This is a genomic window from Clostridium paraputrificum AGR2156, from assembly GCF_000424025.1.
Taxonomy (GTDB): domain Bacteria; phylum Bacillota; class Clostridia; order Clostridiales; family Clostridiaceae; genus Clostridium; species Clostridium paraputrificum.
In genome coordinates, this window is record NZ_AUJC01000005.1 from 230,685 (window position 1) to 320,228 (window position 89,544).

Consider the following 89,544-nt stretch of genomic DNA (forward strand, 5'->3'; position numbering starts at 1 on the left):
GAAATTTAAGAAGCTCGTAGATAATACGGGTTTCTTTTTATTTTTACAAGGATAATATTATTAGATAATGAATTGAAAGCTTTGGATGTTTTACTTTTCGCTATTTACATAAGATGGAATTAAATATATCATTTAAGTATAGAATAAAAGTAGTAATGATATGAAGAATATTATAATTTGGTTTTTAGCTAATTGTGTAATAACTTACTTTGTGAATAATATTGTGTTAACAGTCTTAATTTCATTTTTTACATTCCCATTTCTTTTTGAAAATTTTATTAAACAAATTAAGAGATATAGAAATAAGGAGATTAAATTAAACATATTGCTAAACATTGGAGCTAATTATGTTGGTAGAAGTATAATTGAATTTATTATAATTAATATTGGAATAAACCTTGTTAACAGTGCTTATTACATGTATGTTAATAATAATGCTTATGAAATTTCAAGTCTTATATTCGAAATCATATTGGGAATAATAATGATAATTGGTGGATTACAGTTAATAAGAGATAAGATAAATAAAGAAAAATTTAAAAATAGAACTTCTATGTAAATCCATAGAAGCTCTATTTTGTGATTATTTTATGATAATTCATAAAAGGTAAGGGTTCTGAAGATAAGTTTGTGGGAAGAACTTATCTTCTAAAGGTAATTAGTACTAAAGGTACTATAATCATTATAGGACAAGTAGAAAAAATAGTAAGTATGCAAAATTAATAATTTAGTGTTTATATTTAATATGTTTTACTTTAATGTATTTATGTGGGAAAAAATCCTCTCTCCTTTTAAAAGGAGAGAGGATTTTCTTTATTATAAAAGGCAAGAGATATTAAATAAGCGTTATATATAGTATATACTATCACTATTTATATTATTTTGTTACAATAAAATATCTTATTTTTATATACTTTACTGTAATATGGGGATATAATATATAATCTAAATAGGTTATAGGAGGAAATACAAATGATAAATAAGATAGGTAAAATAACAATATACGTAAATGACCAAGGAGAAGCTAAGGAGTTTTGGACTAAGAAAATGAACTTTGTAGTAAAAGGTGAATATCCAATGGGACCTAATATGACTTGGTTAGAAGTAGGTCCAAGTGAAGATGAGTTTACAACATTCGTACTATATAATAAACCTTTAATGGAAAAGCAAAATCCAAATACATACACTGGTCATCCATCAATTCTTTTAAGTACAACTGATATTGATAAGACTTACGAAAAGTTAAAGAATAATGGAGTAGATGTTACAGACATAATGAAAATGCCATATGGAAGCATGTTTACTTTTAAAGATCAAGATGGAAATCCTTATATTATAAGAGAAGATAAATAAATAGTTAGAGACCTTATTTAATAGGGTCTCTTCTATATTTTCCATGCCTTTAGTGCGAGTTTGGTGGATATTTGTTTTAATGTGACTTGGAGCCCAGCGACGGAACAAACAAAATAAATATCCACCAAACCTTTTTAATAAGATTTAGTTGATTGGAAATACATAAAAGTCTATAATTGTATTATACTGGGTGAGAGGTGTAGAAATGAGTGAAAAGGAGTTTTTTAATTCTATTGCAGAAGAATGGGACAAGATTACAAAAGTAAATGAAGAAAAGATAAATTTTCTTCTATCAAGAATACATATACAAGAAGGAGATAAAGTTCTCGATATTGGAACAGGGACAGGAGTATTAATTCCATTTATAAGAGGATTTAATAAAATGGGGGAAATTAATGCCTTAGATGTTTCAGAAGGTATGTTATGTAAAGCAAAAGAGAAATATAGTAATCTTCCTAATATTAAATTTACTTTAGTAGACGTAGAAGAGGAAAAAGTGGAAGGAGAATATAATAAAATAATTCTTTATTCTATGTTTCCACACTTAAAAAGAAGAGAGGATACTATAAAAAAGTTGGTAACTGAAAACCTATGTGAGAATGGTAAGTTGATAATTGCTCATTCAAGTAGTAGAGAATTTTTAAATAACATGCACAGCAGAAAAGATGAGAGGGTAAAAAAGGATAGATTAATAGAAGTTAATAAGCAAAGAAATCTCTTTGAAGAGATTGGACTAAATGTCGATGAAGCCTTTGAAGATGAAAATGTTTATTACTTGATTATTAATAGATAACAAAAGGGGGAGAATTTATGAAGAGTAAAAAGATTGTACTATCTGGATTATTCATTGCACTAGGAGTTGTTGTTCCAATGATATTTCACACAGTGAATTTAGCAGGACCAATATTTTTGCCAATGCATATTCCGGTACTATTAGCAGGTTTTCTTCTTGGACCAGTTTATGGAGGAATAGTAGGAATCATTTGTCCTGTTATTAGTGGACTAGCCACAGGAATGCCACCACTAATGCCTAATATGCCCATTATGGCTTTTGAGCTTTGTGGTTATGGAATATTAACTGGTTTTCTATATAATAAGACTAGAATGTTATATCCATCACTTATAGGTGCGATGATAGGCGGAAGAATTTTTGCTATTGTAGGAGCTTTTGTAGTATCTATTACAGTAGCACCAGCTGTTCATCCATTAATGTTTGTAGTTGGTGGTCTGGGTAAGGCGATTCCAGGAATGATTGTTCAACTAATTGCAATACCACTTTTAATGGAATTAATAAATAGAAGTGAAGTGGCTCAGAATTTATTACAATAGAAAGGAAGGGAAAGCTATCAAAAAATAATAGCTTTCCTTTTAGTATGAGTGGGGTGGATATTTGTTTTTTATGTAACTTGAAGCGTATCAACGGAACAAGCAAAATAAATATCCACTCCACCTTTTTCAAATCTAAAAATGACTGTCTATTTCGTTTTTTCTAATTCTTTTTATTTCTTTCTCTCTAAGACCTGTACAACTTTTGATTTCATCATAAGTTGCCCCATCAATTAGCATTTCTTTTGCTCTATTATAAGCAGAATGTATATCCATATTAAATACCTCCTTTATAATAAGATACAATATTATTTTTACTCAATAGCTTGTTTTTATTCTTTATAACTATAGCGAATTTTAACAAAAAATGTATTTTAAAATTTAAAAGTATGGTGTAATAAAAGTATAATTAAATATCAAACCAATATATCAAGAGTTAGGGTAGAGATTTAGTTCAGTGACCCTATACCAACCTGTTTTTATAGCAAGGTGGTTCAGCTAAAAGTCGATAAGGAGGTGAATTTATGGTTGGTTAATGTCTTCTTATCTTAAAGGTAAGAAGATTTTTTTATCTAAAATAAAAATTAGAGGAAAAATTTAATATGAATGCAAATGGTATTGCTAGAGGATATATGATAAGAAATATGGATGATTTTAGATTCTTAGTACATGTAATAGAATGCTTAGATAGAGAATTTGAGAAAGAAGTAACTTTTAAAGATTTAGGATTTGAAAATTATATAGTAGGTATTGATGGATATGAGGTAAAGCTTTCAAAGGAAATAATTTGTACTCATAAGAATGGGTATAGATTGGATAAGTATATTTTAGAAGAAGCAGAGAAAAAAGGGCTCTTCTTCGACAGATATAGAAGTGGATATATAAAATATTGCTTTGGATTATTTTAAATCTATAAATTTGTATAATATTTAAAATGAATAGTTAAATTTTTAAAGGAAAAATGGAAAGTTAATAGAACTTTTTATTGATAATGAAATTTTTTCAAGTAAATCTAATGGAGAGTGTGATTTTATTTTAATTCATAGGGATTATGGAGTAATGATTTTAGAAGTAAAAGGTGGAATAATTAGCCCCATTAATAATGAATGGTCAAGTGTATCAGGAAACAATATAAAAAGATATATACAAGATCCAGAGAAGCAAGCAAATTCTGCAAAATACAATTTAATGACTAGGTTTAGAAGAAGTTGAATTAGTCCATATGTAACAATAGCAGTTTGCTTTCCAGACTTCATAACAGAGAATTGCTCTCTTCCTTTAAGTATGCCAAAAGAGATAATTCTTGATATGACTTCATTTCAAAAGGTTGAAGAATAGATAATAAATATATTTAGATTTAGAGCAGGTAAAGAAGGATTTATTATAAAAAAACTAACAGATTCTGAATACAACAAGGTATTGTATATTCTAAATCCTAAGGTAGATATAAAGATGCCCTTACTAAGATTAAACAACAAGCTTAACATGAAATTTATGAGGTTAAATGATGAGCAAAATTTATGCTTTGAACAACTAGATGAAAATAAATTTATTTCAGTAAAAGGACATGCTAATACTGGTAAAACTGTTCTAGTAATTTTGATTGTTGACATTGAATCATTAACTAGAAAACAGGCAACTAGTTTCAAGAAGGAGATTAAGGAAAAGCTTTTATAAGTTAATAAAGTAGCTGGTGAATGATCACTGGCTATTTTTAAAAATTTTAAAATGCAACAAGTTAAAAAGATAAGTTCTTAAGTTGTTAAGAACTTAAGAAGATAACAAGTTAAGAAGAAAAGAACTTAAGAAGTTATAGTAATAATACGGGTTAGAGCGTGTTATATTAAAATTAAGATATAAGAAGATAGCCTGAATTATAGACTATCTTCTTATGTGTTAAACTCTAGTTTTTATAACTTCAATCTTATAACCATCAGGGTCAGTAACGAAGTAGTAGTAAGGCTCTTCCCCAGGCAATCCTTTTAAAGGAGTTACTTCGTATCCTAATTGTTCATGGTTATTTCTCATTTCTTCTATATTCTCAGTTCCTATAGCAATATGGCTAAAGCCATTACCAAGGTCATAAGGTTTTTCAGGATCATAGTTATAAGTAAGTTCTATTTCATAAGAATTTTCTTTATCTGATAAATAAACTAAAGTAAATTTGTAATCAGGAAAATCCTTTCTTCTCGTCTCAACTATTTTTAAAGCATTCTTATAGAACTTAAGTGATTCTTCTAAATTCATAACTCTAATGCAAGTGTGTAACATTTTAACTTTCATTCTAGCACCTTCAAAATTTCCTGGTAATTATAGAATGTTTTTGTTAGTGATGTAGATATTTTTACTCCGATTATTATAAAAAGTGAGCTATAATGTATTTTATAGTTATAATGTTTTAGGAAAGAGGTGTTATTATGAAAGAAACAATAGAGAGAATAAGAAAGTTCAGAGAAGATAGAGAATGGGATCAGTTTCACACTCCAGCTAATTTATCAAAAGCAATTTCAATAGAAGCAAACGAATTATTAGAAAACTTTTTGTGGGATGAAGAAAGTTATAATCTTCAAGCTGTTAAGGAAGAACTTGCAGATGTGCTAGTTTATTGCGTACATATGGCAGATGCTCTAGATGTAAATATTGAAGAAATCATAAATATGAAAATGGATAAGAATGAAAAAAAGTATCCAGTAGAAAAGGCAAAAGGAAATGCTAAAAAGTATACTGAGTTGTAGAATAAGTATTTAGGTAATAGATTTATATCTGTTACCTTTTTTATTCTTGAGGAAATTTAATTTCCTCAAAAAATGTATTAACAGTATTTAACACGTAAGTGATATAATAAAACTATATTTTTATAAATGGTTAAGCTTTTATCTGGCAAGTAAAAGATTATAAAAATTATTGGATACAAGTGAACACTATTTATATAAGCAAAAAGTAAAAAAAGGAGGGTTATTATGAGTAAATTTCAAGTGCTTTACCAAACTACAAATACTATTTTAAAGGTTAATGCTGATACAAATGATAAATTCATAGTTAGAGCAGGGGCAATGGTTTCTATGGATGATGTTTTTGACATGAAGTTAAAATCAGGTGGGGGTAAAAAAGCCATTGGAAGAATGTTTGCAGGACAAAGTACATTCCTTCAAGAATATACTGCTAATTCACAGGGGGAATTACTACTTTCACCAACATTTTTGGGAGATATTCAATTATTTGAAATGGATGGTAGTAGAAATTATAGGTTAGGACAAAATGCTTTCTTAGCTAGCTATGGTAATATTGAGTTAAAAACAAAAGGTGCTGGTGGAAAGGGTATATTTTCTGGAGAAGGGCTATTCCAAGTTGAAGCTATTGGTGCAGGAACATTGGCTTTATGTTCTTTTGGAGCAATTCACAAGAAGACATTGAATCCTGGAGAAAGATATATAGTTGATACTAATCACTTGGTTTTATGGGAAAGTTCTTTAAATTACAAAGTTGAAATGATTTCTAATGGACTTACATCTTTAGTTAGTGGTGAGGGATATATATGCAAGTTTGAAGGTCCTGGGGAAGTATGGATTCAAACTAAGAATCCTTCATATTTAGTATCACCAGGCTCATAAAATTAAATAGGTTAATAGTAAATAGATATAGAAGTTTATTCTATATCTATTTTTGTATGTGTAACAAAAATATCAAGATTCAAATTAATAAAATTAATATATTAAAACTAAATATTAAAATAATTAATATATAAATTAATTATTTTAATATTTGTTGTTGACATTTTGTAAGCGTAGGAATATATTATAAACATAAGGAGTGATAGATGGTGTTTAAAGCGATAACTGTTTGTCCTGTATGTGGTAAGAAACTAAGGATAACTAGATTAAAATGTTCAGATTGTAAAACTACTATAGAAAATGAGTTTGAATTTTCAAAGTTTGATTATTTATCAAAGGATCAATTAAAGTTTATTGAGGTTTTCATAATGTGTAGAGGAAGCATTAAGGATGTGGAGAAGGAACTTGGTATTTCTTATCCAACAGTAAGAGCCAAGCTTGATGAAGTTATATCTGCATTGGGTTATAAAAGAAATAGTAAACCTATAAAGTCATCAACTAGTGATGTAATAGAGGCATTAGAGAAGGGTGAAATTTCACCACAAGAAGCAATAGAAAGAATGAAAGAAGATTAAGGAGGTCTGAGAATGAGAGCGGATTTATTAAAGGTACTTACAATGGTGTCAGAAGGTAAGTTAGAGGTTGAAAAGGGTGCAGACTTAATTGAGGCAATGTACAAAAAAGAGGATAAATCAATAGAGAATGTGAATTATGATAGGAGAATGTTTAAGGTTAGGGTTGATTCATCTGCTGGTGATAATGTAAAAGTTAATCTTCCTGTGGCAGTTATTACTTCGATTTTAAAGGCTACTGGCAAGCTTCCAATTAAAGTAGATGAAATGGAAGGTATAGATTTAGAGGTGATGACAGGTGCCATTATTAGTTCACTTGATAATGAGATGTTAGGTGAAATAGTAACGGTAGATTCAGCAAATGGTGATAAAGTTAGAGTAGTAATCGAGTAGGTGTGAAATGAAGATAAGGGTTAGGACTAATGAAAGAAGGTTTACAATTTATATTCCTAATTTCTTACTTACAAGTGGAGTTAAAATAGCTAATTTTGTGAGTAAATCTTTAGTAGAGAACAATGTAAGTAAAGATGGCATGGATAAAGTAAATGAATATATGAATGCCTTGGATATGGATTTCATTTTAGTTGCAATGAAAGAGCTAAAGAAATACAAGGGATTAGAAATAGTTAATGTTAAAGCAAATGATGGGACGGAAGTTCTTATAAAAATGTAGTGTTTTAATTTAGAAATAATAAAACACCTAGTACTTAGAAGTATTAGGTGTCTTTTTTGAGTATTCAGTAGCCATAGTTAGGTACTGTTAAAACTAATATGTCTACATCTATCCTCAATAATATTATTACCTATAGAGAATATTATATACATTTAAATACATTTTTTTATTGTTTGTATTCATCATCTTCAATATAGGTACTTTCTAATTTGAATTTTCCATCATCAGATGTATATGATCTTATACAAGCTTTATCTTCTCCATCTACTTGTAGGGTATACATTATTCCAGAGTAATATGTAATGTCGTCTAATTTATTAGATATTAAATCACATGCATTAGTAAAGGCCTCAAGTTCTTCAGCTCTGCTTGATTTAGGAACATTAATTTTTATATCTAATATTTTTATGCTATTCTCTGTTGTGTATGAAATAGTACAATCTTTGTAAGTAGACTTTATAATATCGTGAAGCTCTCCCTCAGTTAAGTTACCTGTATTAGTATCATTTAAGCCTTCTTTAGCTGTACAACCTATTAAAGTAAAAGCAATAGTTAGCCCTATAAAAAATTTAAATAATTTCTTACCCATAAGTCCTCCGTATAATTACCAAAAATATATATTTAAAGTATAGCACATATATTAATATAACAATATGTAAAATATTACCAGGGAAATGAAGGTAGAAATGTTTCAATAATTACATAGAATAGAATAACTTTATTTACAAATTAAAATAGACTGCTACAAGCAGTCTATTTTCTTACCTTAAGTACGAGGGGAACAGATATTTATTTCGGTGTGACTTGGAGCCCGACACGGAACAAGCAAAATAAATATCCACGGCACCATTTTTATGTTCTTTCTTTAAATTCAAACCTACACATTTTACATGTAACAATTATCTTTTTTTGCCCCCTAGGCAATCTAAGCTTTTGACCACAATTTGGGCATTTAACTATCTTATATTGTCTTTTTTGATTAATAACATATTTTAATTGACTAAATATCAAAGGTATATTTTCAAGACTTGTCCTTGGCATATTATCAGGTAATCTTTTGCCAAAACGGAATAGTACTTTATTAGCTAAATTAGTGAATTTGTATAGTTCGTTAGATCTCTTATATATATTCTTTGAAAAAGCTCTATAAATTACATACAAAGTAACTAAAGTTCCTAGTAAACGAGTATGTTTTCCTAGGTTCAAGATCAAGCTTATAAACAATAAAAAGATAGATAAAACATCAAATCCATATGTCCCTTTAAAAATGTTCATTTTAATCACCTCTTATCTTAAAAAATATTGTATCATAAATATTAAGAAATAGTTATAACAAAATGTAAACTTTGAACTAGAATTCATTTATTCTTAAGAAATATAAAGGAGAGATAAGATGTTTGATATTAAAATATTTAATGGATTAGATTTAGAAGAAAGATTAAAAACTATGGTACAAATGTTAGAAGGATTAGTTAGTGGAGATGAGGAAGATATTACAAAGCTTTGTAATGCTTCAGCTTTAATAAATGCTTTATTAGGAAGAGTTAATTGGTGCGGGTTTTATTTAAATAAAAATAATGAGCTAATTCTAGGACCTTTTCAGGGAATGCCAGCTTGTACTAAGATACAAATTGGAAAAGGGGTATGTGGTACAGCTGCAAAGGAAAAAAAGGTGTTAAGAATAGATAATGTACATGAATTTGAAGGACATATAGCTTGTGATGCAGCATCTAATTCAGAAATTGTACTTCCTATAGTTGTTAATGATAATGTGTTAGGTGTACTTGATATTGATAGTGATGAGTATAACAGATTTACAGAAATAGAAGAAAAATATCTTGTTGAAGCTGTAGAAGTTCTAATTAAATTCGTAAAATTTGACAAAATATCCTACTTATAAGAGATGGATAATAAATATAATTCGCACTGTAACGAATTATATTCAAAATTAATAAAAAAATATATTGATTTTTTCTTGTGTACTATGTTATAAATAATTGTACTTGCGAATTATATTCGAAAATATGGTTTTAAAGTTCGATTTTTATTACAAACAGGGGGAACACTAATGAAAAAATTAACAGCTTTACTAGGAGCAGTAGTATTATCCGTTTCTTTATTTATAGGTTGTGGTGTAAACAAAGAAAATAAAGAAGAAAAAGTTCTGGGAATTATAGGAGCTATGGAAGAAGAGGTTGAAATATTAAAAGGAAAGATGGATGTTAAAGATACAGTAGAAGTTGCTGGAATGACTTTTTACTCTGGTAAATTACATGATAAAAATGTAGTTTTAGTTAGATCAGGTGTTGGTAAAGTAAATATGGCTAGTTGTACTCAAATTTTAGCAGATAAATTTAATGTAACTGCATTATTAAATTCAGGAGTTGCTGGAACTATGGACCCAGAATTAAATCAAGGTGACATAGTTATTTCAACAGATGCTGTTCAACATGATTTTGATACTACAGTATTTGGAGATCCATTAGGAGAAATATCAAGACTTGGTATTACATTTTTCCAAGCAGATAAGGAATTAGTAGAGGTTGCAAAGAAAGCAGCTGAAAATATAGATGGTTTAGTAATAAAAGAAGGTAGAATAGCCTCTGGAGATCAATTTGTTGCTGGTGGTGCAGTTGTGGAAAGAATTAAAGAAAACTTTGGTAATGTTTCTGCAGTAGAAATGGAAGGAGCTGCAATGGCTCAAACTGCATACTTAAACAAAATACCTTACGTTGTATTAAGAGCAATTTCAGATAAGGCAGATGGATCAGCAGATTTATCTTATGAAGAGTTTTTACCAATAGCAGCTAAAAATGCAAGTTCAATGGTTGAAGAATTCGTTAAATTATACTAAAATATTTAAGACGATGTTGCCTAATAGGTAATATCGTCTTTTAAGTTTTATAACAAAGGAGAAAACTATGGAAGGGATAAGAATAGGATTTATATCTGATACTCATAATTTACTTAGAGAAGAAGTAATGGAAGAAATTAAAAAGTGTAATTACATAATTCATGCTGGGGATATATCAAATGAAGAAACCTATTTAGCTTTAAAGGATATAGGTAATATTACTTTTGTAAGAGGTAATAATGATAAGGATCATTGGGCAAAGGGATTAAATAAATCTGAAGTAGTAGAAATAGATGGCTTTAAAATATATGTAGTACATGATATTAAGGATCTTCCTAAAAACTTAGAGGATGTAGATTTGGTTGTGTTTGGACATTCTCATAAGTATTTTTATGAGGAAGTTAATGGTGTGATATTCTTAAATCCAGGTAGTTGTGGTAAGAAGAGATTTTCACTACCTCTTTCTTTTGCAATAGGTATATTGGAACAAAATAGAATAAAAATTATAAAACATGATTTATAAAATAGAATTAATATGTTATAATAATTATTATTAAATAGAAAAGGATGGAATTTGTTTTGAGTAATAAAGTTGAATTAATATATGAAAATGGACAATATAAAGTAATGTTTGATGGTAAGGAAGTAAGTTCAAGTAAGGATTCTGAAGAGTCTTTTGAAAAATTTAAGCAAGTTATAAAAGATAATGTTGTAGTAAATGCTAACTCATGGGAAAGTATTGAAGCTGCACTTAGAATGCATAATTTAGAGGGATTAGAAATTAATAGTGAATATAAAGCTGCAACTTATGGAGAATTAAAGTTCTTCTATAATTCAGGGAAAGTTTTCTACACTCCAAATGATAAGATGATACAATTAATTGGAGGCTTCTATTTATTTAATTTTGTGATTTCTATGGTAGAGTCAGGACACATTAAAGACTATAAGGATTTTCTAGATTTCTGTGTTGATATATTAGAAAAGAGAGCAACTTATAGAGTTAATGAGTCAAACTTAATAGTAAGTAGTGCTGCATTTAATTATGGAAGTTGTGAATATAATTTCTTTGGAAATAGAATACTTAAAGGAGCTTCAATAGTAAGTGGAACTTTTGAGGACTTTAAAAATTACGTATATAGCATCATTAAATAGTAAAAAAGAATGTCATATTATTATGGCATTCTTTTTTTGCATAAATTAATTTACAATTGAATATTTAGGTATTAAAAGTTGCACAATAGAAAATTAAGCTTTAGGGGCAGTTGTGAAAGTTAAGGCTATAAGTCATTTAAACTAATTAATATATTTTGAATAAAAAAGCATATTCTAAAAACTGAATAACTATAGAAAATATGTTTCATAATATTGGAAAATGTGATATACTACTTGTATATTATTAATAAGTTGTCAGATTATAAAAATTAAAAAAGGGGGAAATTTATGAAAAAAAAGTTAAGTTTAACATCAAAAATTTTTATAGCAATGGGTGTTGGTCTATCTGTAGGTATTTTAGTTAGATCTTTGCCTGCTGGAACTGTAAAGGATACCATCATAATTGGTGGAGTATTTAAAGTATTAGGACAAGGTTTTATTAGTGCAATCAAGATGCTTGTAGTTCCACTAGTTTTTGCATCAATTACCTGTGGGGTGGCATCTTTAAGTAATATAAAAAGTTTAGGGAGAATTGGAGCTAGAACTCTTATTTTCTATTTATCTACTACTGCTATAGCTATTTCAATATCAATTGGACTTGCTTACTTAATTAATCCTGGTGTGGGATTAGATATGTCTAGTCTTGTATCAGAGCAACCTACAATTGCCCAAAGTTCTTCTTTTGCAGATGTGTTAATAGATATGATTCCTACTAATCCAATAAAGGCAATGGCTGAAGGAAATATGCTTCAAGTTATAAGCTTTTCAATAATATTTGGAGTAACAATTAGTATCTTAGGTGAAAAAGTAAAACTTGTTAAAACATTTATGGAAAATCTAAATGAAATTTTCTTAAAAATGGTTAGTTTAGTTATGTACTTTGCACCTTTTGGAATATTTGGTCTTATAGCTACAACCTTTGCTACGACAGGGGGTGAGGCATTTGCATCACTCTTGAAATATATGGCGGTTGTTTTATTAGCATTACTTATTCATGCTTCAGTTGTTTATACAGGGATTTTGAAGACATTTACTAATTTAAGTATTATGCCATTCGTAAAGAAGTTCCCTAAAGTTGGAGCGATAACCTTCTCAACAGCATCAAGTGGAGCTGCATTACCAGTTACAATGAAGACTATGAATGAATTAGGTGTTGATAGCAAGGTTTCATCTTTTACAATTCCATTAGGTGCAACTATTAATATGGATGGAACAGCTATAATGCAAGGAGCTGCAACAGTATTTATAGCACAATTATATGGAATTGATCTTGGCCTTGGAGGTATTTTAACTGTTATTTTTACAGCAACTCTAGCTTCTATAGGAACAGCAGCAGTGCCTGGAGTTGGGCTTGTTATGCTTTCAATGGTATTAAATAGCGTAGGATTGCCTGTTGAAGGTATTGGATTAATAATGGGAGTAGACAGAATACTTGATATGTGCAGAACAACAGTAAATACTATTGGTGATTGTATATGCACTTTAATAGTGGCAAAGAAAGAGGGAGTACTAGATGAATCTATGTACTACTCTGAAAATGATATGATAGGGGAAGAGTTAGAAATAAATTAAATATAAACATGAGAACTTCAGCAAGATATTGTTGGAGTTCTTTTTTGGGCAAAAAAATATATTTATAATTTTATAGTAAGATGGTAAAATAAAATTATATTAACAATTTGTAACAAAAAGTAAAAAGAAAGAAAAATATGCAAAATTGCGTAGGGGAGAGAGCAAAATGTATATAAGAAAATTTACAGAGGAAGATATAGATGCTGTTATGAGCATATGGTTTAGATCTACAATCGTTGGGCATCCATTTATTCCTGAGTTTTACTGGAGATGTAACTATAATACAGTAAAAAAAGAGTATTTGCCAAATTCAAAAACTTTTGTATATGAAGATTATAATACTATAAAGGGATTTATAAGTATTGTTGATGATAGTTATATTGGAGCCTTATTTGTGGAACCCACAAGTCAAAGCAATGGCGTAGGGAAAATGTTATTGGATTATGTAAAAAAGGAATATAAGGATTTAATACTATCAGTATATAAAGATAATGAGAAAGCCTATAGGTTTTATGAGAAAGCTTTATTTGAGCCTATAGAAGAAAGAAAAAATGAAGATAATGGGTTTATGGAAGTTTTAATGAAATACACATCAAGAGAAATCTAAATAGGTTTCTCTTTTTTTATTCTTCAAGAAATAGTAATTGTAATTAAATTGTGAATAATTCCAACATTTTAATGTTACTAAAGTTTACTTCTTAAGTTTTGTTTAAGCTTCAGTTAATATAATACATTCAAAGCTTAAAGGAAAAAGGGAGGGATTCTATGGCTATAAAATCTTTTCAAAGATATGAAAAGAAATTTATAATATCAGATTATCAATATAGACTTTTAATACCAAGGTTGTTAGAATTCATGGAACCAGATAGATATTGTAAAGATGGAGAAACATATAGTATCTATAATATCTATTACGATACAGATAATGATGATGTAATACGTCATTCCATATCTAAACCATTTTATAAAGAAAAACTTAGGTTAAGGAGTTATAGAAATTTATGCAGAGAAGATGAAAAAGTCTTCCTTGAAATGAAAAAGAAGATAAATGGAATTGTTAATAAACGTAGAGTAGTCTTAACTTTAAAAGAAGCAAAGAACTTTTTGGAAGAAGGAATAAAACCAAAGTTTAGTGATTATGTAAACCAACAAGTAATTAATGAAATAGAGTATTACTTAAAAAATAATGACATAAAACCTAAGGTTTATATATCTTATGTTCGAAGTGCTTTTTTTGCAAAGGATAATAAAGATTTTAGATTGACTTTTGACACAAAAATACTTACAAGACGGGATTATTTAACTCTTCAAGAAGGAAGTTTTGGAAGAGATATACTTGGAGATGGAAAATATCTTATGGAGGTTAAAATATTAGGGGCTATGCCTGTATGGTTCACTAAAATACTTTCAGAGTTAAAAATATATAACACACATTTCTCTAAATACGGAAATGAATTTATGGATTACTGTAAAAATAATATAAGCTTTAACATAGGAAGGAGTAAAGAAGTATGTTAGAAACTATAATATCATCAACAAATGGGGAGTCTTTTACATTAGCAAACGCGTTAATTGTAATTTTATCATCAATAATTTTAGGATTAGTGATTAGCTTAGTTTATATAAAAACTCATAAAAAGGAAGGTTACTCACCAAGTTTTCCAATCACGCTAATTATGTTACCAGTTATAATTTCTATTATTATTCTGCTTGTAGGAAACAATGTAGCTAGAGCATTTAGTTTAGCTGGAGCATTTTCTTTAATTCGTTTTAGAAGTGCACCTGGTGATCCAAAGGATATTGCTTATGTATTTTTTACATTAGCAGTAGGACTTACTTGTGGAATGGGCTATATTGGTTATGCTGTCATATTTACATTAATTCTATGTGGAGTAATGATAGTTTTATTTTCAACTAATTTTGCAATGTCAAAAACTAAGAATATGCAACTTAAAATTATTGTACCAGAGGATTTAAATTATGAAGGTGTTTTTGAAGAAGTATTAAATAAATATACAACTACTTTTCATATAGAGAGGGTAAAAACTAGAGATTTTGGAGCTTTATTTGAATTAACTTATATTATTTCTTTAAAAGAAGGAGTAAATCAAAAGAAGCTTATAGATGATCTAAGATGCAGGAATGGAAATTTAAATATAAGTTTAAGTATAACAGGATTTGAAGAAAAGGTTTATGGATAAAAAGATCAGGAGGTGTTTAATATGAAAAGAAAATTTGTTACTTTACTATTAACATTAGCACTAGGAGCTTCATTAGTTTCATGCTCAAAAGATAATAATGAAGAGTCATCAACACCATCAGTTGAAGAAAGTACGTTAGTTGAAATGAAATCTATAGAGGATGAAAGTATAGGAGAGGTTGATACCTATATAGAACTTGGAGATAGCATTAATATTAATGGAGGTGGTGCACAAGCAGATAATAATAAAGTAAATATAACATCCTCAGGTACATATAGTATTTCAGGTACTTTAAAGGATGGACAAATAGTTGTAAATGCTGGTGATAATGATAAGGTGTATATAGTTTTAAATGGAATAAACATAACTTCATCAAACAGTGCTCCTATTTATGTAAAAAATGCAGATAAAACTATAATATCTTTAGCTGATGAAACTGAAAATGTAGTTGAAGATAGTACAAACTATGTCTTTGAAGATGGTAGTGCAGATGAACCAAGTGCAGTTATATTCAGTAAAGATGATTTAACTTTTATAGGTAATGGTTCCCTTACTGTCAAAGGAAACTATAATAATGGAATTACTAGTAAAGATGATTTAAGAATTCAAAGTGGTAATATATCAGTTACAGCTATTAATACTGCATTAAGAGGTAAGGATTCATTAACAGTTAAAAATGGTAATATTACTATTGATACTCAAGGGGATGGAATGAAGGCTAATAATGATACAGACACAAGTAAAGGGTATATATGGATTGAAAATGGAGTATTTAATATAACAGCAGGAGAAGATGGAATTCAAGCTGAAACTGAACTATTAATAAATAGTGGGGAATTTAATATAAAAACAGGTGGAGGCAGTAGTAACAGCAGTACATCAGATAATGGTAATTGGGGTAATTGGAGAATGAATGATAAAGGTGAAAGACCCGGTTTTAATGATGTACAAGAAGAAGCAACAGAAGAAACAGCAAGTGCAAAAGGTATTAAAGCTACTTCTAAAATTACAATTGATAATGGAAGCTTTGATATAAATTCATCTGATGATTCAATACATTCTAATGGAGAGCTTGTTATTAATGGAGGAGAAATTAAGATTTCATCAGGAGATGATGGAGTACATGCAGATACTTCATTAGTTATAAATGCGGGTAATATTAATATTTCTAAGTCATATGAAGGTATTGAAGGGGAAAAGATTACTTTAAATGATGGTAATATTAATGTTGTTGCAAGTGATGATGGTATAAATGCTGCTGGTGGTAATGATTCATCTTCTTTAAATGGAAGACCTGGACAAAATGGTTTCGGTTCAAATTCTAGTGGAGAAATTAAAATCAATGGTGGAACTATAAAAGTAGATGCAAAGGGTGATGGAATTGACTCCAATGGATCAATATATATCACTGGTGGAGAAGTTATAGTTAATGGACCAACTAATAATGGTAATGGATCTTTAGATTATGATAGAAATTTTGATATAAGTGGTGGAACATTGATTGCTGTAGGAAGCTTAGGAATGGCTCAAGGGCCTAGTGATTCTTCAACTCAAAAGTCTGTTAGTATAGGAGTTAATAATCAACAAGGTAACGTGGAATTTAAAATTTTAAGTTCTAGTGGAGAAGAAATAGTGAAGTACACACCAACTAAACAATATTCTTCAATTATAGTAAGCTCATCAAAATTTAAAGATGGAGAAAGCTATGATTTATACATTGGTAATTCTAAAGTTCAGAATTTTACTATTTCTGGATCAGTTACAAATGTAGGAAGTAGTAATGGAGGAAATATGGGAATGCCAGGTGGTGGCAAAGGAAATAGAAGATAGAACTTATAATGTAAAGAAGCCAATCTAATTGTAATGGTTTCTTTTATTATACTTGCAAAAGTGGGTGCCATAAATATAAAAATATAAGAATATATGAATATACAGTTAATAAAAATAGAGAGTGATGTTTATTCACTCTCTATTCTTATTAAGTTTAAGCAACTTCTAGCGCTTCTTCATTTTCTTTTTCGTTTAAAAGATTTTTAATTCTCTTAAAGTATGTATAGGCTAAAGGAACACAAGCAAATATCCAAGCAACTGGATCAGCTAAACAAATTCCTAAGTACCCTATAAAATTTGGTAAAGTAAATGCAACTAAAGCTCTTGCTGCTAATTCATAAACACCTGCCATCATAGGAATAAATGAATCACCAATACCTTGAAGAGCATTTCTATATATAAATATTAGCCCAAGTGGTATAAAGAATATTGCAGCTATATTTAAACATTGAGTTGCATAACCTATAACTGTTTGGTCAGGGCTTTCTAAGAACATCAATACGAAGTACTTACCAAACAGAACTAATACAATACCAGCTATAATACTAGTTATTATAGATATAATTGTACATTTCTTTACCCCTTCTTGTATTCTTTCAAAGTTTCTAGCCCCTAGGTTTTGTCCACAGTAAGTAGCCATAGTAACTCCAAATGTAACAGCAGGTTGCATTACTAATTGAAGTGCTTTAGATGCAGCTGTATATGAAGCTATAACAGTAGAACCAAACACATTTAATGCACCTTGAACTATCATTATTCCAAGGGCAGTAACAGAGAATTGAAGAGCCATTGGGACACCAATTTTTAAGTGAGTTATATAGTAATCTTTTTTTACTATAAAATCGCTTTTCTTTAACTTTAATATTGTATGTCTTTTGTAAGTATAGATTAAGCAAAGTAATCCAGATACACCTTGTGAAATAACTGTAGCATATGCAGCACCTGCTACGCCCATATTAAAGTTAATTATAAATACTAAATCTAAAACAATATTTAATATTGAAGAAATAATTAAGAAGTAAAGTGGAGTTTTACTGTCTCCTAAAGCTCTTAACATACTTGCTAACATATTATATATAAAAGTAGCAAATGTACCAGCATACATTATTATTATATATTTTGAAGCATCCACCATTATATTATCTGGTGTATTCATTAATCTAAGTACTGGCTTAGCAGATAAAATACTAATAATAGTTATTATAAGTACTGATATTACAGAAAGAGTTATTGCACTTCCTGTTGCTTTTTTCATACCTAAGTGGTCTTTTGCTCCAAATCTTTGAGATATTAGAATAGCAAACCCTGCAGTTAAACCTATAACAAATCCATTTACTAAGAAAACCATAGCACCTGTAGAGCCAACAGCTGCAAGAGCTTCAACTCCTACAAATCTACCAACGATGATTGTATCTACCATGCTATAAAATTGTTGAAATATATTTCCTATAAGTAAAGGTATTGAGAAAAATAAAATCAGTTTTACTGGATTCCCAGTTGTCATATCTTGTGTCATGTACATCCCCCTTTAAAACTTTTACTCACAAGTTTATAGGATAACATGATTGTCTTTATATTGCTAGTAGTTAATTGTATAAAATAAAAATTAATCGTTAACAACAAAAAAGAGAAATTGATACACAATTTCTCTTTATAAGGGATTTATTATTCATCCAATATAGGTTCTATACTTATGCTATTTAATCTACTATTTAAACTTTTTACTTCGTCTTTTAAGCTGCTTACTGTATCAGTAATAGACTTTAAATTATTTTTAGTTAATTCTATATCAGATATCCTATTATTTTTAGAAGTTATATCTTTTATTGCGTTATTAAGATTAGTATATTTTTTGTTTAAGTCAGAGATATTTGTTTTAATAGAAGCTATTTCTTTAGTTAATATTTTTGTAGATTCTTCAAGTTTATTTAGTTTTGAAAAATCTATATTTCTAAATGGACATGAAGAATTTGAGTTATATGGGGGAGATTTAATACTATATTCATCTGTGTATTCTAAAGGTATATCATCATATATATTTTCACGTAATCTAATAACTAAGTATGGTTTATTTATAGAATATGCTGAATCAAATCTTACTATGGAGGTATTTTTACTGGTGCCACTACTTAAGGTGATGCTAAAATCCTCTGTATCAATTTTTGAAGATTTATAAAGTGAGGTTATATCAATATCAATAAAACTATCTACATAGCTATATGGAAAACAAACATTAATATAGTGATTTTTAGATATCTTTGGGGGGGATTTCCAGCTGATTTTATTTAAATCTGGATTATCTATATTCTTTGAAATTGCAATGTTTTTAAATGATAAATCATTACATAATAAGTTATCTAAATATAGATAAAGTGATACAGATTCAATATCTTCAATTTTTATATCTATTGGGTTAAATTTAAGTACTGATACGAAGATGTTATATAGATTTGTTTTTAAATAATGTGTTCCAACTATTAGTTTATCTCCAGTTGTGTTGGAATATTCAGGGCGAATCATATCTATAGTAGTGCTGGAGTTACAATTAACCTTAATTATTTTACTCAAAGTAAAACCTCCTTAATTAGTTAGTAAAATTGGGTTGCTTGAAATTCCTAATATAGAGAATATATCTTCATATGAGTATATATTGCATATATCATTGTTTTTATCTCTTATAAAATTAGATTTATAATCATATCTTATAACTGAATTATCGGAGTCATTTGTAAAGAAGTTAGGTTTGCTCCATGTAAAGCCATTATCCTTTGAGAATGTAGTAAATAACTCGCTAAATTCAATCCATTGAATATAAAGTTCGTTTTTAATTCTTAAAATATGAGGGAATTCACAAGCAATAGTATCTTGAATGATAAAATAGTCTTTCTTAATAAATGAATTGTTTTTTAATTGGCCACTATAATAAGTGCAATAATATTTATCATTATTCTTTTCAGAAAATACTATGTGATAAGTATTTTGGGGAACTTCAACAACTGACAAATAAACCTTAGTTTTATGTGTATTAGTAACTTGAACAGGATGGTTCCAAGATAGGTTATCTTTATTAAAATTAGATATAAAAACTTCTTCATGCCCCTTAGTACTATTTAGATAGAAGATAGTAGGAACATCCTCTTTAAAGGTAACGACGAAATTGGACAATATAAAATATTCAATATTATCAATTTGAGACTTATTCCAGTTAGAACCATCGTAATAATAATGTATTAATTTACCTCTATCAACTTGTGTTACATCAACAAGGTAATAAAAAATGTGTATCTTATCACCAATTTTTTTTATATATGGAAAGGTGATTTTCTCTATAGAGTTAGAACTTTTAAGTAATTCACTCTTATATATGAATTTTGAACTAATGTAGAAATAGAGTAGGGGATTATCCTTGCTGCTAACAATTCCATATATAGAATCATTACTATCAATATTAAAGAAAGAATTAGAAAAGCCATTAATACCTGTAACAAGTCTTTTTTTACATATTGGTTCTTTATTTTTATCATAGATATATAATTCAATTCCATTATCATTACTAAACTCACATATTGAGTTATCTGATTTACGTATTAAGGTGTTGAATTTTCTTTTAAAAGACATAGATATCCTCCTTAAAATTAATTCTATTTATATAATATATTTTTATATTGTTTATTGTGTACATGTTTAATGTGAAAGAGAAACATATATAAAGTAAACTCATATTATAAATTACTATTAATTTTGGAGGATCAGATTTGAAAGAAAAGAATGAATTTTTATTAGAGGATTGTATTCATGAGATAAATAAAGTTGACGCTTTAGAGTTTACATATGAAATAAAGCAGGAAGCAAATGATATAAGTAATGTTAAATGTGAAGGAATAGTAGCTGATAAAATTTATGACTGTATTTATTTAACTAGTAATCAAGTTAGCGTAAAAAATGAGGAGTTTACAATAATAACAGAAGGAGAGGAAGATTACACTGTAGGTGATAAAATTTCTATTGAGAAGTTTGATATTTTTTATAACTTTATAGGCATTATGGAGGATTATAAAGATGGTGTCAATAATAATGAAGATTTCATCTGTGTAGAAGTTGATGGAAGCAAAGTGGATTTAGTTGGAAGTAAGGAATCAGCTCATGAAATAAGGGAAATACCAGTAGAAAATAAAGAAGAAAAGATTCCGGAGGTAATCACCATATATAGAGAATTTAATGGTTACTTTAAGAGAAACTCTAATTCTAATTTTAGAGTAAGTATTTTTAAACATGGAGTAAGATATTTTATTGATGGCTTAGAGATAAAAATAAGTGGAAAAATAGGTTGTAAGACTTTTGAAGGAATTAAAAGTTATAAAAAATATGACATTGATAGGGATGGTAATTATATAATTAGTAATCCTGCAGAGATTACTAGTTTGGATAGAGTAAATGAATATAAAAATGAAGAAGTAGACTTTCCAGAAGTAGGATTGAATTTTTCTCCTGTTAATTTATGTGGAGATTTGAATATTCCAAATGATAATAGAAGGGTACAGCTTAAAATCAAATTAGATTCAAGACTTTCTATAGAAAACATTCTTCCATTTTCTAGGTATATGGGAGGCAATACTTTAAATGGATTAGTTAAATATTCATTTTTAGTAACACAGAAAATTTATCATAGTACTAAGGAAAAAATAGGAGTATTTATTGATAAAAAAGGAGTTATTTGTAATAAGAGGGTTTCTGAAGAAAATATGTAGAATATATTTGTAATTTTTAAAACAAAGAGAACTGTCAGATATAGTATTTACCAAGGAACATTTGTCAAAAAGTATCATAGAATAAATTATATAAATGTAAATATTTATATGTATTTGAAAGATAAATAACAGGAGGAACTGTATATGGAAATAAGAGGTAACGAAGGGAATATAGTTGAGCCTTGTGAACAAGAGAACTTTAAGACAAATTGTGCTCCAGATGAATCTTCTGAGTTAGAAGTAAAATGTACAAATATATCAAATGCTAAATGTGTAGGAATATTAGCTGAAAAAATTCATGACTGTGTGTATTTAGAAAGTTTACAATTTGCTGATAAAGATGAAGTATTTGCTATTGACAATTATGATCCTAAAAATCCAAGCTGTAATACTCAATACAGAGTTGGGGATGCAGTATGCATAGATGAAATTTCGTTATGCTATGATAATATCGGAATTAAAGATGATGATACAACTGAAGGAATAGCCCATACTAATCCAAATGCTTTAGGAGAAGGTAATATTTGTGTAAGATATGATATGGAAGACAAAGTGTTTTCAGCTGTACCAGGAACAGGAGTAGCAGTATATAACTATCCTGACAATGCTGTAGATGATGAAAATTTAAAATGCAATACTAATATACCTTCAATTGTAAATTTATATGATGAGTTTGAGGGTACAGCAAACAGAACTAGATGTAATGCTGAGCAAGAAAATGCTGTAGTTCCTAAATCAAGAGTGTTTAAACAAGGTGTTAGATATCATGTTGATAACTTAAAGATTAAAATTAAGGGAAGAATAGGAAATAGACCTTTTACAGCTACAAAGGATTATAGTTGTTATGGTGATCTTTATGGTAATGGTTCGAGAATAACTGTAAATCCAGTAGAAATTACAAAGAAAGATACTTTAGGAAATGGTGAAGGTTGCGGAACTGATGTAGGATTAAACTTTACACCTGTAAATCTATATGGAAGAGTAAGTGTTCCAAGTGATGGAAGAACTGTTAGAAGTAATATAAAACTTGAACATTGTTTATCAGCTGACTGTGTTGAAACAACTGAAAGATATGGAGATTATGGTGAGGGTTATATTCACGCAACTGTTGGATATTCTTTCCTAGTTAATCATAATATTCGTCATACTACATCTGAAGAATTAGCAGTATTTACAAATCCATGTGGAGTGGAATGTCATGATGCAAGCAGAGAATCTGATTGCAATGGCAATGATACTGGAGATGTAGCTACAAAGCCAAGAAGATGCGGATGTAGAAGATAAGATATAGCTATAATTCTATTAAAAAAGAGTGGTTTTTTTATCACTCTTTTTAATATTTAGTAACATAATAATATATAATATAAAAGTTTTTGTCTAAAAATGTTTGGTTGCATATCACCCTTTAGAGTGTAGAACATATTATATAAGTAAAGGATAGTCTTAATTAAAATAAGCTTTCTAGTAAAATTCAAATATATTTATGGAGGAAGATTATGATTACAAATTGTCAAAATCGTTCAAATACAGCTTTAGCAGTAACTGACTCAGACTCTAGAAAAAGTTGTGCTGCGCCTGAACCAGGTAAAGCAATTTTAAGTTGTGGAGCTGGAGCAGTTGGGCCATTACCAATATTAGACCTTGCAGGGGCAAGTATTATTAATCCTTATTCACTTGCTAGCGTAACTATAGATACAAGAGCAATGAAGTGCCCTTGTGTTTTAATTAATTTTACAGGATTAATTAACATTCCTATAGGTGTATTGCCAAATATAACATTTAGATTAGTTAGAACAATAGATGGATGTACTCAAGCAGTAGGCGGAAGCTACAACTATAGTGATGCTATTGATGCATTACACAGTGAGTCTTTTGCATTCCAATTCTGTGACTGTGGACAATGCTGCGGATGTGCTACCTATTCAGTAGAAATATCTAATGCAACATTGGCACAAGCTGGTACTACAATAAGTGGTAATATTTCAGCTTTAGCAGTAGAAAAAGCTTGTAGCTAATTTAATCAAATAAGAATTGGAGGTAATATAATGGCAACTTCATGTGGAAATAACGTAGCTAATGATGAATTAGCAGTAGCAGATCCAGCTGAAACTTGTAGGCCACAAACTCCTGGAAAAATGATAATGAGTTGCGGATCTGGATCAGCAGGTCCACTCCCTATATTAGATTTAGCAGGAGCAAGCATAAGAAATCCTTATGCAGTCGGAAGCGTAACTATTGATACAAGGGGATTAAGATGCCCAACTGTATTAATTCATGTTACAGCATTGATTAATGCACCATTAGGAGCTATACCAAGCTTAACTTTTAGAGTAACAAAATGTTGCAATGGATGTTCTCAATCTGTTGGTAGTTCGTTAACATCAAGCTCTGCAATAAATACTCTATCTGGTAAAACTTTTGAATTCCAAATGTGCGATAGTGGAGAATGTTGTGGATGCTGCACTTATACAGTAGAAATATCTAATGCTACTTTAATTCAAGCTGGAACAAGTGTGAGTGCTCAAGTTTCTGCAATAGCTGTAGAAAAAATTTGTTAATAAACAAAGTATATAAGAGTACAGAGAAGTCTGTACTCTAAATTTTTGAAATTATTTAACAATTAATTTATATTTATATGAATAATGTAAACATATTGCTAAAATGAATATATATAAGAGAATTTTTTTGTATAATAATAATGAAAATAATATCATAAGGAGGTAATATGGTTGAATTAATGATTATAAGTGGATTAGTATTACTAATCTGCATAACATCTAGTAAGATGTTATACAAATTTGGAGTCCCAATGCTTCTTATATTCATAGTTCTTGGAATGTTGTTTGGTTCTGATGGAATAGTAGGAATATATTTTGATAATTATGATTTAACTAGTAAACTGTGTTCTATTGCACTAGTTTTTATAATGTTCTACGGAGGCTTCGGTACCAACTGGAAAATGGCTAAACCAGTAGCCAATCAATCAATACTCATGTCTACCTTTGGGGTAATAATAACATCGTTACTAACAGGAGTGTTTTGTTATTTTATTCTAAATACAAGTCTTTTAGAAGGACTACTTATAGGTTCAATCGTTGGATCTACAGATGCCGCTTCAGTCTTTACTATTTTAAGATCACAGAAATTAAATTTAAAAAGTGAAATTGCATCATTATTAGAAGTAGAAAGTGGAAGTAATGACCCAATTGCATATATGATGACACTAAGTATTATAATGATAATGTCTAGTGGCTTAAGTTGGAGTATAGTTCCTATGATATTAAAGCAAGTTATATTTGGAATACTCCTTGGAGTTGTTCTTGCTAAAGCTACAGTTTTTATAATAAGAAGGGCTAACTTTGAACTTGAAGGTTTTTATAGTATATTTATTATTGCGATAGCTATTTTAGCCTATGCATTAAGTGAATTTATAGGGGGTAACGGCTACTTAAGTGTATATATTTCGGGAATAATACTTGGTAATAGTAAGATTCCTCATAAAAAGAGTTTGGTTGTTTTCTTTGACGGAATATCATGGATAATGCAAATAATGTTATTCTTTATGTTGGGATTATTATCTTTCCCATCAAGATTACCTGAGGTTATTGGAGTTTCAATCATCATTTCTATATTTATGATTTTTATTGCAAGACCAATAGCTACACATTTTATTCTTAGGGGATTTAAAACTCCTATTAAAGAACAAATACTTATTTCTTGGGTAGGGTTAAGAGGTGCTGCATCAATAGTTTTTGCTATTTTTGCAATTACTTCTGGTGTGCCTATAGAAAATGATATTTTTCATATAATATTTTTCATAGCGCTAATTTCAGTGTCTGTTCAAGGTACTCTTTTACCAAAGGTAGCACAAAAATTAGATCTTGTTGATAATGACACAACAGTTTTAAAAACATTTAATGACTATCAGGAAGATAAATCAACAATGCTTTTAGAATATAATGTGTCTAGAAGTAGTAAGTGGATGAACAAAACAATTATGGATGCAGAAATTCCAGATGATATATTAATAGTAATGATAAAAAGAAATGGCCAAGTTATTGTACCAAAGGGATCTACTGAGATTTTAGAAAATGATATACTTGTTTTAAGTGGCAATAACTTAAATGAGGTTGCTTTAGGAAAATAAATAAGTTTACATCTGTTTTCAAATAAACTATTATGGTAATTGATAATGAAAGATTGGAGAAAAATATGAAAGTAAATATGTTTATCCCTAGGTACATGGTAGGTTTTAAATGTGTTAGCTCTAAGTGTATTGATACTTGTTGTGTTGGATGGGATATAAATATAGATGAAAATACCTATAATAGGTATGAAAATTCAGAAAGTAAGCTTAATAAGTTAGTTAACGGGAAGTATAAAGTAAATAATTATGAACATGATATTTTTAACCATGGATTCATGATTTTAGAAAATGAAAAAAAATGCCCATTTTTAAACTCGAATATGCTTTGTGATATTCACGGTAACATTGGCGAAGAACATTTGTGTATCACCTGTAAGAATTATCCTAGAGTTTATAATATAATTGATGATGTTTATGAAATGAGTGGATTAACATCTTGTTATGAGATTTGTTTAAATTCTCTTTTGAATAAGGAAAAGATGGAATTTATTGAAATTGAAGATGAACTTGATATAGATAATATAGAAATAAGAAGAATAATAGATAGTGAAGCCTTTGAATATAGTGATAATTTGCTTCAATATTTCTGGGATATTAGATTAATTACAATTAATATTATTCAAAATAGAAGTTATTCTATAGAATTCAGATTAAGTATATTAAAGCATTTCTTTAATATACTAGAGGATGCTTTTAAAGAAGAGGACTTTGACGTCATAGAAGATATAATCGAAGATTTTTCTTCAGAGGATTATGACTTTACATCTATAAGGAAAGAAGCTTTTGATGGTGATGAAAAATTTTATTCTATACTATGCAGTGATGAACTATCAAAGAATATAAAGAGTGTTAGATTAAAGCAATGCATTAAGGAATATAAAGCTGGTCTAGATAACTTAGACGTGTTTAATGAACTTAATAGCCAATTAGATTCCTTTGAGTATATATTTGAAAACTATTTGGTTAATAAGGTATTTACAGACTTGATACCATTTAATAAAGGCGAAGACCTATATCTAGGCATTAACTATCTTATTAATATTTATAAAGTAATTAAGGCATACGTAATTGGAATTGCAGTAGGTAATGAAGAAGAAATCACAGAATATGTAATATTAAGAGTGATTCAATCTATCAGTAAGGATATTGAACACAATAAAGTTTATGAAAAAATACTTATTAGGTAAGAAGGGAGCTCGATTAATGATTGGGCTTCTTTCTTTTTATTTAAGTTATTATTTTATTATAAAATAATTTGACTATCAAAATAATTTATGATAATCTAATACCCATAAAAGATAAATTACTTATAAGAGAGGACACAATATGAAAAAGAAAACATGGATAATAGTATTGATAACATGCACAATAGCTAGTATTTTAGGGGGATTATCACTTTACACACCTATGAGCAAAGGAGCTGAAAAAGGTGCCTTTTCAGCAGAGAGGGCTAAAGAACATATAAAAGAAATTGCTAAGGAGCCACATTCAATTTATGATGTAGATGCGTTGGCTAAAGTAAGGAATTATATTTTACAAGAGCTTAATGAATTAGGATTAGACACTGAAGTTTTCACTTATGAAAATGTAGAAGATAGAAATGGAAAAATAGTAGACATAAACAATATTTATACAAAGATTGATGGTAAGAATGGAGAAGATGGAAAATATATTTTATTAGCATCTCACTATGACTCATCACCTAAAAAGAGAGATGGAGAAGCGGAAGGTTCTTTAGGAGCAGCTGATGCAGGCTATGGTATATCTACAATTTTAGAAATACTTAGAGTTATTAAAGAACAAGACAAGCCTCTTGAAAATGGAATAAAGATCTTAATAACAGATGGTGAAGAGATGGGGCTTCTTGGAGCAAAAGAAGAAATGAACAATAATTTCTCATTATATGAAAATGTAGAATATGTTGTAAATATAGAAGCTAGAGGAATTAAAGGCCCAGCATTAATGTTTGAGACAAGCTCAAATAATAAAAAAGTAATAGACCTATATAAAAAAGCGAATTTACCTATATCATATTCCTTAGCAGCAGATGTATATAGTAAAATGCCAAATGGTTCAGACTTTAGTGAATTTAAAAAAATGGGATTACAAGGTATAAACTTTGCAGTTTTAAATAGCTTAGATTATTATCATACACCAAAAGATAACTATGAGAATGTAAGTGATACAAGTCTTCAGCATTATGGAGAACAAATCCTTCCTGTAGTAGAAGAATTCGTATATAATGCTGATTATGGTGAAGAAGGATATCTAGATTCTAATGAGGATGCTATATTCTTTACTTTATTACCTAATGTATTTATAAATTATTCAACAACTATAGCATTTGGATTAATGATTTTAATTATAGTAGCTACATTCTTAGTTATTAGAAAATTTAATATATCTATTAGAAGCACTTTAAAATATACAGGAATATGGCTTTTAATAGGAATTATATCACTTGTTGGTGGAGTTGTAGTTTCATATATAATTTCATTAATAACAGGAATGCCATTTAAGATAACATATATGCCAAAAGTGCCTGGTGATGATATTATTTTGGGTACTTTCTTGATACTACTTACTATACTAACTACTATCTTTATAGGTAAGATTTCTAGAAGTAGTGAAAATAAAGAGGGGATAATAATAGGATCTATAGGATTTAATATTATATTCCTAGTGGTTACAATGTTTACTTTAAAGGGAGCTAGTTATTTATTCCTTTGGCCAGCAGTAATTTCATTAATTATATTTGGTTTATTAAAGAAAGGTATAAACAAACTTATAGCAGTGATTCCAGCAGCTCTTAGTATAATAATGTTTGTACCTGTTATATGGAATATATATATTGCATTAACAATAGGTGCTTTAGGAGTGGTATTACTACTTGCTATAATTTCTCTAACTACAATTATAGCATTTATAAATTATATAAAATAGAAACTTAATAGGTATGTATAAATTAGTTTAATTCTTTCATACCTATTAATTATTTAAGTTAAATGTTTTGAATAATTAAGTTATTGCTAATTATTTATTATGTTTATTTGACTTTGGTTTACCTTTTTCTCCTTTAATATGTAGTTTTGAGTGTTCAATATCCATTTCAACAACTTTTGTAAATTTAGACATTTTAAGATCCTCCTTATTTCTTAATCACAATTAATTTAACCAATACTTTAGAATATACAACCTATTTTATCTGCCTTTAGTGGCACATAATTACTTTAATATTTGACTAAACTATTGCTATAAAAGTATGTTAGGAGTAGTTATATGAAGATATTTCAAAGTAACCAATGTGATAAATTAAAATCTTGCCTTCTTTGTTATCCTGTTAATTTTAAAATAACTAAGAAAAATAGTCCTTTTTATAATAAAATTAATAACGAACTTATGTTTAGTCAGTACAATAACTTCGTAAATTCATTAAGTAATAACGGAGTAAAAGTTAGTTTTATAGATATAAATAAAAATTTATATCATCAAGTATTCACTCAAGATGTAGGATTTGTAGTTAATGATATTTTATTCCTGTGTAATATGAAGCTTGATGAAAGAAAAAGTGAAATAATATATCTAAAAAAATATATTAAAGATCATAATTTAAAATATTATTGTTTGGAAAACACAATTGAGGGTGGAGATGTAATTCATTATGACGGAGTACTTTTTGTTGGTATAAGTACAAGAACAACTATAGATGCTTGCAGGGAATTAGAAAAAGTATTAAATAAGATGAATATAGATATGAAGGTAATACCTATTTATTTTGATAATAGTAAAATACATTTAGATTGTGTATTTAATACATTGGATAAAGGAAGTGGAGTTGTATCTCCATATGTTTTTGATAGAAAAGTTATTGAAGAATATATACCTAATTTAATAGAAATAAGCAAAGATGATGCAGATGATTTAGGAACTAACTATGTATATTTAGGAGATAAAAAGTTATTAAGTAGTAATAAAAATGTTTCTGAGATTCTTGTGAAAGAAGGATATGAGGTAAGCTATATAGATTACTCAGAAATTATAAAAGGAGATGGAAGTTTAGGTTGTTCCGTTCTCTATCTATTGAGAGAATGAATAAATAGTTGCATGTATCATTATACATGCTTTTAATTTTGAATAAATATTATGAGATAAAAGGACTTTTAATTTTAATGTAGAAATTTATAATTGAGAATACATTAAAGAATATAAAGAGGTAATGACATGAAAGTAGAATTAACATTAATTAATGGAGAAGAAATTAAATTTACAACAAATGAATCAATGGATAGTGGCAGCTATTACATTATAAAAAATGAAACTATGTCAACATTAATGGCTTATTTACAGTCTAAAGAGCCAGATTATTTAAAAATTAAAACAGATAAATGTAGTATTATAATTTATACTGATAAAGTTATGAAAGTACTTATTTACGATTAATCTTATTATTTCCTTTAATTTACTATCACTTTTTCATATATATGAGTACTATAAAATAAGATTATTTTTGTGGAGTAGAATAATGAGTTATTACGTAAAGTCTAAGGATGGTACAAAGCTTTATGTTGAGGATATTAACCAAAACAGCAATAAAACAATAGTGTTTTTACATGGATGGCCTGGAAGTCATGAGCTTTTTGAATATCAGTATGATTATTTTATTAAAGAAGGATATCGGTGTATTGGAATTGATCAAAGAGGCTTTGGCAAGTCTGATAAACCATCAAAGGGCTATGACTATAATACATTAGCAGATGATGTAAAAGAAGTAGTTGAAAAGCTATGCCTAAAAGATATTTGTTTGGTTGGACATTCTACAGGTGGTGCAATTGCTATTAGATATATGGCAAGACATAAAGGATTTAGTGTATCTAAACTAGTTCTTTGTGCAGCAGCGGCACCTAGCTTAATAAGAAGAAAAGATTTCCCTTATGGGATAAAAAAAGATGTTGTTGATAATATAATTAACGGGACATACACAGATAGACCTAAGATGTTAGATGACTTTGGTAAAATATTTTTCTATAGGAAAATAAGTATTCCCTTTGCCACTTGGTTCTTGAACCTTGGTTTAGAAGCAGCAGGATGGGCAACAGCAGAGATTGCTCAAACGTGGATAGATGAATGTTTATTTGAAGATTTTAAGTATATTCATATTCCTACATTGATTCTACAAGGAGTTCATGATCAAGTTGTTTTACCAGAGTTGAGTGAACAGCAAAGCAAACTCATAAAAAACTCTAAGCTAATTAAATTTAGAAAGAGTGGCCATGGACTATTTTATGATGAAAAGGATAGATTTAATAAGGAACTTAAAACATTTATAGATAGTTAGTTTAAAAAGATATGCAATTTCTTTATTGCGTATCTTTTTTTATCGTTGAAAATTATGTTATTATAATTATAGTTTTATTTATACGGGGTGTTAATATGTTAAAGCTTATGGATGTAGCAAAAGAATTAAAATTTAATTTGAAAATAGTTGTTTCTATTAAGGGATTTGATAAATACAACGCTTTTTTTAATATTTATGGTGAAGATGATGAGCCTTGTAGGAGGTTAGTTATACTAACAAATGATGAGAATATTGAAGAGGTTTATGATGAAAATCCAGGTGAGGCTATAGTTCCAGGTATGATTGTTGATGATAATATTTGGATTAAAGAATATCCTTTAACTACAAATCCAAATAAGATAAATTTAGAAGATTTAGAAATTTCAGAAGAAATTTATCAAAAAATAATTACTTTATAAATAATTTAGGTTGAGAAATTGCAACGCAATTTCTCTTTGTTTTTATATAGAAGAATGAAACTTTTTTAGTAGAATTTATGACTAAGATAATAAATTAGAAAAAGGAGAGGAATTATGGGTAAAAAAGTTAAATTGAAAATTAAGCATTTATTGTTTATCCCCTTATTTCTATTTATTATATTTCCAAATGTTTTATATTTTTCAGCAAAGGTTTTATTTGATGGAAATGAATATATTGGGGACACCCCTTATAGAGCATATGCATATGGGTTATTAAAACTTTACGATTCATGGCCAAAGGTAAATTCCTTCAAAAATAGTGCGAGTTATATGATGGGAAAATGTGTGTATAGTAATATTCCCATAAAGTATTCAATTGGCTATAACTCGGGTTATGATGATGGTAAATATCCAAAGCTTGCTATAACAGGAAATAAGATTTGTGAAGAATATATAAGCTTGTCCTATGATGATTATAAAGAATCAGTTGAACACTTTGAAAATGTTACTAAAAGTGGTAAAAGTAACGCAATTCTTGGTAAGTCTATTATAAACTTAACTAATTTATATCTAGATGGTAATGAGAAGGAAATGGCGTGTAACCTTTATGCTAATTATATTAATTCAAATAATGATGATGTAAAACTAGCAGCTAGGATTTCAGAGATATCTTATTTGTCTAGAATTGGCAATAAAGAAGAAGCTTTAAGTAAGGCAGAAAAGCTATATAAAGAAAATAACAGTATAGATATAGAAACGTTATACTTAGATATGCTTCTACTAAATGGTGAATTAGATGAGGGATATAAAATCACCAGTGATAGAGGGCAAGTAGCTTTTAATCAAGAGGTATTTACGTTTGATAATAAAATGATAAAGGAATATTATGATGAATTAGACTCTATCAATTCTAGAGAGTTATTTGAAGATAGCTTTTATATGGACAATAAGCTTATGAGTGGGAAGTCTATTATAAAGGGGAGGGTTACAGCAGGAGAAAAGTCTATTCCATACCAGAAGGTTAAGCTATATCATTTTAAAAAAGAAAGTTTTTCTTATGGGAATTATCTTGTAACCTATACGGATGAAAATGGAAACTATTCATTTAATAATTTAAAAGAAGATAGTTATGTAGTAAAAGTTGAATTGCCAGATTATTTAAGAGATGAATGGATATTAAATTATGCTACTTATGATCTTAATAATGAGTTTATTGATATAAATAATGATGAAAGTATTATTAAAAATATAGAGTTGGTTAAAAAAGTAAAATTGTTAAATGAGGAAAACGATATTATGACTGGGGAAAATTATTTGCTAAAGTGGACTCCAGTAGAAGGTGCAATGAGTTATGATGTAAATATATATATACCATCAGGAAGATTAAATGAGAATGAAGGGGTTCAATGTTATATGGCAACATATTCAGACATAACCAATACAGAATATAAATTACCTTTAGTAGATGGAAGTTTAATGTCGTCGATTTATTTATATGATTCCTACTATGATAAGACTTTTCATAGTTTCCGTGATGAGCCAGTAAATATTTTAGGTCCAATTGATGGTAGAGATATTTATGTTCAAATTGTACCAAAAGATAAATTAAAAAATGCAATGCAAGGATATAGATGTGGAAGGTTGAATATAAATAATGTATTTACTTTAAAATCAACTAAGAAAAGCTTAAATAATGGAGATGAATTAATTATTGAAGGCAAAGTAAGTGAAGGTATAGAATGGTTTAAAGAGAGAATAGCTGAAGAGGGATATAAAAAAGAATATATATATCCAATACTAAAGTATTATATTTTGAAATCTAATTCTACAGAAAAGGATAAAATTGATTATTTATACTATTTAGAAGAGTTATATAAATTAAACTATGATAAATCAGAAATGAAAATGTATAAATGGATGTATGAATATTTTCAGCATGGATTGGGCTATCATATTAATCCATTATTCTAGTATTAAGGGGAACATTTATGGGGGATTTTGAAAAGATTTATGAAGATTATATAAATAAAATATATAAGCTTTGTCTTTATAAAGCTGGAAATAAGGAAGAGGCAGAGGATTTAACTCAAGAGATTTTTATAAAAATATATAAGAATTTAAAAACATTTGAAGGCAACTCTTCCTTATATACCTGGATTTATACAATTGCTGTAAGAACATGTATAGATCATAGGAATAAAAAGGGTAAAAATAAAGAAACTATAGAGCTTGATTATTCTCTATGTGTAGATAGTAACATCGAAGATGATTATATACAAAAGGATAGAACCTTATTAATATCAAGTTGTATTGGAACTTTGAATGAAAAATACAGAATGGTACTGTACTTATTCTATTATGAGGATATGAAAATTAAAGATATTAGTAATGTACTTAAAAGGAATGAAAGTACCATAAAAACATGGCTTAGTAGAGGAAAAGAAAAGCTTAGAAGTGAGCTTAGGAAGGAGGGGGTAAACTATGAATAATTTTGATAATGATATGAAGGAATTTTTTAACAAAAAAATGAGTGGACTACTTCCTTCAGAAGAGTTAAAGAATAAAATTATGTATGATATTAAAGAAGAAGAAAAGAAAAAATCTATTTTAGATAAAATAAGAAATTTCATAAACAGAGAAATAGAAATTCCAGTAGTTGCAGTAGCTGCCTTTTCAATTTTAATATGTGTACTTCCAGTAGCTTTTTCTGTATACTACAAGGAGAAAATAGCACCTAAAGAGGAGATAGCACCAAAAGTACAAGAATATAGTATAGAAAGGGAGGGTAATAATGAAAAATAAGATTTATATAGTAGACGCCTTTACAAATGAAGTGTTTAAAGGTAATCCAGCAGGAGTTTGTCCGTTAGAAGCTTGGCCTAGTGATTTAATATTACAAAATATTGCAATGGAAAATAATCTGTCTGAAACTGCATTCTTTGTTAAAGAAGAAAATGGATATAGATTAAGATGGTTTACTCCAGAATATGAAATTGAACTTTGTGGACATGGAACTTTAGCAGCTGCATATGTAATTTTCAATTATTATGAAAAAGATATAAATGAAATACTTTTTAATACTTTAAGTGGAGAGTTAAAGGTAAATAGAGATGAAAATAAAATTATTATGGATTTTCCGCTTTTAGAAGGAAAAAGAAAGGAAATTGATGACAGAGTATTTGAAGCACTAGGAGTTATTCCAATAGATGCTTATGAAGCTAGAGATTTAATGCTAGTATTAAGAGATGAAGAAGATGTTTTATATTTACAACCTAATATGGATATACTAAAGTCGCTAGGATACGATGGAATAATGGTTACTGCTAAAGGTAGGGATTGTGATTTTGTATCTAGATTTTTTGTGCCTAATAGTGTAATAAATGAAGACTCTGTTACAGGTTCTGCTCATTGTACATTAGCTCCATATTGGGCTAAAAGATTAAATAAAACTGATTTGGTTGCTAAACAGCTTTCTAAAAGGGGAGGTACCTTATACTGTATACTAAAGGATAATAGAGTAAATATATCTGGAGAAGCAAAGATATATTTAGAAGGAATAATTGAAATTTAGATAAAAGAGATGGTTGGATGTATTTTCATTATCTGTTATAATTCTCTTAAATGACGACAGAAGGGTGGCAATACATATGAAATATGAATTACTATTATTTGATGCAGATGAAACATTATTTGATTTTAAAATGGCAGAAAAGCAAGCTTTTTTAAAGGCTTTAAAGGATTATAAGTTAGAGTTAGATGAAGAGGAAAGTTTAAAGCTTTATTCTCAAATAAACAAACATATATGGGAAGAGTTTGAAAGGGGAGAAATAACAGCAGATAGATTACGTGTAGAAAGATTTGAGAGATTTTCAAAGAAAGTGGAAGTAGATTTTGATGCTGTAGGCTTTAGTAAAGCATATGCTAAGTTTCTTGGGGAAGGAGCATACCTTTTTGAAGATTCAGTTGAAGTAATAGATTATTTAAGTAAAAAATACAAACTAGCTTTAGTAACTAATGGACTTAAGGATGTTCAAAAAAGTAGAATTAGTAAGACTCCATTAAAGGATTATTTCCAAGAGCTTATAATATCTGATGAGATAAAGATATCAAAACCAGATCCAAGAATATTTGATTACACCTTAGATAAGCTTGGATATAAGGATAAATCTAGGGTGCTTATGATTGGTGATAGCTTAACTTCAGATATGCAAGGTGGAGTAAATGCAGGTATTGATACATGTTGGTATAATCCAAACCACTTAGAAAATAAGTCTGGTTTAAACTTAACATATGAAATACATTCACTAAAAGAATTAAAAGAAATTTTATAAAAGATATTAGGGGGCAGTATGATTACCTATAGGTTAGGAAAAAAGGGCGATGAGAAAGAGGTTTTAAAGGTTATTGGAGATGCTTTGTCTAAGTATGGATTAGGCCTTGAACCTGATGGGGCAGACTTTGATGTAAGTGATATAGAAAAATATTACTTAAATAATTCAGGCTGGTTTGAAGTAGTATTAGATGATAATAAAATTATAGGTTCTGTTGGCGTATACCATATAAGTGATGATGAGTGTGAACTAAGAAAAATGTATTTACTTGAAGATTATCAAGGAAAAGGTATAGGAAAAAAACTAATGGATGATGCTTTAAAGATGGGAAGGAAGTTAGGTTATAAAGTTATGACTCTACAAACAAACTCACTTTTAAATAAGGCTATTCCGCTTTATGAAAAATCAGGTTTTAAATATAATTCCAGTGAAGTATGCTCAAGATGTGATGTTTCAATGGAAAAAAGGTTGTATTAGTTAACTAGTACAACCTTTATTTTTCTTTAAAGATTTTTACAAATATATAGGAAATAAATTCAAGTATTAAATAAATAACCATATACACATATAGGCTTTTATTAAAATATAAAAGGAAAGTGATATAAATAAAAAATGCCGAAATAATTATTGCTAAATATATGTTATATGAGTTTAATGTTACAAAAACTCCTTGTAGTACTGATACAATAGGATATAGTCCTATTAAAAGAAGTATTGAAATGCCACCAAAAGTATGATATTCCAGTATTAAATATAAAATACTTGATAAGAGTAATATGAAAATTCCAGGAATAAAGTATACTCCCAATTTAATTCTATTCATAAAATCACCTATAAAAATAATTCAAAGTTAGTTTACTCATGAAAAATTGAAAATATACCATTGTATAATTGCCTAGTAAGTGGTATTTTATCTTTAGATAAGAAAAGAAGGATGATTACAATGAATTTCGTAGCAATAGATTTTGAAACAGCAAATGAAAGTAGAAATAGTGCTTGTGCAATTGGAATTACAAAGGTAAAAGGAAATAAAATTGTAAGTACAGAATACCACTTAATAAAACCTCCAGAGATGAGATTTAATGCTCACAATATATGGATTCATGGTATATACCCACAGGATGTAGAAAATGAAATGACATTTGGGGAGTTGTGGCCTAAAATTAAACATTATTTTGATGAAGAATTAGTTGTAGCTCATAATGCTGCCTTTGATTTAAGTGTACTTAGAAGTTTGCTTAATTATTATGGATTTGAATATCCTAATTTACATTATATATGTACTGTTTTACTATCCAAAAATAAGATAAAGGATGTAAGAAATCATAAATTAAATACACTTGCAGAATATGTTGGTCATAAATTTGAACATCATCACGCAGGAGAGGATGCAACAGCTTGTGCTAAAATACTAATCCATATAAGTGAAAATTATGGAATCAAGGATTTACTTTCATTACATATTAATGGAGGCTTAAATATTGGTTCTGTTTATGATAGAGGGTATGAGCCATGTACATCCCTTATAAAACATAAGAATAATGATACAAAGAAAGAAGCTTTAAGCCTATCTCTAAATGAGAATACAGAGTACTTTTTGGATAAAACTGTAGTATTTACTGGTCCACTAGATTCTATGAGAAGAAATGAAGCCTTTAAGATAGTGATGAAATTAGGAGGCATTATAGGAACTAGTGTAACTAAAAAGACAGATGTTTTAATTACAGGCATAAAGGGTAGAGAGTACTTGGATGATATGTATAAATCTACAAAGCTAAAGAAGGCAGAATCTTTAATAAATAATGGTCAAAATATAGATATATTAACTGAAGAGGAATTTTTATCAATAGCAACTAAGGAAGGTATTACTCATTAGGTAATATATTACAAATAGCACCATTCATCAACTATGGATTACCATTCATTTTCCATGTTATCTTATACATGACCTCTAAAAAAACAAAAGGAGTGATTAGATGGGAAGAAAAAGAATAATAACCCTATTAGTTACAGGGATGATTTGTACAAGCATTCTTACTGGATGTTCTGTATCAAAGAAGGAAACCAGCGATAATTCCAATGAGGTAGAAATGACGTCTGTTCCTCAAGAAATAAAAGAGGAGAATAAAGAAGTAGTTGATGAACCTAGTGTTAATAGTGATAGTAATGGAAACAAGGTCCAAGTAAACGCTAACAATACAAAAGTTGAAGATAAATCTGCTGTAAAAGATACAAATGAAACAACTAAGACTATTACAAAAGATACAACTAAAAAACCTTCTACAAATGTGACTAAGCCTTCAACAAATAAAACAGAAACAAATACTAAGGTTGAAGCTCCAGTACAAAATAATGGAGATTATTTAGCAAGGGTAGAGGATGAGATTTTCAACGCTACAAATGCAGAGAGACAAAAACAAGGATTACCAGCATTAAAAAGAAATTCAACAGCTAACAGTTATGCTAGAAGTAAATCTTTAGAGATGCTAGATTTAAATTATTTTGATCATAAATCACCCAAGAATGGATATATTCAAGATATTGCCAAGAGAGATGGGTGGAACTATTCAAGAATTGGTGAAAACATATATACTATGACTGGTGGACAAGCTTCTAGTATAAGTGGGGCTTCTATAACAAATAGTTGGATGAACTCAGAAGGGCATAGGAAGAATATTTTAAATAGTGGGTATACTGATATAGGAATAGGTGTTACTTTTAGAAACGGAAAGTTATATGCAACACAAATATTCTATACACCACTTAAATAGTATAAAAATATGATAAGGGTTACATCTTAATTGTTAGATGTAACCCTTTATTTCTATTTAGAAGGAGCAGAAGCAGCTTGGTTGTTTGCTGAAACAATTTGTTCTATCCAAGATGGTCCTGTTGGGTTTGGATGTTTATCTTCAGGAAGATATTGTTCTGCTACTCTCAATAAAGTTAAGAAGTCATACCTATAAGATATAGTTCCATCGCCCCAATGCTCAGATAAGATATCAAAAGCTCGCTTAACATCAGATTTCATATCATTCCATTCAGAATCTGACGGTGTACCATTACCATAGAACTTTCTAAACTCATCAAAATAATTTTCCATTTCGCTCCAAGTTATTTTTGCATCATAAATATTTGAAGTTTCCTTATCCATTTCTTTTATAACATTACTTATATTCTCAATGTGATTTGCAAATCCTGATAATTGGAACTCTGCATTTATGTCATTAGTATTGATAGCTTGTTCTCTATGAGTTGTAAATAAATTTCTTTGTAATAACCCATAAACACCTCTATTATAAGCATTATCAACTAAGACAAATTCAGCCCAAGGATCTTTTGCATCCTTAATAAATTCATCAAACTTATTATTAGGAATAGCATATAAGAATTCGCGTGTCATTGTTAAGCTAATATATGAAGTCATAGCTGCATGAACATAAGATGGATCATCAATATCTCCAGTTTTTAATGTTACATAATCTTCATGTTCTGCAGTTGATGGTAAATAATCAGGGTATTGTTTCTTTACTTCATTAAAATTACCTTTTTCTTGTTGGAAAGGTCCATCTGGATGTTTCTTTTGAATTGGCCATGACCATTGTTTACCGTCTACAGTAACAATATTTTCATTATAACCAGATTCTATTGGAGCAAGGCCACAAGTAAAGTTTTCCTTAATTGAAAGGCCAATCATAAAGTTTGGATTTAAGCCAAATAATTCTGTTCCTGTAGCAATGCCCATTGCTAAATATTCTGAAGGAATCCATATTTTTAATCCATTAACACCATTTATTGGAACAGGCATTGAATTAGGTAACCCTAATTGAATTTGAGTTGGATGAGCTGGATTTGTATACATAAGTTTATTACCTGTGTTACCTTTAACAGTTGTACTATAGTATTCAGCTTCATTTTCTATAAGATCTTTTATATTTAAGTCTGGTTTATTTTTACTCCATGAAGAAGGCAATCCTTGATATTTTGGATAAGTTATATTTCCTCTAAATATATTTGGAGTAAAGGCACTTGGAGCTTTTGAATCTTTTTTATTACCTTGAACAACAAATACTCTAGTTGTTTTAGAGCCTAATAATCTTTCATCTTGCTTTAGATTAATAGTTACCTTTCCATTCTCTTGAGTATAAGAAGCACAATTAGATACAGATGTTATTTCGTTATCTGTTTCAAATGATAGTCCCCAAGCAGAGAAATCTCTACCATTCCACATATATGATGGATTTGGATTTGCAATAAATACAGCCCATTCAAATGTATTTTCGTCTTCATTTAAAACTGTATATCCAACAGCAGGTAAACCTGAAGCTGATTCTGGCAAAGGAACCTCTATAGGTTTTTCATTCTTAGTAACAACATGTGTTACAGACTCTCTAGCTTGAGTGACACCAGCTGAATTAACAAGCTCTGCTGTATAAACATAAGTTTTATTTGGCTTGTCAGTAAAGGTATATTGAGCAGTTTGAGCTGCTGGAGTATTGTTTATTAATGGAACTTCAGCAATTAGAACACCATTTTCGTAAAGCCTCCAAATATCACCATTCACTCCATACCACATATTCATTGTTATAGTATAGTTTGGTGATCCGTCCCAATCGTTTTTTGAAATTTGAAATACTCCAGGTGCCTCAGTATCATTTGAAGAAATTAGAGTATTAAGTGTTGTGTAAGTATATTTATTATTTTTTAATTTGTCATTTGTAAGTGCATTTACAGGAATTGCTTGGCTTGTAAGAATGATAGCAGATAATGCAACTGCTATTTTTTTTCTGTTTTTAGGGTTATACCCATCCATTTTTTATACCTCCTTTTATAACTTCATAGCAAATATATTCTCGAAAATACCAATTATTCAAATCTTATTAAGGAAATTTTAAATAGCTGAATTTTGAATGATTGTAGCTATAACCGCTGAATAATTAAATGACTTATATAAGAAAATGTGTAACTATAGTGAGATAGGATTATAATTAAAAGGAGGATTTATTAATTTTTAATAGAATAAAGCTATAATTTTACATCTTAACTATAAAGAAGTGAATATTTATTTTAAAGTGACTTGTTTTTTATATCTAGAACAAGCAAAATAAATATCCACTCCTCTTTTTAGGTCCTAAAATTAAATCTAGTTGATTTAAAAGGATAAACTAGTTATATTATAAGATGTAAAGGAGGGCTTTAAGGATGAAGAAAGTAATTGTAATTGGAGCTGGCCCAGCTGGAATGATGGCAGCTATGACTGCTGGTAAAGAAAATGAAGTAATTTTATTAGATGGAAATAATAGATTGGGGAAAAAATTATATATAACAGGAAAAGGGCGTTGTAATGTAACAAACGCAAAGGATATTTCAGAGTTTTTTGATTTTATTCCTGGTAATCCTCAATTTTTATATAGTGCACTTTATACATACACAAATGAAGATACAATGAAGTTCTTTGAAGAAGAAGGTATAAAGTTAAAGGTTGAAAGAGGGGGAAGAGTATTCCCTCAGTCAGATAAATCTTCAGATATTATAAAGGGATTATCAAATGGATTAAAAAAGGCTAATGTGAAAATTCTTCTTGAAAATAAGGTTACAGATATAATAATGAATGAAAAGAAGGTTAAAGCTGTTGTAGTTAATGGAAAACAAAAGATAGAAGGAGATTATTTTATTATAGCAACAGGAGGAGCCTCTTATCCTGCTACTGGTTCTAGAGGAGAAGGGCAAGTATTTGCTGAGAAGATGGGACATAAAATTGTAGATTTAAAACCTTCCTTAGTTCCTATGGACATAGAGGAGGATTGGGTAAAAGAACTTATGGGTCTTTCATTAAGAAATGTTAATGTGAAAATTAAAAGGGATAAAAAAACTGTATATGAAAACCAAGGAGAAATGCTATTTACGAACTTTGGTGTAACAGGACCATTAATATTAAGTGGAAGTAGATTTATTAGAGGAAATCATAAATATACTCTAACTATTGATTTAAAGCCTGCTTTAGATGAAGTAGCTCTTGATAAAAGGCTACAAAAGGACTTCCAAGGTGCCTTAAATAAGGCTTTTAAAAATTCTTTAGATGCATTATTACCTCAAAAAATAATTCCAATAATTATAAAGCTTTCTGAAATTGATGAAAATAAAAAGGTAAATGAAATTACTAAGGTTGAAAGAAGAACTTTAGTTACCCTTTTAAAGAATTTGACTATGACAATATCAGGTTTAAGACCAATAGATCAAGCAATAGTAACATCAGGTGGAGTAAGTGTTAAGGAAATAGACCCATCTACTATGAAGTCTAAGATAATTGAAAATGTATCATTTGCAGGTGAAGTAATAGATGTGGATGCTTTTACAGGTGGATATAATGTACAAATAGCATTAGCTACTGGCTTTTTAGCAGGTTCAAATATTTAACTTGTCTGAAAAGGTAAAAATATATATAATCTATAATATAAGTGTTTAATTATGAAAGGCGGAAATTACTGTGAGAATATCAGTTGCAATAGATGGACCAGCAGGAGCAGGTAAGAGCACAATAGCTAAATTAGTAGCTAAGAAATTTGATTTAATGTATATAAATACAGGAGCCATGTATAGAGCAGTTGCTTTAAAGTCTAATGAAAATAGATTAACTCCTGATAAGGTTGATGATATATGTGCATTAATAGAAGGTATGGAAATGGAGTTTGTTAATGATGATTTAGTGCTAAATGGTGTTAATATCCAAAATGAAATAACTGTACCTGAAATTAGTGGAATCGTTTCAGATTATGCTTCTGTTCCAGAAGTTAGAGTAAAACTTGTAGAACTTCAAAGAGAAATGTCTAAAAGGTTTAATGTAATAATGGATGGAAGAGACATAGGAACAGTAGTTTTAAAAGATGCACCTTTTAAATTCTTCTTAACTGCAACTCCAGAGGAGAGAGCAAATAGAAGATTTAAAGAACTTAAAGAAAGAAATATAGAATGCGAATATGAAGTGATTTTAAAAGATATAATAGAAAGAGATTATAAGGATTCTCATAGAGAAGTTGATCCACTTAGAAAAGCTGATGACGCTATTGAAGTAGATACAACTGGACTTAACATAAAAGAGGTTACAGAAAAGATTAATTCTGTAATTAGTAATAATATTAAGTAAATGAGAAACATATACTTAGGAGTATAGGAAATGAGAGAGATAAAAGTTGCAAAGAGTGCAGGATTCTGCTTTGGAGTAAAAAGAGCGGTTGATGAATCCTTAAAAATACAAAAAGAATTCAATAAAAAAATATATACTTTAGGCCCACTAATACATAATAATGATGTGGTTCAGTATCTTGAAAATAATAATATCTTTTCAGTGAACTTAGAAGATATTGATAAGTTAGATGAAGGCGATGTGGTAGTAATAAGATCTCACGGAGTATCTAAGGATGTTATTAAAAAACTAGAAGATAGGGGACTTATTGTAAAGAATGCTACTTGTCCTTATGTAACAAACATTCATAAGAAGGTGGAAAAGTATTCAAATAAAGGATATAACATTGTTATATTAGGTGATGAAAAACACCCCGAAGTTATAGGTATAAATGGATGGTGCGATAATAAGGCATTAATTACTAAGGATGGTACTTTACCAGAAAATGTGCCTAGTAAGGTTTGTGCAGTTTCTCAAACAACAGAAAAAGAAGAGAATTGGAAGAAAACTTTAAATAATTTATCTTCAAATACAAAAGAAGTACTTGCATTCAATACAATTTGTAATGCTACAGAAGTAAATCAAAAGAACGCTGATGAATTATCTAAAACAGTTGATGCTATGATTGTAATTGGAGGAAAAAATAGTTCTAATACAACAAAGCTTTATCAAATCGCTAAGAGAAATTGTGAAAATACTATACATATAGAAAATTCTTCTGAATTACCAGTAGAATATATAAATAATAAAAACTTTAAAACAATAGGGATTACCGCTGGTGCATCAACACCAGATTGGATAATTAGGGAGGTTATTAATATTATGCAAGATGAACTAAACAAAATGGATGATCAATTACAATTAATGAATGAACTTGACAGAAGATTCAAAATTGGTGATGAAGTTGAAGGAGAAATTCTTTCAAAAACAAGAGATGAAATATTAGTTTCTCTTGTAGGATATAAGTCAGATGGAGTTATTCCATTTAAGGAATTGACTTGTCTTCAAGATCCTTCAAATTTTGCAGAAGAACTAAAAGTTGGAGACAGCATTAAGGCTAAGGTAATTAAACTTAAGAATGAGGATAATTACGTTGTTCTTTCAAGATTAGAATTTGAAAAGAAAGAAGCCATGGAAAAACTAGAAAAGTTATATAATGAAGAAGCAATTTTCGAAGTTAAAATAGACACTGTAATGGAAAAAGGATTAGTAGCTCATTTAAATGGAGTTAGAATATTTATCCCAGCTTCACAAATTGATATTAAGTTTGTAAAGAACAAAGAAGAGTTAAAGGGGCAAACTTTAGAGGTTAAGTTAATAGAATTCTCTAAAGAAAATCCTTCTAAAATAGTAGCTTCAAGAAGAGTTATATTAGAAAAAGACAAGGCTGAAAAGGAAGAAAAAGCTTGGTCAACATTACATCTTGGAGATGTAGTAGAAGCAGAAATAAAGAGATTTACAAACTTTGGTGCTTTTGCTGAAATTAATGGAATAGACGGTCTTATTCACCTTTCTGAAATTTCATGGAACCATGTAAGAAAGCCTGAAGATGTATTAACTAAAGACTCTAAGGTTATGGTTAAGATTATAGATCTTGATAAAGAAACTAACAAGCTATCATTAAGTATAAAACAATTAACTGAAGAACCATGGGCAAAGGTTAATGAAAAATATCCAGAAGGAACTGTTGTTTTAGGTAAGGTAGTTAGATTAAATGACTTTGGTGCTTTTGTTGAATTAGAGCCTGGTGTTGACGGATTAGTTCATATATCTAAAATAAGCCATGATAGAGTTGAACATCCTTCACAAGTGCTAAAGGTTGGGGAAGAAGTTAAAGCTATGATCTTAGCTGTTGATGCTGAAAAGAAAAGAATTAGCTTAAGTATTAAAGACGTTTAAATTTAGGTAATAAATTAAAAGAACTCCCATATTATATTAGGGAGTTCTTTTCACTATGTTTTATGAGGTATTGTGTTTATGATGGTAATTGAGAAATTAAGTAGTAAAAACACAGAGGAGTTTAAGAAATTATTATATGAGGCTAGAAATAAAACCCCATACAGATTGAATTTTTATAAATATTATGACAATCAATCCTTTATAGTAAAATATTTTGTGAAAAAGTATGTAAAGCTTATAAAATATAAGAACGAATATATTGGATATATGTGGACAGATGTTTCAACATCTAAATCAACAAAAATATCTGACATGTATTTAAAGGAAGAGTATATACATTTTTTTAACGAAAAGGTTCTTTTAATATTTAAAAGTAGCTTAGTAATATATGAAGGTTATGAAGATGCATATACAAGATATTTAATTAATACTATGAAAATGAATAAAATTAGGGTTACTAACCTTATGAAGCTTAATATTAAAGACTTTAACCCTAAAAGAAGGGTAACTAATGCAACATTTAGTCTATGTGAAGCAGGAAAAGATGATGAACTTAGATGTAAGCTGCAAAATGAAATTTTCAATGAAGATAATAGAACCCCTCTTACAGTAGATGATATAAAGTATGATATAAAACAAGAATACTATTTAAAGGACTTATGTGTTTTTATAAAGGTTAAAAATAAAATAATTGGATATGGACAAATAATTTATAATAGAGATATAAATCTCATTGTTAACTTTGGGATAGTTAATGGATATAGAAATGAAGGTTATGGTAAAGATCTATTAATTAAGCTTCTAGATATGGCAAAAGGATCAAATATGAAAGATATTTATATAAGGGTAGATCATAATAACTTTCATGCGAAAAAATTATATAGTAGTGTTGGATTTGAAGATATAGGTGACTTTTGCTCATGGCTTTGGGCAAAGGATCTTATTTAATTTACTGAAGAAAAGGTGTTTCTATGAAACTAGAAAATAAGTTTACTTTGTTAATTATATTTTTAATTAGTGGAACTATATTAATTATATCTTTCTTTTCTTATGAAATGATAAAGGGAAGAATTGAAGAAGATATTGGAGCAAGGCTCCTAGATACAGGTAGGGTTGTTTCATCAGTACCATTAGTACAAGAAACCTTAGCAAATAAGGAAATAAGTACAATGAAGGTTCAAAATTTCATTGAAAACTTAAGATTAAAAACAAAAGTTTTATTTATTGTAGTTATGGATATGGATGGTATAAGATATTCACACCCTATCCCTGCAAATATAGGAGTTAAATTTGGACAGAACGACAAGTATAGGGTACTTGAATATGGTGAATCTTATGTGTCAAAGGAAACAGGAAGCCTAGGTCCTTCTATACGATCATTTGTCCCTGTCTATTATGAAGGGGAACAAGTAGGGGCAGTATCTGTTGGTATTTTAGCAGGTGATATGCTATACGAAATGAAAAAGTATACGAATAAAATATTGCCTATGCTTTTCATTACTTTAATGATATCTATTTTAGGAGCTAGAATATTAGCAAGAAATATAAAAAAATCTATATTTGGTCTTGAACCAAATCAAATAGCACTACTTCTTTTTGAAAGAGAGTCAATAATTAATAATGTTCATGATGGACTTATTGCTATAAATATAACTGGCGATGTTCGATTGATGAATACAAGGGCACAGGAAATCCTAAAAATCAATTCTAGGACTCACGTCCCTAGTGTTATTCTAGACAACCTAATGGAAACTATGTATAGAAGGTCTAGAGTTTTTAACAAAGAGATTAGAATTGATGATAACATTATTATGGCTAATTTCTATACCATTTTTGGTGATGCAGGAAATGTAGAAGGTGGAATAGCCAGTATTCAAGATATGACTATCGTAACAAATATGGCAGAAGAACTAACTGGGGTTAAGGAGCTATTTTGGAACTTAAGAGCTCAAAATCATGAATTCATGAATAAATTACATACAATAGCAGGACTTATTCAATTAGAGGAAAATGATAAGGCTATTGAATACATATTTAATACCACTTCAAAGAGAGGGTTAATTACTGATTCATTAAGAAATATTAAAGAAGTTTCTATTCAAGGGCTTATTTTTGCAAAATATAATAGAGCAGATGAAGCAAAGATTAAATTTGAAGTGGATGAAAAAAGTAACTTTAAGGAAATACCTAGGGGGCTTTCATTGAATGAACTACTCATTATTATAGGTAACTTAATACAAAATTCAATTGAGGAAGTCTCTAAACGAGATGAAGGATATATTTTTGTTGGTATATATCAAGACAAAAATATAAAAATTATTGTGAAGAATAATGGATCAATGATTGATGAATACGGAAAAGAAAAGTTATTTACTAGAGGATATTCTACAAAGGGAGACTTCAGGGGTATGGGGCTTTATAATATAAAAGAGATTATAGAAGGAAATGGTGGCACTATAAATTTAATTTCTGATGAAAATGAAACCATATGGGATATAGTGATTTAATGGAGGATTTACAAATGATAAAAGTTATGATTATTGAAGATGATCCTATGGTTAGGTCTATAAATATTCAATTTTTAAATAAGGTAGAAGGTATTAAGCTTGTAAAAGAATGTGGAAGAATAGAAGAAGCTAAAAAGGCTATCATAGAATTAAAAAATCAGATAGATTTAGTTTTAATTGATATTTTCCTACCTGATGGGAATGGTATAGATTTTCTAAAGTGGACAAGAAATGAGAACATAACAGTAGATGCAATTTTAATTACCGCAGATAGAAGTAAAGAGGCAGTAAGAGATGCATTTAAGTATGGAGCTATGGATTATTTAATTAAGCCCTTTAGATTTGATAGACTTAAGGAAGCTTTAGAGAAGTATAGGACCATTAAGAAGGAGCTCTATGCTATGGATGAGTTAGACCAAGAGCATATAGATAGTTTTATGCTTAGCAAAACTACAAAGTGTAGTGAATCATCTATGCCTAAGGGGATAAATATTAAAACCTATGAAAGTATTATTAATTTTCTCTATGAGAATCCAAATGAAAAATTAACTTCTGAAGAAATTGCTGATAAAATAGGACTTTCAAGAGTTACAGTAAGAAGATATTTAGAGAAGTTATATGAGGAAAACAAGGTAGATAAGATTTGTGAATATGGAAAGATAGGAAGACCTACTAATTATTATATGTTATTAAATTCATGAACAAAATGAACAAAATAAACAATAAGACCAAATTATTGCTGTAAAGATATATCCCCCTTATACTTTTAATTGTTGAATGAAAACAATTTAGTTATAAGGGGGATAAACTTATGAAGAAAAAGGTGCTTGCATTAGTGTTAAGTGCACTTATAGCAATTCCAACATTCGGTATGATAGGATGTGGAAGTAAAAGCGAAACAGCTGATATTGTTGTAATTGGAGCAGGTGGAGCAGGGTTATCTGCAGCTGTTCAAGCAAAACAAGAAGGTGTAAATAAGGTAGTTCTTTTAGAAAAGATGCCTATAGTAGGTGGTAACACTAACAGAGCTACAGGTGGATTAAATGCTGCTGAAACTGACCAACAAAAAGCTAAAGAAATTGAAGATAGCATAGAGCAAATGATTAAAGATACTATGAAGGGTGGATATGATAAAAACAATCCTGAATTAGTAGAAAAGCTAGCAAATGAAGCTAAGGATGCAGTTAAATGGTTAACTGATATTGGAGCTGACCTTTCAGATGTTGGTAAGATGGCAGGTTCAACAAATTATAGAACTCACAGACCAACTGGAGGAGCAGCGGTAGGTGCTCACTTAGTAGATACTTTAAAAGTAGCTGCTGATAAGGAAAAGGTAGACTTAAGATTATGGAATGAAGCTAAAGAAATAATCCTTGATAAAGATGGAAACGTTGAAGGGGTTAAGGCTACAGATAAAGAAGGTAAGGAATATACAATTAAAGCTAAGGCAGTTGTAATTGCTGCTGGTGGATTCTCTGCAAACCAAGAAATGGTAGTTCAAAAGAAGGCTGACCTTAAAGGATTTGCTACAACTAACCATAATGGTGCTACTGGTGATGGTATAAAACTTGCAGAAGCAGTTAATGCAGATTTTGTTGATATGGCAGAAATTCAAACTCACCCAACAGTTGTTCCTGATAAAGCAGTAATGGTTACTGAAGCTGTTAGAGGAAATGGTGCAATATTATTAAACAAATCAGGTAAGAGATTTATAAATGAATTATTAACTAGAGATGTTGTTTCTAAAGCTATATTAGAACAAGATGATAAGGTTGCTTACCTTTTCTTTGATGAAGGTTTAAGAAAGAGCTTAAAGGCTACAGAAGAATACTTCAACATGGGACTTGTTACAGAAGCAGATTCTGTTGAAGAATTAGCTGAAAAGCTAGGAATAGACAAGGCAACTATGAAAGCTTCAGTAGATACATATAACAAGGCAGTATCTTCAAAGGTTGATAGTGAATTTGGAAGAGAAGATTTACCAAGACAATTAAACCAAGGTAAGGTTTATGCAATTCCTGTAACTCCAGCTGTTCACCATACAATGGGTGGAATTAAGATAAATACAAATGCTGAAGTTATAAACAAAGATGGAAATGTAATTAAAGGATTATTTGCTGCAGGTGAAGTTACTGGTGGAGTACATGGTGGTAACAGACTTGGTGGTAATGCTTTAGCTGATATTGTTGTATATGGAAGAGTTGCAGGTAAGAATGCTGCTGCTTTAGTAAAATAGTAAGGAGAAATAGATATGAAGAAGAGATTAGTTTCATTAATAGCTACAGCTATATTAACAGCTGGTGTTCTTGTTGGATGTGGAGGTGGAAAGTATACAGATGGTACTTACACTGGTGAAGCTCAAGGAACTTCAGGAACAATTAAGGTTGAAGTTAATGTTGAAAAAGGTAAAATTTCTACTGTTGAAGTAGTTGAACATAAAGAAACAAAGACACTAATTGATGGAGTTAAGGATAATATGATTCCAGAAATTATTGAAAAGCAAGGAACTGAAGGCGTTGAAGCTGTAAGTGGTGCTACAAATTCCTCAAAGGGTGTTTTAGAAGCAGTAAATAAGGCACTTGAAGGAGCAACTAAGTAATTAAAATTCACAAATCCCTTTATTCAAATATTGGAGCTGACTTTATGGTCAGTTCCTTTTTATATTTTTATTTGACTTACTCTTATCTTTATGGTTAATAGAAAATACTAAAAACTCTGACAAGCAGAGTTTTTTTATAACTATCTATTCAAATTTGTTTTGAATAAGATACCCCAGTTTTACACCATGTTGCAAAATGTTCACAGTTATTTGCAAATAGGCTATAACGCCTTTCTCCAATTCTAGATAGAGCTCTTTTTACCGTCTCTTTACCATTAAATCCATCAGGGAAAACACAAACTTCATATCCCATAGAACCATTTAGGAATTTTCTTAAACTTGTTGCATGAATACATACATTTCTACCAAAATCTCCACCAAAGGATGCATAATGAATTACTGTATTATCACTTATATATACACCATAATGTCTATATAGCCCCCTATTTACACTTATAATATCACCAAAATTAGCTCTTTTCTTTTGAAAAAAGTAGTTAATATTCTTCATTTTCTCACCAACTTTTTATTTGTTCTACAAGTAAAGAATAAGAGGTTTACTAAGTAATTGGCGAATCTTGTAATATATAATATGCAATTTACATATTTGGGGTTATTGTTATTGTTAAAAAAAGTGTATGATAGTATAATTATTTTGTAAAGAAAGGGTGATTGTATGGGTATTTTTGGTAAAAAAGAATCTTGCATGGTATGCAATAAGGTAGGGGCTAAAATTGCCATATTTAATGGATTCATTTGTAAAGAATGTTATGATAAAAGTTATGACTATTTAAGTAATAGTGTAAATATTTCACAAAGAAGAGTAAGAGAGATAGAAGATGCAATCTCAAAATACGTTTTGAATCAAGAGGAATTAAATAAATTTAAAGGAACTAAGAAGATTGGAACATACATAGAGATAGATGAAGAAAATCAGATGTTCCAAGTACTAGATAGTTTTGGTAAACATATTAAAGATGCAGTGGTATATAGATATGGTGATATAACAAGATTTGAATTAGTTGAAGATGGTTTTGTTATTAATAAAGGTGGTTTAGGGCAACCTCCAATTGAAAATATAAATGGACAAACTACTAATGCTTTTGTAAATAGCTTAAAGCTAAGACTATATTCCTCTAATAAAAACAAGGGAAATAAAGAGATAAAAATTGTAGCTAGTGAACTAAATATACATTCAAATTTATATAACTCTATTTATGGTACTGTAAAAGAGCTTATGCAATTTCTTGAGAGTACAATAAATTCAGAAAACAATTCTTTATATTCTTCAGATGATATGGATCTTAATAATGAACTGTCTACAGTAGATGAAATTTTAAAGATACAGGGATTGCTTGATTCAGGAGTAATAACACAAGATGAATTTGATAAGATTCAAAGTAGACTATTAGGGTTTTAACAGGGATTGAGGGGGTAAATATGGATATTTCTTTAAAAATTATAGTTTTTTTGTTAGTTATATGGAGTATATTGGGGATATTTTTTATAGGTTCTTATGCCTTAATTTTTACGCCTATTTGTTTAGGATTAGGATTCTTATTAATGGGACAAAGCGATATAATTTATGAACTAAGATTGCTAAATAAGAAAAAGACTCAAGATTAACCTTGGGTCTTTTATTTTTGGATAAAATATATACCTATAAATATGAAATTTTAGGTAATACTATTCTTATAACTAAGTTTAGGAAGTGGTAATAATATGTCTAAAAAAACACAGATTGCGGTGGCATTGGCTGTTACTTTACCCTTAATACTAGAGGAACCAATAGCTTTTTGGGGATTGCTTGCTTCAATTGTGCCTGACTTATCTCAAATATTAATTAAAAGAAAATCATTAACACATTCACTTATATTTTTAGTTTTAAGTACTTTACTGGTTGCTATTATAAATTTAAACATAGCTATAGTTTGGTGTATAAATTATATGTTACATATATTTCTTGATTGTTTCACTACAGAAGGTGTTCAATTTTTTTATCCAAGTAAAAAAATATATGGTGTAAGAATAATAGAAAGTAATAAAAAAGATGATGTATTTATAGGTATATGTGCACTGGCAGTTATATTTATACTATTAATAGTGGGGTATTAAAGTAATAAGAACTCTAAAATTTAGAGTTCTTATTTTTGTTTCTAAATTTCAAAAAAACCAAAAGTTAACAAGTTTAACTAATTAGTGCAAATACGAATAAGGCAACAGGTTATAAACTGGAACTGTATAAATATGTAAATAAGTTTATCTATGATTATTTACATGGATGACAGGAGGGATGTAAATAGGGGGATTGAGAAGGTATTGTATTAATAAAAAACTGGATAAGACTAAAAAGAAAGGAAGGTAAGTATGAAATTTAAGCGTATCATTAATAGTTTACTTAGTGCCGCTATGATAGTGAATTTAATTCCATTTAATGCAATGACAGTTTCAGCTAAAACTTCACCTAACGTAAATTTGGCATTAAACAAGAATGTAATTGCAAGTGCTGAGTACAGTACCATGCCTGCTAGCAATTTAACAGATGAAGATGAGGGGTCTAGATGGTCATCAGAAAGTAAACCAGTTCAGTGGGCATATGTTGATTTAGGTCAGGAAGAAGAGTTAAATTATTTTCGAATGATCTGGGAAAGCAATGAAAATTATGCCTCAAGCTATAATATTTATGTATCTAATGATATTAACAATTGGGGGGACCCAGTAGCTGTACAAGCAGGTAATACTACAAAAATATCTGAAAATTTATTGGAAGAATCTGTAAAAGGAAGATATGTAAAGTTAGAAGTAACTGAACAAAAGGGCTATCCTAACGTTTCTTGCAGTGATTTTAAAGTAATGTTAAAAGATTCATCTATGCCTGATGAGCAAGATCCATCAGAAAATATTGCTTTAGGAAAAGAAGTTTTTGTTAGTGATTCTGAAACAAGTTCTTTAAGTGGAGATAAAGCTGTTGATGGTGATACTACATCAAAAGGATCTCGTTGGTCTGCAACTGGAAAGCCAGCTTGGATTTATGTAGATTTAGGTAAAAAACAAGATATAAAAACAATTAATTTATTTTGGGAAAGAAGAAATGCTACAAAGTATGAAATACAAATAGCTGACACATTAAGTAACCCTATGAATGATAATGACTGGAAAACAGTACAAAGTTTCACTGAAAATCCATCTAGAAAGGATCAAAAAATCATTCTAGATAAAGTATATAATGCAAGATATGTAAGATTATATATCAATGAATATACTGCAGATGATCCTGATGGAATTGTTACATGGAATTCTGTTTCACTTTATGAAATGGAGGTTTATGGGGGAGATACTAAAAAAAGCATCTCTGATATTGTAAATTCTATTAATATTGAATCTCCTAAGAAAGGTGATAAAAAGCTAGATATTTCTAATTTACCAAATGAAGATGGTTTTATTGTTGAATATAATGGTACTGATTATGAACAAGTAATTGGTGAAGATTTAACAATTTATGAACCTATAACTGATGTTACTGTAAACGTCTCATTTAAAGTTACTAATGAAGAGACTAAAGAGTACAAGTTCAAAGAATGCGCTATAAAAGTTCCTGGTAAATATACAAATGAAGAAGGGGAGAATGTTTCTCCAGTTGTAATTCCTGAACTTCGTGAATGGAAAGGAAGCAAAGGAAACTTTACAATTTCAAATTCGTCTAGAATTATTGTTCCTTCAGAACTTAAAGAAATGGCTGAAACTTTTGCTGAAGATTATAAGGCAATGAGCGGTAAAACATTAAAGGTAGTTTCAGGAGTAACACCTAAGGCTGGAGATATTTCTTTTACTTTAACAAAGGATCAATCTAAAGGTTTACAAGATGAAGGATATTTAATGGATATTTCTGATTATATTACAGTAGAAGCTGAAACAGAAACGGGTTCTTTTTGGGCAACAAGAACAATATTACAGATTTTAAAACAAAATAATAATATTACAATTCCAAAAGGAGTTACAAGAGATTATCCACTATACGAAGTAAGAGGATTTATTCTTGATGTAGGTCGTAAGACATTTACTATGGATTATTTAGAACAAATAGTAAAGGAAATGTCATGGTATAAATTAAATGATTTCCAAGTTCATTTAAATGATAACCTAATTCCGTTAGAAAACTATTCTTCTGCTGGTAAAGATCCAATGGAAGCTTATTCTGCATTCCGTTTAGAGTCTGACATAAAAGAGGGCGGTAATAACGGATTAAACAAAGCTGATTTAACAAGCACAGATATGTTTTATACTAAAAATGAATTTAATGAATTCATTAAAACTTCAAGAATATATGGGGTTAATATTGTTCCTGAAATAGATACTCCTGCTCACTCTCTTGCACTAACTAAAGTACGTCCTGATCTACGTCACGGAACATGGGGACGTGATAATGATCACCTTGCTTTAAAAACAAAATATGATGAATGCTTAGAGTTTGTTAAGAGTATTTTTGATGAATACATGATGGGTGAAGACCCAGTATTTGATGACCAGACGATCATTCATGTAGGAGCAGATGAATATAATGCAGATAAAGAATCCTACAGAAAATTTGCAGATGATATTTTAGAGTATGTTCAAGATACAGGAAGAACTGCACGTATATGGGGAAGCTTATCTCAATGTAGAGGTACAACTCCTGTAAGAAGTGAAAAGGTACAAATGAATTTATGGAACTTTGGTTATGCTAACATGGATGAAATGTACGAACAAGGCTTTGATTTAATTAACTGTAATGATGGTAACTACTATATTGTTCCTAACGCAGGGTATTATTATGATTATTTAAATGATAATACTATGTATAACCTACCAATTAATTCTATTGGTGGTGTTACTATTCCTGCTGGTGATGATCAAATGATTGGTGGTGCATTTGCTGTATGGAATGATATGACTGACTATCTTGATAATGGTGTAAGTGAATATGATGTTTATGATCGTATTGGTGTAGCAATGCCATTATTTGCTGCAAAACTATGGGGTAAAAATGACTTATCATTAGATGAAGCAAAAGAAAAAATTAATGAAATTGGAGAAGACCCTAGAGTAAACTTTGATTATGATGTAGAAACAAAATCTGAAAATATTGCACAATATAATATGGACGATTTAAAAGATTCATCATCTAATGGATATAATTTAGCTTCAGGAAGTAATGCGGAAATTAAAGAAGAAGATGGTAAAAACGTTTTAGAGTTAAAGGGTAATGAAAGCTACGTTCAATCTAAGTTAAATACAGTAGGATTGAATAATGATTTACGTGTAAAGGTTAAGCGTACTTCAAATAGTAAAGAAGAACAAATTTTATTTGAATCAGAATACGGTTCTATAAAAGCAGTTCAAAAGGATACTGGAAAAGTTGGTTTCTCAAGAGAAAATTATGATTATTCATTTAATTATGAACTACCTGTAAATGAATGGGTAGAATTAGAATTTAAGAATGAGTTAAATCAAATTTCTTTATATGTAAATGGAAACTTAGTGGATACCTTAGGTGATGGAGAAAAAGTAGAAGGAAGACCATTACTTGCAACTAATATGTTCCCTATGCAATATATTGGAAGCAAAACTAAATCATTTATAGGATATGTAGATGATATAAGATTAGCTAAAAATGCAGAATATGCTTCCACTATGGAATTAGATTATGCAGTATGGAATGCTAGTGAATATTTAAAAGAAAATAAAAACCATAAACTAAGTGCATTAATAAAGGATTCTAAGAAGATATTTACTAAATATAATCCAACATCACAAGAAATTAGCGAAAAAGCTAATGAAATTAATGCAATATTAAAGGATTTAGATTTTGAAAAAGCTGATTATTCTAGAGTAAATGCATATTTATCTTTAATTCCAGAAGACTTATCTCCATATACAGAAGAAAGTGTAAATGTATTGTTATTTGTAAAGAATAGCATTAGAGGAGACTTACCAGCTTCATTACAGTCTACAGTAGATGGATACGAAAAATTATTAGCATCTGCATTAAATGGATTGGTAGCAAAACCTATAAAAAATGTTAATTATATTGATAATTCAATAATTAAAGCTACAGCTTCTAGTTATCAAAAAGATGGATCTGATCCTAAAAATGTATTAGATGATAACACTGGAACTATGTGGCATACAGATTGGAATGTAACTACAATGCCTCATTGGATTGACCTTGAAATGGACGAGCCAACTAAGGTAAATGGATTGACATATGTTCCTCGACAAAGTGGACTTAATGGAACTATTACTAAATACGAGATTCAAGTAAGTGATGATGGTGTTAACTATACAAAGGTTAAGGAAGGAACCCTGGCAAGAAATTCTGAAGCAAAAATTATTGAGTTTGATGCAGTTACAACTAAACATGTAAGATTAGTTGCACTAGAAGCAGTAAATAATAATGGAACAGCTTCTGAAATTAAATTGTATGCAGTGGATGTAAAAGCAGATCTTGAAGGTTTAAATAAACTTATTGCTCAAGCTTCAGCTATTGAAGATCAAGGATTTACAGTAGATTCTTGGAAAACTCTTCAAGATAAGATTGTAGAGGCAAAAGCTTTAGTAGATTCAGAAGAACCAAATGCAAATGATGTTGAAATTATGAAAACAGAATTATCAGTTGCAATGGTTAGTTTAATATTAGAAGACAACACAGTTGAAGTGGATAAATCTCAATTAGAGGATCTATATAATAAGGTTAAGTCCCTAGAAAAGGATGATTATACTGAGGAGAGCTGGAGTTTATTTATCAAAGCATTAGAAAAGGCAAAAAGCGTGTTAAATGATGATTTAGCTACGCAAGAAGCAATTAATAATGCATTCAATGAGTTAACTGATGCTTACGATAAGCTTGTTAAAACAACACCAGAAGAAGAAATCTCAAAAGATGATTTACAAGCTTTCTTAAATAAAATAGAAGGCTTGGATACCTCTAAATATACACAAGCTTCCCTTAAAGTATTTGAGAATGCTGTTAAAAATGCTCAATTGGTATTAGATAATACTAATGCTTCAAAAGAAGAAATTGAAGCAGCATATAATAATCTTGCAGATGCATTATCTAAGCTTGAAGTAAAAGTGGATAAAACTAGACTAATAAAGTTATATAATAAACTTATTAAATTAGAAAAGGGAAATTATACAGATGGAAGCTGGAATAACCTAAAAAATGCTTTAGATTCTGCAAAAACTGTTATTGAAAATAAAGATGCCACAACAGAAGAAGTTGAAAAGGCAATAGCAGAATTGGAAAATGCATTTAACAATTTAAAACAAATAGAAGGACAAAGTGTAGCTACTGGAGATAATGCAAATATAGGTTTATGGTTTGCACTTTTAGTTATATCTGTTGCAGGAGCTTGTTTTGTAGTATTAAAAAAAGAAAATAAAATAAGTTAAAATTTAAATCACTGTATATCTATACTCTGATATACAGTGATTTTTTTTTCATAACCATTAATAATAATACAATTAAAATCACGATCTCCTATTATTAAAAAATAACAACCCTTTATTTTATGCAATAAATTTGTTATAATACATTAGAAATTTGCATGTAAAGGAGAATACTATGTCAGAAGTAAAAAATCTAAAGTATTATATTGAAACATGGGGCTGTCAAATGAATGAAGAAGACTCTGAAAAGCTTTCAGGAATGCTTAAGAGAATTGGATATACAAAAACTGAAGCTAAAGAAGAAGCTTCAATTATTTTATTTAATACATGTTGCGTAAGAGAAAACGCTGAAAATAAGGTTTATGGAAACTTAGGACTACTTAAGAAACTAAAGAAAAATAATCCTGATTTAGTTATAGGTATCTGTGGTTGCATGATGCAACAAAAGGGAATGGCCGACAAAATTTTAAAAGAGTTCCCATATGTTGATATTATCTTCGGTACACATAACTCTTATAAGTTCCCTGAATACTTAAATAGAGTAAAGACTGAAGGGGTTCAAGTTAAAGAAATATTTGACAAAGAAACTGAAATTATTGAAGGTATTCCTGTAGATAGAGAAAGTTCAATAAAAGCATTTGTTACTATTATGTATGGATGCAATAACTTCTGTACTTACTGTGTAGTTCCTTATGTTAGAGGAAGAGAAAGAAGTAGAAGACCGGAAGAAATTGAAAAAGAAATTAAGGAACTTGTAGCTCAAGGCTATAAAGAAATAACTCTTCTAGGGCAAAATGTTAACTCATACGGTAAAGGGCTAGAAGAAGAAATAGATTTTGCTAAACTTCTTAGAAGAATTAACGAAATTGAAGGTCTTGAAAGAGTTAGGTTTATGACATCTCACCCTAAGGACTTAACAGAAGATGTTATTATGGCTATTAAAGAATGTGACAAGTTATGTGAACAAATTCATCTTCCAGTTCAAAGTGGTTCTGATGAAATCTTAAAGAAGATGAACAGACACTATGATAGAGAAAAGTACATGAGCTTAATTAAGAAGATTAAAGAAGAAATTCCAGAATGCTCAATAACAACAGATATTATTGTTGGGTTCCCTGGAGAAACAGAAGAAAACTTCTTAGACACTTTAAATCTTTGCAAAGAAGTTGGATATGATTCAGCGTTTACTTTCATTTACTCAAGAAGAAACCATACACCAGCTGACAGAATGGAAAATCAAGTTCCAGATGATGTTAAGCACGAAAGATTCAACAGATTAGTTGATGTTATTAATAAAGGTGTTATTAATGGAAATAAGGTTTATGAAGGTAGAACTGTTGAAGTTCTAGTTGAAGGGCCATCTAAGAATGATGAAACTAAGTTAATGGGTAGAACAAGAAATGGTAGACTTGTAAACTTCCCAGGAGATTCTTCTATGATTGGTAAGTTAGTTAATGTTCACATAAATAGAGCTCAACCATTCTCATTACTTGGTGAAATAGTTGAATAATTAATTTAATTAGAAAGTAAGAGGAGACCAAAAATCTCTTCTTACTTTTTTTATTCATTATTCATCCATTGTGCAAATAAGATTATTGTAAGAATAAAATTATTTGGAGGATGAGTATGAAAAAATGTATAACTTATGCAATTTTTTGTTTAATTATATTATCATTTGTAGGTTGTGGAGATAATAAAAGGAAGATTGAACCTGAGATAAATAAAAAGAATGTTACATTTAAATTAGATGAGGAAATTAATATTAATGGATATAGTGAGGTGAACAGCATTACTACAGATCTTGATGGTGATGGAGTTGGAGATATCATAAAATTACTTGAGAAAGATAGCAAAGATGAAAAGAAAGCTTATATTCAAATAGTTGATGGAAGTAACCAGAAAACACTTTATGTTAAGGAAGTAGATCCAATGAGCATAGAAATAGTTGATGCTAAAGATACTACTGGAGATAAAGTTATGGATATATTAATAGATGTTAAGGCAGGAGCATCAAGTCATTACTCTCTTCTTTATTTATATAAAGACGGGGAATATGTAGTAGCTGAAGAGGATGTACCTAAGTACGATAAAGGATTTTTAATGGGCAATTCATATTATGTTATGGATATAAAGAGTTACAAGTATTATAAATATAATATTCCTGAAGATAAGAAGAAGTTTTATTTAGATAATGGTTTCTATGATGAGTCTGGAATACCTACAAATAAGCAGGACAATTATACCCAAGAATCTAGCGGTGGGATTTTAAAGGATGTAGACGGAGATAATATATACGAGCTTTTAAACAGGTTCTCTTTAAGGGATGTTTCAATTAATGATAAGATAATTGATGTAGTTGAAATAATGAAGTATGACAATGGTATATTTAAGCTATTAGAGGTTAAAGGCGATGAAAGGAATATTCCTCACTATGACTACAGCGGGCTTTCTATAGAGGATATAAGGCATAGGATTTATGACTATACTGGAAAAACTCAAGATGAAGTAGATTATAAGTATACTGAAGATAATCTAAACCTTCCGAAGAATATAGATAAAGATTATTATAGATTCTATATTATTCATAATAGTCCAGACGGAGGATATCAAGCAGATTCTATAGTTCTTGTAAATAAGATTACACTACAGATGTATAGATATTATGTAGATGGTCAAATATTACCATTGGAGAGTTAATTTTTTGGTTAAATTATGTAACGATATGGTATAATTTAATAAAAAACGAAGTGGAGATAATAAAATGATATACAGCGTTATAAACATGGATATTGTTCATTCGCGTAAAATCAAAAATAGAATAGAAGTTCAAAATATAATTAAAAATTACTTAAAGTCTCTTAGCAACAAGTATGAAGATAAGCTTTTAACTCCTATTACAATTACTTTAGGAGATGAGTGGCAAATAGTTCTTAAGGATATTTCTAAAAGCTATACTATAATCACTGAAATTAATGAGTTTTTAAGTAATTATGGAATAAAAACTTACTCTGGAATAGGAATTGGATCTATAAGCACTGAGGTTTATAATAGAAGCTCTAATATGGATGGAGAGGCTTTTATAAATGCTAGAAATGCTTTAAATCTATCTAAAAAAGGTGGAGGTTTAATTAACTCTAAAGCTAATAGAGTGTTATTAAATGAGTATTTTGTAAGTAGAAATGAGGAAGTAGCAGTTTCCTTAGAAAATGATAATTTAAATAGTAAATTAGATTTAGTAAGTGTAATTAACTCTTTAATTGAAAGTACAGAGATATTACTTAATAAAATAACTCCTAAACAATGGATAGTTATTAAAGGGTATAGGAAAGCTGGTTCCTATAATAAAATGGTTGAAGAAGGCATATCTAATTCAAAGTCAGATATATCTCAAAAGTTAAATTCAGCAGAATTTTTTGTGATAGAGAATAATATAAGGATTATAGAATCTCTATTTGCTCAGTATAAGGAAAGATAACTATGAATTTTACATTGTTTTTAATAGCTTTAATATCACATGTTCTTGGAGATTTTGTTTTTCAACCAGACAAAATTGTAAAAGGAAGGGAAGCTATATGTTTGAAAAATACAAAGGGTTATATCTTATCAGCTAGATATAATCTTATACATGCATTTATTCATACCATAATATTTTTAATTTTAGTATTCATAGTAAATTATACTTCTTTACTTGATTTGAGTAACTATTTACTAAGCGCAATTTTTATTTGGTGTATTCATTTTGTTATAGACTATGGAAAGTGTTTCTATAAATGCAATGTGGACAAGTTACCCTATAAGCTTAGTAATTTATGTCTGTTCATTTTAGATCAGATTTTTCATTTTATAGCTTTATATATTATTTTCATAGTATTTAACAATATAAGCTTTTATGAATTTTTAGAATATATTAATTTTCTTAAAGGTAAATTAGTACCTTATAATAACTTTTTAGCTATATGTTTTATTTTATTGTTTTGTACCTATGAGGTTGGATATTTTTTAAAGTTTTTGTTAAATACCATTACTAGAAGTAATTATGAAGAGGATGAAGGTGCCAAAAATGGTGGTTTTATAATAGGTGTTTTAGAAAGAATTTTTATCATAATATCAGTAGTTTGTACTCAATATGCTTTAATAGCAGTAATATTAACTTTAAAATCAATTGCAAGGTTTAAGAAGTTTTCTGAAGATTACTTTGTAGAATGTTTTATTATAGGTACTTTAGTAAGCTTGGTAACTGCTTATATAGCTGGTCTTCTTATCTATAAATTAATATAAAAAAAATTAGAGCTAAGAGAATATATTATTACTCTTAGCTTTATTTAATTCTTCTCTTGCTTTAATAAAGGCTTCTCCATCAAGGCAATTGGTTGGAAGAGAGAAATCCTTAATAGATATTTCACCAATTCCTATTCCAAAGTAGAAATTAATGTTTGAGGGTAATCCATTCTTGAAGAATCGTTGTATTTCTAAATGAGGACTATTTATAGTCAATAAACCTTCCCATTCATCTCCGCAAGTTATACAAAATGGGCTTAATATATATTCTTTAAAAATTCTATTACACTCTTTTATTAAAGTTATTAGAGTCTTTTGAAGGTCTTCTCTATTTGAAATTTTTCTAGAATCTTTTATATCAAATATCAGAACCTTGTACATATTTCCTCCAGTTTAAGTGCTCTATAGGGTTAAGCTATTTTTATAAACCTTGCATGAGTTAAGTTTATTTTATTAACTAATGAAAGATTTATATAATTTTATTAACCTATTACTTAATAATAATTTATGGATTTAGTGGTGTTTTGCTATTGTTATTAAAATATATCTAATTATAGTAGTTAGACAGAAGAACTTCAGTTCTGTTATTATATAAATAGATTAATCTAAAGAAAATGTGGTGATTTAATGTTAAAGCAAGCCTTAATAGAAGGATTTAATAAAAGTACCTGGGGTAAAAATGAAAAAGATGGGGGAAGAGTATTCAAAAATGATTTGATTTCAGATTTAAATTTTGAGGGAGATAGTGAAAAAATAGTTCTTACTAGTTCAGTTATTTCTGAAGATTTATATAGCCAGTATTCTTGTAAATTAGATATAGATAAAAGGAATAAGGAAGTAATATTTTCTCATTGTAGTTGTAATACCTTTGAAAAGAAGAGTAGTAAGAGTGGATATTGCTGTAAGCATCTTGTGGCTACCTTTTATAAGTTTATTAATTCTTTAGAGGAAAATCCAAGTATAAAGGATGAACTAGGTTTAACTGAAGCTAAAGAGGAACTTATAAAGAAAACAGAAAGCTCTATACTAGATTTACTGCTTGGTGAAGAAAAAAAGAAGGATAAGATAAAGATAGAGGTCATACTTAATAAAATACAGTGGACAGGAAAACTAGGAGCAGAATTCAAAATAGGTCTTGAAGGAATGAAGTCTAACAAGCTATATACACTAAAGGATATCGATGCTTTCTTAGTTGGGCTTTATAATAGAATATCTATTCCTTATGGAAAGGACTTTATATTTAACATAAAGGAACAGCGCTTAACCTCATCAATTAAAAGACTAATAAAGTTTATTGAATTATTAAAAGAAATTGATTTATCCTCTAATTCCTTTAGGAAGGTTAATGAAAAGCTTGTTTCAGGAAAGCAGATTGTTATACCTAAAGCTCTTTTAAGAGAGTTTATGACTATAATAAAGGACTTTAGAGTTTATTTAGGAAGTGGCTTTTATTCAAGATTAATTGAAACAGAAATTTTAGAGGAGAATATCCCTCTTCCTATGAATTTAAGGGATTTAGGTAACTTAATTAAGCTAGAAGCTCCTCGTGGTATTCCAGAAGCCTTAAATGATACTAATGATGTATTTATGTTCAATACTACAATATATTTACCATCATATGATCAGATTGAAGGGATAACTCCATATTTAGAAGCCTTCAACCACGGAAACTCTATATTCTTTACAAGAGACGAAGAAGAAAGAGTTCTTAGAGATTTAATACCTTCTATGCAAAAAATTAGTGATGATATAGAACTATCTAAATCTTTAAGCAATAAGGTAGTTATAGCACCTGTGTCTTTTAAGTTCTATTTTGATAAAAGTGATGATATATTCCTTACATTAAAGGTTTGTTATTATAAGTATGAATTTAACTATTTTCATAATCTAAAGAATAAGGTTATATATAGAGATACTAATAAAGAAGAAAAGGTAATAATAAAACTTAGAGAATTAGGTTTTGAAGAAGTTAATGATACCTTTAGATTTTTTAAGGATGATGAGTACATATTTAAATTTTTTAAAGAGGACATATTAGAGCTTCATGAGTATGGCGAAATATTTTACTCAGATAGATTTACTGGTATAAAAAATCTTTCTTCTAATGCATTTAAGGGTGAAGTTAGAAAAGGTAAGTATGATTATTTTGAATTTAAGTTTAAACTTGGGGATATTAAGGAAGATGAAACAACAAATATTCTAAGGGCATTTAGAGATAGCAAAAAATTCTACAAACTTTCAACTGGTGATTTTTTAGATTTAGAAGAAATAGAACTAAATAAGCTTCTTAAACTACTAGATTCCTTAAATGAAGATAAAGAAATTAGTGAAAACACTATAGAATTTAATAAGAATAAAGGTATGTATGTTGAGGATTATCTACAGGATAATGGAATAACATATGTAAAAGGAAGAAGGGGGCTAAAATCCCTTAAAACTACCCTAGGAAAACTAAAGGGAAAAGAGTTTCCTATTCCAGATAATATAAATGCAAATTTAAGGGAATATCAAAAAATTGGATTTTCATGGCTTAAGACTCTAGATTATTTAGGTTTTGGAGGGATACTAGGGGATGAAATGGGACTTGGAAAAACTCTTCAAACTATAACTTTCCTTGCTTCAAATGAAAAAGCTTTAAGTTTAATAGTAGCTCCAACTTCCTTAGTTTATAACTGGTATAAAGAGTTTAAGAAATTTGCCTCTAACATAAGAGTTGGTATATTACATAGCAATAGGGAAGAGAGAGAAAGTATATTAAAGAATAGAGATAAGTATGATGTTTTAATTACAACCTATAACCTAATAAAGAGAGATATAGATCTGTATAAGGAAATAGAATTTGATTATTGTATTTTAGATGAGGCACAAAATATAAAGAATCCGTCTTCTCAAAATGCTAAGTCAGTAAAAAGTATTAAATCAAAGAATAGATTTGCATTAACTGGTACGCCAATTGAAAATTCTCTTATGGAGCTATGGAGTATTTTTGATTTTATAATGCCAGGATATCTTTATGATGAAAAGAAATTTGCAACAAGATACCATAGAAGACTTGAAGAGGATGAATGTTTAATACAAGACTTAAATAGACTAATTAAGCCATTTATACTTAGAAGATATAAGAAAGATGTTATAAAGGAGCTGCCAGATAAGATTGAAAATAGATTAATAGTTCCCCTTGATGATGAGCAATTAAAAGTGTATTCAACATATGTTAAATATATTCAAGATATAATCGAAAAGAAGGTTCAAGATGATGAACTCTCTAAAAGCAAAATTGAAATATTATCTTATATTACAAAGCTTAGACAGATTTGCTTAGACCCTTCTATTGTTATGGATGATTATAAAGGAGGAAGTGGTAAGATAGATGCACTTTTAGAAACTGTTGTACAAAGTATAGATGAAGGACATAAGATTCTTGTATTCTCTCAATTTACATCAGTACTTAGTAATATTTCTAAAGTATTTAAGGAGAATGAAGTATCACATTACTATTTAGATGGGTCAACTCCAATAAAAACAAGGAATAAGATTGTTGAAGATTTTAATAAAGATGATACTTCAGTATTCTTAATTTCTCTTAAAGCTGGAGGAACAGGATTAAATTTAACTAGTGCAGATATAGTTATTCATTTTGATCCATGGTGGAATCCTGCTGTAGAGGATCAAGCAACAGATAGAGCCCATAGAATAGGTCAAAAGCATGTTGTTGAAGTAATTAAGATGATTTCTGAAGGTACTATTGAAGAGAAGATTATATCGCTTCAAGAAGAAAAGAAAAATTTAATAGACAAAGTGGTAGGTAAAGATATAGAACTTGGTGAAAATATTAGCAACTTAGATGATGAAGATATCCTAGCACTTTTCAAGAGATAAATATTTTGTAGCTGGCTATAAAAAATACAGATAGCCAGCTACTTGTTTTTCGTTTACAAATATCTTAAATTGTATATGAGTAGATATTTTGCAAGATATAAACAAAAATTTAACAAAAGAAGAGGATATCCATGGAGTATAATCAATTACGTTATATTGTTGAAGTTGTGGAAACAGGTAGTATATCAAGAGCTGCTTCCAACTTATATATTTCTCAACCTAATTTAAGTGCACAAATTAATTCTTTAGAAAATGAGTTAGGACGCATTATATTTGAAAGAACAAATAAAGGAGTCAAACTAACTACAGAAGGTAGAGAAATATATCATTATGCCAAGACCTTAGTAAATCAATTTGAGCTAACAGAAAAGAAACTCTTATATGATTATAACGACAATAAAATTAAAATAGCTTCATTTGGATCATGTATAGTTAGAAGGAAATTCACAGACCTATGCGCTATATTTAAGAATAAAAACTATGAATTCATTTTATATGATGATAATTTTGATGATGCAATAGACAAACTCATTAATAGAGACGTAGATATAGCCTTTATACAATATAGCCACTATCAAGAAAAAAATATTCTAAAGTATCTTGAAAATGAGAATTTAGAATATGTAGAGCTTATTGAAGGTGAATTAAAGCTTCATGTAAATGAAAGTTCCCTGCTAAACCATAGAGATTATATATCTGTCGATGATTTAAATGGATTGTTTTGTGTAAAAAAACAGCAACTATTTAGAGGACTATTTAATTTAAATTATGAAGTTAAGGAACTTGGATTAGATACAAATAAAAAGATAATTAGAGTAAATGATTCTAAATCCTATGAAGACATACTGATAAACTTACCATCTTTCTCAGTATGTGTAGATTGGAAAACAGAATATAACTTTAATGGCTATTTAAAAAGAATACCTTTCAAAAATAAAAAAATTGTTATGAAATGTTCAGTAGTAAAAAGAAGAAATGAGCTCTTAAAAGATGAATTGAAATTATTAATAGAAGAAATAAAAGCTTTATCGTAAAGTAATAGGGGGAAATACAAATGAAAAGAAAGATATTAACAGCTATAATTACAGGGGTAATCACAATAGGATTAATTGGTTGCGGAAGTGATGCAGCTAATGATAATAAAAATCCTCAAACTCAGGGAAATGATGTTACGGCAGATGGAACAACATCAGCCTCAGCAGATGCATCAACATCAGCATCTATAGTTCCAGAAAATTTAGTACAAGACTACAAACCAAAAGGTTTCACTGATTCAAAGAAAAAGAAAGCTTTATTTGTAATTGGTGATCCAAGAAAAGATAGCGTTAACTATGACCTTGCAGTAACAGCTATGAAACATTTTGAGGAAAAGAATGTAGAGGTTGAGGTAAGAGACTTATATGATATGAAATTTAATCCAGTTCTATCTTTAGAAAACTTCTATTATGCTAAGGATGGTAAAGGAGAACCAACTCCAGAAATTAAGAAAGAGCAAGAATATGTTACAAAGGCAGATTACATAATATTCTGTTATCCAAATTGGCACGATACACCTAATGCTATAACTAAGGGATATATGGAAACTGTATTTGCTAAGAAGTTTGCATATCAAGATACAGACAAAGGATTAGAAGGAATGCTTAAAGGAAAATCTATATACACTATTATGAATGCTGGATTCCTAGGTGGTGGAAGAGGCTATATAGGCGATGGCGTAGAAGGTATGGATAATGAATCTTGGGATATCTATATGAATGCCTTCAAGGTATTAGATGACGATACAGCAGATTTCTGGGGAGTAGAAAATTACGGTAGATTTGTTAATGATAGAACCCCTAAAAATACCTCTGATAACTATGAAGTAGAAATAAATGAACTAAGAGAAACATTAAAAAAAGAATTAAATAAGGTTTACTTTAAATAGTAATTATAATTAAAAAACTTTGCTAAGATACAAATTCTTAGCAAAGTTTTTTAATTTTACACTAGGATATTTTTAGATAATTAAAAGTTAGCTCCATTCCATCCCCAATTATCTACCTCTTCAAATTTAACATAAATAGATTTTGGAGGAATATTAAGAGCTTCTTTATATAAATCACAAATTTCTTTAGTAGCTCTATTCAAAGAATCTTCAGTGGCACGTCCAAACATCTTAACCTCTATAAAAGCGCCATAATCTAATTTTTCACCTTTAAAATAAAGTGGAAAATTATCTTGAAATCCTAACATTAAGAATTTTTGTGATTTTCCAGGAATCTCATCTATAATTTTTCCTAGTTCATCTTTTAAAGACTCCTTCTGATTTTCAGAAAGAGATACTGTAACCTTCGAATCAATAAATGGCATGTACATCTCCCTCTCTTTTTATTGATATTTTAATAATATATTGTACTTCATAAAAATGTGCAAAAATTCATTAGTAAAATTATGGTAATTATATTTTAACATTCAGAATTTCTAATGTAAAGCATCTGACAACTTTTATTTTTCAATAAGTTACTATGCTATAATATATTCACTTTTCCAATAAAAAATTACAATCATGAATAATATTTTTCTTTAAAATTCACAAATAAAATCTCTTTAGCAATTTATAAGCCATTATGATAAAATATATCTGATAAAATAGATAATTATTTAGAAATTTGGAGGATGGAATAATGGCGTTGACTCCTATGATGAGACAATATGTAGAAATTAAAGATAAATATCAAGATTGTATACTTTTTTATAGAGTTGGTGACTTCTATGAAATGTTCTTTGATGACGCAAAGGAAGCATCAAGAGCTTTAGAGTTAGTTTTAACAGGAAAGGATTGTGGACTAGAGGAGAGAGCCCCTATGTGTGGTATACCATTCCATGCAGCAGCTACATATATTCCAAGATTAATTTCAAAAGGATATAAAGTTGCTATATGTGAGCAGGTAGAAGATCCAGCTTTAGCTAAGGGATTAGTTAAAAGAGATGTAATTAAAATTATTACTCCTGGTACATATGTAGATACTAACGCTACATTAGAGAATTTAAATACATACCTAGTAGCCATATATGAAGATGGCAATAATATAGGTTTAGCTTCTACTGATATTAGTACAGGTGAATTTAAAACTACTTCATTTACTAATTTAAGAACAACTCTTTTAGATGAGCTTACAAAGATTAATCCTAAAGAGGTGATTGTAGATATTAATATGCCTGAAGAATTAGCCCATGAGATATACACCTATACAAATGCGTTAATTACAAGAAAGCCCCTAGATAGCTTTAAGGTAAATGATGAGGAACTTATAAATCAATTCTCTGAAGCAGAGGTATCTGGTCTTGAAGAAGCATCAAAAAATGCATCTAAGGTATTATTAAAGTATATATATGAAACTCAAAAGATGAGCTTAACAAATATAAACTTCCTAGAAAAGTATGACATTATAAACTTTATGACTATAGATGGTAACTCTAGAAGAAACCTAGAACTTACAGAGAGCATAAGAGAGAAATCTAAGAAGGGTTCTCTTTTGTGGGTATTAGATAAAACAGCAACGTCTATGGGAGGAAGATCCTTAAGAAGATGGATAGATGAGCCTCTTATGGTTAAGGAAGAAATAGAAAAGAGATTAGATGGGGTAGAGGAGCTATTTAGTAATATAGCCTTTAATGAGGATTTAAGAGCTTCTCTTAAGGAGATATATGATATAGAAAGAATCTTAGGTAAGATATCTTCATGCAATGTAAATGGGCGTGATATGGTATCACTAAGAACTTCTTTAGATAAAATACCAGGCATTAAGGAACAACTTAAGAACTCAAACTCATTACTACTTAAAGAATACTATAACAATTTAGATGAATTAGATGATATAAGAGATATTCTACATGAGGGAATTTTAGATGATCCATCAATAGCTTTAAAGGAAGGTAACATTATAAGAGATGGATACAATGAAATGGTAGATGAACTAAGGGGAGCAAAGCTTCATGGTAAGGAGTGGATAGCCTCCTTAGAAAATAGTGAAAGAGAATTTACTGGAATTAAATCATTAAAGGTTGGATATAACAAAGTATTTGGTTACTATATTGAAATATCTAAAGCTAACTATTCTTCTATACCAGAAGGAAGATACATAAGAAAGCAAACCTTAGCAAATGCAGAGAGATATATTACATCTGAGCTTAAGGAGATGGAAGATAAAATCTTAGGTGCAGAAGAAAAGCTTGTAAACTTAGAATATGAACTATTTGTAGAAATAAGAAATAAGGTAGAAAGTCAAATAGCAAGACTTAAAAAGACAGCTAGAATCATTGGTAACTTAGATTCACTATCTACTCTAGCATTAATTGCTTTAGAGAATGATTATATAAAGCCTACTATAAATGAAACTGGAGATATTCATATAGTAGAGGGAAGACACCCGGTAGTTGAAAAGGTAATTAATAAAGGTGAGTTTGTAGCTAATGATACTACATTAAACAGAGAAGATAATCAATTATTACTTATAACAGGACCTAACATGGCTGGTAAGTCTACATATATGAGACAGGTAGCCTTAATTACTTTAATGGCACAGATGGGATCATTTGTACCAGCTAAGGAAGCTAACATATCTGTATGTGATAAGATATTTACAAGAATAGGTGCCTCTGATGACTTAGCAGGTGGTAAGTCTACATTTATGGTAGAGATGTGGGAAGTATCAAATATCTTAAAGAATGCTACATCAAAGAGCTTAGTGCTATTAGATGAAGTAGGAAGAGGAACATCTACCTATGATGGTTTAAGTATAGCTTGGGCAGTAATAGAACATATTGCTAAGAATAATGATTTAAGATGTAAAACATTATTTGCTACTCACTATCATGAACTAACTAAGCTTGAAGGAATGATTAAAGGAGTTAAAAACTACTCTGTAGCAGTTAAAGAATTAGAAGATAACGTAATATTCCTTAGAAAGATTGTAGAGGGCGGTGCAGACCAATCTTATGGTATAGAGGTTGCTAAGCTTGCTGGACTTCCTAAGGAGGTTATAGGAAGAGCTAAAGAGATTCTAGAAGGGTTAGAAGGAGAAGGTAGTGTAGAAGTATCTCATAAAGAGTACGTAAGAGAAACTGCTGTTACTATAGATAACTCTAAGGTAGAAGAATTAGAATGCAAAATAAATGAATTAAAGTCTACAAACAAGGGATTAGAAGAAAAACTTAAAGAAAAAAAGAAGAGAGAAACTTCTGCTCCAATGCAAATGGACTTTACACAAGTAGAAAAGGATGCCTTAATTAATGAGATTGTTAATTTAGATGTTTTAAATATGACTCCTATGGATGCTATGAATACATTATATAAATTGATTAAGGATGCAAAGAGTTTAAATTAGGAGATGGTTGTATTTGAAGAGAATAAATCTTTTAGACCAAAATACATCAAATAAGATTGCAGCTGGGGAAGTTGTTGAAAGACCTTCCTCCGTTGTTAAGGAATTAGTTGAGAATAGTATAGATGCAAATTCAAATAATATAACAATAGAAATTGAAGAGGGTGGAACAACTCTAATTAAGATAATAGATGATGGAGACGGTATTCATGCAGAGGATGTTAAGAAAGCCTTTCTTCCTCATGCCACAAGCAAGATAAAAACATCAGAAGATATATTCTCCATAAGTACCTTAGGTTTTAGGGGAGAAGCTCTTCCTTCAATTTCATCAGTATCAAAGGTAAATATTAAAACAAGAACAGAAGATAATGACTTTGGTAAAGAGCTTATAATAGAAGGTGGAGAGTTTATATCCTTTGAAGAGTGTGGAGTTAATAAGGGAACTACTATAGAGGTAAGAGAAATATTCTATAATGTACCTGCTAGAAAGAAGTTTTTAAAGAGTATCTCAAGAGAGGCTTCTATAATCACAGATATAATAAATAGAATTGCCCTATCTAACCCTAAAATTAGTTTTAAGCTATATAACAATGGCAAGAAGGTTTTACATACCTATGGTAATGGGAAGCTAAGTGATGTAGTAAGAACTATATACGGAAAGACTATAAGCGAAAACACTCTTTATTTTGAACATGTAGAAGATGAGATTACTCTATATGGCTATATAGGTAAAGAAGAGATATCTAGAGGCTCTAGAAATAACCAAAGTATATTTGTAAATGGTAGATACATAAAGCATAAGACATTGGTGGCTGCTGTAGAAAATGCTTTTAAGTCCTTTAGTACAGTTAATAAGTTCCCATTCTTTATTTTATTTATAGAAGTATACCCAGACTTTGTAGATGTTAACATTCATCCTACTAAGGCTGAGATAAAGTTTAAGGATGATAGGCTTTTATTTAAAAAGGTTTTTGATGCTGTACATTCTGCATTAAAAGAAGATGTCTTTAAGACCTTCTCAATGCCAGAAGAAGAAAAGGATGTATATAAACCAGAGGAGATAGAAGAGATAAAATTAAATATACCTCCAAGGATAGATGAAGAGGTTACTTTTAAGAAGTATGATCCTCAAGAGGTAACAGAGGTTAAGCTTCCTATAGATTTAAAGCCAGAAGTTAAATATGAGCCTTTAAATGAGCTTGTGAAGGAAGATAAGGTAGAACTTAATGTAGAAGTTCAAAGGAAAGAAGAACCATATAAAGAAGTAATAAGAGATAAAGGAACACCTAAGTTTCCACCACTTAAGCTTATAGGTCAGTTTAATAAGACTTATATTTTAGGTGAATATGATGAGGTTCTATACATGATAGACCAACATGCTGCTCATGAAAAGATTCTTTTTGAAAGATATCTTAAGAGTATAGAAGAGGACACCTTAGTAGTTCAACCTTTATTGTTACCTACCTTAATTCATCTATCTATTGATGATTATGCTTACTATGAAGAGAATAAAGAAGTATTTTCTAGGGCAGGATTTACACTAGAAGACTTTGGTGGTAATACCCTTTCTCTTAAAGAGGTTCCATACTTTTTAGGAAAGTTAGATCCAAAGGAGCTTTTCTTAGGAATACTAGATAATATTAAGGAGTTAGGAACAGGTAAAACTACGGAGGTAAAATATAATAGAATAGCTACTATGGCTTGCAAGTCTGCAGTTAAAGGAAATGATAATTTATCTGATATAGAGATGGTAAAACTTATAGATGAGCTTAGATATATAGATGATCCTTTCCACTGTCCACATGGTAGACCAACTATAATTAAGTTTACAAATTATGATTTAGAGAAAAAGTTTAGAAGAATAGTATAAGAAACGGTGAAATAAATGAAGAAAAAGATACTTGTTATTGGAGGGCCTACTGCAGTAGGTAAGACAGAATTATCAATAGAATTAGCAAAGAGATTAAATGGAGAAATAATCTCTGCTGATTCAATGCAAATATATAAATATATGGATATAGGTTCAGCTAAGATTTCTAAGGAAGAAATGAATGGGGTAGTTCATCACTTAATAGATGTGGTAGATCCATCAATAAACTTTTCTGTTGCAGATTATAAAGAACAAGGAGAAAAAGCAATAAAGGAAATAATATCAAGAGGAAAGCTTCCTATTATCGTTGGCGGTACAGGGTTATATATAAACTCTCTAACTTGTAATATGACTTTTACTGAAGCAGAGAAGGATGAAGATTATAGAAGAGAGTTAAAAAGGTTAGCAGAGGAGCATGGAAATAACTATATACATGAAATGTTAAAAGATATTGACCCTATAAGCTATAAAGAAATACATGCAAACAATAGAAAGAGGGTTATAAGAGCTCTAGAGGTATATAAGCTTACAGGTAAACCATTTAGTTCATATAACGCTGGAGAAGATTTTTATAGAAGTGAGTATGATGTACATTACTATGTGCTTACAATGGATAGGGAGAAGCTATATGAGCGTATAAACCTACGTGTTGATATTATGATGGAGAAAGGTCTTCTTGAGGAATGCATAAAACTAAAGGAAATGGGTTATACTTCTTCTATGCAATCAATGCAGGGAATAGGATATAAAGAAATACTCTATTACTTAGAAGGTAATGTAAAGCTACAAGAAGCAATTAACATGATAAAGCAAGGTTCAAGGAATTATGCTAAAAGGCAATTGACATGGTTTAGAAGAGATCCAAGGGTTACTTTTTTAGACAAGGATAAGCTTTCCTATGTAGAAATATTAGAGAAAGTTATAGGTGACATTGGAAATAAATAGGTTTATAATATTATGTAATATGAGAGATAATGGAGGTGCTTTTATGAATAAGCAACAAAATAACCTACAAGATATTTTCTTAAATAATGCAAGAAAAAATAAGATATCAGTTGTAATATACTTAACTAATGGATTTCAATTAAAAGGTATTGTTAAAGGTTTTGACCCCTTCACTGTAGTATTAGACCAAGAAGGTAAGCAAATGCTTATATATAAACATGCAATTACAACAGTAACTCCAGCAAAACCTATTCTATTTACAGGTGTAGAAAACGAAAATGATTTTTAAAAAAGAGTGAAAGCGTGGCTTTCACTCTTTTAATTTGCTATAATCAATAGAGAATATAAAAATATGGAGGAGAAAGATGCTAGATAATACTAAAGATTTATTAAAAGAAACCTATGGTTTTAAAGAAAATACATTTGAACTTTATGAAAGAGCACTAAAGGATTGTGAAGAACAATTTAAAATCTATGATGAAATAAGAGAATTTAATCAAATGAAAGTATTAAAAGCTTTCCAAGATGAAAGAATTAGCGATTCTCATTTCACTAATTCATCAGGATACGGATATGATGATATAGGAAGAGATTCTTTAGATAAAGTATATGCAAGAATATTTAAGGCTGAAAGCGCTATTGTAAGGCCTCATTTTGTTAATGGTACTCACGCTATAGGTTCAGCACTGTTTGGAAACCTAAGACCTGGAAATACGCTTTTATGCATTTCTGGAAAGCCATATGATACATTACATAACATTATAGGTATTTCAGGTGATGAAAATATAGGTTCATTAAAGGAATATGGAATAAATTACGATCAAGTTGATTTAACTGATGAAGGTAAGTTTGATTTAGAAGGAATAAAGAAAGCTTTAGAAGATTCTTCTGTTAGAATAGTACATATCCAAAGAAGCACAGGTTATGGCTGGAGAAATTCCTTCAGCGTAAAAGAAATAGGAGAAGTAATTTCATACATAAAAGGCATAAGAAATGATATTAACGTATTTGTAGATAACTGTTATGGTGAATTTATAGATGTAATTGAGCCAACAGAAGTTGGAGCTGATATTATTGCAGGATCTTTAATTAAGAACATTGGTGGTGGTATAGCACCAGCTGGTGGTTACATTGTCGGTAAGAAAGAGTTAGTTGAACAAGCAGCTTATAGATTAACTGTCCCTGGAATAGGAGGAGAGTGTGGAGCTACATTTGGTCTTATGAGAACTTTATTCCAAGGTCTATTCTTAGCACCTCATATAGCAATGGAAGCTGTTAAAGGTGCAGTTTTCTGTGCTAGAATTATGGAACTTGCAGGATTTGAAGTTAAGCCAAGATTTGACGAAAAGAGAAGTGATATAATTCAAGCTATAAAGTTTGGAGAGGCAAATAAACTTATAAGATTCTGTAAGGGAATTCAATATGGTTCGCCAATTGACTCTTTTGTTGAATGCGAACCATGGGCAATGCCTGGGTATAAAGATGAAGTTATAATGGCAGCTGGTGCATTTGTTCAAGGGTCTTCTATAGAATTATCTGCTGACGCACCTATTAGAGAGCCATATATAGCATACCTTCAAGGTGGATTAACTTTTGATCATGGAAAAATAGGTGTTTTAATAGCTTTAAATAATGTACTAAATAATTAATGATTATAGAGAGAAATTGCAATGCAATTTCTCTTTTATTTCATATTCATTTTATATATAGAGTTTTCTACTTTTATATACTTTGTATGTTCTTCTTCACTTTTATCTTTTAATAGAATGTATGTATCATAAATATCTTGTGTTGACATTAAGATATTAGAACAAAACAGAGCATATATAAACATATTTGTAAACTCAAAAACTAGTAGAAGAAATGTAATAATGGATATAAACAATAAAGGAAATATAGAAGATATAATTAAATTTTTCTTACTAATAGGTTTATTATATATAACAAAGAAGTCTAAGTATTTCTTATTAAAACCTACACAAAGCTCATCATCACTAAAGTTTCCTGGTAAAGTTAAAATGTGTAAAAGAATATGAAGTGGTATTACTATAATAAAAGATATAACTAAAAAAACTAAAAAACAAAATGCAGAATGTACAAATTTACTATGATAAGTATACATCATAATTCCAAGTCCAAAACACAATGAATAGAACAGAATTAAGAATAACTTAAAAATATTTCTTAAATAAATGTCATCTGAAGTAGGATGAATATCTATATATTCATGTTTTGAATTAAAAATAGGATAACTATCCTTTAAAAAAATCATTTTTCCTCCAATAAAAAAGAACTATATATAAAATATATAGTTCTTTACATATCCATATTACTTAATATTGTCTAAATAATCCTACAAGCTTTCCTAATATACTACAATCATCAACTATAATTGGTGCCATTGCATCATTTTCTGGTTGTAATCTAATAGAATCTTTTTCTTTAAAGAATCTTTTAATAGTAGCTTCATTTTCTATTAAAGCTACAACAATTTCTCCATTTAAAGCAGCATTTGTTTGTTCTATAATTGCTAGGTCACCTTCACGAATACCTGCATTTATCATAGAATCTCCTGTTACCTTAAGCATAAATAATTCTCTGTCATGCTTAATGAAATCTAAAGGTAATGAGAATGTGTCTTCAATGTTTTCAGTCGCTAAAATAGGTAATCCTGCAGTTACTTTACCTACAATAGGGATATTTAACATTTCTCTTTTAGTAGAATTTAATTCAACTATTTCTAAAGCTCTTGGTTTGGTAGGATCTCTTTTAATTAATCCTTTTTTCTCTAATCTCTTTAAATGTCCATGAACAGTAGACGTAGATTTTAATGAAACTGCTTCACAAATTTCCCTTACTGAAGGAGGATATCCTTTATTTTCTGTATATGTTTTTAAAAATTCGTATATTTCCTTTTGTTTATCTTTACTTTCTAACATAACCACACCTCTTTTAAAAAATTATATCATATTCTAATAAATATATCAAACTTATGTTCTCAAAACTAATGTTCTTGTATAATCTTATAGAAATTTGCTTATTATTATAGTATTTGATATAATGAACTTTGATTATTTGGGAAGGTGGTGTATTCATATGGGAAAATATACTGAAGATGATTTCTGTGATTTATATGAAAAGAAAATATGCGATAATTGTGGTAAATGCCTTGAAGAACAAGGAGTAGATATAAGAGCCATTAAGATTGAAGATATAGCTAAAACCGTTGAAGAAAATAAATTTTTAGAAGAAGAATATAAAAAGGAACTTCTTAAAGCAGCAGAAGAAGAAGATATAGAAGAAGATTCTGATGTGGATTTATTAAAGGATGCTTATGAAAAGTTATCTAAAGAATCAGGTATTGATTTCACTTCCTTAGATGAAGATTATGAAGACGCTTTTGATCATATTGAATACTTAGATGAAAGTTTTTTTGAAGAAGGAAACTTAGAAGAATTAACAGAAGAAATATTCCCTGGAGTAAGAAAACTAAAAAAGAAAAGCGAATAACCATTATGAATAAAATCAACTCTATATACAGAAACTATGTATGAAAAAAGTAGATTGAGGTGATTTTTTATGAAAAGAAAGAAATTATTAGCATTAGTGTTAGCCTTATGTTTGGCAACATCTACAGCTTTCATCGGATGTAGTAGAGATAATTCAGGAAACGATGGAAATAATGTAGAAAACTCAACAGATAAGAATAATAACAATACAGAGAATAATGGTAATACAGGAAACTCAGGACAAAGTAAATAATAAGAATAAAATCACCTTTAGCTACAGAAACTAAGTTAAGAAAAAGTAGATTGAGGTGATTTTTTGTGAAAAAGAAGAAATTATTAACATTAGTATTAGCGTTAGGCTTAGCAACATCTACAGCCTTTATTGGATGTAGTAAAGATACGGTAGAAAATGCAGGGGATAAAATTAAAAATGGTACAGAAGATGTAGGCGATGCGGCTAAGAGAGGGATAGAAGATGTTGGTGAAGGTATTAAAGATGTAGGCGAAGCCGGGGTTGGTCTTTGGGATAAGGTTACAGATGATTCAATGACATATAACGAAGATGACTTTAAAAAAGAAATAGAAAAGAAGGGCTATAAATTAACAGAAATAGAAGATACTAAATCTTTATTATCAGTAGAAAATGATGATTATACTATAAACGGAGATAGGCTATCTATTTATGAGTATGATGAAAGTGCAAAGAGTACATTAGAAGGTGACTTAAAGAGCATAACTGATAATGGAATGATGATTAATGGTAATAAAACAAGTTGGACCAAAGCGGCTCATATTTATAAGAAGGGTAGATTAGTAGTTATCTATGACGGAAACAACGAGTCGATTTTAACTACTTTAAAAGATATTTTAGGAGAACCTTTATTATAAAAATTTTATATTAGTTATTCAACATAAATAAAAAGCATAGAATTCTTATGGATTCTATGCTTTTTAACATCTAGAAATTATAAGGAATTTTTAGTAATCTTAATACCTTTAGTTGGAATGGTGGGGATTGGTTTTTATGTAACATCTCACATTTTTTATACTGTTATGTAGAATTGCTTTACATAATATATATTATGAATGTTATTTGTAATATTATTAGATTAATTATAATACAATATAAGGAAATAATACTAGGGAAGGTTTAGAAATGAAAAAACTTCTTTACAAATATCCTTTAATCTCTGTAATGTTATCTAATATAATTACTGCATTTATAATTCTTTTTTCATTAAATAATGATAAATACTATTTGCTTTCTGTTATTATTATTAATTTATATATAAATAATTGGGTTTTAAATAAGGGGATAAGCATCACTAAAACTAAGATAATTCTTATGTCCATGAGTTTTTATGGGATGTTGTTAATAAGTGTTCTATGCAATAAATATATGGGTATTATAAAAATGTAGGTAAAGGGAGAGTATAAAACTCTCCTTGCTTGTCTACAATTTAGATAAGGGATTTGACTTGACAGCGTCTCTAAGAGCCTCATCATCAATATGAGTGTATATTTGAGTAGTTGATATGTTTTCGTGACCTAGAATACTCTGTAAACTTCTTATGTCTACATTGCCATGCTTGTACATTAGTGTAGCAGCAGTATGTCTAAGCTTATGAGGAGTGTATTTGCCATCAACTATACCAGCATTACCTATATGTTTTTTTACTAAAAGTTCAACAGTTCGTTTGTTTATAGGTAAGTTTCTGTTTGAAAGAAATAGAAATTTCTTGTTTTCATCAGATACCTTAGAATTATCTCTAGAAGAAAGATAGCTATTTATAGCCTTTAAGCAAGCTTCGTTAAGGTAAACTGTACGTTCTTTATTTCCTTTACCTATGATAGTTAATGTATCACCTTTTATTTTATCAATTTGTATGGAGCAAAGTTCTGAAAGTCTCATTCCACAGTTTAAAAATAAGGTTAAAATACAGTAATCTCTTTTATAGTTTTTATCATCTTTATCTAAGGAGGAGAGTAGATCTATACTTTGTTCTAGAGTTAGATAAACAGGATGTCTTTTGTTTATTTTAGGAGATTCCAACTCCAAGGTTGGATTTTCATCAATTATTTTTGCTTTTCCATTAAGGAACTTAAAAAAGGATTTTAAGCAAGCTACCTTTCTAGCTCTGGCGTAGGTTCCGTTATCCCTTTGTTTTTCTACAAATGAGAGAAAAGCATATAAGTCTGTTAACTTAATTCTCCTTACAAAATCATTATCTAAGTCATTTATTTGAATTTCCTCAAATTCTAAATCAGGATCATTAACTAATCCTTTATAAACCTTCATAAATCTAAAAAATAATGTTAAATCTATAGAATAGCCATTAATTGTGTTTTCTGATTTACCTTTGATTGTTTCTAAGTAGTTTAAGAAATCTACCATATAACTTGGATATTTTGAATCTTTAGAAATATCTATACCAAATTTATTTGATGTTTCCTGACCTTCATTTAAAGAATTATACAAACCTAAATCAGAGTTTTTGTTTTTCAATTTAGAAGCAGTTTTTAAATCTCTATTTAATCCAAGTTCTTTCAACCATATTTGAACAGCTCTTGGAGTAACATTATATATTTTAGATAATTCTGTAGTGGTAAGTTTATTTTTATAAGCAAGTATATATAAATCCTCAATTATAAATTCATATCCACGTTCAGAATTCAAATCATAATAGTTAGAATAAACTTTATGAATTCTTTTTCTATCTGCATTTGTTAAGTTTACTTCGAAAAGCGGAAGAATTTCTTCAGGATATTCGTAATTTTTATATTTTAGAGTTTTATTTCGTATTTTTTTCATTTTTTCACCTTTATAATATAGTCTTAAGCCTTGATTTTATTATATCACAGGCTTTTTTCTCTTTCAAGTACGCGAAATATAATAAATGTATATTTAGCGAAATTATTTTTGAGTGAAAATATAGTGATTTTTAGGGAAAAGATTAATATTTTAATATTATATGTATATAGACACTTCTCTTTAATTTTATTTCTTTCGACTTTTAATTTATATTAGAAATTTGTTTTTAAAGCAAATAGAATTATACAAAAAATCAGTTTAAAGTTTTTAATCAAATTAGGATTTCTATGTTTTTATAAAACTTTTATCGTAAAATCAGTCAGAATTGAAAAGGTAAAAAATATTATAATTTTATCATTTAATATAATAAAAAGTATAATAAGTATTTATTATCATGATATAGAATAAAATTATATATTAATATTATAAATACATAAATGTAATAATATATAATAAAAGTAAATTATATCAACCATATAAGATCAGATAAGGTAAAATAAAAAAATGAAGCAAATTTAATAAAAACATAGATATAAAAATCTATGTTTTAAATACTTATTATTTATTGTAAGTAGTAAGCATAACAAACAAGTGATCATAACTATTATATAATCAGAAATAAATGCCGTAATTTTTAGCTATAAAATAGTAAAGAATCTAAATAATTGCTTAATCTCACATCTTTTTTTATCTTAATAATTTTAACTTTCACTACTCTCCTTCTCCCTTACTGTAAGCCACTTATTTATTTCTATTAAATTAACTTATTAATTCTTCAATGATAGCATTGGGATTAATAATCTTAAATCTTTGTTTACCATACTCTTTTGAAACACATTCTGATTCATAAGCGGTTTTGTCAACTACTTCAAGAAACTTTTCAAAAGTTATACTATTATCAGCTTGACATGCCAAGGCATATAATCCCGCAACATAAGGGACTATAGAACTCATGCCACCCCAGGAGTCGTAAGCATATTTATCTTCCCCCAAAAAAGAAGCATAGGTTTTTTTTATCTGTTGGAACATATAAAGTGTCATCAGGAGCATTAGTATAAAAATATGGCTTATAATTATTAAAATCATTAACATCTTCATAAGATGTTCTTGTTAAACTTTGAAACTTATTAATATTATTTCCTGGTATTAGGCATAACACCTCAATGTCATTTTCTTCAGCTTTTCTTATAGCCTCCTCTAATTCTACAGAACCTTTTATTATTTTACCATCTTCAGTATACTTACTTGAATAACCACTAGAAAATGAAATAACTCTAATTTTATTATCTAATGTTTTATTCAATTCAATAATATTTAAAATATCTTCAGCTGCATGAGTAAAATCTTGTTCTTTTGTTTCATAATCATAACAATCCTCAGCTACGAAATAAAGGTCAGCATTAGGGGCAACGCCTACATTCTTTCCTACTGCAATTGAAGCCATTTCTACTCCATGCATACTAGCAACTTCTTTTTCTTTAGAAAAGGCTTTATAAAATTTTAGATTATCCTTTATCTCTACGTGGTCTACTAGTAATGTTTGATCTATCATAGCTATACCTACGCCAGCACCATTATAGCCTTTATCATGTACTTTTTTTAAGTTTAGCTTCTTTTCTTTTCCCTCTTCCATAAGTTTTTGAGGGTCAAAACCTTTAGGTAAATATTTGGGCCACTCTGTTAAATCATCAAAATTCATAAAATCATTCAAATCAGATAATGATAATCTATTTATATATTGACTGTCAACTTTAGTAGTCTTTAAATCTACAATTCCATAGATATCTTTTCCGTACTTAATATTATCAGCTCTTTCGTTTTGAATTTTTTGCATTGATATAAGATTATTCTTTGGATGATTCTGAATATAACCCTTTTGCCAAGTATCATTATTAGAACAAGATATTAATAAACACGATGAGATTATGAAAGTTAAAATTAATGACATTGACAATATTTTTTTCATATATAACCTCCTACTCACATATTATATTTCACTCTATTGTACCATTATATATATTATATAGAAATATATTACATATGATTGACCAAAAAAGCTATAACACATATAAAAATGCATTATAGCTTTTTCTATCTTATTTATTCATATTTTTTAGTAAATCTGCAAAAGGATTATTATTAAACTCCTCTGCTTCTTTTTTCATCTTTTTCATTATATTATTAACTGCCTTCTTATCTACCTTAGCATTTTTGTCAAATCTCTTTTCAAATTGGCTAGCCTTTTCTCTAAAATTACAGTTTTGTCCTGGACATACGTAGATTTTTCCTTCTCCATGTCCTCTAAGTTCTAACCTCTTCTTACATTCTGGACATCTTGCATTAGTAAGTCTAGCTAAGTTTTCTCTATAACCACATTCCCTATCTTGACACACTAGCATTCTTCCGTTTTTGCCGTTAACTTCAAGCATATACTTTCCACAGTTAGGACATTTCTTTCCTGTTTGATTATCATGATGGAACTTAGTTGTTCCCTTCTTTACATCTTCTACTAATGAGGTAGCATATCCCTTCATGTTTTCTATAAAAGCTTTATCATTTGCTTTTCCTTTCGATATATCCTCTAGGTCCTTTTCCCACTTAGCAGTAAGCAAAGGAGATTTTAGTTCTTCAGGAACAAGTTCTATTAATTGTATTCCCTTAGATGTAGGATAAATATCCTTCCCCCTCTTCTCTATTACAAATGAATTAAATAATTTTTCTATTATATCTGCTCTAGTTGCAACTGTTCCAAGACCACCAGTCTCCCCTAATGTCTTTGCTGCATCCTTCCCTACATTTATATACTTATGTGGATTTTCCATAGCAGATAGTAAAGTTCCTTCATTAAATCTTCCTGGAGGAGTTGTTTGTTTCTTTATAAGCTCTATCTTTCTTATATTTAATTTATCATTAACCTTTAATGTAGGTAATTCTTGTGTTCCATCTTCATCATCTAAATCTTCTCTTTGATATAGTGCTTTCCATCCCTTTTCTAATGTTATATTTCCTTTAGCTAAGAAAATCTCTCCATTTATGTTTACCTTTATTGTAGTTTGTTCATATTCATATGGTGGTAACATTACACTTAAGAATCTTTTTACAACTAAATTATATATGTTTTTCTCTTCTGAACTTAAAACTCCAAGGTTAAGCTTTTCTTCTGTAGGTATAATAGCATGGTGATCACTAACCTTTGAGTTATCTACAAAGCTTTTATTTCCCTTAACACCTTGTTTTAATAACTTATCTGCATATGCTCTATATTCTCCCACTGATATTCCTCTTAGTCTATCTGGTATTGTAGGTAAAATATCAGATGATATATATCTAGAATCAGTTCTTGGATAAGTTAATAATTTGTAGTTTTCATATAATCTTTGCATTATATTAAGAGTTTGCTTTGCTGAGTATCCCCAAATTTTATTAGCATCTCTTTGTAGTTCTGTTAAGTCGTATAATGCTGGAGAATATTTTTTCTTTCTACTCTTTGTAACGTCAATTACCTCTCCTGTAGAGTTCTTAGTCTTATCTAAAATAGATTTAGCAACCTCTTCCTTGAAGATATTAGAGTTTCCCTTTGGACTTACCCACGAAAGCGTAAACTTATCAGTTAGGGCTTTTAAATTGTAGTAGTCCTCTGGTTTAAAGTTTTTAATCTCTTCTTCCCTATTGACTATCATAGCTAAAGTAGGTGATTGTACTCTTCCTGCTGATAATTGAGCATTGTATTTACAGGTTAAAGCTCTAGTTACGTTTAAACCTACTAGCCAATCTGCTTCTGCTCTACATACTGCTGCCTTATATAAATTATCATATACTCTACCATCTTTAAGATTCTTAAAGCCATCTAATATAGCCTTATCAGTTTGTGAAGATATCCAAAGTCTTTTTATCTTCTTTCTAACACCAGATTTATCTATTATCCATCTTGCTACTAGCTCCCCTTCTCTTCCTGCATCAGTAGCAATTATAATTTCTTCTACATCATTTCTAAGTAGTTGCTTTTTTACTTCATTGTATTGCTTACTTGTTTTCTTTAATACCGTAAGCTTCATTGGCTTAGGTAGCATTGGTAATGTCTCCATGCTCCACTTTTTATATTTATCTCCATAACCTTCTGGATCCATTAGTCCTACTAAATGACCTAATGCCCATGTTACTATGTATCCATTCCCTTCTATATAACTTCCTTTATTATTCTTACATTTTAAAACTCTAGCAATTTCTCTTCCTACAGAAGGTTTTTCTGCTAGTACTATCTTTAAACTCATATGCTTCCTCCTAATTCATTGAAGTCTTTAACCTTCATTATAAACTAAAGAAAGGAAAAAATATATATAAAAGGCGGGGGAGATATTTATTTTGCTTGTTCAGTCGCTACGCTCCAAGTCACATAGAAATAAATCCCACCACTCCTACTAAAGGCAACCAAATAGTAAAAACAAACAGCCATAATTATATGACTGCTTTATAACGATTATCCTCTAGTACTTTATTTAATAAATCTTGAGTTGAATTACTTTCATCATTCAGTAGAGATATAAATACCTCATTAGAATATCCAAATGCATAGGTAAAGTTATCGCTATATTTAATAATAGTTGAGCTTTCCCTTCTTTTATCTATATTCCAAAATATGAGATGAGGTATATTTAAATTTGCATATTGCCACTTTTCTTTAATTCTTTCAAATTCCTCTGCATTTACAAAGTAAGGAGTATCCTTATTGTTACCCTTAGAAAGCATTGAAATTTTACAACCTGGATCTATTATAAATAAAAGTCTCCTAGGAATATCTTCTTCATTTATTCCGTGTTTGATAGCCGCAAAAAGTATTAAATCTAAAGCTGCCTCTACATTTATTTCATTACAAACTGATGCTTTCACTATTTCCTCTATCTTATCTTTTATGTTATCCATATCAATTTTTTTAAAGTTAGGTTTAGGCTTCATGGTAATTATGTGTTTCTTATACTTGCCTCTATTTTCTCTTAGAAAATATAATATAGTACCTACTCCACCATATAGGGTATTTATATTCTTATTATTTATAAAATTCTTTGAGGATAACCCTAAAGATACTACTGTATCTCCCTTATATTCTTTTATATAACTCTTATACTCATACAGGAATGAAGCATGTCCATTTTTTATAAAATCCTCTACAAACATATAAGGGAAATTTTCATCTATAAGGCTCTCTTTTAATCCTCCCCCTCTATATTCTAAGAATTGCCTATAGAGCTCCCTATATTCTTTATATCTACTATAATCATGTTTTAAAAATGCATTTTTATATTTATTTATAGATTTAAAGGTTATATTACCATACTGTATACTTTCCCAATCTCCTTTGCTCATAGAACTTTCTACTATATTTAATTTTTTTCTAAGTTTAGATAGTGTTATTCTATATTCTTTTGAAGATATATTAAGTAATAATCTGGTTTTCTTTCCTAACCTTCTTGATTCTGGTGAAGAAGTATTTTCGGATTTCAACCATTTTGCTAAGGTGCTTGGTGCTAAAGAATTCAAGTCCTTGTTTAACGTATCTTTTATAAGCTTTATTGTTTCATTTTCAAGCTTAGTATCAAATAAGGAATACAAATCATCCCATCTACCATAGTGTGGTATTAAGGAAAGGTTTTCTTTAAGTATATTAGAATCTATATTACCTAAATAGTTTAAACATACCCTAAAAACCCTTCTCTCTCCAAGTCCCTTTTCCTTATCCCTAATGAAAAATAGAATTTTAAGAGCCTTTTTCTCATCTTCCTCATAAGCCTTAGAAAATAACTCTATTATATCCTCTTCATTTATATCTCTAAGAAACATCCCTTTTGAAAAAAAGTTCAAGTTATGTATAGATGTATTATCTATTTCTATTATTTCATTGTAATCTTCTTCAAGATCCTCGTATAAATTTTCATCAATATTAATTATATCCTCTTTTAATTTATTAAATAATTCAAAGCTCATATAATCCTCCTTAAATACCACAAGACACATTATGCCCAGCTAATAAATTAACCGAGCATAAATAAGCTGTTAGTGTCTTTATTAAACAAGATACATATTTTATTAAGCTGTTAGTATCTTTACACTATCATGTATATGCAGTTTTTTCTTTAATAGTACATTTTAATGATTAAGTAAACTTAAGAATTTTTAACTTCTGTAATTCTCTTTATAAGGCTTTCATCTATATATTCTGACTTTGAAAAGCCTTTTCTAAAATATCTTATTTGCTTATATTTAACCCCGTTCATTTGGAAGTCTAATACATCTATTCTATCTCCCTTAAAAACTATTGGTTCATTTTTACCCTTTACTTGTATCCTTAATTCCATATAAATTGTCTCCTATAATGATTTTGTATATTTACACTTTGGATAATTTGTACATCCATAGAAAAATCCATATTTTCCTTCTTTCTTTTGTAATCTACTATTACATAATGGACAGTTTTCATTCTTCTCTGTTAATTTTAATATATCTTTTCTATCTATTAATGTAACATTATTAGCCTTTGCTAAGTTTCTTGCATTTTCAGTAAAACTACTATTTGTAATTACCATTGCTCTATGTGCTTTATAGTACTTTATAGAAGCTACTGCTTGCTGCACTGCCTCTACACCAACATTTTGATTCCATCTCTTAGCTTGAACTACAATCTTTTCTTTTCCTTTTTTAACAACAAGGTCTGCACCATAATCACTTGTCTTTGGTGTTAAGTGAGTTTTATATCCTTCTTTTTTAAAGTGTAATTCTAAAAATTCTTCAAATTCTTCCCCTGTCATCTTGTCTACAATATTTATACTTGCATGATAAAATCTTTTATTTCTCCAACTTTTATACTTATGAAAGATAATTTCTACAACTAAAAATAATATAATGGAGTAATTTAATTTTAGTTTACCTACTAGTAATAATATACCTAAAATTAAGAAATAAATTAAATACAATAAAAATCTTGTTTGCTGCGTTCTGTTAAGTCTTTTCTTCAATTAAATCTCCTCTTTTCTGCCACGTCTACTACAAATAAATATCATATTGTAATACTCCCTCTATTAAAAGAAATTATTTTAATTATACTCTATTTTTCTTAGAATTTCATAACTATTTCTTTTTATCATATATAATAGTATATAAAATAAACACTATACTGCTCTTTATTTATTTTATTGTATGACAAAAAGACCTTAACACATTTTCATTTAAAAAATAGTGCAAAAGCCTAGACGAATAATTAAATCGTATGCTTTTACACTATTATAATTATGTATAACTGCTAACACTCCCGTTTCTCCGTATAAGCATAAATACTTTACTAAAACACCTAATCCGCATGTTATACTATGGTGTAATGTGATTAATTCTTATTAGCCGAGTCAATTTAATGCTCTAAGTATTACAACCCACCTACATTACGATTTAATTATATCTAATTCGATTGTCATACTCAAATTCAATATTTCTTATTATTAACGATGTCTTCTCTAACCTTTTTTCAAATTATCTTCTCTTACCTATTATTTACTACCACATTTAGGAATTAACTGTAATTTGTAAATATACTATATGCCAATTTATAATTCTCTATCTTCTTAGTTCTCTTTTCTCCTTCAAATTCTTCTTTAAATACTTTCATATTACAATCACCAAAATAATATCCTTTTAACATCTCTTTATAATCAAAATTAGTATTATGTTTTAACATTCCATACATTACTCTAACAAACTTACACATTACTGCAATTTGCATTGACCTTTTCTTTGTTGGGTTCTTATGATTATATGATTTATAATAACAATAGGCTATTCTAAAATACTCATTATGTTTTATTAAAGTATCCATTATATTAAATAGATGTTTTCTAACTATACGTGAACCAGCCTTATTTATTCTTCGTTCACCTATGTATTTTCCCGAAGCATTTCCTTTTAAACTTAAGCCCAAAAACGCTAATATTGCTCTAGTATTTTTAAAATTTCTAATATCTCCCATTTCACTTAAAACCGATATTAATTGTATTAATGGAATACCTTTTATCTGCTCAAACTCAGAATATAAAGGAATTATATTTTTTGCTATTTCTTTTATTTGCTTATCTAAATGCTCCTTAGATTCATTCTGTAATAAAAATTTATCTATGTAAGCTATCATCTCTACTTTTTCAGCATATGAAGGCTCTTTAATTAACCTACTCCAAATTTCACACTCTTCCTTATATAAACTCACCATTCTCATATTAGGTTTGTCTACAATTTCGCCAAGCTCTTTTTTTATATTATCTAAATCAACATTTATTATATCTTCTGGTGAAGGATATAGCTTTATTAGTGCTACTCCTGTTTTACTATTCAAGTTTTCAAAAATCTTAAAAAATACCGGATTGCATATATCTATACATCTATGTATTTTATTCTTTAATGCTACTAATTCATCACTTATATCATTTCTCATACGTGTCAACTTTTGCAATGCTCTTAATTCTCTTTCATTATCTCTTATATAAACATAATTTCCATTTCTAAGACAACTTGCTATTACTCTAGCATCTAATGTATCGTTTTTTCCTTTCTGCCCTTCCTCTAATGCCCTTCTATGCTTTACTGAATCTGTTTTTATCATTACTGTTTCAATTCCGATATCTTTTAAATAATCTCTAAGATTAAACCAATAATGTCCTGTTGATTCAACACCTGCTATACAATCATCATAAGTAAAGCCATAATTATTTATAATTAAATCTATTTGCTCCTCTAATCTAGCAAATCCATAATAGTCATTCTCGATACTAAGTCCTTTTTTTATAATTGGATTCCCTTCAGTATCTATAATACTGATACTATTTTTAAATTTCCCTACATCAATTCCAATAAACACCTTCTTCATAAATCTTTTCCTCCAAATCTAAAAATTCACAATAAAAAGTATATATTGGTAACTTTAATAAATCCATATTAATTTTCTCCAGAAATGAAGAAAGTCAAACTGACTTTCTTAAATTACTGTTGTGTTTTGAATCACCAGCCTACTATATTTTCATTTGCACTGTTCAAAAATCATAAAAAACTTTTTATTGGCCATGAGGATCATAGCAGCTAAAAACTTTTTTATTGCCTTCGGCTTTTTGACAGTCCA

89 protein-coding genes are annotated in these 89,544 nt (G+C 29.1%); 68 read left to right on the forward strand and 21 right to left on the reverse strand.

Going from position 1 to position 89,544, the window contains the following annotated elements; translation table 11 throughout:
* Window positions 1-325: 325 nt before the first annotated feature.
* The 4 genes from G594_RS20065 (at window position 326) to G594_RS0106270 (ending at window position 2,682) form a co-directional block, all read left to right on the forward strand.
* Window positions 326-559: a hypothetical protein gene (locus G594_RS20065; RefSeq protein WP_155849287.1), complete on the forward strand. Its 234-nt coding sequence runs from the start codon at window positions 326-328 to the stop codon at window positions 557-559.
* A 413-nt stretch (window positions 560-972) separates the two neighbouring features.
* Window positions 973-1,353 carry a VOC family protein gene (locus tag G594_RS0106260; RefSeq protein ID WP_027097801.1) on the forward strand — a complete coding sequence of 127 codons (381 nt, stop codon included), beginning with the start codon at window positions 973-975 and terminating at the stop codon, window positions 1,351-1,353.
* A gap of 205 nt (window positions 1,354-1,558) precedes the next feature.
* Complete coding sequence (locus G594_RS18465) at window positions 1,559-2,146, forward strand: class I SAM-dependent methyltransferase (protein ID WP_051195920.1); 588 nt, start codon at window positions 1,559-1,561, stop codon at window positions 2,144-2,146.
* Window positions 2,147-2,163: 17 nt separating this feature from the next.
* Window positions 2,164-2,682: an ECF transporter S component gene (locus G594_RS0106270; RefSeq protein WP_027097802.1), complete on the forward strand. Its 519-nt coding sequence runs from the start codon at window positions 2,164-2,166 to the stop codon at window positions 2,680-2,682.
* Window positions 2,683-2,814: 132 nt separating this feature from the next.
* On the opposite strand, the gene G594_RS20290 is transcribed toward G594_RS0106270, so the two are convergent.
* Complete coding sequence (locus G594_RS20290; protein ID WP_165438825.1) at window positions 2,815-2,955, reverse strand: hypothetical protein; 141 nt, start codon at window positions 2,953-2,955, stop codon at window positions 2,815-2,817.
* Between the two features lie 326 nt (window positions 2,956-3,281).
* Here G594_RS20290 and G594_RS0106280 point away from each other — a divergent pair, with 326 nt between their 5' ends.
* The 3 genes from G594_RS0106280 to G594_RS0106290 all read left to right on the forward strand — a co-directional run bounded on the left by G594_RS0106280 (window position 3,282) and on the right by G594_RS0106290 (window position 4,356).
* Window positions 3,282-3,587, forward strand: coding sequence for a hypothetical protein (locus G594_RS0106280; RefSeq protein WP_027097803.1), 306 nt, complete (start codon window positions 3,282-3,284; stop codon window positions 3,585-3,587).
* An 88-nt stretch (window positions 3,588-3,675) separates the two neighbouring features.
* Window positions 3,676-3,891 (forward strand): NERD domain-containing protein, encoded by a 216-nt coding sequence (locus G594_RS20495; RefSeq protein ID WP_271815810.1) that lies wholly within the window; start codon window positions 3,676-3,678, stop codon window positions 3,889-3,891.
* Between the two features lie 240 nt (window positions 3,892-4,131).
* Window positions 4,132-4,356 (forward strand): hypothetical protein, encoded by a 225-nt coding sequence (locus tag G594_RS0106290; RefSeq protein ID WP_027097804.1) that lies wholly within the window; start codon window positions 4,132-4,134, stop codon window positions 4,354-4,356.
* Between the two features lie 219 nt (window positions 4,357-4,575).
* Here the strand turns inward: G594_RS0106290 and gloA are convergent, their stop codons facing one another.
* A complete protein-coding gene (gloA, locus tag G594_RS0106295; protein WP_027097805.1) occupies window positions 4,576-4,962 on the reverse strand; it encodes a lactoylglutathione lyase in 387 nt (128 codons plus the stop codon).
* Window positions 4,963-5,096: 134 nt separating this feature from the next.
* Here gloA and G594_RS0106300 point away from each other — a divergent pair, with 134 nt between their 5' ends.
* The 5 genes from G594_RS0106300 to G594_RS0106320 all read left to right on the forward strand — a co-directional run bounded on the left by G594_RS0106300 (window position 5,097) and on the right by G594_RS0106320 (window position 7,535).
* Window positions 5,097-5,414, forward strand: a complete 318-nt coding sequence (locus G594_RS0106300) for a nucleotide pyrophosphohydrolase (RefSeq protein ID WP_027097806.1) — start codon at window positions 5,097-5,099, stop codon at window positions 5,412-5,414.
* A 225-nt stretch (window positions 5,415-5,639) separates the two neighbouring features.
* On the forward strand, window positions 5,640-6,290 hold the full coding sequence (locus tag G594_RS0106305) for a TIGR00266 family protein (RefSeq protein WP_242829706.1): 651 nt from the start codon (window positions 5,640-5,642) through the stop codon (window positions 6,288-6,290).
* A gap of 206 nt (window positions 6,291-6,496) precedes the next feature.
* Complete coding sequence (locus G594_RS0106310) at window positions 6,497-6,865, forward strand: DUF2089 domain-containing protein (protein WP_027097808.1); 369 nt, start codon at window positions 6,497-6,499, stop codon at window positions 6,863-6,865.
* Window positions 6,866-6,877: 12 nt separating this feature from the next.
* Entirely contained in the window at window positions 6,878-7,255 is a 378-nt protein-coding gene (locus G594_RS0106315; protein WP_027097809.1) for a hypothetical protein, read from the forward strand.
* Between the two features lie 7 nt (window positions 7,256-7,262).
* Entirely contained in the window at window positions 7,263-7,535 is a 273-nt protein-coding gene (locus G594_RS0106320; protein ID WP_027097810.1) for a hypothetical protein, read from the forward strand.
* A gap of 166 nt (window positions 7,536-7,701) precedes the next feature.
* Here G594_RS0106320 and G594_RS0106325 read toward each other — a convergent pair whose 3' ends face one another.
* Complete coding sequence (locus tag G594_RS0106325; protein WP_027097811.1) at window positions 7,702-8,124, reverse strand: hypothetical protein; 423 nt, start codon at window positions 8,122-8,124, stop codon at window positions 7,702-7,704.
* 263 nt (window positions 8,125-8,387) lie between these two features.
* Entirely contained in the window at window positions 8,388-8,810 is a 423-nt protein-coding gene (locus tag G594_RS0106330; RefSeq protein WP_027097812.1) for a hypothetical protein, read from the reverse strand.
* A gap of 118 nt (window positions 8,811-8,928) precedes the next feature.
* On the opposite strand from G594_RS0106330, the gene G594_RS0106335 reads away from it, so the two are divergent.
* The 9 genes from G594_RS0106335 to G594_RS0106375 all read left to right on the forward strand — a co-directional run bounded on the left by G594_RS0106335 (window position 8,929) and on the right by G594_RS0106375 (window position 17,144).
* Entirely contained in the window at window positions 8,929-9,435 is a 507-nt protein-coding gene (locus G594_RS0106335) for a GAF domain-containing protein (RefSeq protein ID WP_027097813.1), read from the forward strand.
* Between the two features lie 168 nt (window positions 9,436-9,603).
* Window positions 9,604-10,389 carry a 5'-methylthioadenosine/adenosylhomocysteine nucleosidase gene (locus G594_RS0106340; RefSeq protein ID WP_081663591.1) on the forward strand — a complete coding sequence of 262 codons (786 nt, stop codon included), beginning with the start codon at window positions 9,604-9,606 and terminating at the stop codon, window positions 10,387-10,389.
* A gap of 67 nt (window positions 10,390-10,456) precedes the next feature.
* Window positions 10,457-10,912, forward strand: a complete 456-nt coding sequence (locus tag G594_RS0106345) for a metallophosphoesterase family protein (protein WP_207636986.1) — start codon at window positions 10,457-10,459, stop codon at window positions 10,910-10,912.
* 56 nt (window positions 10,913-10,968) lie between these two features.
* A complete protein-coding gene (locus G594_RS0106350; protein WP_027097816.1) occupies window positions 10,969-11,541 on the forward strand; it encodes a hypothetical protein in 573 nt (190 codons plus the stop codon).
* A gap of 288 nt (window positions 11,542-11,829) precedes the next feature.
* A complete protein-coding gene (locus G594_RS0106355; protein ID WP_027097817.1) occupies window positions 11,830-13,113 on the forward strand; it encodes a dicarboxylate/amino acid:cation symporter in 1,284 nt (427 codons plus the stop codon).
* A gap of 166 nt (window positions 13,114-13,279) precedes the next feature.
* Window positions 13,280-13,720 (forward strand): N-acetyltransferase, encoded by a 441-nt coding sequence (locus G594_RS0106360; RefSeq protein ID WP_027097818.1) that lies wholly within the window; start codon window positions 13,280-13,282, stop codon window positions 13,718-13,720.
* Between the two features lie 158 nt (window positions 13,721-13,878).
* The gene (locus G594_RS0106365; protein ID WP_027097819.1) at window positions 13,879-14,631 is read left to right on the forward strand and encodes a polyphosphate polymerase domain-containing protein; all 753 of its coding nucleotides are present in this window, start codon (window positions 13,879-13,881) and stop codon (window positions 14,629-14,631) included.
* On the forward strand, window positions 14,625-15,314 hold the full coding sequence (locus G594_RS0106370; protein WP_027097820.1) for a DUF4956 domain-containing protein: 690 nt from the start codon (window positions 14,625-14,627) through the stop codon (window positions 15,312-15,314). The genes G594_RS0106365 and G594_RS0106370 overlap by 7 nt, the downstream gene beginning before the upstream one ends.
* A gap of 21 nt (window positions 15,315-15,335) precedes the next feature.
* Window positions 15,336-17,144, forward strand: a complete 1,809-nt coding sequence (locus G594_RS0106375) for a carbohydrate-binding domain-containing protein (protein WP_027097821.1) — start codon at window positions 15,336-15,338, stop codon at window positions 17,142-17,144.
* Window positions 17,145-17,298: 154 nt separating this feature from the next.
* Here the strand turns inward: G594_RS0106375 and G594_RS0106380 are convergent, their stop codons facing one another.
* The 3 genes from G594_RS0106380 to G594_RS0106390 all read right to left on the reverse strand — a co-directional run bounded on the left by G594_RS0106380 (window position 17,299) and on the right by G594_RS0106390 (window position 20,762).
* Complete coding sequence (locus tag G594_RS0106380; protein ID WP_027097822.1) at window positions 17,299-18,660, reverse strand: MATE family efflux transporter; 1,362 nt, start codon at window positions 18,658-18,660, stop codon at window positions 17,299-17,301.
* A 149-nt stretch (window positions 18,661-18,809) separates the two neighbouring features.
* A complete protein-coding gene (locus tag G594_RS0106385; RefSeq protein ID WP_027097823.1) occupies window positions 18,810-19,712 on the reverse strand; it encodes a DNRLRE domain-containing protein in 903 nt (300 codons plus the stop codon).
* Window positions 19,713-19,724: 12 nt separating this feature from the next.
* Window positions 19,725-20,762: a hypothetical protein gene (locus G594_RS0106390; RefSeq protein ID WP_027097824.1), complete on the reverse strand. Its 1,038-nt coding sequence runs from the start codon at window positions 20,760-20,762 to the stop codon at window positions 19,725-19,727.
* A 137-nt stretch (window positions 20,763-20,899) separates the two neighbouring features.
* Between G594_RS0106390 and G594_RS0106395 the strand changes: the two genes are divergently transcribed.
* The 19 genes from G594_RS0106395 to G594_RS19575 all read left to right on the forward strand — a co-directional run bounded on the left by G594_RS0106395 (window position 20,900) and on the right by G594_RS19575 (window position 38,895).
* A complete protein-coding gene (locus G594_RS0106395; RefSeq protein WP_027097825.1) occupies window positions 20,900-21,892 on the forward strand; it encodes a hypothetical protein in 993 nt (330 codons plus the stop codon).
* A 144-nt stretch (window positions 21,893-22,036) separates the two neighbouring features.
* On the forward strand, window positions 22,037-23,176 hold the full coding sequence (locus G594_RS0106400) for a hypothetical protein (protein ID WP_027097826.1): 1,140 nt from the start codon (window positions 22,037-22,039) through the stop codon (window positions 23,174-23,176).
* Window positions 23,177-23,388: 212 nt separating this feature from the next.
* On the forward strand, window positions 23,389-23,907 hold the full coding sequence (locus G594_RS0106405; protein WP_027097827.1) for a DUF4489 domain-containing protein: 519 nt from the start codon (window positions 23,389-23,391) through the stop codon (window positions 23,905-23,907).
* Between the two features lie 30 nt (window positions 23,908-23,937).
* Entirely contained in the window at window positions 23,938-24,450 is a 513-nt protein-coding gene (locus tag G594_RS0106410) for a DUF4489 domain-containing protein (protein WP_027097828.1), read from the forward strand.
* Between the two features lie 167 nt (window positions 24,451-24,617).
* Complete coding sequence (locus G594_RS0106415) at window positions 24,618-26,039, forward strand: potassium/proton antiporter (RefSeq protein WP_027097829.1); 1,422 nt, start codon at window positions 24,618-24,620, stop codon at window positions 26,037-26,039.
* A gap of 65 nt (window positions 26,040-26,104) precedes the next feature.
* Window positions 26,105-27,226 (forward strand): flagellin lysine-N-methylase, encoded by a 1,122-nt coding sequence (gene fliB, locus G594_RS0106420; protein WP_027097830.1) that lies wholly within the window; start codon window positions 26,105-26,107, stop codon window positions 27,224-27,226.
* A gap of 139 nt (window positions 27,227-27,365) precedes the next feature.
* Window positions 27,366-28,982: a M28 family peptidase gene (locus G594_RS19570; RefSeq protein ID WP_051195921.1), complete on the forward strand. Its 1,617-nt coding sequence runs from the start codon at window positions 27,366-27,368 to the stop codon at window positions 28,980-28,982.
* Window positions 28,983-29,318: 336 nt separating this feature from the next.
* A complete protein-coding gene (locus tag G594_RS0106435; protein ID WP_027097831.1) occupies window positions 29,319-30,131 on the forward strand; it encodes a dimethylarginine dimethylaminohydrolase family protein in 813 nt (270 codons plus the stop codon).
* 129 nt (window positions 30,132-30,260) lie between these two features.
* Window positions 30,261-30,479, forward strand: a complete 219-nt coding sequence (locus G594_RS0106440; RefSeq protein ID WP_027097832.1) for a hypothetical protein — start codon at window positions 30,261-30,263, stop codon at window positions 30,477-30,479.
* Window positions 30,480-30,561: 82 nt separating this feature from the next.
* Window positions 30,562-31,374, forward strand: coding sequence for an alpha/beta fold hydrolase (locus G594_RS0106445; RefSeq protein ID WP_027097833.1), 813 nt, complete (start codon window positions 30,562-30,564; stop codon window positions 31,372-31,374).
* Between the two features lie 95 nt (window positions 31,375-31,469).
* Window positions 31,470-31,793: a hypothetical protein gene (locus tag G594_RS0106450; protein ID WP_034865956.1), complete on the forward strand. Its 324-nt coding sequence runs from the start codon at window positions 31,470-31,472 to the stop codon at window positions 31,791-31,793.
* 114 nt (window positions 31,794-31,907) lie between these two features.
* Window positions 31,908-33,764 carry a hypothetical protein gene (locus G594_RS0106455; RefSeq protein ID WP_027097835.1) on the forward strand — a complete coding sequence of 619 codons (1,857 nt, stop codon included), beginning with the start codon at window positions 31,908-31,910 and terminating at the stop codon, window positions 33,762-33,764.
* A gap of 17 nt (window positions 33,765-33,781) precedes the next feature.
* Window positions 33,782-34,282 carry an RNA polymerase sigma factor gene (locus G594_RS0106460; protein WP_034865958.1) on the forward strand — a complete coding sequence of 167 codons (501 nt, stop codon included), beginning with the start codon at window positions 33,782-33,784 and terminating at the stop codon, window positions 34,280-34,282.
* Window positions 34,275-34,595 (forward strand): hypothetical protein, encoded by a 321-nt coding sequence (locus G594_RS0106465; protein WP_027097837.1) that lies wholly within the window; start codon window positions 34,275-34,277, stop codon window positions 34,593-34,595. The genes G594_RS0106460 and G594_RS0106465 overlap by 8 nt, the downstream gene beginning before the upstream one ends.
* Window positions 34,585-35,364 (forward strand): PhzF family phenazine biosynthesis protein, encoded by a 780-nt coding sequence (locus G594_RS0106470; protein ID WP_027097838.1) that lies wholly within the window; start codon window positions 34,585-34,587, stop codon window positions 35,362-35,364. Before G594_RS0106465 ends, G594_RS0106470 begins: the two co-directional genes overlap by 11 nt.
* Window positions 35,365-35,440: 76 nt before the next feature.
* Complete coding sequence (locus G594_RS0106475) at window positions 35,441-36,124, forward strand: YjjG family noncanonical pyrimidine nucleotidase (RefSeq protein ID WP_027097839.1); 684 nt, start codon at window positions 35,441-35,443, stop codon at window positions 36,122-36,124.
* Window positions 36,125-36,142: 18 nt separating this feature from the next.
* Window positions 36,143-36,601 (forward strand): GNAT family N-acetyltransferase, encoded by a 459-nt coding sequence (locus G594_RS0106480; protein WP_027097840.1) that lies wholly within the window; start codon window positions 36,143-36,145, stop codon window positions 36,599-36,601.
* Window positions 36,602-37,067: 466 nt separating this feature from the next.
* Complete coding sequence (locus G594_RS0106490) at window positions 37,068-38,000, forward strand: exonuclease domain-containing protein (RefSeq protein ID WP_027097842.1); 933 nt, start codon at window positions 37,068-37,070, stop codon at window positions 37,998-38,000.
* 100 nt (window positions 38,001-38,100) lie between these two features.
* Window positions 38,101-38,895 (forward strand): CAP domain-containing protein, encoded by a 795-nt coding sequence (locus tag G594_RS19575; protein WP_051195922.1) that lies wholly within the window; start codon window positions 38,101-38,103, stop codon window positions 38,893-38,895.
* A 53-nt stretch (window positions 38,896-38,948) separates the two neighbouring features.
* On the opposite strand, the gene G594_RS0106500 is transcribed toward G594_RS19575, so the two are convergent.
* The gene (locus G594_RS0106500; RefSeq protein ID WP_034865960.1) at window positions 38,949-40,937 is read right to left on the reverse strand and encodes a chitinase; all 1,989 of its coding nucleotides are present in this window, start codon (window positions 40,935-40,937) and stop codon (window positions 38,949-38,951) included.
* 389 nt (window positions 40,938-41,326) lie between these two features.
* Between G594_RS0106500 and G594_RS0106505 the strand changes: the two genes are divergently transcribed.
* The 8 genes from G594_RS0106505 to G594_RS0106540 all read left to right on the forward strand — a co-directional run bounded on the left by G594_RS0106505 (window position 41,327) and on the right by G594_RS0106540 (window position 50,312).
* Window positions 41,327-42,541, forward strand: a complete 1,215-nt coding sequence (locus G594_RS0106505; protein ID WP_027097844.1) for a BaiN/RdsA family NAD(P)/FAD-dependent oxidoreductase — start codon at window positions 41,327-41,329, stop codon at window positions 42,539-42,541.
* Between the two features lie 70 nt (window positions 42,542-42,611).
* Entirely contained in the window at window positions 42,612-43,268 is a 657-nt protein-coding gene (gene cmk / locus G594_RS0106510) for a (d)CMP kinase (RefSeq protein ID WP_027097845.1), read from the forward strand.
* A 30-nt stretch (window positions 43,269-43,298) separates the two neighbouring features.
* Window positions 43,299-45,206 carry a bifunctional 4-hydroxy-3-methylbut-2-enyl diphosphate reductase/30S ribosomal protein S1 gene (locus G594_RS0106515; RefSeq protein ID WP_027097846.1) on the forward strand — a complete coding sequence of 636 codons (1,908 nt, stop codon included), beginning with the start codon at window positions 43,299-43,301 and terminating at the stop codon, window positions 45,204-45,206.
* A gap of 78 nt (window positions 45,207-45,284) precedes the next feature.
* A complete protein-coding gene (locus G594_RS0106520) occupies window positions 45,285-46,154 on the forward strand; it encodes a GNAT family N-acetyltransferase (RefSeq protein WP_027097847.1) in 870 nt (289 codons plus the stop codon).
* 23 nt (window positions 46,155-46,177) lie between these two features.
* On the forward strand, window positions 46,178-47,713 hold the full coding sequence (locus tag G594_RS0106525; RefSeq protein ID WP_027097848.1) for a Spo0B domain-containing protein: 1,536 nt from the start codon (window positions 46,178-46,180) through the stop codon (window positions 47,711-47,713).
* Window positions 47,714-47,727: 14 nt separating this feature from the next.
* Window positions 47,728-48,414 (forward strand): response regulator, encoded by a 687-nt coding sequence (locus tag G594_RS0106530; RefSeq protein WP_027097849.1) that lies wholly within the window; start codon window positions 47,728-47,730, stop codon window positions 48,412-48,414.
* Between the two features lie 110 nt (window positions 48,415-48,524).
* A complete protein-coding gene (locus tag G594_RS0106535; protein ID WP_027097850.1) occupies window positions 48,525-49,949 on the forward strand; it encodes a flavocytochrome c in 1,425 nt (474 codons plus the stop codon).
* Window positions 49,950-49,964: 15 nt separating this feature from the next.
* A complete protein-coding gene (locus G594_RS0106540; protein ID WP_027097851.1) occupies window positions 49,965-50,312 on the forward strand; it encodes an FMN-binding protein in 348 nt (115 codons plus the stop codon).
* A gap of 148 nt (window positions 50,313-50,460) precedes the next feature.
* Here the strand turns inward: G594_RS0106540 and G594_RS18480 are convergent, their stop codons facing one another.
* Entirely contained in the window at window positions 50,461-50,823 is a 363-nt protein-coding gene (locus G594_RS18480) for a lecithin retinol acyltransferase family protein (protein WP_081663594.1), read from the reverse strand.
* A gap of 165 nt (window positions 50,824-50,988) precedes the next feature.
* On the opposite strand from G594_RS18480, the gene G594_RS19580 reads away from it, so the two are divergent.
* The 8 genes from G594_RS19580 (at window position 50,989) to G594_RS0106585 (ending at window position 62,018) form a co-directional block, all read left to right on the forward strand.
* A complete protein-coding gene (locus G594_RS19580; protein WP_027097852.1) occupies window positions 50,989-51,732 on the forward strand; it encodes an SHOCT domain-containing protein in 744 nt (247 codons plus the stop codon).
* 20 nt (window positions 51,733-51,752) lie between these two features.
* On the forward strand, window positions 51,753-51,938 hold the full coding sequence (locus G594_RS0106555) for a hypothetical protein (RefSeq protein WP_027097853.1): 186 nt from the start codon (window positions 51,753-51,755) through the stop codon (window positions 51,936-51,938).
* A gap of 96 nt (window positions 51,939-52,034) precedes the next feature.
* Window positions 52,035-52,427 (forward strand): metal-dependent hydrolase, encoded by a 393-nt coding sequence (locus tag G594_RS0106560; RefSeq protein ID WP_027097854.1) that lies wholly within the window; start codon window positions 52,035-52,037, stop codon window positions 52,425-52,427.
* Window positions 52,428-52,679: 252 nt separating this feature from the next.
* Entirely contained in the window at window positions 52,680-57,743 is a 5,064-nt protein-coding gene (locus G594_RS18490) for a discoidin domain-containing protein (protein ID WP_051195923.1), read from the forward strand.
* A gap of 172 nt (window positions 57,744-57,915) precedes the next feature.
* Window positions 57,916-59,250 carry a tRNA (N6-isopentenyl adenosine(37)-C2)-methylthiotransferase MiaB gene (gene miaB / locus G594_RS0106570; protein ID WP_034865963.1) on the forward strand — a complete coding sequence of 445 codons (1,335 nt, stop codon included), beginning with the start codon at window positions 57,916-57,918 and terminating at the stop codon, window positions 59,248-59,250.
* Window positions 59,251-59,366: 116 nt separating this feature from the next.
* On the forward strand, window positions 59,367-60,437 hold the full coding sequence (locus G594_RS0106575; RefSeq protein WP_027097856.1) for a hypothetical protein: 1,071 nt from the start codon (window positions 59,367-59,369) through the stop codon (window positions 60,435-60,437).
* A gap of 64 nt (window positions 60,438-60,501) precedes the next feature.
* Window positions 60,502-61,215, forward strand: coding sequence for a SatD family protein (locus G594_RS0106580; protein ID WP_027097857.1), 714 nt, complete (start codon window positions 60,502-60,504; stop codon window positions 61,213-61,215).
* 2 nt (window positions 61,216-61,217) lie between these two features.
* On the forward strand, window positions 61,218-62,018 hold the full coding sequence (locus G594_RS0106585) for a DUF3307 domain-containing protein (protein ID WP_027097858.1): 801 nt from the start codon (window positions 61,218-61,220) through the stop codon (window positions 62,016-62,018).
* Window positions 62,019-62,030: 12 nt separating this feature from the next.
* On the opposite strand, the gene G594_RS0106590 is transcribed toward G594_RS0106585, so the two are convergent.
* On the reverse strand, window positions 62,031-62,399 hold the full coding sequence (locus tag G594_RS0106590; RefSeq protein ID WP_027097859.1) for a SatD family protein: 369 nt from the start codon (window positions 62,397-62,399) through the stop codon (window positions 62,031-62,033).
* 246 nt (window positions 62,400-62,645) lie between these two features.
* Here G594_RS0106590 and G594_RS0106595 point away from each other — a divergent pair, with 246 nt between their 5' ends.
* The 3 genes from G594_RS0106595 (at window position 62,646) to G594_RS0106605 (ending at window position 67,821) form a co-directional block, all read left to right on the forward strand.
* Window positions 62,646-65,897, forward strand: coding sequence for a DEAD/DEAH box helicase (locus G594_RS0106595; protein WP_027097860.1), 3,252 nt, complete (start codon window positions 62,646-62,648; stop codon window positions 65,895-65,897).
* A gap of 131 nt (window positions 65,898-66,028) precedes the next feature.
* Window positions 66,029-66,931, forward strand: coding sequence for a LysR family transcriptional regulator (locus G594_RS0106600; RefSeq protein WP_027097861.1), 903 nt, complete (start codon window positions 66,029-66,031; stop codon window positions 66,929-66,931).
* Window positions 66,932-66,951: 20 nt separating this feature from the next.
* The gene (locus G594_RS0106605; RefSeq protein ID WP_027097862.1) at window positions 66,952-67,821 is read left to right on the forward strand and encodes an NAD(P)H-dependent oxidoreductase; all 870 of its coding nucleotides are present in this window, start codon (window positions 66,952-66,954) and stop codon (window positions 67,819-67,821) included.
* Between the two features lie 80 nt (window positions 67,822-67,901).
* Here G594_RS0106605 and G594_RS0106610 read toward each other — a convergent pair whose 3' ends face one another.
* Complete coding sequence (locus tag G594_RS0106610) at window positions 67,902-68,246, reverse strand: phenylpyruvate tautomerase MIF-related protein (RefSeq protein WP_027097863.1); 345 nt, start codon at window positions 68,244-68,246, stop codon at window positions 67,902-67,904.
* Window positions 68,247-68,560: 314 nt separating this feature from the next.
* Here G594_RS0106610 and mutS point away from each other — a divergent pair, with 314 nt between their 5' ends.
* The 5 genes from mutS (at window position 68,561) to G594_RS0106635 (ending at window position 75,724) form a co-directional block, all read left to right on the forward strand.
* On the forward strand, window positions 68,561-71,263 hold the full coding sequence (gene mutS, locus G594_RS0106615) for a DNA mismatch repair protein MutS (protein ID WP_027097864.1): 2,703 nt from the start codon (window positions 68,561-68,563) through the stop codon (window positions 71,261-71,263).
* 13 nt (window positions 71,264-71,276) lie between these two features.
* On the forward strand, window positions 71,277-73,130 hold the full coding sequence (mutL, locus tag G594_RS0106620) for a DNA mismatch repair endonuclease MutL (protein ID WP_027097865.1): 1,854 nt from the start codon (window positions 71,277-71,279) through the stop codon (window positions 73,128-73,130).
* Window positions 73,131-73,145: 15 nt separating this feature from the next.
* Window positions 73,146-74,075, forward strand: a complete 930-nt coding sequence (miaA, locus tag G594_RS0106625) for a tRNA (adenosine(37)-N6)-dimethylallyltransferase MiaA (RefSeq protein WP_027097866.1) — start codon at window positions 73,146-73,148, stop codon at window positions 74,073-74,075.
* A gap of 43 nt (window positions 74,076-74,118) precedes the next feature.
* The gene (gene hfq, locus G594_RS0106630; RefSeq protein ID WP_027097867.1) at window positions 74,119-74,364 is read left to right on the forward strand and encodes an RNA chaperone Hfq; all 246 of its coding nucleotides are present in this window, start codon (window positions 74,119-74,121) and stop codon (window positions 74,362-74,364) included.
* Window positions 74,365-74,440: 76 nt separating this feature from the next.
* Window positions 74,441-75,724, forward strand: coding sequence for a methionine gamma-lyase family protein (locus G594_RS0106635; protein ID WP_027097868.1), 1,284 nt, complete (start codon window positions 74,441-74,443; stop codon window positions 75,722-75,724).
* Between the two features lie 35 nt (window positions 75,725-75,759).
* Here the strand turns inward: G594_RS0106635 and G594_RS0106640 are convergent, their stop codons facing one another.
* Both G594_RS0106640 and lexA read right to left on the reverse strand, forming a co-directional pair.
* On the reverse strand, window positions 75,760-76,347 hold the full coding sequence (locus G594_RS0106640) for a metalloprotease family protein (RefSeq protein WP_027097869.1): 588 nt from the start codon (window positions 76,345-76,347) through the stop codon (window positions 75,760-75,762).
* A 61-nt stretch (window positions 76,348-76,408) separates the two neighbouring features.
* Window positions 76,409-77,014 (reverse strand): transcriptional repressor LexA, encoded by a 606-nt coding sequence (gene lexA, locus G594_RS0106645; protein WP_027097870.1) that lies wholly within the window; start codon window positions 77,012-77,014, stop codon window positions 76,409-76,411.
* Window positions 77,015-77,171: 157 nt separating this feature from the next.
* On the opposite strand from lexA, the gene G594_RS0106650 reads away from it, so the two are divergent.
* The 4 genes from G594_RS0106650 (at window position 77,172) to G594_RS0106665 (ending at window position 79,004) form a co-directional block, all read left to right on the forward strand.
* Window positions 77,172-77,585, forward strand: a complete 414-nt coding sequence (locus G594_RS0106650) for a hypothetical protein (RefSeq protein WP_027097871.1) — start codon at window positions 77,172-77,174, stop codon at window positions 77,583-77,585.
* A gap of 69 nt (window positions 77,586-77,654) precedes the next feature.
* Window positions 77,655-77,837 carry a hypothetical protein gene (locus G594_RS0106655; protein ID WP_027097872.1) on the forward strand — a complete coding sequence of 61 codons (183 nt, stop codon included), beginning with the start codon at window positions 77,655-77,657 and terminating at the stop codon, window positions 77,835-77,837.
* Between the two features lie 65 nt (window positions 77,838-77,902).
* On the forward strand, window positions 77,903-78,472 hold the full coding sequence (locus G594_RS0106660) for a hypothetical protein (protein ID WP_027097873.1): 570 nt from the start codon (window positions 77,903-77,905) through the stop codon (window positions 78,470-78,472).
* Window positions 78,473-78,740: 268 nt separating this feature from the next.
* Complete coding sequence (locus G594_RS0106665) at window positions 78,741-79,004, forward strand: hypothetical protein (RefSeq protein ID WP_027097874.1); 264 nt, start codon at window positions 78,741-78,743, stop codon at window positions 79,002-79,004.
* Between the two features lie 33 nt (window positions 79,005-79,037).
* Here the strand turns inward: G594_RS0106665 and G594_RS0106670 are convergent, their stop codons facing one another.
* The 8 genes from G594_RS0106670 to G594_RS18500 form a co-directional block, all read right to left on the reverse strand.
* On the reverse strand, window positions 79,038-79,979 hold the full coding sequence (locus tag G594_RS0106670) for a tyrosine recombinase XerC (RefSeq protein ID WP_051195927.1): 942 nt from the start codon (window positions 79,977-79,979) through the stop codon (window positions 79,038-79,040).
* A gap of 1,176 nt (window positions 79,980-81,155) precedes the next feature.
* Entirely contained in the window at window positions 81,156-81,350 is a 195-nt protein-coding gene (locus G594_RS20070) for a hypothetical protein (protein ID WP_155849288.1), read from the reverse strand.
* A 25-nt stretch (window positions 81,351-81,375) separates the two neighbouring features.
* Window positions 81,376-82,362 carry a S8 family serine peptidase gene (locus G594_RS20075; protein WP_155849289.1) on the reverse strand — a complete coding sequence of 329 codons (987 nt, stop codon included), beginning with the start codon at window positions 82,360-82,362 and terminating at the stop codon, window positions 81,376-81,378.
* 130 nt (window positions 82,363-82,492) lie between these two features.
* A complete protein-coding gene (locus G594_RS0106680; protein WP_027097876.1) occupies window positions 82,493-84,667 on the reverse strand; it encodes a DNA topoisomerase III in 2,175 nt (724 codons plus the stop codon).
* 184 nt (window positions 84,668-84,851) lie between these two features.
* Entirely contained in the window at window positions 84,852-86,375 is a 1,524-nt protein-coding gene (locus G594_RS0106685) for a DUF2828 family protein (protein ID WP_027097877.1), read from the reverse strand.
* 179 nt (window positions 86,376-86,554) lie between these two features.
* Window positions 86,555-86,746 (reverse strand): hypothetical protein, encoded by a 192-nt coding sequence (locus G594_RS0106690; protein WP_027097878.1) that lies wholly within the window; start codon window positions 86,744-86,746, stop codon window positions 86,555-86,557.
* Window positions 86,747-86,758: 12 nt separating this feature from the next.
* Complete coding sequence (locus G594_RS0106695) at window positions 86,759-87,403, reverse strand: restriction endonuclease (protein WP_051195924.1); 645 nt, start codon at window positions 87,401-87,403, stop codon at window positions 86,759-86,761.
* A gap of 548 nt (window positions 87,404-87,951) precedes the next feature.
* Window positions 87,952-89,295: an IS110 family RNA-guided transposase gene (locus tag G594_RS18500; protein ID WP_051195925.1), complete on the reverse strand. Its 1,344-nt coding sequence runs from the start codon at window positions 89,293-89,295 to the stop codon at window positions 87,952-87,954.
* Window positions 89,296-89,544 lie beyond the last annotated feature (249 nt).

Excerpts from the sequence above, each read along its gene's own strand:
- G594_RS0106380 (WP_027097822.1), bottom strand. The coding sequence starts at position 18,660 with ATGACACAAGATATGACAACTGGGAATCCAGTAAAACTGATTTTATTT.
- G594_RS0106610 (WP_027097863.1), bottom strand. The coding sequence starts at position 68,246 with ATGCCATTTATTGATTCGAAGGTTACAGTATCTCTTTCTGAAAATCAG.
- G594_RS0106520 (WP_027097847.1), top strand. The coding sequence starts at position 45,285 with ATGATGGTAATTGAGAAATTAAGTAGTAAAAACACAGAGGAGTTTAAG.
- G594_RS18490 (WP_051195923.1), top strand. The coding sequence starts at position 52,680 with ATGAAATTTAAGCGTATCATTAATAGTTTACTTAGTGCCGCTATGATA.
- G594_RS0106475 (WP_027097839.1), top strand. The coding sequence starts at position 35,441 with ATGAAATATGAATTACTATTATTTGATGCAGATGAAACATTATTTGAT.
- G594_RS0106315 (WP_027097809.1), top strand. The coding sequence starts at position 6,878 with ATGAGAGCGGATTTATTAAAGGTACTTACAATGGTGTCAGAAGGTAAG.
- G594_RS0106525 (WP_027097848.1), top strand. The coding sequence starts at position 46,178 with ATGAAACTAGAAAATAAGTTTACTTTGTTAATTATATTTTTAATTAGT.
- G594_RS0106345 (WP_207636986.1), top strand. The coding sequence starts at position 10,457 with ATGGAAGGGATAAGAATAGGATTTATATCTGATACTCATAATTTACTT.
- lexA (WP_027097870.1), bottom strand. The coding sequence starts at position 77,014 with ATGTTAGAAAGTAAAGATAAACAAAAGGAAATATACGAATTTTTAAAA.
- G594_RS20290 (WP_165438825.1), bottom strand. The coding sequence starts at position 2,955 with ATGGATATACATTCTGCTTATAATAGAGCAAAAGAAATGCTAATTGAT.
- miaB (WP_034865963.1), top strand. The coding sequence starts at position 57,916 with ATGTCAGAAGTAAAAAATCTAAAGTATTATATTGAAACATGGGGCTGT.
- G594_RS0106305 (WP_242829706.1), top strand. The coding sequence starts at position 5,640 with ATGAGTAAATTTCAAGTGCTTTACCAAACTACAAATACTATTTTAAAG.
- G594_RS0106390 (WP_027097824.1), bottom strand. The coding sequence starts at position 20,762 with ATGTCTTTTAAAAGAAAATTCAACACCTTAATACGTAAATCAGATAAC.
- G594_RS0106410 (WP_027097828.1), top strand. The coding sequence starts at position 23,938 with ATGGCAACTTCATGTGGAAATAACGTAGCTAATGATGAATTAGCAGTA.
- hfq (WP_027097867.1), top strand. The coding sequence starts at position 74,119 with ATGAATAAGCAACAAAATAACCTACAAGATATTTTCTTAAATAATGCA.
- G594_RS0106435 (WP_027097831.1), top strand. The coding sequence starts at position 29,319 with ATGAAGATATTTCAAAGTAACCAATGTGATAAATTAAAATCTTGCCTT.
- G594_RS0106335 (WP_027097813.1), top strand. The coding sequence starts at position 8,929 with ATGTTTGATATTAAAATATTTAATGGATTAGATTTAGAAGAAAGATTA.
- G594_RS0106640 (WP_027097869.1), bottom strand. The coding sequence starts at position 76,347 with ATGATTTTTTTAAAGGATAGTTATCCTATTTTTAATTCAAAACATGAA.
- G594_RS19575 (WP_051195922.1), top strand. The coding sequence starts at position 38,101 with ATGGGAAGAAAAAGAATAATAACCCTATTAGTTACAGGGATGATTTGT.
- G594_RS0106635 (WP_027097868.1), top strand. The coding sequence starts at position 74,441 with ATGCTAGATAATACTAAAGATTTATTAAAAGAAACCTATGGTTTTAAA.
- G594_RS0106590 (WP_027097859.1), bottom strand. The coding sequence starts at position 62,399 with ATGTACAAGGTTCTGATATTTGATATAAAAGATTCTAGAAAAATTTCA.
- G594_RS0106450 (WP_034865956.1), top strand. The coding sequence starts at position 31,470 with ATGTTAAAGCTTATGGATGTAGCAAAAGAATTAAAATTTAATTTGAAA.
- G594_RS0106440 (WP_027097832.1), top strand. The coding sequence starts at position 30,261 with ATGAAAGTAGAATTAACATTAATTAATGGAGAAGAAATTAAATTTACA.
- G594_RS0106470 (WP_027097838.1), top strand. The coding sequence starts at position 34,585 with ATGAAAAATAAGATTTATATAGTAGACGCCTTTACAAATGAAGTGTTT.
- G594_RS0106575 (WP_027097856.1), top strand. The coding sequence starts at position 59,367 with ATGAAAAAATGTATAACTTATGCAATTTTTTGTTTAATTATATTATCA.
- G594_RS0106375 (WP_027097821.1), top strand. The coding sequence starts at position 15,336 with ATGAAAAGAAAATTTGTTACTTTACTATTAACATTAGCACTAGGAGCT.
- G594_RS0106540 (WP_027097851.1), top strand. The coding sequence starts at position 49,965 with ATGAAGAAGAGATTAGTTTCATTAATAGCTACAGCTATATTAACAGCT.
- G594_RS0106680 (WP_027097876.1), bottom strand. The coding sequence starts at position 84,667 with ATGAGTTTAAAGATAGTACTAGCAGAAAAACCTTCTGTAGGAAGAGAA.
- G594_RS0106340 (WP_081663591.1), top strand. The coding sequence starts at position 9,604 with ATGAAAAAATTAACAGCTTTACTAGGAGCAGTAGTATTATCCGTTTCT.
- G594_RS0106595 (WP_027097860.1), top strand. The coding sequence starts at position 62,646 with ATGTTAAAGCAAGCCTTAATAGAAGGATTTAATAAAAGTACCTGGGGT.
- G594_RS0106530 (WP_027097849.1), top strand. The coding sequence starts at position 47,728 with ATGATAAAAGTTATGATTATTGAAGATGATCCTATGGTTAGGTCTATA.
- G594_RS0106405 (WP_027097827.1), top strand. The coding sequence starts at position 23,389 with ATGATTACAAATTGTCAAAATCGTTCAAATACAGCTTTAGCAGTAACT.
- G594_RS0106325 (WP_027097811.1), bottom strand. The coding sequence starts at position 8,124 with ATGGGTAAGAAATTATTTAAATTTTTTATAGGGCTAACTATTGCTTTT.
- G594_RS19580 (WP_027097852.1), top strand. The coding sequence starts at position 50,989 with ATGGGTATTTTTGGTAAAAAAGAATCTTGCATGGTATGCAATAAGGTA.
- G594_RS0106685 (WP_027097877.1), bottom strand. The coding sequence starts at position 86,375 with ATGAGCTTTGAATTATTTAATAAATTAAAAGAGGATATAATTAATATT.
- G594_RS0106455 (WP_027097835.1), top strand. The coding sequence starts at position 31,908 with ATGGGTAAAAAAGTTAAATTGAAAATTAAGCATTTATTGTTTATCCCC.
- G594_RS0106320 (WP_027097810.1), top strand. The coding sequence starts at position 7,263 with ATGAAGATAAGGGTTAGGACTAATGAAAGAAGGTTTACAATTTATATT.
- G594_RS0106515 (WP_027097846.1), top strand. The coding sequence starts at position 43,299 with ATGAGAGAGATAAAAGTTGCAAAGAGTGCAGGATTCTGCTTTGGAGTA.
- G594_RS0106460 (WP_034865958.1), top strand. The coding sequence starts at position 33,782 with ATGGGGGATTTTGAAAAGATTTATGAAGATTATATAAATAAAATATAT.
- G594_RS20075 (WP_155849289.1), bottom strand. The coding sequence starts at position 82,362 with ATGAAAAAAATATTGTCAATGTCATTAATTTTAACTTTCATAATCTCA.
- G594_RS0106400 (WP_027097826.1), top strand. The coding sequence starts at position 22,037 with ATGGAAATAAGAGGTAACGAAGGGAATATAGTTGAGCCTTGTGAACAA.
- G594_RS19570 (WP_051195921.1), top strand. The coding sequence starts at position 27,366 with ATGAAAAAGAAAACATGGATAATAGTATTGATAACATGCACAATAGCT.
- G594_RS0106480 (WP_027097840.1), top strand. The coding sequence starts at position 36,143 with ATGATTACCTATAGGTTAGGAAAAAAGGGCGATGAGAAAGAGGTTTTA.
- G594_RS0106500 (WP_034865960.1), bottom strand. The coding sequence starts at position 40,937 with ATGGATGGGTATAACCCTAAAAACAGAAAAAAAATAGCAGTTGCATTA.
- gloA (WP_027097805.1), bottom strand. The coding sequence starts at position 4,962 with ATGAAAGTTAAAATGTTACACACTTGCATTAGAGTTATGAATTTAGAA.
- G594_RS0106560 (WP_027097854.1), top strand. The coding sequence starts at position 52,035 with ATGTCTAAAAAAACACAGATTGCGGTGGCATTGGCTGTTACTTTACCC.
- G594_RS20070 (WP_155849288.1), bottom strand. The coding sequence starts at position 81,350 with ATGAGTTCTATAGTCCCTTATGTTGCGGGATTATATGCCTTGGCATGT.
- G594_RS0106655 (WP_027097872.1), top strand. The coding sequence starts at position 77,655 with ATGAAAAGAAAGAAATTATTAGCATTAGTGTTAGCCTTATGTTTGGCA.
- G594_RS0106600 (WP_027097861.1), top strand. The coding sequence starts at position 66,029 with ATGGAGTATAATCAATTACGTTATATTGTTGAAGTTGTGGAAACAGGT.
- G594_RS18465 (WP_051195920.1), top strand. The coding sequence starts at position 1,559 with ATGAGTGAAAAGGAGTTTTTTAATTCTATTGCAGAAGAATGGGACAAG.
- G594_RS0106360 (WP_027097818.1), top strand. The coding sequence starts at position 13,280 with ATGTATATAAGAAAATTTACAGAGGAAGATATAGATGCTGTTATGAGC.
- G594_RS18500 (WP_051195925.1), bottom strand. The coding sequence starts at position 89,295 with ATGAAGAAGGTGTTTATTGGAATTGATGTAGGGAAATTTAAAAATAGT.
- G594_RS0106300 (WP_027097806.1), top strand. The coding sequence starts at position 5,097 with ATGAAAGAAACAATAGAGAGAATAAGAAAGTTCAGAGAAGATAGAGAA.
- G594_RS0106585 (WP_027097858.1), top strand. The coding sequence starts at position 61,218 with ATGAATTTTACATTGTTTTTAATAGCTTTAATATCACATGTTCTTGGA.
- G594_RS0106280 (WP_027097803.1), top strand. The coding sequence starts at position 3,282 with ATGAATGCAAATGGTATTGCTAGAGGATATATGATAAGAAATATGGAT.
- G594_RS0106670 (WP_051195927.1), bottom strand. The coding sequence starts at position 79,979 with ATGGTAGATTTCTTAAACTACTTAGAAACAATCAAAGGTAAATCAGAA.
- fliB (WP_027097830.1), top strand. The coding sequence starts at position 26,105 with ATGAAAGTAAATATGTTTATCCCTAGGTACATGGTAGGTTTTAAATGT.
- G594_RS18480 (WP_081663594.1), bottom strand. The coding sequence starts at position 50,823 with ATGAAGAATATTAACTACTTTTTTCAAAAGAAAAGAGCTAATTTTGGT.
- miaA (WP_027097866.1), top strand. The coding sequence starts at position 73,146 with ATGAAGAAAAAGATACTTGTTATTGGAGGGCCTACTGCAGTAGGTAAG.
- G594_RS0106580 (WP_027097857.1), top strand. The coding sequence starts at position 60,502 with ATGATATACAGCGTTATAAACATGGATATTGTTCATTCGCGTAAAATC.
- G594_RS0106365 (WP_027097819.1), top strand. The coding sequence starts at position 13,879 with ATGGCTATAAAATCTTTTCAAAGATATGAAAAGAAATTTATAATATCA.
- G594_RS0106260 (WP_027097801.1), top strand. The coding sequence starts at position 973 with ATGATAAATAAGATAGGTAAAATAACAATATACGTAAATGACCAAGGA.
- G594_RS0106690 (WP_027097878.1), bottom strand. The coding sequence starts at position 86,746 with ATGGAATTAAGGATACAAGTAAAGGGTAAAAATGAACCAATAGTTTTT.
- G594_RS0106270 (WP_027097802.1), top strand. The coding sequence starts at position 2,164 with ATGAAGAGTAAAAAGATTGTACTATCTGGATTATTCATTGCACTAGGA.
- G594_RS0106535 (WP_027097850.1), top strand. The coding sequence starts at position 48,525 with ATGAAGAAAAAGGTGCTTGCATTAGTGTTAAGTGCACTTATAGCAATT.
- G594_RS0106555 (WP_027097853.1), top strand. The coding sequence starts at position 51,753 with ATGGATATTTCTTTAAAAATTATAGTTTTTTTGTTAGTTATATGGAGT.
- G594_RS0106505 (WP_027097844.1), top strand. The coding sequence starts at position 41,327 with ATGAAGAAAGTAATTGTAATTGGAGCTGGCCCAGCTGGAATGATGGCA.
- G594_RS0106415 (WP_027097829.1), top strand. The coding sequence starts at position 24,618 with ATGGTTGAATTAATGATTATAAGTGGATTAGTATTACTAATCTGCATA.
- G594_RS0106330 (WP_027097812.1), bottom strand. The coding sequence starts at position 8,810 with ATGAACATTTTTAAAGGGACATATGGATTTGATGTTTTATCTATCTTT.
- G594_RS0106665 (WP_027097874.1), top strand. The coding sequence starts at position 78,741 with ATGAAAAAACTTCTTTACAAATATCCTTTAATCTCTGTAATGTTATCT.
- mutS (WP_027097864.1), top strand. The coding sequence starts at position 68,561 with ATGGCGTTGACTCCTATGATGAGACAATATGTAGAAATTAAAGATAAA.
- G594_RS0106465 (WP_027097837.1), top strand. The coding sequence starts at position 34,275 with ATGAATAATTTTGATAATGATATGAAGGAATTTTTTAACAAAAAAATG.
- G594_RS0106650 (WP_027097871.1), top strand. The coding sequence starts at position 77,172 with ATGGGAAAATATACTGAAGATGATTTCTGTGATTTATATGAAAAGAAA.
- G594_RS0106490 (WP_027097842.1), top strand. The coding sequence starts at position 37,068 with ATGAATTTCGTAGCAATAGATTTTGAAACAGCAAATGAAAGTAGAAAT.
- G594_RS0106290 (WP_027097804.1), top strand. The coding sequence starts at position 4,132 with ATGCCCTTACTAAGATTAAACAACAAGCTTAACATGAAATTTATGAGG.
- G594_RS0106445 (WP_027097833.1), top strand. The coding sequence starts at position 30,562 with ATGAGTTATTACGTAAAGTCTAAGGATGGTACAAAGCTTTATGTTGAG.
- G594_RS0106355 (WP_027097817.1), top strand. The coding sequence starts at position 11,830 with ATGAAAAAAAAGTTAAGTTTAACATCAAAAATTTTTATAGCAATGGGT.
- G594_RS0106310 (WP_027097808.1), top strand. The coding sequence starts at position 6,497 with ATGGTGTTTAAAGCGATAACTGTTTGTCCTGTATGTGGTAAGAAACTA.
- G594_RS0106370 (WP_027097820.1), top strand. The coding sequence starts at position 14,625 with ATGTTAGAAACTATAATATCATCAACAAATGGGGAGTCTTTTACATTA.
- G594_RS0106605 (WP_027097862.1), top strand. The coding sequence starts at position 66,952 with ATGAAAAGAAAGATATTAACAGCTATAATTACAGGGGTAATCACAATA.